Source organism: Acidovorax sp. CF316 (assembly GCF_000276605.1).
Lineage (GTDB): Bacteria > Pseudomonadota > Gammaproteobacteria > Burkholderiales > Burkholderiaceae_C > Acidovorax.
Window position 1 is genome coordinate 1 of the sequence record NZ_AKJX01000122.1, and the last position, 89,544, is coordinate 89,544.

General features: G+C 67.5%; 88 protein-coding genes, 4 tRNA genes and 1 riboswitch. Of the genes, 45 read left to right on the plus strand and 47 right to left on the minus strand.

From position 1 onward, the window contains the following. Nucleotides 1-178 precede the first annotated feature (178 nt). The 6 genes from PMI14_RS14455 to PMI14_RS14480 all read right to left on the minus strand — a co-directional run bounded on the left by PMI14_RS14455 (nt 179) and on the right by PMI14_RS14480 (nt 5,343). On the minus strand, nt 179-811 hold the full coding sequence (locus PMI14_RS14455; RefSeq protein WP_007855539.1) for a 50S ribosomal protein L25/general stress protein Ctc: 633 nt from the start codon (nt 809-811) through the stop codon (nt 179-181). Nucleotides 812-986: 175 nt separating this feature from the next. After that, a complete protein-coding gene (locus PMI14_RS14460; RefSeq protein ID WP_007855540.1) occupies nt 987-1,961 on the minus strand; it encodes a ribose-phosphate pyrophosphokinase in 975 nt (324 codons plus the stop codon). A 60-nt stretch (nt 1,962-2,021) separates the two neighbouring features. Continuing rightward, a tRNA-Gln gene (locus PMI14_RS14465) sits at nt 2,022-2,098 on the minus strand. A 30-nt stretch (nt 2,099-2,128) separates the two neighbouring features. Next, entirely contained in the window at nt 2,129-2,986 is an 858-nt protein-coding gene (gene ispE / locus PMI14_RS14470) for a 4-(cytidine 5'-diphospho)-2-C-methyl-D-erythritol kinase (RefSeq protein ID WP_007855541.1), read from the minus strand. A 24-nt stretch (nt 2,987-3,010) separates the two neighbouring features. Beyond that, a complete protein-coding gene (locus tag PMI14_RS14475; RefSeq protein WP_007855542.1) occupies nt 3,011-3,544 on the minus strand; it encodes a lipoprotein insertase outer membrane protein LolB in 534 nt (177 codons plus the stop codon). Then, nucleotides 3,544-5,343, minus strand: coding sequence for a tetratricopeptide repeat protein (locus PMI14_RS14480; RefSeq protein ID WP_007855543.1), 1,800 nt, complete (start codon nt 5,341-5,343; stop codon nt 3,544-3,546). The genes PMI14_RS14475 and PMI14_RS14480 overlap by 1 nt, the downstream gene beginning before the upstream one ends. A 29-nt stretch (nt 5,344-5,372) precedes the next feature. Between PMI14_RS14480 and mutM the strand changes: the two genes are divergently transcribed. From mutM to mutY, 3 genes are all read left to right on the plus strand, one after another. Further along, nucleotides 5,373-6,188, plus strand: coding sequence for a bifunctional DNA-formamidopyrimidine glycosylase/DNA-(apurinic or apyrimidinic site) lyase (gene mutM, locus PMI14_RS14485; protein WP_007855544.1), 816 nt, complete (start codon nt 5,373-5,375; stop codon nt 6,186-6,188). Between the two features lie 148 nt (nt 6,189-6,336). Next, complete coding sequence (locus tag PMI14_RS14490; protein WP_007855545.1) at nt 6,337-8,310, plus strand: dynamin family protein; 1,974 nt, start codon at nt 6,337-6,339, stop codon at nt 8,308-8,310. After that, nucleotides 8,310-9,380 carry an A/G-specific adenine glycosylase gene (gene mutY, locus PMI14_RS14495; RefSeq protein WP_007855546.1) on the plus strand — a complete coding sequence of 357 codons (1,071 nt, stop codon included), beginning with the start codon at nt 8,310-8,312 and terminating at the stop codon, nt 9,378-9,380. Before PMI14_RS14490 ends, mutY begins: the two co-directional genes overlap by 1 nt. Nucleotides 9,381-9,390: 10 nt before the next feature. Here mutY and rapZ read toward each other — a convergent pair whose 3' ends face one another. The 3 genes from rapZ to PMI14_RS14510 are packed head-to-tail and all read right to left on the minus strand — an operon-like array spanning nt 9,391 to nt 12,876. Then, nucleotides 9,391-10,269: an RNase adapter RapZ gene (gene rapZ / locus PMI14_RS14500; RefSeq protein ID WP_007855550.1), complete on the minus strand. Its 879-nt coding sequence runs from the start codon at nt 10,267-10,269 to the stop codon at nt 9,391-9,393. Then, nucleotides 10,259-11,968, minus strand: a complete 1,710-nt coding sequence (recN, locus tag PMI14_RS14505; RefSeq protein ID WP_007855551.1) for a DNA repair protein RecN — start codon at nt 11,966-11,968, stop codon at nt 10,259-10,261. Before recN ends, rapZ begins: the two co-directional genes overlap by 11 nt. A 2-nt stretch (nt 11,969-11,970) precedes the next feature. Continuing rightward, on the minus strand, nt 11,971-12,876 hold the full coding sequence (locus tag PMI14_RS14510) for an NAD kinase (RefSeq protein WP_007855553.1): 906 nt from the start codon (nt 12,874-12,876) through the stop codon (nt 11,971-11,973). A gap of 199 nt (nt 12,877-13,075) precedes the next feature. Here PMI14_RS14510 and hrcA point away from each other — a divergent pair, with 199 nt between their 5' ends. From hrcA to greB, 6 genes are all read left to right on the plus strand, one after another. Further along, entirely contained in the window at nt 13,076-14,074 is a 999-nt protein-coding gene (gene hrcA / locus PMI14_RS14515; protein ID WP_007855554.1) for a heat-inducible transcriptional repressor HrcA, read from the plus strand. Nucleotides 14,075-14,125: 51 nt separating this feature from the next. Beyond that, a tRNA-Ile gene (locus PMI14_RS14520) sits at nt 14,126-14,202 on the plus strand. 451 nt (nt 14,203-14,653) lie between these two features. After that, on the plus strand, nt 14,654-15,715 hold the full coding sequence (locus PMI14_RS14525) for a hypothetical protein (RefSeq protein ID WP_238541842.1): 1,062 nt from the start codon (nt 14,654-14,656) through the stop codon (nt 15,713-15,715). 268 nt (nt 15,716-15,983) lie between these two features. Beyond that, nucleotides 15,984-16,060 (plus strand) — tRNA-Arg (locus tag PMI14_RS14530). A gap of 198 nt (nt 16,061-16,258) precedes the next feature. Next, a complete protein-coding gene (locus PMI14_RS14535; RefSeq protein WP_007855558.1) occupies nt 16,259-16,618 on the plus strand; it encodes a hypothetical protein in 360 nt (119 codons plus the stop codon). Nucleotides 16,619-17,165: 547 nt separating this feature from the next. Next, on the plus strand, nt 17,166-17,762 hold the full coding sequence (gene greB, locus PMI14_RS14540; protein ID WP_007855561.1) for a transcription elongation factor GreB: 597 nt from the start codon (nt 17,166-17,168) through the stop codon (nt 17,760-17,762). 8 nt (nt 17,763-17,770) lie between these two features. Here the strand turns inward: greB and PMI14_RS14545 are convergent, their stop codons facing one another. From PMI14_RS14545 to PMI14_RS14560, 4 genes are all read right to left on the minus strand, one after another. Then, nucleotides 17,771-20,047: a bifunctional (p)ppGpp synthetase/guanosine-3',5'-bis(diphosphate) 3'-pyrophosphohydrolase gene (locus PMI14_RS14545; protein ID WP_007855563.1), complete on the minus strand. Its 2,277-nt coding sequence runs from the start codon at nt 20,045-20,047 to the stop codon at nt 17,771-17,773. 97 nt (nt 20,048-20,144) lie between these two features. After that, a complete protein-coding gene (gene rpoZ / locus PMI14_RS14550) occupies nt 20,145-20,348 on the minus strand; it encodes a DNA-directed RNA polymerase subunit omega (RefSeq protein WP_005794722.1) in 204 nt (67 codons plus the stop codon). Nucleotides 20,349-20,367: 19 nt separating this feature from the next. After that, nucleotides 20,368-20,988, minus strand: a complete 621-nt coding sequence (gene gmk, locus PMI14_RS14555; RefSeq protein ID WP_007855564.1) for a guanylate kinase — start codon at nt 20,986-20,988, stop codon at nt 20,368-20,370. 37 nt (nt 20,989-21,025) lie between these two features. Then, entirely contained in the window at nt 21,026-21,943 is a 918-nt protein-coding gene (locus tag PMI14_RS14560) for a YicC/YloC family endoribonuclease (RefSeq protein WP_193353627.1), read from the minus strand. A gap of 75 nt (nt 21,944-22,018) precedes the next feature. Between PMI14_RS14560 and PMI14_RS14565 the strand changes: the two genes are divergently transcribed. The 5 genes from PMI14_RS14565 (at nt 22,019) to hemW (ending at nt 26,832) form a co-directional block, all read left to right on the plus strand. Continuing rightward, a complete protein-coding gene (locus tag PMI14_RS14565) occupies nt 22,019-23,035 on the plus strand; it encodes a serine/threonine-protein kinase (RefSeq protein WP_007855567.1) in 1,017 nt (338 codons plus the stop codon). Between the two features lie 73 nt (nt 23,036-23,108). Beyond that, nucleotides 23,109-24,011, plus strand: a complete 903-nt coding sequence (locus PMI14_RS14570) for a PP2C family serine/threonine-protein phosphatase (RefSeq protein ID WP_007855569.1) — start codon at nt 23,109-23,111, stop codon at nt 24,009-24,011. A gap of 137 nt (nt 24,012-24,148) precedes the next feature. Then, complete coding sequence (rph, locus tag PMI14_RS14575) at nt 24,149-24,877, plus strand: ribonuclease PH (RefSeq protein WP_007855570.1); 729 nt, start codon at nt 24,149-24,151, stop codon at nt 24,875-24,877. 56 nt (nt 24,878-24,933) lie between these two features. After that, nucleotides 24,934-25,533, plus strand: a complete 600-nt coding sequence (rdgB, locus tag PMI14_RS14580) for an RdgB/HAM1 family non-canonical purine NTP pyrophosphatase (RefSeq protein ID WP_035203866.1) — start codon at nt 24,934-24,936, stop codon at nt 25,531-25,533. An 18-nt stretch (nt 25,534-25,551) separates the two neighbouring features. Further along, entirely contained in the window at nt 25,552-26,832 is a 1,281-nt protein-coding gene (gene hemW, locus PMI14_RS14585; protein WP_007855574.1) for a radical SAM family heme chaperone HemW, read from the plus strand. Here hemW and PMI14_RS14590 read toward each other — a convergent pair. Both PMI14_RS14590 and PMI14_RS14595 read right to left on the minus strand, forming a co-directional pair. Continuing rightward, nucleotides 26,829-28,004, minus strand: coding sequence for an MFS transporter (locus PMI14_RS14590; protein ID WP_007855576.1), 1,176 nt, complete (start codon nt 28,002-28,004; stop codon nt 26,829-26,831). The two genes, hemW and PMI14_RS14590, sit on opposite strands and share 4 nt — an antisense overlap. Nucleotides 28,005-28,151: 147 nt before the next feature. Next, nucleotides 28,152-28,493, minus strand: a complete 342-nt coding sequence (locus PMI14_RS14595; protein ID WP_007855578.1) for an I78 family peptidase inhibitor — start codon at nt 28,491-28,493, stop codon at nt 28,152-28,154. 263 nt (nt 28,494-28,756) lie between these two features. Between PMI14_RS14595 and PMI14_RS14600 the strand changes: the two genes are divergently transcribed. Both PMI14_RS14600 and PMI14_RS33570 read left to right on the plus strand, forming a co-directional pair. Further along, nucleotides 28,757-28,936: a hypothetical protein gene (locus PMI14_RS14600; protein WP_146187963.1), complete on the plus strand. Its 180-nt coding sequence runs from the start codon at nt 28,757-28,759 to the stop codon at nt 28,934-28,936. A gap of 23 nt (nt 28,937-28,959) precedes the next feature. Then, the gene (locus PMI14_RS33570; protein ID WP_007855582.1) at nt 28,960-29,301 is read left to right on the plus strand and encodes a hypothetical protein; all 342 of its coding nucleotides are present in this window, start codon (nt 28,960-28,962) and stop codon (nt 29,299-29,301) included. A 109-nt stretch (nt 29,302-29,410) separates the two neighbouring features. Here PMI14_RS33570 and PMI14_RS14610 read toward each other — a convergent pair whose 3' ends face one another. After that, the gene (locus tag PMI14_RS14610) at nt 29,411-29,845 is read right to left on the minus strand and encodes a hypothetical protein (RefSeq protein WP_007855584.1); all 435 of its coding nucleotides are present in this window, start codon (nt 29,843-29,845) and stop codon (nt 29,411-29,413) included. Between the two features lie 192 nt (nt 29,846-30,037). Between PMI14_RS14610 and PMI14_RS14615 the strand changes: the two genes are divergently transcribed. Next, nucleotides 30,038-31,192 carry an ABC transporter substrate-binding protein gene (locus PMI14_RS14615; protein WP_007855585.1) on the plus strand — a complete coding sequence of 385 codons (1,155 nt, stop codon included), beginning with the start codon at nt 30,038-30,040 and terminating at the stop codon, nt 31,190-31,192. Nucleotides 31,193-31,261: 69 nt separating this feature from the next. Here the strand turns inward: PMI14_RS14615 and PMI14_RS14620 are convergent, their stop codons facing one another. Together PMI14_RS14620 and PMI14_RS14625 are read right to left on the minus strand one after the other, a co-directional pair. After that, a complete protein-coding gene (locus tag PMI14_RS14620; protein ID WP_007855586.1) occupies nt 31,262-32,296 on the minus strand; it encodes a tripartite tricarboxylate transporter substrate binding protein in 1,035 nt (344 codons plus the stop codon). Beyond that, the gene (locus PMI14_RS14625) at nt 32,277-33,215 is read right to left on the minus strand and encodes a LysR family transcriptional regulator (RefSeq protein ID WP_035203889.1); all 939 of its coding nucleotides are present in this window, start codon (nt 33,213-33,215) and stop codon (nt 32,277-32,279) included. The genes PMI14_RS14620 and PMI14_RS14625 overlap by 20 nt, the downstream gene beginning before the upstream one ends. A 190-nt stretch (nt 33,216-33,405) precedes the next feature. On the opposite strand from PMI14_RS14625, the gene PMI14_RS14630 reads away from it, so the two are divergent. After that, nucleotides 33,406-34,791 (plus strand): hypothetical protein, encoded by a 1,386-nt coding sequence (locus PMI14_RS14630; protein ID WP_007855593.1) that lies wholly within the window; start codon nt 33,406-33,408, stop codon nt 34,789-34,791. Between the two features lie 27 nt (nt 34,792-34,818). Here the strand turns inward: PMI14_RS14630 and PMI14_RS14635 are convergent, their stop codons facing one another. Both PMI14_RS14635 and PMI14_RS14640 read right to left on the minus strand, forming a co-directional pair. Next, the gene (locus PMI14_RS14635) at nt 34,819-35,433 is read right to left on the minus strand and encodes a hypothetical protein (RefSeq protein WP_007855595.1); all 615 of its coding nucleotides are present in this window, start codon (nt 35,431-35,433) and stop codon (nt 34,819-34,821) included. Between the two features lie 40 nt (nt 35,434-35,473). Continuing rightward, nucleotides 35,474-36,016 carry a hypothetical protein gene (locus tag PMI14_RS14640; protein ID WP_007855596.1) on the minus strand — a complete coding sequence of 181 codons (543 nt, stop codon included), beginning with the start codon at nt 36,014-36,016 and terminating at the stop codon, nt 35,474-35,476. Between the two features lie 1,127 nt (nt 36,017-37,143). Here PMI14_RS14640 and PMI14_RS14645 point away from each other — a divergent pair. Continuing rightward, entirely contained in the window at nt 37,144-37,455 is a 312-nt protein-coding gene (locus PMI14_RS14645; RefSeq protein ID WP_007855599.1) for a hypothetical protein, read from the plus strand. A gap of 26 nt (nt 37,456-37,481) precedes the next feature. Here the strand turns inward: PMI14_RS14645 and PMI14_RS14650 are convergent, their stop codons facing one another. Further along, nucleotides 37,482-38,282, minus strand: a complete 801-nt coding sequence (locus PMI14_RS14650; RefSeq protein ID WP_238541843.1) for an aminoglycoside adenylyltransferase family protein — start codon at nt 38,280-38,282, stop codon at nt 37,482-37,484. 225 nt (nt 38,283-38,507) lie between these two features. On the opposite strand from PMI14_RS14650, the gene hmpA reads away from it, so the two are divergent. Next, nucleotides 38,508-39,698 (plus strand): NO-inducible flavohemoprotein, encoded by a 1,191-nt coding sequence (gene hmpA / locus PMI14_RS14655; RefSeq protein WP_007855604.1) that lies wholly within the window; start codon nt 38,508-38,510, stop codon nt 39,696-39,698. An 18-nt stretch (nt 39,699-39,716) separates the two neighbouring features. Here the strand turns inward: hmpA and norR are convergent, their stop codons facing one another. After that, nucleotides 39,717-41,285 (minus strand): nitric oxide reductase transcriptional regulator NorR, encoded by a 1,569-nt coding sequence (norR, locus tag PMI14_RS14660; protein ID WP_007855605.1) that lies wholly within the window; start codon nt 41,283-41,285, stop codon nt 39,717-39,719. Nucleotides 41,286-41,540: 255 nt separating this feature from the next. On the opposite strand from norR, the gene PMI14_RS14665 reads away from it, so the two are divergent. Continuing rightward, on the plus strand, nt 41,541-42,143 hold the full coding sequence (locus PMI14_RS14665; RefSeq protein WP_007855606.1) for a spore coat U domain-containing protein: 603 nt from the start codon (nt 41,541-41,543) through the stop codon (nt 42,141-42,143). A gap of 122 nt (nt 42,144-42,265) precedes the next feature. Next, nucleotides 42,266-42,400 (plus strand): hypothetical protein, encoded by a 135-nt coding sequence (locus PMI14_RS35790; RefSeq protein ID WP_007855607.1) that lies wholly within the window; start codon nt 42,266-42,268, stop codon nt 42,398-42,400. Between the two features lie 21 nt (nt 42,401-42,421). On the opposite strand, the gene PMI14_RS14670 is transcribed toward PMI14_RS35790, so the two are convergent. Together PMI14_RS14670 and PMI14_RS14675 are read right to left on the minus strand one after the other, a co-directional pair. Further along, the gene (locus PMI14_RS14670) at nt 42,422-43,141 is read right to left on the minus strand and encodes a glutamine amidotransferase (RefSeq protein WP_007855608.1); all 720 of its coding nucleotides are present in this window, start codon (nt 43,139-43,141) and stop codon (nt 42,422-42,424) included. Nucleotides 43,142-43,332: 191 nt separating this feature from the next. Continuing rightward, nucleotides 43,333-45,438, minus strand: a complete 2,106-nt coding sequence (locus tag PMI14_RS14675) for an aminotransferase class V-fold PLP-dependent enzyme (RefSeq protein WP_007855609.1) — start codon at nt 45,436-45,438, stop codon at nt 43,333-43,335. An 88-nt stretch (nt 45,439-45,526) separates the two neighbouring features. Between PMI14_RS14675 and PMI14_RS14680 the strand changes: the two genes are divergently transcribed. The 3 genes from PMI14_RS14680 (at nt 45,527) to PMI14_RS35795 (ending at nt 47,342) form a co-directional block, all read left to right on the plus strand. Then, nucleotides 45,527-46,003: an Lrp/AsnC family transcriptional regulator gene (locus tag PMI14_RS14680; protein ID WP_007855612.1), complete on the plus strand. Its 477-nt coding sequence runs from the start codon at nt 45,527-45,529 to the stop codon at nt 46,001-46,003. Between the two features lie 169 nt (nt 46,004-46,172). After that, on the plus strand, nt 46,173-47,210 hold the full coding sequence (locus tag PMI14_RS34895; protein ID WP_007855614.1) for a restriction endonuclease: 1,038 nt from the start codon (nt 46,173-46,175) through the stop codon (nt 47,208-47,210). Between the two features lie 9 nt (nt 47,211-47,219). Further along, nucleotides 47,220-47,342 carry a hypothetical protein gene (locus tag PMI14_RS35795; protein WP_255344579.1) on the plus strand — a complete coding sequence of 41 codons (123 nt, stop codon included), beginning with the start codon at nt 47,220-47,222 and terminating at the stop codon, nt 47,340-47,342. A gap of 232 nt (nt 47,343-47,574) precedes the next feature. Here PMI14_RS35795 and PMI14_RS34230 read toward each other — a convergent pair whose 3' ends face one another. The 10 genes from PMI14_RS34230 to PMI14_RS14730 all read right to left on the minus strand — a co-directional run bounded on the left by PMI14_RS34230 (nt 47,575) and on the right by PMI14_RS14730 (nt 54,287). Further along, complete coding sequence (locus tag PMI14_RS34230; protein WP_157405896.1) at nt 47,575-48,198, minus strand: DUF4145 domain-containing protein; 624 nt, start codon at nt 48,196-48,198, stop codon at nt 47,575-47,577. Between the two features lie 165 nt (nt 48,199-48,363). Continuing rightward, a tRNA-Ser gene (locus PMI14_RS14690) sits at nt 48,364-48,451 on the minus strand. A gap of 19 nt (nt 48,452-48,470) precedes the next feature. Beyond that, complete coding sequence (ureG, locus tag PMI14_RS14695) at nt 48,471-49,169, minus strand: urease accessory protein UreG (protein WP_007855620.1); 699 nt, start codon at nt 49,167-49,169, stop codon at nt 48,471-48,473. Beyond that, nucleotides 49,166-49,882: an urease accessory protein UreF gene (locus PMI14_RS14700; protein WP_035203890.1), complete on the minus strand. Its 717-nt coding sequence runs from the start codon at nt 49,880-49,882 to the stop codon at nt 49,166-49,168. Before PMI14_RS14700 ends, ureG begins: the two co-directional genes overlap by 4 nt. 39 nt (nt 49,883-49,921) lie before the next feature. Then, the gene (gene ureE, locus PMI14_RS14705; protein ID WP_007855622.1) at nt 49,922-50,527 is read right to left on the minus strand and encodes an urease accessory protein UreE; all 606 of its coding nucleotides are present in this window, start codon (nt 50,525-50,527) and stop codon (nt 49,922-49,924) included. Between the two features lie 31 nt (nt 50,528-50,558). After that, nucleotides 50,559-51,203 (minus strand): LysE family translocator, encoded by a 645-nt coding sequence (locus PMI14_RS14710; RefSeq protein ID WP_007855623.1) that lies wholly within the window; start codon nt 51,201-51,203, stop codon nt 50,559-50,561. A gap of 32 nt (nt 51,204-51,235) precedes the next feature. Next, nucleotides 51,236-52,954 carry an urease subunit alpha gene (gene ureC / locus PMI14_RS14715; RefSeq protein WP_007855624.1) on the minus strand — a complete coding sequence of 573 codons (1,719 nt, stop codon included), beginning with the start codon at nt 52,952-52,954 and terminating at the stop codon, nt 51,236-51,238. Between the two features lie 74 nt (nt 52,955-53,028). Beyond that, nucleotides 53,029-53,334, minus strand: coding sequence for an urease subunit beta (locus PMI14_RS14720; RefSeq protein ID WP_007855625.1), 306 nt, complete (start codon nt 53,332-53,334; stop codon nt 53,029-53,031). A gap of 28 nt (nt 53,335-53,362) precedes the next feature. Further along, nucleotides 53,363-53,959 (minus strand): HupE/UreJ family protein, encoded by a 597-nt coding sequence (locus PMI14_RS14725; protein ID WP_007855626.1) that lies wholly within the window; start codon nt 53,957-53,959, stop codon nt 53,363-53,365. Between the two features lie 25 nt (nt 53,960-53,984). Beyond that, on the minus strand, nt 53,985-54,287 hold the full coding sequence (locus PMI14_RS14730) for an urease subunit gamma (protein WP_007855627.1): 303 nt from the start codon (nt 54,285-54,287) through the stop codon (nt 53,985-53,987). A gap of 204 nt (nt 54,288-54,491) precedes the next feature. Here PMI14_RS14730 and PMI14_RS14735 point away from each other — a divergent pair, with 204 nt between their 5' ends. Then, complete coding sequence (locus PMI14_RS14735; protein WP_007855628.1) at nt 54,492-58,109, plus strand: ATP-binding protein; 3,618 nt, start codon at nt 54,492-54,494, stop codon at nt 58,107-58,109. Continuing rightward, nucleotides 58,106-59,140 carry a response regulator gene (locus PMI14_RS14740; RefSeq protein WP_007855630.1) on the plus strand — a complete coding sequence of 345 codons (1,035 nt, stop codon included), beginning with the start codon at nt 58,106-58,108 and terminating at the stop codon, nt 59,138-59,140. The genes PMI14_RS14735 and PMI14_RS14740 overlap by 4 nt, the downstream gene beginning before the upstream one ends. A gap of 13 nt (nt 59,141-59,153) precedes the next feature. On the opposite strand, the gene PMI14_RS14745 is transcribed toward PMI14_RS14740, so the two are convergent. Both PMI14_RS14745 and PMI14_RS14750 read right to left on the minus strand, forming a co-directional pair. Next, complete coding sequence (locus PMI14_RS14745) at nt 59,154-59,480, minus strand: hypothetical protein (RefSeq protein ID WP_007855632.1); 327 nt, start codon at nt 59,478-59,480, stop codon at nt 59,154-59,156. Nucleotides 59,481-59,576: 96 nt separating this feature from the next. Further along, a complete protein-coding gene (locus PMI14_RS14750) occupies nt 59,577-60,185 on the minus strand; it encodes a Crp/Fnr family transcriptional regulator (protein ID WP_007855634.1) in 609 nt (202 codons plus the stop codon). A 48-nt stretch (nt 60,186-60,233) separates the two neighbouring features. Between PMI14_RS14750 and PMI14_RS14755 the strand changes: the two genes are divergently transcribed. From PMI14_RS14755 to PMI14_RS14770, 4 genes are all read left to right on the plus strand, one after another. Further along, nucleotides 60,234-60,998 carry an SDR family oxidoreductase gene (locus tag PMI14_RS14755; protein WP_007855635.1) on the plus strand — a complete coding sequence of 255 codons (765 nt, stop codon included), beginning with the start codon at nt 60,234-60,236 and terminating at the stop codon, nt 60,996-60,998. A gap of 35 nt (nt 60,999-61,033) precedes the next feature. Then, nucleotides 61,034-61,384, plus strand: a complete 351-nt coding sequence (locus tag PMI14_RS14760; protein WP_007855637.1) for a darcynin family protein — start codon at nt 61,034-61,036, stop codon at nt 61,382-61,384. A 179-nt stretch (nt 61,385-61,563) separates the two neighbouring features. Beyond that, nucleotides 61,564-62,466: a hypothetical protein gene (locus PMI14_RS14765; RefSeq protein WP_007855638.1), complete on the plus strand. Its 903-nt coding sequence runs from the start codon at nt 61,564-61,566 to the stop codon at nt 62,464-62,466. Nucleotides 62,467-62,787: 321 nt separating this feature from the next. After that, a complete protein-coding gene (locus PMI14_RS14770; protein WP_238541844.1) occupies nt 62,788-65,706 on the plus strand; it encodes an EAL domain-containing protein in 2,919 nt (972 codons plus the stop codon). Between the two features lie 22 nt (nt 65,707-65,728). Here the strand turns inward: PMI14_RS14770 and PMI14_RS14775 are convergent, their stop codons facing one another. After that, a complete protein-coding gene (locus PMI14_RS14775; RefSeq protein ID WP_007855641.1) occupies nt 65,729-66,361 on the minus strand; it encodes an FMN-binding negative transcriptional regulator in 633 nt (210 codons plus the stop codon). A 57-nt stretch (nt 66,362-66,418) separates the two neighbouring features. After that, entirely contained in the window at nt 66,419-67,321 is a 903-nt protein-coding gene (locus PMI14_RS14780) for a LysR family transcriptional regulator (protein WP_007855642.1), read from the minus strand. A gap of 77 nt (nt 67,322-67,398) precedes the next feature. Here PMI14_RS14780 and PMI14_RS14785 point away from each other — a divergent pair, with 77 nt between their 5' ends. Next, nucleotides 67,399-68,112, plus strand: a complete 714-nt coding sequence (locus tag PMI14_RS14785) for a glutathione S-transferase family protein (protein ID WP_007855643.1) — start codon at nt 67,399-67,401, stop codon at nt 68,110-68,112. Here PMI14_RS14785 and PMI14_RS33575 read toward each other — a convergent pair. Beyond that, nucleotides 68,072-68,866, minus strand: a complete 795-nt coding sequence (locus PMI14_RS33575; protein WP_007855644.1) for an AraC family transcriptional regulator — start codon at nt 68,864-68,866, stop codon at nt 68,072-68,074. The genes PMI14_RS14785 and PMI14_RS33575 overlap by 41 nt on opposite strands. A gap of 14 nt (nt 68,867-68,880) precedes the next feature. Then, complete coding sequence (locus PMI14_RS14795; protein ID WP_007855645.1) at nt 68,881-69,582, minus strand: DUF3334 family protein; 702 nt, start codon at nt 69,580-69,582, stop codon at nt 68,881-68,883. A gap of 165 nt (nt 69,583-69,747) precedes the next feature. Here PMI14_RS14795 and PMI14_RS14800 point away from each other — a divergent pair, with 165 nt between their 5' ends. Together PMI14_RS14800 and PMI14_RS14805 are read left to right on the plus strand one after the other, a co-directional pair. Further along, nucleotides 69,748-70,938 carry a DUF917 family protein gene (locus PMI14_RS14800; RefSeq protein WP_007855646.1) on the plus strand — a complete coding sequence of 397 codons (1,191 nt, stop codon included), beginning with the start codon at nt 69,748-69,750 and terminating at the stop codon, nt 70,936-70,938. A 14-nt stretch (nt 70,939-70,952) separates the two neighbouring features. Further along, nucleotides 70,953-72,011 carry a sensor domain-containing diguanylate cyclase gene (locus tag PMI14_RS14805; protein ID WP_007855647.1) on the plus strand — a complete coding sequence of 353 codons (1,059 nt, stop codon included), beginning with the start codon at nt 70,953-70,955 and terminating at the stop codon, nt 72,009-72,011. Nucleotides 72,012-72,021: 10 nt separating this feature from the next. Here the strand turns inward: PMI14_RS14805 and PMI14_RS14810 are convergent, their stop codons facing one another. From PMI14_RS14810 to PMI14_RS14820, 3 genes are all read right to left on the minus strand, one after another. After that, the gene (locus PMI14_RS14810; protein ID WP_007855648.1) at nt 72,022-72,483 is read right to left on the minus strand and encodes a (2Fe-2S)-binding protein; all 462 of its coding nucleotides are present in this window, start codon (nt 72,481-72,483) and stop codon (nt 72,022-72,024) included. 20 nt (nt 72,484-72,503) lie between these two features. Further along, entirely contained in the window at nt 72,504-74,777 is a 2,274-nt protein-coding gene (locus PMI14_RS14815) for a xanthine dehydrogenase family protein molybdopterin-binding subunit (protein ID WP_007855650.1), read from the minus strand. A gap of 123 nt (nt 74,778-74,900) precedes the next feature. After that, nucleotides 74,901-75,509 carry a glutathione S-transferase gene (locus tag PMI14_RS14820; protein ID WP_007855652.1) on the minus strand — a complete coding sequence of 203 codons (609 nt, stop codon included), beginning with the start codon at nt 75,507-75,509 and terminating at the stop codon, nt 74,901-74,903. Between the two features lie 153 nt (nt 75,510-75,662). On the opposite strand from PMI14_RS14820, the gene PMI14_RS14825 reads away from it, so the two are divergent. From PMI14_RS14825 to PMI14_RS14860, 9 genes are all read left to right on the plus strand, one after another. Beyond that, nucleotides 75,663-76,121 carry an Lrp/AsnC family transcriptional regulator gene (locus tag PMI14_RS14825; protein ID WP_007855654.1) on the plus strand — a complete coding sequence of 153 codons (459 nt, stop codon included), beginning with the start codon at nt 75,663-75,665 and terminating at the stop codon, nt 76,119-76,121. 242 nt (nt 76,122-76,363) lie between these two features. After that, nucleotides 76,364-77,635: an urea ABC transporter substrate-binding protein gene (urtA, locus tag PMI14_RS14830; protein WP_007855656.1), complete on the plus strand. Its 1,272-nt coding sequence runs from the start codon at nt 76,364-76,366 to the stop codon at nt 77,633-77,635. Nucleotides 77,636-77,755: 120 nt separating this feature from the next. Beyond that, nucleotides 77,756-79,336 (plus strand): urea ABC transporter permease subunit UrtB, encoded by a 1,581-nt coding sequence (gene urtB / locus PMI14_RS14835; protein WP_007855658.1) that lies wholly within the window; start codon nt 77,756-77,758, stop codon nt 79,334-79,336. Between the two features lie 17 nt (nt 79,337-79,353). Further along, complete coding sequence (urtC, locus tag PMI14_RS14840; RefSeq protein ID WP_007855660.1) at nt 79,354-80,511, plus strand: urea ABC transporter permease subunit UrtC; 1,158 nt, start codon at nt 79,354-79,356, stop codon at nt 80,509-80,511. Continuing rightward, the gene (urtD, locus tag PMI14_RS14845) at nt 80,508-81,383 is read left to right on the plus strand and encodes an urea ABC transporter ATP-binding protein UrtD (protein ID WP_007855662.1); all 876 of its coding nucleotides are present in this window, start codon (nt 80,508-80,510) and stop codon (nt 81,381-81,383) included. The genes urtC and urtD overlap by 4 nt, the downstream gene beginning before the upstream one ends. 157 nt (nt 81,384-81,540) lie before the next feature. Then, on the plus strand, nt 81,541-82,611 hold the full coding sequence (locus PMI14_RS14850; protein WP_007855673.1) for an IS30 family transposase: 1,071 nt from the start codon (nt 81,541-81,543) through the stop codon (nt 82,609-82,611). A 278-nt stretch (nt 82,612-82,889) separates the two neighbouring features. Next, nucleotides 82,890-83,960: a hypothetical protein gene (locus tag PMI14_RS35420; protein ID WP_007855675.1), complete on the plus strand. Its 1,071-nt coding sequence runs from the start codon at nt 82,890-82,892 to the stop codon at nt 83,958-83,960. A 183-nt stretch (nt 83,961-84,143) separates the two neighbouring features. Beyond that, a complete protein-coding gene (locus tag PMI14_RS34900) occupies nt 84,144-84,320 on the plus strand; it encodes a hypothetical protein (protein ID WP_007855676.1) in 177 nt (58 codons plus the stop codon). A 309-nt stretch (nt 84,321-84,629) separates the two neighbouring features. After that, a complete protein-coding gene (locus PMI14_RS14860) occupies nt 84,630-85,103 on the plus strand; it encodes a hypothetical protein (RefSeq protein WP_035203882.1) in 474 nt (157 codons plus the stop codon). 35 nt (nt 85,104-85,138) lie between these two features. Here the strand turns inward: PMI14_RS14860 and PMI14_RS14865 are convergent, their stop codons facing one another. The 4 genes from PMI14_RS14865 to PMI14_RS14880 form a co-directional block, all read right to left on the minus strand. Continuing rightward, nucleotides 85,139-85,672, minus strand: coding sequence for an Rrf2 family transcriptional regulator (locus PMI14_RS14865; protein WP_007855678.1), 534 nt, complete (start codon nt 85,670-85,672; stop codon nt 85,139-85,141). A gap of 75 nt (nt 85,673-85,747) precedes the next feature. Then, a complete protein-coding gene (locus tag PMI14_RS14870; RefSeq protein ID WP_238541845.1) occupies nt 85,748-86,218 on the minus strand; it encodes a hypothetical protein in 471 nt (156 codons plus the stop codon). 250 nt (nt 86,219-86,468) lie between these two features. Next, nucleotides 86,469-86,816 carry a hypothetical protein gene (locus PMI14_RS14875; RefSeq protein WP_007855680.1) on the minus strand — a complete coding sequence of 116 codons (348 nt, stop codon included), beginning with the start codon at nt 86,814-86,816 and terminating at the stop codon, nt 86,469-86,471. Nucleotides 86,817-86,892: 76 nt separating this feature from the next. Continuing rightward, nucleotides 86,893-88,077, minus strand: coding sequence for an esterase-like activity of phytase family protein (locus PMI14_RS14880; RefSeq protein WP_007855681.1), 1,185 nt, complete (start codon nt 88,075-88,077; stop codon nt 86,893-86,895). 149 nt (nt 88,078-88,226) lie between these two features. Here PMI14_RS14880 and PMI14_RS14885 point away from each other — a divergent pair, with 149 nt between their 5' ends. After that, the gene (locus PMI14_RS14885; RefSeq protein ID WP_007855682.1) at nt 88,227-88,790 is read left to right on the plus strand and encodes a hypothetical protein; all 564 of its coding nucleotides are present in this window, start codon (nt 88,227-88,229) and stop codon (nt 88,788-88,790) included. A gap of 103 nt (nt 88,791-88,893) precedes the next feature. Further along, nucleotides 88,894-88,997, plus strand: a riboswitch (TPP riboswitch). A 110-nt stretch (nt 88,998-89,107) separates the two neighbouring features. Then, nucleotides 89,108-89,544, plus strand: a 437-nt coding sequence (locus PMI14_RS14890) for a cytosine permease (RefSeq protein ID WP_007855683.1), incomplete at its 3' end; no start/stop codon positions are given.

Here is an 89,544-nt window from a genome sequence, read left to right on the forward strand (position 1 = left end):
TTTTCTTGGCCCACCTTCTTTTGGCGACGCAAAAGAAGGTGGGTGCGCCGCCGGGCGCACATCCCGGCCTCTGCACTTCGCAAAGACATGTGGCAACCATCGACACCAAGGCAGGCCCACAAAACAAAAACGGCCCACCGAAGTGAGCCGTTCTTGATGTGCAAAAAAGCAGAAGAAATTACTTCTTGCCCTTGCCCTTGCCCTTGGCGTCGGCAGCAGGAGCGGCTTCGGCAGGGGTCTCGACGACCACAACCGGAGCAGCCACGGACACCAGAACGGGGTTGTTCTTGTTGCCACGGATCACGGCGGTCACGCCCTTGGGCAGCTTGATGTCCTTGAGGTGCAGCGAAGAACCCTTTTGCAGCTTGGACAGGTCCACAGCGATGAACTCAGGCAGGTCCGAAGGCATGCACGACACGTCGAGTTCGTTCACGACGGGGTTCACCAGGCAGTGGTCCACCTTCACGGCGGGGGATTCTTCAGCGCCGCTGAAGTGCAGTGGCACCTTCATGTGCAGCTTGGTCTTGGCATCCACGCGCTGGAAGTCGATGTGCAGCACGAGTTGCTTGTAGGGGTGGTATTGCACGTCACGCAGCAGGACCTTGCTGGTGCTGCCGGCGACTTCCATGTCCAGCACGCTGGAGTGGAAGGCTTCCTTCTTGAGGGCGTGCCACAGTGCGTTGTGGTCGATCTCGATCAGTTGGGGTTCAGCGGTACCGCCGTAGACGATGCCAGGCGTCTTGCCCGAATTGCGCAGACGGCGGCTCGCACCCGTACCTTGCTTGGCGCGCTCAAAAGCGACGAAGTTCATGATAACTAGCTCCTGAAAAGGACAGACCGCGACCAGTCGTGTCCTGTTTTAAAAAGGCCTGCCACAGGGCAGGCCACATTGCGTTCCCGAACCAACCAATGGACAAGCCTCCCGAAGGAGGCTTGGTGTCCAGCGTTCTGCAAAACCAAGGGTCTCCTGCGAGGCCCGGGGCTTTTTAGAACAGGTTTTCCTGGTCCGAGAACAGACTCATCACCGACTCACCCTTGGCAATGCGCTGGATCGTTTCGGCGATCAGCGGGGCCACGGAGAGCTGGCGGATTTTGGCGCATCCCTTGGCGTTGTCGTTCAAGGGAATCGTGTTGGTCACCACCACTTCATCGAGGGCCGAGCCCTTGGCGATGCGTTCGATGGCAGGACCCGAGAAAATGGGGTGCGTGCAATAGGCGTACACGCTCTTGGCACCGCGCTCCTTGAGCACTTCGGCGGCCTTCACCAGCGTACCGGCCGTGTCGATCATGTCGTCCATGATCACGCAGTTGCGGCCTTCGATCTCGCCGATCACGTGCATGACTTCGGACACGTTGGCCTTGGGGCGGCGCTTGTCGATGATGGCCAGGTCGCAGTTCAGCTGCTTGGCCAGCGCACGGGCACGCACCACGCCACCCACGTCAGGGGAGACGACGATCAGGTCTTCGTAGTTCTTCTGGCGCAGGTCGCCGAGCAGCACGGGCGATGCATAGATGTTGTCGACCGGGATGTCGAAGAAGCCCTGGATTTGGTCGGCATGCAGGTCCATGGTCAGCACGCGGGCCACGCCCACGGCCTGCAGCATGTTGGCCACCACCTTGGCGGTGATGGGCACGCGCGACGAGCGGGGGCGGCGGTCCTGGCGGGCGTAGCCGAAGTAGGGGATCACGGCGCTGATGCGCTCTGCCGAGGCGCGCTTGAGCGCATCGACCATGATCAGCAGTTCCATCAGATTCTCGTTCGTGGGCGCGCAGGTGGATTGCACCACGAACACATCGCGCGCACGGACGTTCTGCTTGATCTCGACGGTCACTTCACCATCGGAGAAACGGCCCACGTCGGCGGCGCCGAGGGTGGTCCCGAGGTGTTGGGCGATTTCAGCTGCCATGCCAGGATTGGCATTGCCGGTGAATACCATGAAGTCGGGTTGATTGCCTTGCATGAGCGTCCCAGCGGTCTGAAATAAAAGCCCGTACGCGAGAGAAAGCGCGTGAAAGAAATTTGGCAGGGGAAGAAGGATTCGAACCTTCGCATGCCGGAATCAAAATCCGGTGCCTTAACCAGCTTGGCGACTCCCCTACACAGGTCAACTGCCGAAAGCAGCCAACCTCAATTCTCGTTCGATGCCCACCCAGCCAGAGGATGAACCATCAAATTGTCACATGCGCTGACCTGCCAGTCGCCCGGGGCGTCTTCCAGATCCACCGCATGTGGCATTTGCGCAAACACCGCACTTCCAGAGCCTGTCATCCTGGGCTGCAACCCGCGTTGTTCAAGCCATCTCAGGGCTTGCTTCACATCGGGGCACAGTGCCTCGGCAACCGGCTGCAGATCATTTCGACCGAAGTCAAAGTGTGTTGCAGCAAAGCCTAAGATTGTAGCACACTCAGAATCGCGTTTCAGATTCGGCGAAGAAAAAATTGCTTTTGTCTCCAAACCTGCTGCGGGCTTGACGACCGCGAAGCGCGCTTGCTGAAGTTGCTGTGCACTCTCAAGCGGCGTTATTGTCTCACCAATTCCTTCGACAAAAGCGTTCGTGCCGCATAAAAAAAACGGCACGTCTGCGCCGAGGGTCAGGCCGATCTTCTGCAGCGCCTGGCGCGAGAGGTTCAAACCCCACAGCCGGTTGAGCGCCAGCAGCGTGCTGGCCGCATCCGACGAGCCTCCGCCCATGCCGGCCTGCGCCGGCACACGCTTCATGACACCGATGTGGGCGCCCTGGGTGCAGCCCGTGGCCGACTGCAGTGCATGCGCTGCGCGCAGCACCAGGTCCATCTCGGGCAGGGGTGGGCCCAGGTCCTCGCGGGTGATGGCACAGTCCGGGCGGCGTTCGAAATGCAGGGTGTCGCACCAGTCGATGAGCATGAACACCGACTGCAGCAGGTGGTAGCCATCGGCACGACGGCCGGTGATGTGCAGAAAAAGATTGAGCTTGGCCGGAGCCGGCACGTCGTACAGGGCTTGCATGGGAAGAAGGAAAGGGCAGGGCGCTCAGCGGCTGAAGGCGATGCGCAGTGTGGCCTCGGGAGCGGGGTCGTGGCGCCTAGCCACCAGACGGCCGTCAGCGCTGCCCGAGAGATCGGCCTGCCAGCCGGTGGCCGTGGCCTGCTTGCCGCCCAGCCATTCGAAGATGGCCGCCACCGGGATGGCCGTGCCGGTGGCCTGGCGCAGCAGCTCATCGAGCGAGGTGGATTCGCGTGTCTCCTGCCCGGTGGTGAGCTGGGCGCGCCCGGCCTCCCACTGCAGCCGCGCCAGGGTGTTGCCCAGCGGGCTGGTCAGCACCAGTTCGCCCTTGTCGGGGTTGCCCTGCAGGTCGAACAGCGAGGAGAACGACTGCGATGCCTGGCCCTCCACCTGCAGTGACAGGCGGCCCGACCAGGATGCGGTGCCGGGCTCGGCAATGCGGGGTGGCTGGGCGCAGCCCGTGAGCCACAGCGTGCAGGCCAGGGCCAGCCATGCCATCCACTGGCGCAGCGGCAGGCCGTGGCCACGCCCTCCGGCGATGCCGCCGCCCGTTGCGCGCATCAGGGCTTGGCCCCCAGGCGCTTCAAGGTGTCCTTGAGGCTGTCGTTGTCGGGGTTCAGGCGCAGGCCTTCACGCCAGATCCCGAGGGCCTTGTCGCGCTCGCCCATGCTCCAGACGACTTCACCCAGGTGGGCCGCGATCTCGGCATCGGGCCGGGCCTTGAAGGCGGTCTCGAGCAGGCTGCGCGCCTTGGCCTTGTTGCCCATGCGGAACTCCACCCAACCCAGGCTGTCGGTGATGAAGGGGTCTCCCGGGGCCAGTTCCAGGGCCTTGGCAATCAGTTGCCGGGCCTCGGGCAGGCGCTGACCGCGCTCGGCCAGCGAGTAGCCCAGCGCGTTGTAGGCGTGGTGGTAGTCGGGCTGGCGCGCGATGATCTGGCGCAACAGCTTTTCCATGGTGTCGAACTGGCCGACCTTCTCGGCCAGCATGGCCTGGTCGTAGAGCAGTTCGCCATCGTCCGGGGCCAGTGCCACGAGCTCGGTCTGCACCTCCAGGGCTTCCTTGAACAGGCGCTGGTCGCGCAGTAACTGCACTTCGGCCAGCAGTTTCATGCGCTTGTCGTCTTCGGTCACGCCGGGCAGGGCGCGCAGCAGCGCGCGGGCCTGTGCGATCTTGCCTTGCTTGGCGAGCAGGGAGGCGCGGCGGCTCTGGGCGCTGAACAGCTCGCTCGAATTCTCGATGCGGGCCAGCCAGCCTTCTGCCGCGGCGAAATCGCCACGCTTTTCGGCAATCTGCGCGTACAGCAGGTAGGCCTGGTTCAGGCTGCGCTGGCGTGCGTCGCGATTGATGTCCGGGCCCTCGATGAGCGTCAGGAAGCGCTTGAGCGAGGTTTCGGCCAGGTCCAGGCGGTTGTCCTGCAGCTGCAGGGTGGCCAGGATCAGCCAGGGCTCGGGCAGGTCCGGCTTGGCGCGGGTCACGGCTTCGAGCTGGGTCTTGGCCTCGCCGTATTTCTGCTGGCCCAGTAGCACACGCGAGTAGGCCATCTGCATCTCGGGTGTGGCCTGCGGCTGGCTGGCGAAATAGCGCGTCACCAGGGCTTGCCCTTCGGGCACGCTCTCTTCCTGCAGTTCCATGCCCAGCCGGGCGGGGCCTTCGCTGGTCGGGTCCAGGTCCTGGGCGGCGCGGGCGCTGGCCAGCGCGCCGGTCTTGTCGCCGGCGGCCAGGCGCACGCGCCCGATGGCAATGTGTGCCGCGGCCGCATTGGCGGGCTTGGCCAGTTCGTCCGCCAGGGCCTGTTCAACCACCTTCGCGGCCAGGGGCTTGTCGCTGGCGCGGGCGAACATCTGGGGCACGATGCCCAGGATGGTGGGCTTGGCCTGGACCGGCGCCTGGGCCAGCTCCTGGCGCAGCAGCTCCGGGGTCTCGCCGATGCGGTTCAGGGCGATCAGGATCTGCAGCACGTAGCGGTTGGCTTCGCGCGAGTCCGGCTGGGCTTCGCGCCAGGCCTTGGCCGCTGCCAGCGCATGGTCGCCCGCGCGCGCCTGCAGGGCCATGTCGGCAGCCCGCTGGTAGAGCTGGGGGTTGTTGGTGCGCCGCGCCGCCTCCAGCATGAGGGCGTAGCCCGTGCCCGCCTCGCCGGTGCGGGCGTTGATCTCGCCCATGAGGATTTCATAGAACAGCTCGGCGTCCAGGGCCGGGTTGCTGCTGGAGGCGTCGTCGGGTGCCGGTTCGGCCGCCGGGGGCGCCGTGCTGCCAGGGGGCTGCTGCGCGTAGCCCACGCTGGCCACTGCTGCAAGAGCAACTGTCAATACGGCAGACCGAAAGTAGTTTGAAGGCACCATCGACCCATAATAATCCATGCATGACTACCTGTTCGTGAGGGCTTTGGATGCCTGAGTTGCCCGAAGTGGAAGTAACAAGGCGCAGCTTTGCGCAGGCCATCGCTGGCGCCCGGGTCACGGCCGTGCGGCTGGGCAAGCCGCTGCGCTGGCCGCTGGGAGGCGACGGCGATGCCTTGGTGGGGCGGCAGGTCCTGGGTGTGCGCCGCCGCGGCAAGTACCTGCTGGTCGATCTGGACCAGGGCATCCTGCTGGTGCACCTGGGCATGTCCGGCAGCCTGCGCTTTGCGCACGGCCTGCCGCCGCCGGGCCCGCACGACCATTTCGACCTGGGCACTACCCAGGGCACCCTGCGCCTGCACGACCCGCGGCGCTTCGGTGCGGTGGTACACGCCGCGGGCGAGGCCGATGCCGTGGCACAAAAGCTGCTGGGGGGCCTGGGTATGGAGCCCCTGTCCGATGATTTCACCCTGGACGCCTTCAGCCGGGGCATCAAGGCCAGCCGCGCACCCATCAAGCAGATGCTGCTTGCGGGCAAGGTTGTCGTCGGGGTCGGTAACATCTATGCATCGGAGGTACTGTTTCTGTCGGGTATTCGCCCGCAGACGCCCTCGGCGCGCATCGGCCCCGCCAGAATGGGGCGCCTGCACGCCGCCATACGCCAGGTGCTGGAGCGTGCCGTGGAGCTCGGGGGCAGCACGCTCAAGGACTTCTCCAACGCCGACGGCGCCTATGGCAGCTACCAGGCCCACGCCAACGTGTACGGGCGTGAGGGGGCGCCCTGCAAGGTCTGCGGCACGCCCATCCGGGCCCTGCGCCAGGGCCAGCGCAGCAGCTATTTCTGCCCCCGCTGCCAGCGCGCGTGAGGGCTGCCGGAGGGCGGCTTGGCCGGCCGAGTGTGGCGTATGCGGCCCATCGTGACGGGTAAGCACCATCCACAGCTATGGCTGGCGGGCAGTCGATGCTATATTTTGTTCAGTTCAGAAACAGTCGTTATCGAACGCCGGGAGCAAAGTGGGACCTTCATTCAACGAGCAGTTTGACCAGCATGGCGCGTGGAGACGTGCGTTCGCTCAGCAGCTCAAGCAGCTGGCCGAGTGGATGTCTTCGCACGAGCTGATGGACGCGTCCGTGCAGGAGCGCCTGCAGCGCCTGGAGAGCCAGGTCCGCACCGACAAGGTGATGGTCGCGTTCGTTGCCGAGTTCTCGCGTGGCAAATCCGAGCTGATCAACGCGATCTTCTTTGCAGACTATGGCCGGCGCATCATGCCCGCCAGCGCGGGGCGCACCACGATGTGCCCCACCGAACTGGGCTACGACGCCGACTTCGCACCCAGCCTGCGCCTGTTGCCCATCGAGACGCGCCTGCAGATGCACGGCCTGGCCGAGTGGCGCCTGCGGCCCGAGCGCTGGCAGGAGATCCCCCTGGACGTGAACGATCCCGACCAGATCGCCAAGGCCCTCGAAAAGGTGGCCGAGGTGCGCCGGGTGAGCCTGGACAATGCCCGCGCGCTGGGTTTCTGGCACGACGACCTGGTGGACGAGAACCCGATTCCCGACGCCAATGGCCTGGTCGAGGTGCCCATGTGGCGCCACGCCATCATCAACATCCCCCACCCCCTGCTCAAGCAGGGGCTGGTGATCCTGGACACCCCGGGCCTGAACGCCGTGGGCGCCGAGCCCGAACTCACGGTGAACCTGATTCCCCAGGCCCATGCCGTGGTGTTCATCCTGAGCGCCGATACCGGGGTGACCCGCTCGGACCTGTCCATCTGGCGCGAGCACCTGGCCACCTCGGCCGAGAGCCTGGACGGCCGGTTGGTCGTGCTCAACAAGATCGACACCCTGTGGGATTCACTCAATTCCGCCGAGCAGATCCAGGCGCAGATGGTGCGCCAGGTCAATACCGCGGCCGAGATGCTGGGCGTATCCCCCGACAAGGTGGTGCCCGTGTCTGCCCAGAAGGGCCTGGTCGCCAAGATATCGGCCGACGACCTGCTGCTGGAGACCAGCGGCCTGCCGGTGCTCGAGGAGGCCCTGGCCAAGGGCATCATGGGCCAGCGCCAGGCCATCCTGCGTGCGGCCGTGGCCACGGGCGTCGCCGGCCTGCGGGCCGAGACCGGGCGTGTCATCAACATCCGCCGGCGCGACCTGGACGACCAGATGGCCGAGCTGCGCAGCCTGCGCGGCAAGAACGCCTCGGTCATCGAGTCCATGCGCCAGCGCATCGAGCAGGAGCAGCACGAGTTCGACCTCTCCGCCTCCAAGATCCAGGCGGTGCGTGCCGTGCACCTCAAGCTGCTTCGCGACGTGTTCCAGCAGCTGGGTTCCAAGGCGCTCAAGGTGGAACTGGCCGAACTGGCGCAGCTGTTGCAGCAAAAGGGCCTCAAGCTCGGCGTGAAGAAGATCTACGTGCAGACCTTCGACAAGCTGCGCGGCACGCTGGACAAGGCCCAGGCCTCGGGCACCGAGATCCAGGCCATGCTGGGCGGCACCTTCCGCCAGCTCAATGCCGAGTTCGGTTTCTCGCTGCAGGTGCCTCCGCCGCCACAGCTGGAGCATTTTGCGCACGACCTCTCGCAGATCGAGCAGAGCCACCTGCAGTACCTGGGCCTGGGCAACTCGCTCAAGCTGGCCCAGCCCGAATTCTCCGAGCGCCTGGTGCGCGCCCTGGCCATGCGCCTGCGCACCGTGTACGAATCCGCCGCCAACGACCTGGAGCTGTGGAGCAAGTCCGCCACGGCGCAGCTCGACGCGCAGCTGCGCGAGCGCCGCCGCAGCTTTGCCCGCCGCATGGAGGCGGTGGACCGCATCCAGCAGGCTGCCAGCGGGCTGGTGGAGCGCATCGCTGAAATCGAGCAGGGCGAGGGCGAGCTGATCCAGCTGGAGCACCGCCTGCAGGAGCTGACCGCGCAACTGATCGCGCCACCGGACGCCGAGCAGACCGCACCCGAAGAGTCCTCCGTGGACGTGGCCCTGCCGCTTTGATGGACGCGCGGGCGGGCGGGGTGGCCCAGCGCGTGGTGCGCTGGCAGGCGACGGCCGGGCGCAACCACCTGCCCTGGCAGAACACGCGCGACCCGTACCGGGTCTGGCTGTCCGAGATCATGCTGCAGCAGACGCAGGTGAGCACGGTGCTGGGCTACTACGCCCGCTTCCTCGAAAAATTCCCCGATGTGCAGGCCCTGGCCCGCGCGCCGCAAGACGAGGTCATGGGCCTGTGGAGCGGCCTGGGCTATTACAGCCGGGCGCGCAACCTGCATGCCTGCGCCCAGGCCGTGGTGGCCCTGCATGGCGGCGCCTTTCCGCGCACGGCCGAGGTGCTGGCCACCCTGCCGGGCATCGGCCGGTCCACGGCCGGGGCCATCGCCTCCTTCTGCTTTGCCGAGCGCACGCCCATCCTCGATGCCAATGTGCGCCGCGTGCTCACGCGGGTGCTGGGCTTCGATGCCGACCTGGCCGTGGCGAAGAACGAGCGACTGCTCTGGGACCAGGCCGAGGCGCTGCTGCCGGTGGAGGACCTGGCCAACGCCATGCCGCGCTACACCCAGGGCCTGATGGACCTGGGCGCCTCGCTGTGCAGCCCGCGCGCGCCCGATTGCCCACCCTGTCCGCTGGTGGACATCTGCGTGGCCGGCCAGGCCGGTGATGCCGAGCGCTACCCGGTGCGCACGCGCAAGCTCAAGCGCCGGGCCGAATCCTGGTGGCTGCTGGTGATGCGGGATGCAAAGGGCCGCGTGTGGCTGGAGCGCCGGCCCGACTCGGGCATCTGGGCCGGGCTGTTCTGCCTGCCGGTGTTCGCCGACGAGGCGCACCTGCACGACCACCTGGCCCACCTGCCCAACCCGGTGGCACCAGGGCAGACCGAGGCACTGGGGGCCTTCCTGCATGTGCTGACCCACCGCGACCTGCACCTGCACCCCGTGGTGCTCGGCGTGCCGGTGGAGCGTGATGCGACCGGCCAGGGCGGCTGGTACGGCGCCAGCGAGTGGGAGGCCATGGGCCTGCCCGCGCCCATCCGCAAGCTGTTGGCAAGCCTCTTCGGCGGCCTGTTGTAAGACAGCCGGGTCAGCGCCCGTCCAGCTCGCGGTGGCGCCGCAGCGTGGCCCAGCGCCGGCCGAAGGCTTCTGCCAGCCGCTCCACCAGATAGACCGAGCGGTGCTGGCCCCCCGTGCAGCCGATGGCCACCGTCACGTAGCTGCGGTGGTTGCGGTCCAGCATTTCCAGCCAATGGGCCAGGAAGCCCTCGATATGGCTTTGCATCAGCGCCACATCGGGTTGGGCGCGCAGAAAATCGGCCACCGGGGCATCCAGCCCGGTTTTTTCACGCAGTTCCGGCTCGTAGTGCGGGTTGGGCAGCATGCGCACGTCGAACACGTAGTCCGAGTCCACCGGCAGCCCCCGCTTGAAGGCGAACGACTGGAACACCAGGGTGAGCTGACCCGGCGCCGTCGCCATCAAGGTCTTTACGTAACTTTGCAATTGCGAGGCACGGATCGCACTGGTGTCGATGACGTGCGCCTCCTCGCGCAGGTCGGCCAGCAGTTCGCGCTCGAGCTCGATGATCTGCACCAGCGCACGGCGGCCCTGCTTGAGCGCGTCCGGGGTCAGCTCGTCGTGCGACAGCGGATGGCGCCGGCGCGTTTCGGAAAAGCGCCGCACCAGGGTGTCGATGGTCGCGTCCAGGAACAGCGAGTGCACGACCACGCCCTGCTTGCGCAGCCGGTCGAGCTCCAGCGGCACCAGCGGCAGCGAGGTGGCGCTGCGCACGTCCATGGCGATGGCCACGCGGTTGCCGTGGTGGCGGTGCTCCAGCGATACGAAGGCCGGCAGCAGCTCGGGCGGCAGGTTGTCCACGCAGTAGTAGCCCGCATCCTCCAGGGCATGCAGGGCCACCGACTTGCCCGAGCCGGACATGCCGGTGATCAGCACGATCTCAAGCGCCATCGGTCTGTTTCCTCCTCTTGGGGCGGCGCACGGGGGCAGCGGGCGGTGCGATGGCGAGCATCTCGCGCGCGTGCGCCACGGTCGCCTTGCTGGAGTCGTCGCCGCCCAGCATGCGCGCCATTTCGGATATGCGGCCATCGCCCTGCACGGCCACCACCTGGCTGGCCGTGCCCTTGGCGCCGCTGCGCTTGGACACCACCAGGTGGTAGTCGGCGCGCGCGGCCACCTTGGGCAGGTGGGTGACGGTGAGCACCTGGCGGTCGCGCCCCAGTTGCTGCATGAGCCGGCCCACGGTGTCGGCCACGGCCCCGCCCACGCCCGAGTCCACCTCGTCGAAGATCAGCGTGGGGGCTTCACCCAGGGCGCTGGTGGTGACCGCGATGGCCAGCGAAATGCGCGACAGTTCGCCGCCCGAGGCCACCTTGCCGATGGGCCGCGGGCTTGTGCCCGGGTGGCCCGCCACGAGGAAGGCCACATCGTCCGTACCGTGGGCGGCGGGCTCGGCCAGCTTGCCCAGGGCCACCTCGAACTGGCCGCCGGCCATGCCCAGGCCCTGCATGGCCTGGGTGATGGCGGTGGACAGCCGGGGTGCGCCCTTGGCGCGCGCCAGCGATAGCGCGCGCGCCGCAGCCTGGTAGGCCCGGGCGCTGGCGGCCTCGGCCTTTTCCAGGGCCACCAGGTCGGCCGCCGCATCAAGCTGCTGCAGCTCGGCCTTCCAGCCGTGCAGCAGGGCGGGCAGTTCCACCGGGCTGCGCTTGTAGCGCCGCGCCAGCGTCATCCACAGCGACAGGCGCGCATCCACGGCGGCCAGGCGCTCGGGGTCCAGGTCGTTGTGGCGCAGGTAGGCGTGCAGCGAATGCACGACATCGCCGGCCTGCGCGACCGCGGAGTTGAGGATGTCGGCGGCACTGGCGAATTCGGCCTCCAGGTGCTCATGGCCCTGCAGCAGGTCCTGCGCGCGCGAGAGGCCGTCCAGCGCGCCCCCCCCATCTCCGTCCCCGCCGGACAAGATGGCAATGGCGGCGTTGGCCGCATCCATCAGCGCCGAGGCGTTGGACAGGCGCCTGTGCTGGGCGTCGAGCTCGGGCCATTCGTCATCGCCCGGGGCCAGCTTGTCCACCTCGGCGATCTGCCACTGCAGGCGCTCGCGCTCCCGCTGCAGGGTGGACTGCGCGGCGCGGGCCTGGGCCAATGCCTTCTGGTCCTGGCGCCACTGGTGCCAGCGCTCGACCGTGGGGCGGTCGCTGGTACCCGCGTAGGCATCGAGCAGGCCGCGCACCGATTCGGGCCGGGTCAGGCTCTGCCAGGCATGCTGGCCATGGATGTCGAGCAGCAACTCGCCGAGCGCGCGCAACTGCGTGGCCGTGGCGGGCGTGCCGTTGATCCAGCCGCGGCTCTTGCCCTGGGTGTCCACCGTGCGGCGCAACAGCAGCAGCTCCTCACCCTCCAGCCCGGCCTCTTCGAGCCAGGGCCGGATGTGGGTCGGGGCGTCGAACTCGGCGCACACGTCGGTGCGTGCGCAGCCCTCGCGCACCAGGGCGGCATCGGCGCGGGCGCCGAGCACCAGTTGCACGGCGTCGATGAGGATGGATTTGCCGGCACCGGTCTCGCCGGTGAGCACGGTGAAGCCGCTTTGCAGGTCCAGCTCCAGCGCCTCAACGATGACGAAATCACGCAGCGTGATGCGCCTCAGGGCCATGGTCAGGAGCCCCCTTCGTTCCAGCGCAGCTTCTTGCGCAGGGTGGCGAAGTAGTTCCAGCCCAGCGGGTGCAGAAAGCGCACGCAGTGCTCGGAGCGCTGCACCAGGATGCGGTCGCCGTGCAGCAGCGAGGCCAGCGACTGCATGTCGAAATTGGCGCTCACGTCGCGGCCGCTGACCACTTCCACGGCGATCTCGGTGGCGTCCGACAGCACGATGGGCCGGTTGGACAGGGTGTGCGGCGCGATCGGCACCAGCACCCAGCCGGGAATCGAGGGATGCAGCATCGGGCCGCCGGCCGACAGCGCATAGGCCGTGGAGCCCGTGGGCGAGGCGATGATCAGGCCGTCGGCCCGCTGGTTGGCCACGAAGCGGCCGCCCACCTCCACGCGCAGCTCCACCATGCCCGAGGTGGCGCCCCGGTTCACGACCACGTCGTTCATCGCAAGCGCCTCGAAGACCACCTGCCCGTCGCGCACCACGCGGGCATGCATCAGTGGGCGCAGGTCCTCCTCGTACTCACCCTGCAGCATCGGGGGCAGGGTGGTCTGGTAGGTGCCGAATGGGATGTCGGTGATGAAGCCCAGCCGCCCCTGGTTGATGCCGATCAGCGGTGTCTTGTGGCGCGCCAGCTGCCGGCCTATTCCCAGCATGGTGCCGTCTCCCCCCACCACCAGGCCCAGGTCGCAATGGGTACCGATGGTGTCCACGTCCATCGCAGGATAGCCGGACAGGCCGGTGTTGGCGGCGGTCTCGGCCTCCAGGGCCACGGTGCAACCCTGGCCTTGCAGGAACTGGGCGATGTCCTGCAGGGCCTGGCGCGAGCCCTCGGTCATGGAGGAGGCGCCTGCAGCCGATGCCTGCTGGTACTTGCCGATGAGCGCTACATGGCGGAAATTGGAGGGCATCGTCAAATTACATCATTGTTGTGGGAACTCGGAGCCTGGGCGGGGCCTTGCGTCGGGCGCGGTGGCCACAACGGCGGCGGGCACAGGGTCCGGTGCGAAAAGGTGGTTCAATGCTAGTGCATCCCATGCGGACTTCTCTGTACAACGATAGACGAAACGCGACAGGGAAACACCCACTTCCCTCATTAAAATCGACCGCATGCTTGATGATCGTGCCAAGTTGCTGCTCAAAGCGCTCGTGGAGCGCTACATAGCCGACGGCCAGCCCGTCGGCTCGCGCACGCTATCGCGCGCCTCCGGCATGGACCTGTCGCCAGCGACCATCCGCAACGTGATGGCCGACCTCGAAGAGCTGGGCCTGATCGCCAGCCCGCACACCTCGGCGGGACGCATTCCCACAGCCAAGGGCTACCGGTTGTTCGTGGACACCATGTTGACGGTGCAGCGTGACCCTTTGATTTCACCCCCGCTGGCGCCCGAGCAGCCGCAGAAGGTGATCGCCAACGCCGCCAACCTGCTGTCCAACCTGTCGCAGTTCGTGGGTGTGGTGATGGCACCACGGCGCACCTCGGTGTTCCGGCACATCGAATTTTTACGGCTGTCGGAGCGGCGTTTCCTGGTGATCATCGTCTCGCCCGAGGGCGACGTGCAGAACCGCGTGATCTTCACTGACATCGACCACTCGCAGTCGCAGCTGATCGAGGCCGCCAATTTCCTCAACGCCAACTACGCCGGCCTGGCCATGGAGCAGGTGCGCGAGCGCCTCAAGTCCGAGGTGGATGCGCTGCGCGGCGAGATCGGCACGCTCATGCAGGCCGCCGTCAACGTCGGCTCGGAGGGCGAGGCGCAGGACGAGGTGGTCATCTCGGGTGAGCGCAACCTGCTGTCGGTGAGTGATTTCTCCAGCGACATGGGCAACCTGCGTCGCGCCTTCGACCTTTTCGAGCAGAAGACGCAGATCCTGCGCCTCATGGATTTCTCCAGCCAGGCCGAGGGCGTGCGCATCTACATAGGCGGCGAAAGCCAGGTCGTTCCGTTCGAGGAACTCTCCATCGTGAGCTCTCCCTACGAGGTGGATGGCAAGGTGGTGGGCACGCTAGGCGTGATAGGCCCCACGCGCATGCCCTACGACCGCATGATCCAGATCGTGGACATCACTTCCAAGCTGGTGTCCAACGCGCTCAGCCACCGCCGTTGAACACCGGCTTGCCCCTACAATACCGCGTGCCCCATCTTCGGTCAGGTACACGGGGCGTTAGCTCAGTTGGTTAGAGCAGAGGACTCATAATCCTTTGGTCGCGGGTTCAAGTCCCTCACGCCCTACCATATCCCTCTTGGCATAGTTGCTATCAAAGTTGCAGCTTCTTGCCCGCATGGCGGGTGATGCCGCGTCAATTTTCTCCCACAAGCGGCCCCCGTCGCCCATGCACCCTCCCCCGGCCGGGGAGGGCCCCTCAGGGCATCCGCATGTAACTTGTGCGCCGAATCACTGCATCAATGCAACGTTACCGTTACGATGCAAAGACACGTTATGTCACGTTTGCGGGCCTGCAGTGGGGCGGGCCTGGCGGCGCGTTGGCGTGGTGACATGTCAGAACGATAGGCCAAACGGTCCTGGCATTCGCGGTTTTCTGCTCTGAAATTGGCGGCCCATGGTGAAGGGGGCCGCCGCGCGCGTGCCTGGTCATTTTTATTTTTGGAGTCCTCGATGCGGTATCTCATTGTTTTATTTTTGTCGGCACTGACCACCTTTGCGCAGGCTGCGAACTTCGTTTCGATGCACCAGTCTGCACACAAGATTGCCCTGCCGCCAGCGCCCGGCACCTTCAACTACACCTTTGACACCAAGGTCGGCTTCAAGGCGCAGTACGCGCCCACTGGCGTGACGGGCTGCGCGATCGGCTTCGGCACCGGCGGCTGCGCCTTCCCTGGCGGCGGTTCCCTCTCGCTGCCCGAATTCACCGGCTTCCAGATGCAGAGCCAGGAATTCAAGGTCTTCATTCCTGCCGGTGCGCGCTCGTTCCTGTTCTCCGGCTACGCGGCCCAGGGCACCCAGTCGGCCTTCGTGCTGCGCTATGGCAAGGAGCCGACCCGTGTCGCCGCCCTGAGTGGCAGCGAGTACCAGGCAGCCCAGACCGGCGAGCGCATCGACACCTCGTTTGCGCGCCTGGTCAATGAAGATGTCGACCACTTCGTCGTGCACGATGGTGGCGGCACCCTGCGCTTCGTGGGCGGCCAGCTCGATGCCAACCGCAGCAGCACCAACCAGGGCAAGTGGCTCTATGTGCGCCAGCTGAGCGGCGCCGCGCTCTTCGACTACCAGGGCGCCATCGACGTGGACATGCCCAAGTACGCGGCCGGCTACAACGCCATCACCTGGACCACCAGCCCCTTCCCGGACCCCGTGGACGCGGCAAGCCCTGGCGGCGGTGGCGGCACCACCAATCCGCCGGTTGCGGGCACGACGGTCACCACCACGGTGGCCTCCGCCGCCGGCCAGTCCCTCAAGCTGGACATCACGATGACGCAGTCGGCCACAGAGGTCGCCGCCAATCCCCAGATCAGCACCTGGGTGGCCGCGCGCATTCCCGCCAACGGCCTGTTCTACACGACGGACGTCTGGTTCTTCCGCAAGGTCGATGGCTGGGCCCAACTGTTGCTGCCCTTCCCCGAGAACGTGGCCTACTCCAGCCTGGGCACGAATGCGACCACCTTGAAGTTCTCGCCCTCGATGGACCTGACGGACACGGACCTGCGCGCCTTCAATATCGAGATCTATTTCGGCTACAAGACCAGTACGGGTGCCTTTGTCAGCAAGGGCAAGGTCTGGCCCCAGTAAATAGGTTGGCGCACGGCGCCTTCCCCACCTCGCAAAAAAAGGCCCTTCGGGGCCTTTTCGCATGCGGCCGCCGACAAGAGGGAAAGCCGGCCGATCAGGGGCGCTGGCCAATAAATTTGGACCTTTTGCCTGGAGGCACCTTTTGCGTGCGCTACAATACGTGCAGCAGACGAGTTCTGTGATTGCCACAGGGTTTCACGTTGAGGCAAACGCAGAAAGCAGCGATTTTTTGAAATGTTGAAAAATCCATGCTATAATTCGAAGCTTAGCGGCTGTAGCTCAGCTGGATAGAGTACTTGGCTACGAACCAAGGGGTCGTGGGTTCGATTCCTGCCAGCCGCACCAACAGGTAAGCCCTGATATCGCAAGGTATCAGGGCTTTTTCCTTTGTGCGCTCTGATTTCCCGCCAGCCCGTTGCGCAGTGCTGCTGGTAAGGGCTCTGGGCCCTGTAGTCGCCGTGGTGCGCACCTCGCGCAGTCTTCCTACACCTCCATTGCACATGGCGGCGCACTCTGTGGGTGAATTCTTACCCGTGCCCACCCATGATGCCCACCCACGCAGTCACCTGCCAATTCAAGCGCGACCCCGCGTCGGAACATCTTGCCTCGACCCCGGTCGAGGTGGATGCGGAAGCCGTGCTTTTCAGCTGGACGGACCAGGAGGGCCGGGGCTACCAGGTGTTGCTGCGGGAGGGGGATCGGTTGGTGGCGACCCTGCGATGGGATGACCTGGAGCGCGCTGCCGCCACAGAGGAACTGGACTTGCAGTGCCGGGCGCTCGGGCTCATCTGGGAGGCCGCCTCTCCCGTCGTGGAAACCGCGTGGGCGTCGTCTGCAGCGGGCGCGGACGGCGTGGCGCCCCATCGACTCGCCGTGTCTGGAGGCATACACCATGGCCACTGATCCCAGGGACCACCCGCTGCACCAGGTGCCCAAGGACCTACCCCGGCCGCCTGGCGATCTGCCACCCGCTGGCCCGCCGCCGCCGTCCCCGCAGCAGCCAGGCACAGGGCTTTCGCCAGATGGAGTCGGCCCCTATGCGGGGGAGGAAGAGAACGAAGCCGGGGATCCCGTGGGCAAGCCGCCCAGGATGTGAGGCACCAGCCTGTAGGCATGTCAACCCGCGAGTGGCCGTTCAAGGATGACCACCATGGTGCGCCGTCCTCACCATGCAGGCCCTGCGCCAGGAAGTGCATGGCCTGGCGCTGCCCCGGTGCCTGGAGAAAAGCCGGGAGCACTTCGTGGCGGGCATGGATGCCCAGCTAGAAGACATCGAGGCCTTCATAAGGGGGCCCTGTGTGCCTGCACCACGGCCAAAACGCGCCTCATGAACGAAAACTTCGTGGAGTTCGGCAACAAGGCATCTGCCTGCCCTGCGAACAGCTGAGAGACTGGGCGGGAAGGGCCGGGTGCCCGGAACGCGGGGCTGCCGCAGGGGTAACATGCCGCCATGAGCAAGGCTTTCACCAAGGAATCCGACCCGCAGGCCGATGACGACGAAGGGCCGGCACTGCCCCCCATCCCCGCCGGTTCGCGCAACTACATGACGCCCGCGGGCTATGCCCGGCTGCGCGGTGAGCTGCTGGACCTGATCGACAACGAGCGCCCGAAGATCGTCGAGGTGGTGCACTGGGCGGCCAGCAACGGCGACCGCTCGGAGAACGGCGACTACCTCTACGGCAAGAAGCGCCTGCGCGAGATCGACCGGCGCATCCGCTTCCTCACCAAGCGGCTGGAGGTGGCCGAGGTGGTGGACCCGCTGGTCCACGCCGGCAGCGACCAGGTGTTCTTCGGCGCCACCGTGACCTATGTGGACGAAGAGGACGTGACCAGTACCATCACCATCATGGGCATCGACGAGGCCGACAGCGGCCGCGGCCAGGTGAGCTGGGTGTCGCCTGTGGCGCGCGCCCTGCTCAAGAGCCGGGTGGGCGACGAGGTGCCGCTGCCCACGCCGGGTGGCGTGCGCTCGCTGGAGGTGCTGGAGGTGCGCTACGAGCCGCACGATGCGCCGCCCGCGCAGGAGTCGCAGCCCCCTGATCGCTGAACGGCGGGTCAGGCCGCAGGGGTGATGCGGCTGGCGCGGATCACCGCAGGGGTGCGGCGCAGGTTGCGCAGGGCGGCCTCCACGTGGGCCTGGTCGCGCACGGCGACGATGAAGCGCAGGTCGGTGGTGTCCAGTGCCACCTCGTCGTCCATGTCCACGTGGGTGATGTCGGCCTCGGCGCTGGCCAGGTCGGCGGCCACGCGGGCCAGCACGCCCTTGCTGTTGGTGATGGTGACGACGATGCCGGTCTCGAACATGCGCACCGGCTCGTCCGCCCAGTCCACGGCGATGAAGCGCTCGCTGTCCTTGTGCTGCAGGCGCTTGGCCACGCCGCAGTGCGTGTTGTGCACCACCAGGCCCTCACCCCGGCCCAGGTAGCCCACGATGGCATCGCCCGGCACGGGGCGGCAGCAGTGGGCGTACTGCACCGATGCGTTCTCGCTGCCGTCCAGGGTGACGGCGCCTTGCGAAAGCCGCTCGTGCGATGTGTAGCGCTCGCGGCTGAGCAGCAGCGCGTCGGGCCGGTGGCCGTGCTCGCTCATCAGCACCATGAGCCGCTTGGCCACGATGCTGGCGATGCGCTTGCCCATGCCCAGATCGGTCATCAGCTCGGTGCGCGTGCGGTTGCCGGTAAAGCGCAGCAACTTGTCCCAGATGGGCTGGGTTTCGGCGTTCACCGGGGGCAACTGTTCCAGGCCTTCGGAGCGGATGGCCTGGGTCAGCAGTTTCTCGCCCAGGCCCTCGGACTCGGCATGCGCCAGGGTCTTGAGGTAGTGGCGGATCTTGGAGCGCGCCCGGCCCGTGCGCACAAAGCCCAGCCAGGCCGGGTTGGGCGTGGAGATCGGCGCGGTGATGATCTCCACCACGTCGCCGTTCTTGAGCTCGGTGCGCAGGGGCACCTGCTCGTTGTTGATCTTGGCCGCCGTGGTGCGGTCGCCCACGTTGCTGTGGATGGCGTAGGCAAAGTCCACCACCGTCGCGCCGCGCGGCAGGGCCATGATCTGGCTCTTGGGCGTGAACACGTAGACCGCGTCAGGGAATAGGTCCACCTTCACGTGGTCCCAGAACTCGGCGGCGTCGCGCGTCTCGTTCTGGATGTCCAGCAGCGACTGCAGCCACTTGGTGCCCAGGCGCTCGGCCGAGGTGCCGTCACCGTCCTGCGCCTTGTACAGCCAGTGCGCGGCCACGCCGGCCTCGGCGATGACATGCATCTCGTCGGTGCGCATCTGGAACTCGATGTTCACGCCCGAGGGGCCCACCAGCGTGGTGTGCAGCGACTGGTAACCGTTGAGCTTGGCGATCGCGATGTGGTCCTTGAACTTGCCGGGCACCGGCTTGTACATCTGGTGCAGCACACCCAGGGCCGTGTAGCAGTCCGTCACCGTGGGCACGATGACGCGAAAGCCGTACATGTCCGTCACCTGGGCAAAGCTCAGGTGCTTCTGGTCCATCTTCTGGTAGATGGCATAGAGCGTCTTTTCGCGGCCGGCCAGGCGCACCTGCATGCCGATGCGCGCGAACGCCGCGTCCACCTCGCTCTGCACGCGCTGCACCAGGTCGCGGCGGCGGTTGCGCGACTTGTTCACCGCTTTGGCCAGCGTGGCATAGCGCCAGGGGTGCAGGTGGCGGAACGACAGGTCCTGCAGTTCGCGGTAGGTCTGGTTCAGCCCCAGGCGGTGGGCGATGGGGGCGTAGATCTCCAGCGTCTCCGACGAGATGCGCCCCCACTTGCTGCGCGGCATGTCCGACAGCGTGCGCATGTTGTGCGTGCGGTCGGCCAGCTTGATGAGGATGACGCGCACGTCGCGCGCCATGGCCAACAGCATCTTGCGGAACGACTCGGCCTGGTTTTCCTCGCGCGTGTTGAACTGCAGCTTGTCCAGCTTGGTCAGCCCGTCGACGAGCTCGGCCACCGGCGCACCGAAGCGCTCGATCAAATCGACCTTGGTCACGCCGCAGTCTTCCATCGCGTCGTGCAGCAGTGCGGCCATCAGGGCCTGGGCGTCGAGCTTCCAGGTGGCGCACTGGGCCGCCACCGCGATGGGATGGGTGATGTAGGGCTCGCCACTGTTGCGCAGCTGGCCCAGGTGGGCCTCGTCGGCAAAGCGGTAGGCCTGGCGCACCTGCTCGATGCTGTGGGCGTCCAGGTAGTCCAGGTTGTCGGTGAGCGCGGCAAAGCTGGCAGCCGCGGCATTGGCCGCTGCCGCAGATGCACTGGCCGGAGCGTGGGTGGTGTCGCCAGGCCGGGCAGGTGCTGCCGAAGGAGTGTTGAACACCGCGTTCATGCCTTAAATGTAGCGCGGGTACGCGATACGGGTCGCCAGGGCAAAAAAAAGCACCGCATGGCAGCGGTGCTCTCGGGGCCGGGGCCCTTGCGCAGACTCAACCAGGAACCTTCTTGAGCATTTCCAGGCCGACCTTGCCTTCGGCGATCTCGCGCAGGGCGGTCACGGCGGGCTTGTTGCGGCTTTCGATGCGTGGAGCATGGCCCTGGCTCAGCATGCGGGCGCGGTAGGTCGCGGCCAGAACGAGCTGGAAGCGGTTGGGGATCTTTTCCAGACAGTCTTCTACGGTGATGCGTGCCATCGGTGGGTACTCCGGGGATTCAGGTGATATTGAGCGACTGGAAGGTGTCAGCACGGGCGCGTCGCTGGGCGGCGTACTTCAGGCGCTGGGCGTGCACAACGGCCTTCAGGTCAAAAAGCGCGCGCTCGAACAGTTCATTGATTATAACGAAGTCGAATTTGCTGACCTCCGCCATCTCGGTGGCGGCGTTCTTCAGGCGCACCTCGATCACGTCGGGCGAGTCCTCGCCCCGGCGTTCCAGGCGCGAGCGCAACTCTTCCCAGCTCGGTGGCAGGATGAACACCAGGATGGCATTGGCGAACGCCTCGCGGATCTGCAGCGCACCCTGGAAGTCGATCTCCAGGATCACGTCCGAGCCCTGGGCGATGCGCTCCTCGATGGCTTTCTTGGAGGTGCCGTAGCGGTTGCCGTGCACATGCGCCCATTCCACGAAAGCATTGCCCTCGACCATGGCGTCGAACTCGGACTGCGACGCGAAATAGTAGTCGCGCCCGTGCTTTTCCTGGCCGCGCGGGGGGCGGGTGGTGTGCGAGATGGACAGGTGAACGTGCGAGTCCAGCTCCAGCAGGGCCTTGACCAGGCTGGATTTGCCGGCACCGCTCGGGGCTGCCACTACGAAGAGGTTTCCTGGGTAGTCCATAGATGAAGGTGTGCGCCGTGCGCTCAAACCATGAATGTCATTCGATATTTTGCACCTGCTCGCGCATCTGCTCGATCAGGACCTTCATGTCCACGCTGATGCGGGTCAGGTCCAGCGCGGCCGACTTGGAGCCCAGGGTGTTGGCCTCGCGGTGCAGTTCCTGGATCAGGAAGTCCAGGCGTTTGCCGACTTCGCCGCCCTTCTTGAGCAGGCGCTCGATCTCGTCGAGGTGCGAATCCAGGCGGGTGATCTCCTCGGCCACGTCGATGCGGATGGCAAACGCCGTGGCTTCGGTCAGGGCGCGGTCGCGGGCGGCCTCGGGCAGGGTGGCGCCGTCGGTCAGGGCCATGGCCTCCTTCCAGCGCTCCATGAAACGCTGGCGCTGCTGCTCCACCAGCAGGGGCACCAGGGGCACGGCCTGCTGAGCCAGTTCGCGCAACTGCTTGAGCCGGTCCAGCAGCATGGCGGCCAGGCGCTTGCCTTCGCGCTCGCGGGCGGACATCAGCGCCGTGAGGGCCTCTTCGGCCAGGACGGGCACGGCCTCGCTCCAGTCCTCGGTGCCCGAGTGGGCGTTGGCGCACAGGCGCAGGGCGTCGGCCACGCTCAGCGGCGCGGCGTTGGGCAGCCAGGACTTGACCGAGTCCTGCAGGGAGTTGAGGCGCTGCAGCAGCCGGGCGGGCGGATCCTGCAGGGTGTTGCTGTCCTCGTTCTCCAGCGCGGCGCGCACTTCCACCTTGCCGCGCTTGAGCTTGGCAGTCAGCAGGGCCCGCAGGGCGGGTTCCATGGCGCGCAATTCGTCGGGCAGCCTGAATGACAGGTCCAGGAAGCGGCTGTTGACCGAGCGGATCTCCAGTCCCAGGCGGCGCGCCTGGGTGGCGCGGCCCTCGGTTTCAGCGCCGGCGGCGGATGTGCCGTGCTGCGCGCTGGCATAGCCGGTCATGCTGTAAACTGGCATTGGACTTTTTGATGGTTGCTTGCGATCCGGCGATTATCCGGGTTCCGCCTTACCCCCGAGTCATCTTCGCAAAATATGTCAAAAATCAAACCGGCCCCCTTGCCACCCGATACCGCGATTGGTGGTTACCGTGTGGTGCGCCGGTTGTCGTCCGGTGGTTTCGGGGTGGTTTACCTGGCCCTCGATACCGAAGGCCAGCAGGTCGCCATCAAGGAATACCTGCCCTCGTCCCTGGCCACGCGCGCCCCGGGTGAGCTGCTGCCCAAGGTGCAGTCCGAGAAGCTGTCGCTGTACCGCCTGGGCCTCAAGAGCTTCTTCGAAGAAGGCCGCGCGCTCGCGCAGATCTCGCACGCCTCGGTGGTGAGTGTGCTCAACTTCTTCCGTGAGAACGAAACCGTCTACATGGTGATGAACTACCTGGAGGGTGCCACCCTGCAGGACTTCATCATCACCGCGCGCGACCTCAAGACGCAGAAGGTGTTCCGCGAGTCCACCATCCGCTCGCTGTTCGACGAGGTGCTGCGCGGTCTGCGCATCGTGCACCAGCACAAGATGCTGCACCTGGACATCAAGCCGGCCAACATCTTCATCACCGACGACAACAAGGCGGTGATGATCGACTTCGGCGCGGCGCGCGAGGTGCTGTCCAAGGAAGGCAACTTCATCCGCCCCATGTACACGCCCGGCTTCGCCGCACCCGAGATGTACCGGCGCGACTCGTCCATGGGCCCCTGGACCGACATCTACGCCATTGGCGCCTGCATCTATGCCTGCATGCAGGGCTTTCCGCCCAACGAAGCGCCCCAGCGCATCGAAAAAGACCGCCTCTCGCTGGCACTGACCAAGCTGCGCGGTGTGTACTCCGACAACCTCATCGAGGTGGTGGAGTGGTGCATGGCACTCGACCCGCTGTCGCGCCCGCAGTCGGTGTTCGCGCTGCAAAAGGAGCTCAGCCGCGAAGGCGAGCGCCGCTATACCAAGCTCACGGTGGCCGAGAAGATGCGCCTGCAGCTCGATACCCTGGTGTCCGACACCAAGAAGAATGTGCAGAAGGTGGGTGAAGCCACCGGGATCGGAGCCAAGCCCAAATGAACACGGCGCACGCAAAGCGGGTCCAGGCGGCCTGCCTGTCCATCCTGGTGCCCCCTTGCCTGGGTGAATCACTATGAAGTTCTCCGTGTTCCAGATCAGCCGCCGCGGCGGCCGCGAGAAGAACGAAGACCGGATGGGCTATTGCTACACGCGCGAATCGGGCCTGTTCGTACTGGCCGATGGCATGGGTGGCCATCCCGAGGGCGAGGTGGCGGCGCAGATCGCGCTGCAGACCGTCTCGGCGCTGTTCCAGCGCGAGGCCAAGCCCCAGCTCAAGGACGTGCAGGAGTTCCTCTCGGGCGCCTTGCTGGCAGCGCACCACCAGATCCTGCGCTACGCCACCGACAAGGGCATGCTCGACACGCCGCGCACCACGCTGGTGGCGGCCGTGGTGCAGGCCGGCACGGCCACCTGGATCCACTGCGGCGATTCGCGCCTGTACATGGTGCGCGACGGCGACCTGCTCACGCGCACACGTGACCACTCGTACATGGAGTTGCGCAACAACCCACCGCCGGGGCTGGAGCGCATCAACCGCAACGTGCTGTTCACCTGCCTGGGATCGCCGACCAAGCCCATCTACGACATCACCGGCCCGGTGTACCTGGAGCAGGGCGACCGCATCCTGCTGTGCTCCGATGGCCTGTGGGGCACGCTCAGCGATGAAGAGATCGCCAAGCAGATGGCCCTCCAGGCGGTGTCGCATGCCGTGCCCGAACTGGTGGAGGACGCCCTGCGCAAGGCTGGCGACAGCAGCGACAACGTGACCGTGGTGGCGCTGGAGTGGGAGACCCCCGATGCCTTCGAGTCCACCCAGGGCGTGTCCACCGACAGCATCAGCGACGACGTGTTCGCCTCCACCATCCAGGCCGGGCCGCTCGACGGGCTGGTGGACGACCTGGACGACGCCGCCATCGAGCGCTCGATCGCCGAGATCAACGAAGCCATCCGCCGCTCCGCCGCACGCAAGGCCTGACGGGCTGGCAGCGCTGTGCTGGCCTGCACGCCCCGGGGGCGTGGCCGGCCTGGCACCGACCTGAGACACCTGCCTTTCGCACCTGCGCCGCCGCGGCGGCACGCGAGGGCCTTTCTTCCTTCTGTACCGGAAACACCATGACCGCTTTCACCCGCACCAGTGCCCGTGCCGCCGACCAGTTGCGCCCCGTGAGCATCACCCGCCACTACACCATGCATGCCGAGGGGTCGGTGCTGATCGAGTTCGGCAACACCAAGGTGCTGTGCACCGCTTCGGTGGAAGAGCGCGTGCCACCGCACAAGCGTGGCAGCGGCGAGGGCTGGGTCACGGCCGAGTACGGCATGCTGCCGCGCGCCACCCACAGCCGCAGCGACCGCGAGGCCGCGCGCGGCAAGCAGAACGGCCGCACGCAGGAGATCCAGCGCCTCATCGGCCGCAGCCTGCGTGCCGTGTTCGACCTCAAGCTGCTGGGTGAGCGCACCATCCAGCTCGATTGCGACGTGATCCAGGCCGACGGCGGCACCCGCACCGCCGCCATCACCGGCGCCTGGGTGGCCGCCCAGGATGCGGTCACCAAGCTGTTGGCCGCCGGCAAGATCGCCAAGTCCCCGCTGGTCCAGTCCGTGGCCGCCATCTCGGTGGGCATCGTCGAAGGCACGCCGCTGCTGGACCTGGAATACGTGGAGGACGTGGGCTGCGACACCGACATGAACGTGGTCATGACCGGTGCGGGACACTATGTGGAAGTGCAGGGCACGGCCGAGGGCGTGGCCTTCACGCGCAAGGAGATGGATGCGCTGCTGGCCCTGGCCGAAAAAGGCATTGCCGAACTCATCACGCTCCAGCAGCAGGCACTTCGCGACTGATTTCGATTTTCCCGGGGCCGGGCGCCGGCCCCATGACGACAAAGATGGTTCCCACGATGAAACTGGTCCTCGCCTCCAACAACCGCGGCAAGCTGGCCGAGCTGCAGGCCATGCTGGCGCCGCTCGCGGTCGAACTCGTGCGCCAGGGCGACCTGGGCGTGGGCGAGGCCGAGGAGCCCTTTCGCACCTTTGTCGAGAACGCCCTGGCCAAGGCGCGCTTTGCCGCTGCGCACACCGGCCTGCCGGCCCTGGCCGACGATGCCGGCCTGTGCGTGGACGCCTTCGGCGGCCTGCCGGGCGTGGATACGGCCTACTACGCCACGCAGTTCGGCTACGAAAAAGGCGACGACACCAATGTGCGCGCCATCCTGGAGCAGATGCAGCACATCGACCAGCGCCGTGCCGCCATGGTCAGCACCCTGGTGGCCGTGCGCAGCCCCGAAGACCCCGAGCCCCTGATCGCCGTGGGCCGCGTGGTCGGCGAGATCACGCGCGCGCCGCGCGGCAGCAATGGCTTCGGCTTCGACCCGGTGATGTTCATCCCCGAATTCGGCAAAACCTTCGCCGAGCTGCCCGTGGAAGTGAAGAACGCCCACAGCCACCGCGGCCGCTCGGCCCAGCAGATGCTGGCGCTGATGCGCGAGCGCTGGTTCTGAGCCAATCCGGACGCTCCCATGACCCACATCCCCATCGTCCCCGACACCGAAGCCGCCGAGCCCGCGGTGGTGCGCGACATCCAGCACTACATGCGCGCCGGTCTGCTGCAGTTGCAGAGCCTGCCGCCGCTGTCGCTGTACGTGCACCTGCCCTGGTGCATCCGCAAGTGCCCGTACTGCGACTTCAACTCGCACGAGTACCGGGGTGCTGCCGCAGGGGCCGACGCTGCGCACGCTGCAGCCCCTGGCGAGGTACCCGAGCAGCGCTACATCGACGCCCTGATGGCTGACCTGGAGGCTGCGCTGCCCCTGATCTGGGGCCGCCCGGTGCACAGCATCTTCATCGGCGGCGGCACGCCCAGCCTGTTCTCGCCCGCGGCCATCGACCGCCTGGTGGGCGGCATCCGCGCGCGCCTGCGCCTGGAGGCAGACTGCGAGATCACCATGGAGGCCAACCCCGGCACCTTCGAGAAGGACCGCTTCAAGGCCTTCCGCGCCGCGGGCATCACGCGCCTGTCCATCGGCGTGCAGAGCTTCAACGACCGGCACCTCAAGGCCCTGGGCCGCGTGCACGACCGCGCCCAGGCCCTGGCCGCCGTGCGCGAAGCCGCCGAGGCCTTCGACACCTTCAACCTCGATATCATGTACGCCCTGCCGGGGCAGACCCCGGCCGAGCTGGAGGAAGACATGGCCACGGCCCTGTCGCTGAATCCACCGCACATCTCGATCTACCACCTCACTATCGAGCCCAACACCTACTTCGCCAAGTACCCGCCGGCCATCCCCGAGGACGACGAGGCCTACGCCATGCTCGACCGCATCACCGAGATGACGGGCCAGGCCGGCCTTTCGCGCTACGAGATATCGGCCTACGCGCGGGCCGGCCACCAGTGTTGGCACAACACCAACTACTGGCAGTTCGGCGATTACCTGGGCATTGGCGCGGGCGCTCACAGCAAGCTCAGCTTTGCCCACCGCGTGGTGCGCCAGGTGCGCTTTCGCGACCCGGGCCGCTACATGGACAACGCGCTGGCTGGCCACGCCGTGGCGCAGGACGAAGAGGTGCGCCGCGCCGACCTGCCGTTCGAGTACATGCTCAACGCCCTGCGCCTGCGCGAGGGCTTTGCGCTCAAGGACTTCACCGAGCGCACCGGCCTGCCCATCACCGCCATCGCCAAGGCCCTCGACAAGGCCGAGGCGAAAGGCCTGATCGTGCGCGAGCCGGGCGGCCAGGTACGGCCCACGGAGCGGGGCTTCGACTTCCTGAGCGACCTGCAGGAACTCTTCCTGGCCGACTAGTGCAGGGCGTGGCGCTGCAGCCGCCACAGCCCGACCAGCGCGCCTAGTGCCACGAGCGAGATGCCAAAGGCCAGCCACAGGGCGGCGTGGGGCCCCGCACCGGTCAGCAGTGCGGCGAAGGCCGGCGGCGCCACGGCGAACGACAGGTTCAGCGGCATCGCCAGCCGCGCCGACGCGCGTGCGTAAGCGGCGGCCGGAAACACCTGCAGCGGCAGTGTCGCGCGGCTCACCGCAATCACCCCGCCCGCCATGCCGTAGACCAGCGCGAACAGCAGCGCGCCGGTGAAGCTTTCTGCCCACAGCAGCACGATGAAGCTCAGGGGGAACAGGGCCGACGCTGCCAGCCCCAGCGCAAAGCCCGACCAGCGCCCGCCCCCGAGGAAGTCGAACAGCCGCCCCGCCCACTGCGCGATGCCGATGAACGAGGCCGCCGCCAGCGCGCTGGCATGGCTCAGCCCCGCCGCCTCGAACAGGATGATGATGGTGAGCGCGAAGCCCCAGGTCACGAAGCCGTTGGCCGCGAAGGTCGTGGCCAGCAGCACGAAGCGCGGCCGGTCGATGGCCACGGGCTCCGCGGCGGCGTGCGCCATGGCCTGCCCGCGCGGGCGGCGCGCCAGCATGGCCCAGTGCAGCGGCAGGCACACCAGCAGCACCAGCGCTGCAAAGGCCAGCGTCGCCACGCGCCAGCCCCACTGGGCCTGCAGCAAGCCCGTGAGTGGCCAGAACAGCGTGGAGGTGAGGCCCCCGGCGAGGATCAGCACACCGAGTGCCCGGCGCGCCTTGTCGCCCGCGATCTCGGTTACCGCGATCTGCGCCGGCGTGCTCAGCATGCCGGCGCCCGCCAGGCCCAGCACCGTCCACGCCAGCAGGTAGGACACAGGGCCCTGCGCCAGCCCCACCAGCGCCAGGCCCAGTGCGCCCAGCAGCGAGCCCAGCACCATCACCGGGCGGGCGCCGTGGCGCTCGAACACGGCGCCCAGCGGCCACGAGACCAGGGCCATCACTATCAGCATGGCCGTGGGCCCGGCCATCACCAGCGGCAGGCCCATGCCCAGCTCAGCCGCCATGGCCGGCCCCGTGACGGCCGGCAACCAGAAGGTGGAACCCCAGCCGATGAGCTGGGTGAGCGACAGCGCGGCAATGGCGCGGGTGGTGGGGGAGGGCAGGGGCATCGGGAAAACGCGTGGCGCACAACAACCGCAAGCAGAGCGGCTTGCGCACCGATGGTACTTGCAGGCCTTGCCGCCCGGGCTGCGCCCTGGGGTGGCGGGCGATGGCTCTCAGCCGCAGCCGCCGGGCCCCGGCCGGCCATGGCAACCTCAGCCGCAACGCACCGTGGTGATCTTTCCGCTCGCGTCTATCACCAGGTTCAGGCGCTCGGCGTTGAACTCCATGGTCACGGGCTGGTTGTCGCGCAGCACGCGGGCCATGGCTGCGCCGGAGGCCACGCGTGCCTGCTCCACCGTGCCGGCGGTGGGCTGCTTGCCCTTGGCACCCTGTGCGGGTGCGGCATTGCAGGTACCGCCCTTGGGGCCGGGGCCCACCGAGGGCGTGCTGTCGGTCGCGGGCGTGCGCGCGGGTGTCCCGGCGCAGCCTGCGAGGAGGGCCAGGGCGAGGCCCGCGCAGGTGGCGAGAAGGGGGCGGTGGGGGCTGCGGCGCATGGAGTCTCCTGAAAAGAAAAAGGCGAAGGGGTACAGAGAAGGCTTGTGTCCACCACCATACTGCCTGGCGTGCCACCCATTTGTGACGCGGCGTAACCGCCATGGCGCTGCCTACTGGGAAGGCTGCCCAGTGCAGGACATTTCCTACACGGGCCTCCTCGGCTCTCCGACTCCGCGTTTTCATCGAAAGTGCGCCAATGCAGCCATAGCCCCTGTTTTTGCCGCACGCGAGGATGGAAACCATGCACTTCGAAGACCTTCACATGAGGCGCCTTGAACTGATCGGCGAGCCCGATCCCCTGCAGATGGGCCAGCCCATGCGCGCAGCCTCGCAGTCCCAGCAGAGCGAATACCTCATGGTGGGCCGCACCGACATGGCCCACGTGCAGGTGGAGCCGCAGTTCGGCGACACGGTGTACGGTGAGTTTCAGGCCATGGGCTGAAACCCTTGCAGAAGGACACCACCATGCTTGCCGCCATTGCCAATCCCAGCCCTCGCCAGCGCGCCGCGCGGGAGGAGGACGACGCCGTGCCGGGCAGCCTGATCCTGCACATCGCCCACGATGGCGCGCACAGCTACCGTGCGCGCATGTTCGATGAGCGCGACCAGGTCGGCGCCCCCACCTACCACTCGCGCATCGATGAGGCCATCCGCTGGTATGGCGAGCATTCGCCGGTCGCTGGCGTCAAGGCCTTCCGCATCTGGTACGGAGGCTGGTGCGCTGGCAGCTTCGGCCTGGTGGAGATGGAGCGGGACGCCGACGACATTGCCGAGCGCCTGCTGGTCCTGGCCCTGGTCGCGCGCTGACCTGGCCACCGCGTCCACGCAGGAGCCCGCTCTAACGCGGGCTTCGTCGCTTTCTTCAGGTCGCACCCCGCCGCTGCGCTGCCTCAGGAAGGTGCGGCGTGCAGCCGTTTCAAGGGATCAGGTAGTAGTACCAGATCCAGGGCGTGTAGACCAGGTTGGGCGCCCAGGCCACCACGATGATGCCGTTGTAGAACGGGCAGTTGTACCGGTCTGCGAAGTAGCCATCGAAGGGGATGAAGGTGCCTGCCACCGTGCAGCCCAGATAGCCGGTCAACTGCAAGAAGGCATCGTTGCGCGTCAGGTAGCCGATGGACTGGGTGGCCGTCGGGTACGTGGTGCCCGTGCTGGTGCTCAGCAGGTAGGTGTAGAAGTAGGTGGGCTCGATCACCAGGGCCTGGCTGGTGGCCCCCTTGGCGGCCGGGCTGGCCACCGGCCGCGCCATGGGCGGCAGCTGCACTGCATCCAGGTTCGGCGCCTCGCTGGCCTGCGCCAGCGCGCCGTGCGATACCACCAAGGCCAACAGCAGCAAGAGTAGCTTCTTCATGGCATTCCCCCGGGAATTTGATACCCATGGTTGCACTCTCCGGACAAGAGTGCAAGCCCGTACGACCAGTTTTCTGCGAAATCGAAGCTGACAGAAGGCTGTCGCCCTGGTGCCAGTACTGGTATAAACGCGCTCGGTCACCGGGCATGAGGGCGCCGGTGCTGCCACTACGACAAAGACCAGAGGAGACACATGAACCCGAGCGCTGCCGCGACCCCCGTCCGCCCATGGCTTTTGAGCCCCGTTCTCTGTGCCGGCGCCCTGCTGGCCATGCTGGGGGTGGCGCAGGCGGCCCCCATCGTGGTGGGACAGGTGGCGCCGCTGTCGGGCCTCAAGGCCAGCGATGGCCGGGGCTACTCGGCGGGCATGCAGATGTACTTCAACCACGTCAACAAGTCCGGTGGCATCAACGGCAACACCCTGGTGCTGGCCCGCAAGGACGATACCGGCCGCGCCGACCAGACCCTGGCCGCCACCCAGCAGCTGCTGGCCGAGCAGCGCCCGTTGCTGCTGGCTGGCTACATGGGCGCCGGCAACCTGGCCGCGCTGCAGAAATCCGGCCTGCTGGCCAAGGAGAAGATTGCCTTGGTGGGCTACCGCAGCAGCACCTTCCAGCCCGACTCGCCCCTGCTCTACAACGTGCGCGCCGGCCTGCGCGACGAGATCGGCAAGATCGCCGAGCACCTGGCCACCGTGGGCATCACCAAGCTGGGCCTGCTGTACGAGGAAGGCCCCGACGCCCCCGCGCTGCTCGCCAGCGCCGAAGAGGCCGTGAAGAAGAACGGCGGCAGCCTCATGGCCAAGGGCTCCTACGAGATGGACACCCTGCGCATGGAGAACGCCAACAAGCTGCTGCAGGCGGCCAAGCCCCAGGCCATCATCCTCATCACCAGCGGCGCCGCCGCTTCGGCCTTCATCGAGAAGTACCGGCTGGAAGGCGGCACGGCAAGGCTCTTCGCCTCGTCCGACGTGGACCTGGAGCAGCTGGCCAAGCGCCTGGCCGAGGAGCACATGCAGGGCATATCGATCGCCCAGGTCACGCCCAACCCGTACCGCGCATCGAGCAAGCTGAGCAAGGAATTCCGCGAGGTGCAGGCCAAGAGCGGCGACCCCGATGTGCCCGTGAGCTACGCCATGATGGAGGGCTACATCGCCGCCAAGGTGATCGCCGAGGCCGCGCGCCGTGCCGGCGCCAAGCCGACGCGCGAGAACCTGGCTGCCGCGCTGGACAGCATCGACAGCCTGGACCTGGGCGGCTACACCGTGGGCTACCGCCCTGGCCAGCGCAGTGGCTCGCGCTTCGTGGAGCTGTCCATCGTGAGCGCCACTGGCCGCATCCGGCAGTAGCGCCGGCTTATCACCCCCCGTTGTCCATGGCGCGCCAACTGCAGGGAGCGCCTCAGGGGGCGTTTCGTCTCAGCGCAGCAGCGCCCCGCCCCGTCGCACCAGGGTTTCGTTGCCCTGCCGGTCAACGGCGATCTGCTGTGCGAATGCTGCCACCGTGCCGCCTGCGGGCAGCACATGCTTGTCGCGCAGCGAGGTCGCCAGCCCTCCTGCACCGAGGATGCGGTTGACCGCCTCGTTCAGCCCCTGCACCACGGCAGGCGGCGTGTGCGCCGGTGCGAACAGACCGAACAGCGAACTCAGGTTGGCGCGCGGGTAGCCCAGCTCCGCCAGCGTGGGCACATCGCGCAGGCCCGCCAGCCGGGCGGGCGAGCCCACGGCCAGTGCGCGCAGGCGCCCGGCGGCCACGTACTCGAGCTGCTGCGCCGCGAGGTTGGTGGATAGCACTTCGAACTGGCCACTCAGCGCGTCGTTGAGCTGCGCTCCACCGCCCTGGTAGGGCACGTGGGTGATGTCGGCACCGCTGTGCAGCCGCGTCTGGGCCAGCACCATGTGCCCGGTGGTGGCCACGCCCGAGCTGGCCCAGCGCACGGCGCCGGGCCGCGCGCGGGCCAGGGCGATCATGTCGGTGAACGAGCGCGGCCCCAGGGCCGGCGTGCCGATGACCAGCACCGGTGTGTGCATGACGCCCACGATGGGCATGACCTGGGTGAGCAGGTCGCGTGCACCTGGCACCAGCAGAGGCTGCAGCGTGAGCGGCGTGATGGCCGAGAAGGCCAGCGTGTGCCCGTCGGGGGCGGAGCGGGCCAGCAGGTCGATGCCCACTGCGCCGCCGGCACCTGCGCGGTTGTCCACCAGCACCGGTACGCCCAAGGTCTGCGCCAGTGGCTGCGCCAGCGCACGCGCGGTCGCATCGCTCACGCCCCCGGGCGGGTACACCACGATCAGGCGCACGGGGCGGTTGGGCCACGGTACGGCCTGTGTGGCGGCATGCACGGCCGGCATGCCGGCCACCAGTGCAGCACCGCCCAGGGCCCCGCGCAGCAGGCGGCGGCGCGGCCAGGCGGTGGTGGGAGGCGGCGCGGTCTCAGGCGGCTGCAGTGGCACCACGGGCCCTTTCGGCCGCGATCTTCGTGACCAGTTCCACAAAGGCCCCCGTGGGGCCATGGCAGTCGCTCTTGCGGTAGGCCAGGGTCAGCGGCGCACCCAGCTTCACCGCGCGGGCCAGCGGCCGGTAAACGATGGCGTTGTGGTGCGTGCCCTGCATGGACGAGGGCACCACCGAGATGCCGGCCCCGGCGGCCACCAGGTTCAGGTTGGTCATCATGCGGTCGACCTCCGAGACCACGTTGATGGCCACGCCCTCGCGCGTGCACAGTTCCAGCAGGTTGGCATACAGCCCCGGCGCGCCGGGCTTGCGCACGAAGATGAACTTCTCGCCCTGCAGCTCCTTGAGCTGCACCGCGCCGGGCTTCTTGCCTGCGGGCAACTGCGCCAGCGGATGGTCGCGCGGCATGGCCAGCACGGCGGGCTCCTGCAGCAGGGTCTTGAGCACCACGCCCTTGGGCCAGGCCACGGGCACGCGCAGAAAGCCGCAGTGCAGGCGCGAGGAGGCCACGGCATCGGTGATCTCGGCGGCGTTGTTCTCGCTCACCACCAGCTGGATGCCGGGGTAGGTGGCGCGGCACACGCGCAGCGCTTCGGGCGTGAAGTCGTGCGCCGCCGAGGAGCTGGTGAAACCGATGGAGAGCATGCCCTGGCTGCCATCGGCAAAGGCCAGCATGCGCTCCTGCATGGCCGCGCAGTCGCGCAGCAGGCGCGTGGCCTCGGCGTAGAACAGCTGGCCGGCGTCGGTCAGCGTCACGCCCTTGGGGTGGCGCAGGAACAGCGGCACGCCCAGCTCCACCTCCAGCCCCTTGATCTGCTGGCTCAGCGGGGGCTGCTGCATGCCCAGGCGCTCGGCGGCGCGCGTGATGTGCCGGGCATCCGCGACGGCGACGAAGTAGCGCAGGTGCCGGAACTCGATATTCATAACGTATGGACCACAGATTATTCAGGTGTTTGGCATGTGCAGCCTACGCTCCTAGGATACGCCCTGTTCCCTGCAGCCGGCCTCGTCGGTTTCCCTGGGGCGGGCCTTGTGCCCCGCGCACCAGCACGTATCAGCACGCACCGGGAACACGCGTTTTTCAACAACAACAACCGGAGACCCATCCATGCCTTCCACCACCGGCTCGCGCAGCCCGGTCGCTTCGTCGACCCTGTCCGTCCTGTCCACCCTGTCGGTCCTCACCCTGCTGTCGGCCTGCGGCGGCAGCGACAGCCCCGCCTACCCGCCCGAGGCCAAGCCCGTCGCCGTGGCCTGCCCGGCCGAGCTGCCCACCACCGCCACCTGCCTGGGCGGGCGCGACTCGGCCGGCGCCTACTACCTCATCGCCACGCCCAAGGACTGGGGTGGCAACCTGGTCCTGCACGCGCATGGCGGGCCCGATCTGGCCGCCCCCACGGCCGAGCGCGCGCAGGAAGACCTGGTGCGCTGGGCCATCATGGTCAAGGCCGGCTACGCCTGGGCGGGTTCCACCTTCCGCCAGGGTGGGGTCGAAGTGCGCGCCGCGGCCGAGGACACCGAGCGCCTGCGCCGCATCTTCAACGAGCACGTGGCGGTCCCCAAGCGCACCGTGCTGCACGGGCAGTCATGGGGCGCGGGCGTGGCGGCCAAGGCCGCCGAGATGTTCACGGCGCAGACCGTGGGATCGCAGCCCTACGATGCCGTGCTGCTCACCAGCGGCGTGCTGGCCGGTGGCACGCGTTCGTACGACTTCCGCCTGGACCTGCGCGTGGTCTACCAGTACCTGTGCAACAACCACCCGCGGCCCACCGAGGCGAGCTATGCGCTCAACCTCGGCCTGCCCGCCACGCTGACCCTGGCGCGCGACGATTTCAACGCCCGTGCCAACGAATGCCTGGGCCTGGACAAGACCGCCGCGCAGCGCACGCCCGAGCAGCAGCGCAAGGTCGAGACCATCGAAAAGGTGGTCAAGATCCCCGCCAGCTCGATCTCCGCCCACCTGAGCTGGGGCACTTACCATTTCCAGGACGTGACCGCCAAGCGCACCGGCGGCGCCAGCCCCTTCGGCAACACCGGCGTGGTCTACAGCGGCTCGGCCGACGACGCTGCGCTCAACGCCGGCGTGCTGCGCTACCGCGCCGACCCGGTCGCCGTGCAGCGCTTCGGCGACGACACCGACCCCAAGGGCACCATCCCCGTGCCGGTGCTCACCACCAAGTGGATCAGCGACCCCACGGCCTTCGTCGAACTGGACGCCTACTTCAAGACCGTGATGGACCGCGGCGGCAGCGGCGAGCGCCTGGTGCAGACCTTCGTGAACACCGGCACGCACAGCTACATCAGCGACCCGACCTACCCGGCCCTGGTGACCTCGCTGCTCGACTGGGTGGAGACGCGCACCAAGCCCACGCCCACCAGCGTGGCGCAGCGCTGCACCTCGCTGGAAGCGCGCTTCGGCGCGGGCTGCAGCTTTGCGCCGGCCTATGTGCCCGGTGCGCTGGAAACGCGGGTGCCGGCGCGCACGCGGCCCTGATCAAGGGGGCCGGGCGCAGCGGAGCGGCTACACCCTGGCCGGCAAGCTGTCCGCCAGCCGCGCCTCCACCACGGCATTGCGGGACTGCTTGACGCAGCGCTGCTGCGCATCCGCGCGCAGCCACTGCAGTGCGTGCGGCCCCACCCAGACCTGCGCGTCGGGCTTGCCGGGGTTGGCGGAGCGCCCCGGCACGGCAGGGCCGAAGGGCAGGCTGGGGTTGCACCAGCGGACCACCGCGTTGGCGTAGTGCTTGCGCACGAAGCGGCCCAGGGCCTTGTAGCGCCGCTCCACCCCCTGGGCGGCTTGCGCGCTGGCGTTGCCCGTGGAGACCGCGATGCGCCCCTCGGTGAGCACACCGCCTGTGAAGACCTCGGAGCGCAGGAACTGCACGGTGGCGTACTCCGATTCGCAGTACCAGTCGTTGCAGCCGGCGATGTAGCGCGCGTCGAGCGCGGCCTGGTCATCGGGCGACCAAAGGATGCAATAGCTGCCGCGGATGGCATCGAGGGTGCGGAACGTCTCTGGCGCTGCGTCCTTCCAGCGCGGGCCGTCGATCAGCAGCACGGCAGGGTCGGCAAGGACCTGCGCCGCGAACTCGCGCTCGTCGTCGGGGTGCATCACAAAGCGCAGCTGGCTGTTCATCGGCAAAGAAGGGCGGGGGTGCCGCCGCTGGAATGCGCCGTCAGCGGTCCACGTACTGGGCATCGAAGCGCTTGCGCGCCGCCAGGTGGGCGTCGGCGCAGGGGCGCGTGGTCGGATCGGCCCGGCACACCGGGCTGGGCTGGAAGTAGCGGGCCCAGGCGTCGGCCCGGCGTTGCTGGCGCTCGGCTTCCAGCCGGGCGGCCAGTGCCTGGGCCGTCTTGAGGTCGTCGTCGGCTTTCTTCTGGCTCTGCGCATCCTGCGTGGCCGGCAGGGACTGGCTGGCGGGGGGCTCGGCCTGTGGCGGGGCTGGCGGTGGCGGTGCGGGGAGCGCGGGCGGTGGTGGTGCGGGCTGGACCACCACGGGCGGCGGCGTGGCCTGCGTGCTGTTGCTGCTGTCGTCGCCTACGGGCCGTGACTGCATCACCGCGGGCGTGGCTGGCGGTGGTGCCGGTGGGCGCTGGCCGACAATGGCATCGTGGGCGAACAGGGCCGCCAGGCCGCCGATGAACACGCCCAGCGCGATCCTGGCAACGTCCGGCAGAAAGGGGGCCCTGCCGGCCGCGGGTGACGAATCTGGTTGCATGGCACACCTCCTGCGGGCAGTGTAGCCGTGCATGCGCCGGCGCACTGGTCAAATCGCAGGCACTGCGTTGAAACCCGCGCCAGTGCTGGGCCCGGCGGGTATGCACAGGTGTTATCCACAGGGTCATCCACGGTGGCTGTGGACGGTTGCCACTCGTCGCGGGGCGCGATGCACCGGGGCTGTGCTCAGCACCACGGGTGGGCTTTTTCCAGCCCCGTGCCAGGCCTGAAAAATTGCCCGGACCGCCGTGCCCCACCGTGCGGCAGCGGGCTGATGAAAGAACAGGCACCGCGTCGCAAGCCGCGCCAGTGCTGGCTTTGCGGCGTATCCTCGGGGGTTTTCCACAGAGTCATCCACGGCCGCTGTGGATGGCGGGTCCGTGCCTGCACGCCGCGCCATCGGCGCGCTTGGGGGCGGGCCTTGGAGGCGGCTGCGGCGCGTGGCTGATGAATTCGCAGGCACCGCGTTGCAGGCCGCGCCAGTGCTGGTTCTGGCGTGCCTGTACAGGGGTTGTCCACAAAGTCATCCACGCCGGCTGTGGAGTTTGCGAGCGTCCATGGAGGCCCTGTTTCACCCGCTGCACGGCCATTGGTCAATTCGCAGGCACCGCGTTGCAAGCCGCGCCGGCATTGGCTTTGCGCGGCATGCACGGGCCTTTTCCACAGGGTCATCCACGGTGGCTGTGGACTCATTGTGCTGTGCACGCGCCGCAGGCATGGCAAGGGGCAGGGCAGGTTCGCTGCGGACGGGCAGAGGCGCCGGTGACTGCGCAGGGCTGATGAATTCGCAGGCACCGCGTTGCAGGCCGCGCCAGTGCTGGATCTGGCGTGCATTCACCGTGCTTGTCCACAGGGTCATCCACGCCCGCTGTGGACGGTGTGCGCGCCTGCGGCACCCCCTGCACCGGGCACTGATGAAATGGCAGGCATCGCGTTGCAAGCCGCGCCGGTATTGGCTTTGCGCCGTATCCACCGGCGTTTTCCACAGGGTCATCCACGGTGGCTGTGGACGGTGGGTGCGGTGGTGCAAGCCAGGGCGAACTGGAGCGCGGCGCCATGGCAGGGGTTTTGCCTACACCATCGCGCGGGCTTGGCGCTTAAGGTGCAGGCTGTGCAAGGAGGTGCCGCATGATCTACAGCTACCGGATCGCCCACACCCCATCAGCGGGCACTGCAGCGCTGGCTGGCCTCCCGGCGGAGCCCAGCGGGGACGATGTGTTGCAGGCCTATTGCGCATTCAGGGGGGTCCTCAAGCACATCGTCCGCTCCATGCCGCGGGCCAAGGCGCGCCTGCGGGCCGCCAAGCCGACATGCGACGGCCTGTACATCCGGCTCGACACCCACCTCGACAAGGCAAGCGTGCACCAGCTCGTGTCGTCGTTCCTCATGCACACCAACGAGGCCAGGCAGGGCCTGCATCTTACGGCGACGCCCTTGTAGCCTTGTGGCGCCAGCCTACAGGGCGTTCAGCCTGCGGGCTTCTGCCGTAGCAGCTGCGCGATGCGCGCCTTGCACCAGTGGATGGTGGCGGCCACGGCATCGGGCATGGCGGCCAGCCCGCCATCTTCCAGTCCGTCCAGGTAGGCCCGTGCCGCGCGTTGCACCAGCGCGGCGTGCTCGGGCGGCATGCGCTCTGCCGCCCAGGCGGCCGCAGCATCCTTCGATGCAATGGCGCCGGTGCTGGCGCTGTACCAGATGCGTGCCAGGGCGAGCAGGATGGAGGCCTCTTCCCCCTGCCAGTCGGGCGGTGCATCCCACTGCGCGATGGTGTCGGCCAGCGCCCGGCGCAGGTCGCTGGCGGGCACGGGGGCGAACAGGTCCACCGCGGGTGGGCCCACCAGCGCCACGCTGTGCAGCCGCAGCTTGGTGAGCAGGATGGCCAGGTCGGGGTCCGGCATCGCGGGTTCGAAGCGGCCAGCCAGGATGTCGCCGCGCAGCCATTCGCCAAACTGCATCTCGCGCCGCGCCGGGTAGCGCCAGGGCGCGACCTCGCCGAGGACGACCACCGTCACCTCCAGCGCGCGCAGTGCGCCGGGGCTGCCGGGTGGGGCCGAATGCGCCAGCAGCGCGCACATCAGCGCCTCGCGCGTGGCACCGGCCAGGGGCTGGGCCACGGTCACCATGAGGTCGATGTCGCTGCGGGGCTGCAGGCCGCCGTGCACCGCCGAGCCGTACAGGTGGATGGCGCGCAGGCCATCGCCCAGGTGGTGGGCGAGCACGGCGCAGGCACCTGTGAGCTGGGGAACGATGTCGGGTGCAGGCTGCATGCCCGCGAGCATACGTTCGGTCAGGAAAATCCCATCCCGCCGCCGGGAAATCAGTGCCCCTCGCATGCCAGTCATTTCGACCTTGATAAGTCAAAACGACCGGCCATCGTGCCAGTCGTTGTGACTTGTGCTTGATGCAAGTCATTGATCCACAAGGCCACGCATGTCGGCACGGCGGTTGCACTGTTCAGGGCCTCATCCACTCGATCCCTGTGTCCCTCCGCCATGCTCACTGATTCCCAACGCGCCATCGTCTCGTCCACCGTGCCCCTGCTCGAACAAGGGGGCGAGGCGCTCACCACGTACTTCTACAAGATGCTGCTGGCCGAGCACCCCGAGGTGCGGCCCTTCTTCAACGAGACCCACCAGGCCAAGGGCGACCAGCCGCGCGCACTGGCCAATGGCGTGCTGATGTATGCCAAACACATCGACCGGCTGGAGGCCATGGGCCCGCTGGCCTCGCAGATCGTGAACAAGCACGTGGCGCTGCAGGTGCTGCCCGAGCACTACCCCATCGTCGGCCGCTGCCTGCTGCGCGCGATACGTGATGTGCTGGGCGCCGAGGTGGCGACCGACGCGGTGATGGACGCGTGGACGGCCGCCTACGGGCAACTGTCCGACATCCTGATCGGGGCCGAGCGGGCGCGCTACGACGCGCAGGCCGCGGCACCTGGCGGCTGGCGCGGGCAGCGTGCCTTCACCGTGCTGCGCAAGGTGCGCGAGAGTGCCGAAATCACGTCTTTTCACCTCGTTCCGGCCGATGGCGGCGCGCTCATGGACTTTGCGCCGGGCCAGTACATCGGCCTGTGCCTGACCGTGGAAGGCAAGGACATCCGGCGCAACTACTCGCTGTCGGCCGCGCCCAACGGGCGCAGCTACCGCATCAGCGTCAAGCGCGAGCCGGGCGGCGTGGCATCGAACCACCTGCACGACCAGGTGCACGAGGGTGACACCCTGCAACTGCTGCCCCCGTCGGGCGGCTTCGTGCTGGCCGAGGGCGAGCGCCCCGTGGTGCTGATCAGCGGCGGCGTGGGCATCACCCCCACGCTGGCCTTGCTGGAGCAGGCGCTGGCCACCGAGCGCCCGGTGACCTTCATCCACTGCGCGCGCAATGGCGAGGTGCATGCCTTTCGCGAGCAGATCGAAGAGGCCGCCACGCGCCACCCGGCGCAACTGCAGCGCTACTACTGCTACGACGAGGTGACCCCGGGCGCACCCGGCCTGCCGCATGCCGTGGGCCGGCTCGACCTGGATCTGCTGGAGCGCTGGCTGCCCCGCGATACGCGCGACGTGGATGCCTACTTCCTCGGGCCCAAGCCCTTCATGCAGCAGGTGCGCCGCGGCCTGCGCCACTGGGGCATGCCCGATGCGCAGTCGCGCTTCGAATTCTTCGGGCCCGCATCGGCCCTGGAATAACAGCGGGCACAGGGGCGCTCAGCCCCTCTCGATCCCGAGGCGCCTGGCCATGCGCGCGAGGTTGGCCGCATCGATGCGCAAGGACCGTGCGGCCGGTGCCCACTGCTGGTTGTGCTGTGCCAGCGCGTCGAGCACCATGCGCCGCTCCAGCTGCGCCACGGCGTCGCGCAGGCCCAGGTGACTGGCGGGCGCTTCGGGCGTGGCGGGTGGTGCCGTGGCCGTGGTCGTGTTCTTCGCGCTGCCGAGGTCCAGGTCCTCGGCCGACAGGGTGAGGATGCGCGGGCGCTGCGCATGCCGGCCCAGCGCCTTGACCACGCTGCGGCCCAGCAGGTGTTCGAGCTCGCGCACATTGCCCGGCCAGTCGTAGGCCAGCAGGGCGGCCTGGGCCGCGGCGTCCAGCCGCACGGCGCCCAGGCCCATGCGTGAGCGCGCCTCCTCCAGGAAGAAGCCGCCGATGGGCAGCACATCGCGCCCGCGCTCGCGCAGCGGTGGCACCGGCAGCGGGTACACGCTCAGGCGGTGGTAGAAGTCCGCGCGCATGCGGCCCTCGCGCACTTCCTGCGCCAGGTCGCGGTTGGTGGCGGCAATCACGCGCACATCCACGCGGTGTTCGCGGTCGGAGCCCAGGCGCTGCAGCTGGCCGCTTTGCAGCACGCGCAGCAGCTTGGCCTGCACGGGAGGGGGCAACTCGGCCACTTCGTCGAGGAAGAGGGTGCCGCCATCGGCCAGCTCGAACTTGCCGCGCCGCTCGCCCACGGCACCGGTGAAGGCGCCGCGCACGTGGCCGAAGAGCTCGCTCTCCACCAGGCTGTCGGGCAGGGCCGCGCAGTTGATGCTGACCAGCGGGCGCCTGGCGCGCGGCGATGCGGCATGCAGGGCCTGGGCCACCAGCTCCTTGCCGGTACCGGTCTCGCCCTGGATCAGCACGCACAGCTCGGTCGGGCCAGCTAGCGCGATCTCCTTGAGCAGGCGCTTGTGCGCTGCGCCATGCCCGATGAGCTGGCGCGGCCCGCCGCGCGCGCCGGCCGCCTGCGTGGCATAGGTGTCGGCGCGCAGGCGCTCGCCCTCGGCCTCGGCCGCCAGGCCATGCAGGCGCGTGGCCACGGCCACGCTGGCGGCGGCCAGGCTGGCAAAGGCCTGCAGCGTGGGCAGCGCCACACGCGAGAAGCGGCCCACCTCCAGCGCGTCGAGCGTGACCACGCCCCAGGGCCGGCCGTCCACCTGCAGCGCGCAACCCATGCAGTCGTGCACCGGCAGGTGGCCTTGCAGGCCCTCCACCAGGCCGTCGAAGGGGTCGGGCAGGCCGCAGTCGGCGGCAAAGCGCACGGGACCGCTGGCGGCCAGCAGCTGCATGAAGCGCGGGTGCTCGGCCACGCGAAAGCGCCGCCCCATCGTGTCGCGCGAGAGGCCATTGACGGCCAGGGGCACCAGCCATTCGCCGTCGAGCCGCAGCACGGCGGTGGCGTCGCAGGGCAACAGCACGCGCAAGGCCTCCAGCAGGCGCCGGTGGCGCTCGGTCTCGGGCAGGTCTTGCGCCAGGTCGGCCATCAGGGGCAGCAGCGCGGTGAGCAGGGTCTGGGGGGTCATGGGGGCGCAAACGTGCCGCCATTGTCCCGCGGGTGGATTGGACTCGTGGGGTGTGCGGGAACTCGCCCAGACCGCCATCTGAGGAGAACCCTCTACATATTTTGTTTACAAACTGATACGATTTGCGCAGATCGAGCTCCAGGCACCGTTGTTCAGTGCATGGGGGCTTGGGATGGGGTGCAGGGTGTGGCTGAAGGTGGCCGCAGCCATCCACCCCGCAGGCAAGATTTCTGGGAATATTTTGAGGTGAACGCGATGCGCGCGGGCAAACGACAACCATGGACCGGTCGCCAACGGTGGCTGGCAACAGGCCTGGCACTGGCCGGCTGCCTGGCAGCAGGGCCGGTGGCCGCGGGCACGCTGGGCGGCACCCTGCAGGCGCAGATGCAACTCACGGCCGGCTGCATGGTCGCTGGCAGTTCCGGCGCCTCGGCGGGCCTGAACTTCGGCACCCTGGATTTCGGCACCCGCCCCGGCACGTTCACGGGCACCGTCACCGCCACGCCCTCGGGCGCCGAGGGCGTCTCCGGTCCCACGCAACTGGTCTGCTCGCCCGAGGTGCTGGGCATCAGCATCCAGGTCGGCCCCGGTGCCTACGCGGGCCAGGGCACGGGCATCGGCACTGGCTCGCGCGCCATGCGCCATGGCAGCACCGCCGCCTACATCCCCTACGAGTTGTACCGCGACGCCGGCCATACCCAGCCCTATCCTGCCGGCTCGGCCGTTACCGGAATCAATGTGCCGGCCAGCGGCGCGGCGTTCTCGCTGCCCATCCACGGCCAGATCAACAAATCGACCCCGGCCGCCCTGCCCGCGGGCATGTACACCGACACGCTGCAGGTTACGGTCACCTATTGAGGGGAGGGCCGGCCTGCAGGTCGGCCATTTGTCGCTGCCAGGGACGCAGCATTGTCTTACGCGGCCCGCGTGGCGTGGGGCCTAAGGTCGGGGCATCCATTTGATCGCTCCAGGAGCCCGCCATGCCCCCGTCCCCATCGTCTTCCGGTCAGGTTCCCCACTCTTCGGGCCGCAACCGCTCTGCCACCGGCCGCACGGTCGCCATCATCGCCGTCGTGGTGGGTTTTCTGCTGATCGCCATCATGGTGCCCTGGTAGGCGCACCAAGGACAACAGCGCTCAGCTGCGCGCCGCCACCATCGCCGCGAACCGGCTGAGCACGCTGCCCGCGTCCGGTGTTGCGTTGACATGGTCACCCAGCGCCCCGTCGACATGGTTCACATAGGCCTGCATCGCCTGCGCCGAAAATTCCGGGTGGAACTGCACGCCCCAGCCGCAGCCGCCCACGCGAAAGGCCTGGTGCGGTTCCAGATCACTGCGCGCCAGCAGCACGGCCCCCTGCGGCAGGCCCAGCACCGATTGGTAGTGCACCAGTTGCGCCGGGAACTGGTCGGGCAGCCCTGCCAGCAGCGCGTCCTGCGCAGCATCTGGCATCAACCGTACGGTGTGCGTGCCCACCTCCGGCCCGCCAGGCAGGTCGTCCACCTGCCCGCCAAACGCGTGCGCCAGCAACTGGTGCCCGTAGCAGATGCCGAGCACCGGCACCTGCGCCTCGACACAACGCCGCATCCACAGCGCGAGCCGCTCGCTCCACGGCTCGCGGTGCGACACCATGGCATGCGAGCCGCTGACCACCACGGCCGACAGCGCTGACGGATCGGGAAGATCGGCCGACTCTTGCTGCGCATCGATGCGCCGCTGGGGCAGTGCATCCCCCAGGCCGGCGGCGATCCAGTCGTCGAAATCGCCCTGGGCGGCGCGTATGCCGGGGAAGGTCTTTCCGGCGGCGACGATGAGGATAGGTTTGCGGAAGGGGCTTGGATCGGGGCTTGCGGTCATGTGTGCAGCGGCAGGGGTCATCCAGAAAAAAAGCGCCCCAAAGGGCGCCTGTGGTTCCTGTCATTGGCAGAGACCGTGGTCGCCGGAACCTGGATGCGTAAACGATTTTATCTGTGCGCGGCCTCCAGAAAACCCATGTGCAGCCGGGGCGCGCAGTCCGATGCAATGGACGCCCCGATCCTCACATCCGTTCAACGGGCAAGGGCCGGCGGTATTGCCTGTGCCGTCCAGAGTGCCAGGCCGCCCTCCAGGCTCCAGGCGTTGGCATGGCCCAGGCGGCGCAGTGCGCGCGCCGCCTGCGCGCTGCGGTTGCCGCTGCGGCAGTAGAACAGCACGGGCCTGTCGGCCTCCAGCCCCAGCCAGGTGGGCAAGGCATTGAGCAGGCTGCCCAGGGGAACCGCCTGAACATTCGGGTGGACGCCTTGCCCCAGATCGGGCCTGTCGCCCAGCGCGTGCTCGTAGGGTTCACGCACGTCGACCAGAAGCGGGGCTGGGGACGTCCCGAACTGCAGGTGCAATCGCTCCCGGGACAGCGTCAGGGCCTCTGGCTCGGTATGCAGTGCCTTGGAGCACTCGGCCTGGCCCAGGGTCCAGGCGAAGTGCTGTGCATCGTCGTGACCGGGCAGCAGCAGCGCATGGGGTGCCAAGGCCTGGGTCAACCAGTGCAGGGAGCCCGCGTCTGCCATGGCGGCGGCTCCCACAAAGGCCAGCTGGCCTTGGTCGAGCGTGTGCAGGGCATAGGCGCCTGCATCGGCGCTGTGCCCGGGTGGCGCCAGCTGCGTGATGCGGTGGTGACCCAGCTGAATCTGGTGCTCGCCCTGCGGCCACCCCAGGGGTTCGACGGCCCCCAGCGCCTGCATGGACTCCGGAAAGGCGGCGCACAGTGTGGCCACCGATGCGGCATGTGCGATGCGGCTGGTGGTTGCCAGCACCGCGACCAGGGTGTGGTGGTGGCGGCGCTGCCACTGCGTGATCTGTTCGGTATGTGCGGGCAGGGGGTCGATGAGCACGCAGTGGCGGCGGGTCGCATCGGCCACCAGGTAGCAGCAGGCGCCATCGACCACGAAGCGGGTCACCAGACCGGTGGGCGTGGTGTTGCCAGCGGGCGCATGGACCGTCAAGCCATGGGCGCGCAGCGAGGCGCCGCAGGCGCGGATGCGTGCACAGGCACGCTCGATGAGCTCACAGGAGTCGGCCGCACCGAAGGACAGGCGCACGGCCGCCGAACTCTGCCAGGCGGGCATGCCCATGGCCTCCAGCACATAGCTGGGTTGGGCCTTGGCCGCGCTGCAGGCTGAGCCACCGCTGACGCGCAGGCCGGCGGCATCGAACAGGTCCAGCAGCAGCCTGGAAGCAAGGCCGGGCACGGCGAAGTTCAGCGTCGTCGGCAGGCTCAGCGATGGCGGGGCATTGAATACCAGCCCGGGGAAGGCGTCGGTCAGCGCCAACGCCAGGCGCTCGCGGTGCGCCAACAGCGTCTCCTGGTCCGCAAAGGTGTCCCCCGCTTCCAGCGCCCGCAGCACCTCGCCCAGCGCGGCAATGCCCGCGATGTTCTCGGTCCCTGCGCGCAGCGCGCCTTCCTGCCCACCCCCTGTCATCAGCGGGGTGAAGGGTGCGCCTTCGCGCACGTACAGCATGCCGATCCCCTTGGGCGCATAGAGCTTGTGCCCCGAAAAGGGGGCGTAGTCGATGCGGCGCTCGGCCAGATGCAGTGGCAATTTGCCGAGGGCCTGCACGCTGTCGACCAGCCACAGCGCAGTGCTGCCCGCCAGTGCCGCGCGGATGCCGTCGAGGTCGCTGACCACGCCGGTCTCGTTGTTGGCTGCCATCGTGCACACCAGCCCGGCCTGCGGCGCCTGCAGGCGCAGCCAGGCCAGGTCGTGCCGGCCCTGGTGGTCCACCGGGATGGCGCGCACCGGCAAGTGCACGCCCAGCAGGGCATTCCAGTGCCTGAGTGCCTCCGGCACCGCCTTGTGTTCGGTGGCCCCGTAGAGCAGCTGCAGGGGTTGTTGGGTTTCTCCGGCATCGCGTCGGCGGCGCAGTTCGGTCAGGGCCGACAGCACCGCGGTCTGTATGCCCTCGGTGGCGCCACTGGTGAAGCACAGTTGGCCACCGGCCGCACCCAGCAAGCGGCGGGCGCGGTCCCGCACCTGCTCCATGAGCGCCCGGGCCTTCAGGCCGCTGCCATGGATGCTGCTGGGGTTGCCAAAGGCTTCGCCCATCACCGCCAGAGCCGCCAGGCGGGCCTGGGGGAGTACCGGTGTCGTGGCGTTGGCATCGAGATAAATTTCTTCCATGGCGCCAAATTCTCGGCGAGCCCACGCAGCAAGGGCTTGCAATCTTTCCAAAAATTGGCCAAAAAAATGGAACTAAAATCTAAAAATCATGGCAAAAGTAAAATTGGATTCTATTGATTGCAAATTGATAGAGATTCTTCAGGTCGATGCCGAAACACCGATCGCGGACATGTCAGCCCGCGTGGGCCTCTCGGCCACCCCCTGCTGGCGGCGCGTCCAGCGCCTCAAGGAGATGGGGGTGATCACCCGCCACGTCGCCCTGGTGGACGCAGCCAAGGTGAACGTAGGGGTCACGGTGTTCGTGTCGGTGCGCACGAGCACCCACACCGAGGAGTGGTTCGAGCGCTTTCGCGCCACGGTCCAGGCCATTCCCGAGGTGGTGGAGTTCTACCGCATGAGCGGTGACGTGGACTACCTGCTGCGCGTCGTGGTGCCCGACATCGCCGCCTATGGCAAGGTGTACAAGCGCCTGATCGCCGGCACCCAGCTGTTCGACGTGTCTTCCAGTTTTGCGATGGAAGAGTTGAAGTTCACGACGGCGTTGCCTCTGTCCTATGTTGAGTAGAACGGCTGCCGGGCTGGTGGGCAGGCCGATATCCACCTGCTGTATGGGTGGGGAGGACAAAAAGGCGCCTGGGAAGGTGCATGTTTGCTTGATACCTGGCGAGGACCGTGGTTTCGAACCAAAGTAATCTCATACTCTACTTCAGCCCATTTCACAGAGTTGCACGCCTATGTCATCTCCCCTGTCTCCAATGCTGGTTCAGTACCTCGTTGGACTCTGCTGTTTGCGATGGGGATCGGAAGCCGTCGATGTCACCCTGGGTGACTACGTCCTTGACAGCGCGGCCGGTAAAGAAAGAGACGTGGATGTCACCGTGAGGGTAAACGCAGGAGCCGAGGGCGTTTTTGCCTTCATGGGCTACGAAGTGAAAAAAGAGGCGCTGCCTCTAGACGTGACAGTCGTCGAACAGCTTTCCGCAAAGCTGAAAGACATGGAAGAAATCACTCATCGGGCAATTGTCTCAACCTCTGGGTACACAGAAGCAGCACGTAAGAAGGCATCAGCGCACGGAATCACGCTATATGAGCTGAAGCGTTGGACGCGCCCAGTGAACGAACAATTTCCGTCGTTCTCAGAAACCAGCGTGAGCATTGAGCACTTCTTTATGACAGGTCGTGTAAGCCTGTATTGGGTCAATTGGCATATGAAGGTGGTTTGCGCGAACCGGCACAAGCCCTTCGCTATCAACGATACGGATGCAGTCCTCGCAAAAAGCGGAAAGGCCCACAAGAAATTCACTTCCTTTGGTGACCTAAAAAATGAGCTCTACCTTCGATCAACCGAGACGCTAATTCAGTTCGACCACGTTCGGGCTGTGATGGAGACTTTCCCGATTCCGAACCCGGTGGAGGGAGGCTGGGAAGGAGGCCCAGCATGGCCATATGCCCACACACTAGATGTGTCAGGGGATGCCGCACACCTAAAAGTCGACGACGAGGTACTGGCAATAGCAAACATCACGATTGCAGGGCAGCTGCAATGGCAAAAGCATGGCGAGAGGGCTCTCTACTATGTCATGGAAGACGTGGAAGCAAAGAGCGCTTTTGCTGGCGCGATTGTGTTTCCTGAACTGCGCGCTGGAGAGATGAAAGCCCTCATCGTCTCTCCTAGATCTCGAGAAGTAGACGTGAGATTCGTTCAGTTGCTAGAAAAGCAACTGAACATCCTGAAGGGGGTCAGTCTCACTCGCGAAGGCGAGTCTACTTAAGGCGCTGTGGTGCGGTTTCTGGACTCGATAGGTGGTGCGCTTCACATCCAGCATGAGGGCTTCGAGGTGGACGGCCTGGAGGTCAAGGCCCACCTCGACTTCGGCTGCGGCTGGGCTGCTCTGGTGGGCTGAGTCAAGAGCACCGGCATGAACTGAAGCGATAGAGCATTACTCGGCGAGTGACCTGGAACAATCAAACCCCCAGAGCACGCGGCAGCGACCTTCACGCTGCGTGGCGTGCACCAGCCCCGCATGGTTCGCCATGCGGGCTTTTTGTGGGGGAATAGAGGGCAACCGGGTCGTCCCTCTGATCGGGCGGGGCTATACGGTCACCTTGGGGTGACACTATCTGTGAACAGCCCACTCATGCCTTTGGGATAGCTTTACTGACACCCAACTCTTTCATTTTGGCAATCCGACTGGCTTTGTCAGCACGCGCCACGTACCACTCACGGTCCAGAAGGTGGATGAGCTTAAGCAGTGTCTCGGCTTCGCCTGGCTCAACGTCAACAATGAGGCTCACATTTTGTTCAGGGTGTGCGCCAATGTTCCCTATGCTTTTGACGGCCGTCATTGCGTCATAGAGGTCTGAATCGCATCGGTCCTGAATAGCTTCAAGCTCCGCGTGAAGGGTTTTCTTTCCCGTCACCGAGAAGAAGTCTCGCACCATACCCTGAAGGGCCCGACGAGCTAGCGTTGCGGAGGCCTTGGGGCTCAAAGAAGCAATTAAATATGCTTCGTTGTAGTCCTCTCCAACATGTTTCGGCACTCCCGCCGAAAGTGGCTGAGCACAAGTGGGAAGAAACGTGAATTCACCAACTCCCACCTGTCTTGTACGGTCTACATCCGGGTAGCTTGGGTTCTGCTTGTCGCGAGTGGCTCGATGAACGGTGACTTTGAAAAATTGAGCCCTGCAGCTGCGATTGGGACAGTCAATCAGTACGCCGCCCACGGCGACCCCGGAGTCGTCTGGTGAGGCAGACGTCATGAGCCCCATCCTTTTCTCATGGAAATTTGGCCCGGTGATCGTCGTGTGCACTCCACACGTCGGGCATACCCAATTAAACGCGTCTGCCATCGCTACCCTCTCTGGTGGGCTGATTGGTGGGTGAAACAAAAAAGCGCCTGGAAAGGCGCATGTTTGCTGGGGATCTGGCGGAGACTGTGAGATTCGAACTCACGGACGGTTGCCCGTCGGCAGTTTTCAAGACTGCTGGTTTAAACCGCTCACCCAAGTCTCCGGGAGGGAAGGCGCGTATTCTAGCCGGCTGCAGCGGCCCCTGCCTTGGTCAGCATGCCCTTGGTCTCGATGAAGCGCACCACCTCGGCCAGGCCGGCCAGGGTTTTCAGGTTGGTCATCACGAAGGGGCGCAGGCCCTGGGGCGTGGTGCGCATGCGCACGGTGTCCGACTCCATCACCGACAGGTCGGCGCCCACATGCGGGGCCAGGTCGGTCTTGTTGATGATGAACAGGTCGCTCTTGGTGATGCCGGGGCCGCCCTTGCGCGGGATTTTTTCGCCGGCGGCCACGTCGATCACGTAGATGGTCAGGTCCGACAGCTCGGGGCTGAAGGTGGCGGCCAGGTTGTCGCCGCCGCTCTCCACGAACACCACGTCGGCATTGGGGAACTGCTCCAGCATGCGGTCGATGGCTTCGAGGTTGATCGAGGCGTCTTCGCGGATCGCCGTGTGCGGGCAGCCGCCCGTTTCCACGCCCAGGATGCGCTCGGCGGGCAGGGCGCCGCTCACCGTCAGCAGGCGCTGGTCTTCCTTGGTGTAGATGTCGTTGGTGATGGCGATCAGGTCGTAGTCATCGCGCATGGCCTTGCACAGCATTTCGAGCAAGGTGGTCTTGCCCGAGCCCACGGGGCCGCCGATGCCCACGCGCAGCGGGGGCAGGTGCTTGGTGCGGTTGGGAACGTGGTGCAGCGCGCTGGTGTGGGTCGTGGTGGTCGTCATGATCTGAAAAGGCGGGAGTATTGGGTTTCGTGCCGGGCCGAAAGAATGGCCAGCATCGGGGAAAAGGCCTGGCGCTCGCCATCGGGCAGCGCCAGCGCGTAGGTGGCGGCTTCGGGGATGGCCTGGGCGAGCCTGGCCAGGATGCGCTGGCCCGCGCTCTGGCCCAGGGCCATGGACTTGAGCGCAGCCTGCACCATGTTCTCGGCCCAGCCGAAGGCAAAGGCCAGCAGCACGTCGTAGACCGAGGCCTCGGTGGTCGATGCGGCCAGCGCAAAGGCCACGGGGTAGGTGGGCGGCAGCGCGGCCAGGGCCTGCACGGCCGGCATGCGCGCCGCATCGCCCTGGTGCTGGTTGCGCAGCCAGTCGGCCAGCGAGCGGCCCATCTGTTCGGTCTGCAGGCGCAGCTCGCTGGTCTCGCGCGTGTGCAGCACCCAGTCGTTGAGCTCGCGCACATGCGCCATGTCGGCCTGGCGCCAGGCGCCCACGGCCTGGGCCACCACGGCCAGGTCGCTGCGCGCCTGGGTGATGTGCAGCTGGTCCAGCAGCCAGGCGGCCACCGCCGCCTCGGACGCCACGCCGGCCGTCTCGATGGCGCTCTCCAGCCCCTCGGAATACGAGAACCCGCCCACGGGCAGCGCGGGCGAGGCCAGCCAGATCAGCTGCAGCAGGCTGGCCGCGGGCAGCGCCGTGGGGGCGGGGGGCTCGCGCATCATCATGGTATGGGTGGCTTGCGGTGCCGCCTGGTGCCGCGCTCAGTGCGCATGCTTGTGGCCGTGCCCGTCACCATGGCCGTGATCGTGGTCGTGGTCGTGATCGTGATCGTGCCCATGGTCATGGGCGTGTTCGTGTGCGTGGCCATGGTCGCCATGGCCATGCCCGTGGTGGCCGTGCCCGCCGCCATGCCCCGCCGCATAGGCGCCGCCCTCGGGCTCGAAGGCCATGTCCTTCGCCTGCACGATCAGGTGCATGGCGCGCAGCATGTCGGCCAGCACATGGTCGGGCTCGATCTTCAGGTGGTCGGGCTGCAGCTCGATGGGCACGTGGCGGTTGCCCAGGTGGTAGGCCGCGCGCACCAGGTCGAACGGCGTGCCGTGGTTCTTGCAGTGCGTGATGTAGAGCACTGCTTGCGGTGCCGCCAGCACGCGCACCAGCGAGCCGTCTTCGGCCACCAGCACGTCGCCACCGCGCACCACGGTGCCGCGCGGCAGGAACACGCCCAGCTCCCGCCCGATGGAGTCGGTGGTGGAAAAGCGGCTCTTCTGGCGCACGTCCCAGTCGAGTTCGACCGTGGTGGCGCGCTTGAGCAGCACGGGGGCCAGGCCATGGCCTTGCGCGAGGAGTTTGCCGACGGAAATCATGGATGCGAATACGGTAGAGAAGAGGTCGGGTTCAGCGCGTGGTGGGGCGCGAGCCCATGGCCGTGAGCACGCCCAGGCCGATGAAGGAGGTGCCGGCCAAGCGGTTGCCCCACACCGCATGGCGCGTGGCCTGGCCCAGGCGGGGTGCCACCAGGCTGGCGGCCAGCACATAGAAAAGATCGGTGCATGCTGCTATGGCCACGAAGGTGCAGCCCAGTGCCAGGGTCTGCGCCAGCGCGCTGCCCTGCGCGTCCATGAACTGTGGCAGGAAGGCGGCGAAGAACAGGCTGGTCTTGGGGTTGAGCAGGGCCACCACGAAGCCGTCGCGGAACACGCGGCCCAAAGGCTGGCGGGATACTGCCGTGCCGTCGCTCGTGGTTGCGGCTGGGCGCGCGAACCACATGCGCAGGCCCAGGTAGACCAGGTAGGCGGCGCCAGCCCACTTCACCACCGTGAAGGCGGCCGACGACACGGCGAACAGCGCCGCCAAGCCTAGCGCCGCGCCAATCGCATTGCCCAGGTTGCCCAGCGCCACGCCCAGCACCGAGGCCAGGCCGCAGGCGCGGCCCTGGGCCACCGTGCGCGCCACGATGTAGACCACCGCAGGGCCGGGGGTGAGCGCAAGGACGAGGCTGGCGCCCGCAAAGGCGAGCAGCAAATGGGTTTCGGGCAGCATGGGCGGTACTCCGGGGTTCGTTCAGCGATCGGTCAGAACAGGAAGTATCGCTGTGCCATGGGCAGCTGGGTGGCCGGCTCGCAGGTGAGCAACTGGCCGTCGGCGCGCACGGTGTAGGTCTGGGCGTCCACCTCCATGCGCGGGGTGTAGCTGTTGTGCACCATGTGCTCCTTGCGCACACCGCGGATGTTGCGCACCGCGACCAGGCTCTTGGCCAGCCCGAAGCGCTCGCCAATGCCCGCCGCCAGCCCTGCCTGCGAGACAAAGGTCAGCGAGGTGCGCGCGATGGCCCCGCCGAAGGCGCCGAACATCGGCCGGTAATGCACCGGCTGCGGCGTGGGGATGGAGGCATTCGGGTCGCCCATGGCCGCCATGGCGATGAAGCCGCCCTTCAAGATCAGCGCCGGCTTCACGCCGAAGAAGGCCGGCTTCCAGATCACCAGGTCGGCCCACTTGCCCACCTCGATGGAGCCCACCTCGTGGCTGATGCCGTGGGCGATGGCCGGGTTGATGGTGTACTTGGCCACGTAGCGCTTGATGCGTGTGTTGTCGTTGCGCGCGCTGTCGCCTTCGAGCGTGCCGCGCTGGGCCTTCATCTTGTGCGCCGTCTGCCAGGTGCGCAGGATCACCTCGCCCACCCGGCCCATGGCCTGGCTGTCGCTGCTCATCATGCTGATGGCGCCCAGGTCGTGCAGGATGTCCTCGGCCGCGATGGTCTCCTTGCGAATGCGGCTTTCGGCAAAGGCCAGGTCTTCGGCAATGCCGGCATCGAGGTGGTGGCACACCATGAGCATGTCCACATGCTCGTCCAGCGTGTTCACCGTGTAGGGCATGGTCGGGTTGGTGGAGGAGGGCAAAAAGTTTGCCTCGCCCACCACGCGCAGGATGTCGGGCGCATGGCCGCCGCCCGCGCCCTCGGTGTGGAAGGCGCAGATGCCGCGCCCGCCCACGGCGGCAATGGTGTTCTCGACAAAGCCCGATTCATTGAGCGTGTCGCTGTGGATGGCGACCTGCGTGTCCGTCTCCTCGGCCACGTCCAGGCAGTTGCTGATGGCCGCGGGCGTGGTGCCCCAGTCCTCGTGCAGCTTGAGGCCGATGGCCCCAGCCTCAATCTGCTCGCGCAGCGGCGCCGGCAGGCTGGCATTGCCCTTGCCCAGGAAACCCAGGTTCATCGGGAAGGCATCGGCCGCCTGCAGCATGCGCTCCATGTTCCAGGTGCCCGAGGTGCTGGTGGTGGCCAGCGTGCCCGTGGCCGGGCCCGTGCCGCCGCCCAGCATGGTGGTCACGCCCGAGGCCAGGGCCTCCTCGATCTGCTGCGGGCAGATGAAGTGGATGTGGCTGTCGATGCCGCCCGCGGTGACGATATTGCCCTCGCAGCTGATGACCTCGGTGCCCGCGCCGATGATGATGTCCACGCCCGTCTGCGTGTCGGGGTTGCCGGCCTTGCCGATGGCCACGATGCGCCCGCCCTTGAGGCCGATGTCCGCCTTGACGATGCCGGTGTGGTCGATGATGAGCGCATTGGTCAGTACCGTGTCCACCGCGCCCTCGTCGCGTGTGCGCTGGCTCTGCGCCATGCCGTCGCGGATGGTCTTGCCGCCGCCGAACTTCACCTCTTCGCCGTAGCCGCCGGCGCGCAGGGTGTAGTCCGCCTCCACCTCGGCGATCAGGTCGGTGTCAGCCAGGCGCACGCGGTCGCCCACGGTGGGGCCGAACATCTCCGCATAGGCGCGTCGTCCAATGGTTGCCATGGTTCAAAACCTTTTGCTGGTGCCCGGCGCGGGGCTCGAATGGATAGCGATGGAGAAGAGGGCAGGGCGCAGCATCACAGCGCGCCCTGCACCAGCCCGCGAAAGCCGTAGACCGTGCGGTCGCCCGCATAGTCCACCAGCTCCACGGTGCGCTCCTGCCCGGGCTCGAAGCGCACGGCCGTGCCCGAGGCGATGTTCAGCCGCATGCCGCGCGCGGCCTCGCGGTCGAAGCCCAGGGCGCCGTTGGTCTCGGCAAAGTGGTAGTGCGAACCCACCTGGATGGGCCGGTCCGCCGTGTTGCGCACCAGCACGGTCAGCGTGCGGCGCCCGGGGTTCAGGGCATGCTCGCCCGCGTCGATCAGCAGTTCGCCTGGGGTCATGGTGGCGTGTCCTTGTCGGGGGTGTTTTTCAAGCCAGCTGCAGCAGCATGGCGCCACCCAGGGCGGCCACGCCGGCACCGGCCGCGCGCGCCAGCCACACGCTGCGCTGGCGCAGTGCCCAGCCTGCGGCCAGGCCGGCGCAGTGCAGCAGCACTGTGGCGCACAGCATGCCGGCCAGGGTCTGCCAGGCGCTGTCGCTGCCGGCCAGTTCGTAGCCGTGGGCCAGGCCGTGGAACAGCGCGAACACGCCCACGCCCAGCGTCGCCACGATGCCCGGCACGCGCAGGCGCGATGCCACCAGCAGACCCGTGGCCAGCAGCGATGCGGCAATCATCGGCTCTACGGCGGGAATGGCGATACCCTGCAGGCCCATCACCGCGCCCACCAGCAGCAGGCTGGCAAAGCCCAGCGGGCCCCACAGCAGCTCGGGCCCGGCGCGGCGCGCGGCCAGCGCGCTCCACAGGCCCACGGCCACCATGGCGGCCAGGTGGTCCAGCCCGAACAGGGGGTGGGTGAAGCCGCTGAAGAAATCGTGGTGCGTGTGCGCCACGCCATCGGTGTGGGCACTGGCGGCCGCGGCCAGCGTGGCCAGGGCGATGAAGGCAAGGGTGCGGGATGCGCGCATGGGTCAGGGTCTCCGGGGGAGTGGCTTAAACAATCGGTTGGTGCACGGTGACGAGCTTGGTGCCGTCCGGGAAGGTGGCCTCCACCTGGATGTCGGGGATCATCTCGGCGATGCCGTCCATCACGTCAGCGCGGGTCAGTACGCTGCGCCCCTCGCTCATGAGCTGGGCCACGGTCTTGCCGTCGCGTGCGCCTTCCATCACGGCCGCGCTGATCAGGGCCATGGCCTCGGGGTAGTTGAGCTTGAGGCCCCGCGCCTTGCGGCGCTCGGCCAGCAGGGCCGCGGTGAAGATCAGCAGCTTGTCCTTTTCGCGGGGGGTGAGTTCCATGGTCTTGGCGGTGTGGTGATCGGGTGGGGCAGCGCGGTGCCGCGCGCGGGGGGCGGGGGGTGTCCCTGGTCCGCACCATCATAGTGAGCAAGCGCCGTGCCGGCCATACGTCGATTGGCGCATCCGCCGTGGCCCGCACGACGCCAGTGGCATGGAAACTGCACCAGCACAGGGACTGCCGCTCCCCACCCCCACGCCTTCCCCATGCCACCCACCGCCGCCACCATCGCCCCGCCCGACGCGGGCGTCCCTGCGCGGGGCGGCATGGATGTGAGCGCAGACATGGGTGCGGACGCCCAGGCCCCGCAACAGGTCGTCAAGGTCCGGCGCGACTACAACAGCTGGGTGGCCACCGAGACCATGGAGGACTACGCCCTGCGCTACACCCCGCAGCGCTTTCGCAAGTGGTCCGAATGGCGCGTGGCCAACACCGCCTTCGGCGCGGCATCCTTCCTGATCCTGGAGGCCGTGGGTGCCACGCTGCTGGTGCAGTACGGCTTCATCAATGCCTTCTGGGCCATCGTCGCCACGGGGCTCATCATCTTCCTGGCGGGCCTGCCCATCAGCGTCTACGCCGCGCGCTACGGGGTGGACATGGACCTGCTCACGCGCGGCGCGGGCTTTGGCTACATCGGCTCCACGCTCACCTCGCTGATCTACGCCTCCTTCACCTTCATCTTCTTCGCGCTGGAGGCGGCCGTCATGGCCTATGCGCTGGAGCTGGCGCTCGACATCCCGCCCACCTGGGGCTACCTGATCTGCGCCATCGTGGTGATTCCCCTGGTCACCCACGGTGTTTCGGCCATCAGCCGGCTGCAGGTGTGGAGCCAGCCGCTGTGGCTGGTGATGCTGGTGGTGCCGTTCGTCTACGTCATAACGCACGATCCTGGTGCGTTCTCGGGCATATCGCACTATGGTGGTGAATCCGGCCGGGGCGCCACGTTCCAGTTGCCCTTGTTTGGTGCGGCGCTCACGGTCGGCATCGCGCTCATTACCCAGATGGGGGAGCAGGCCGACTACCTGCGCTTCATGCCCGCGCGCACCCAGGCCACGCGCGGGCGCTGGTGGCTGGGTGTGCTCGCCGGCGGGCCGGGCTGGGTGGTGCTCGGGGTGCTCAAGATGCTGGGCGGCGCGCTGCTGGCCTACCTGGCGCTGACCCACATGGTGCCGGCCGACCGCGCCGTCGACCCCAACCAGATGTACCTGGTGGCCTACGAATACGTGTTTCCGCACTACGGCTGGGCGGTGGCGGCCACGGCGCTGTTCGTGGTGGTCTCGCAGATGAAGATCAACGTCACCAATGCCTATGCGGGCTCGCTGGCCTGGTCCAACTTCTTCTCGCGCCTCACGCACAGCCACCCGGGGCGGGTGGTGTGGGTGGTGTTCAACACCCTCATCGCCTTCATGCTGATGGAGATGAACGTCTTTCGCGCCATGGGCGAGGTGCTGGGCCTGTACTCCAACATCGCCATCGCCTGGATCATGTCGGTGGTGGCCGACCTGGTCATCAACAAACCCCTGGGCCTGTCGCCCAAGGGCATCGAGTTCAAGCGCGCCCACCTGTACGACATCAACCCCGTGGGCGTGGGCTCCATGGCGCTGGCCTCGGTGGTCTCCATCAGCGCCCACCTGGGCCTGTTCGGCCCGCTGCCGCAGGCCTTCTCGGCGGTGATCGCCATGGCCGTGGCCTTTGTCACCGCGCCGCTCATCGCCTGGGCCACGCAGGGGCGCTACTACATCGCGCGCCAGCCCGAGCCGCCCGCTGTGCCCATGCACGGCCCGGTGAGTGGGCAGGTCGCGGCCGATCTGGGCACCTATGCCCGCTTTTCGGTACAGCGCTGCGTCATCTGCGAGCGCGAGTACGAAGCGCCCGACATGGCCCAGTGCCCGGCCTACGGCGGCGGCATCTGCTCGCTGTGCTGCACGCTCGACGCGCGCTGCGGTGACCTGTGCAAGCCCCACGCGAGCATGGCCGTGCAGTGGTCCTCGGCCCTGCGCTGGGTGCTGCCGCGCGCCGTGTGGCGCTACCTCGATACCGGCCTGGGCCACTTCCTGCTGCTGATGCTGGTGATCGCGCCGCTGCTGGCCTCCGTCATGGGCCTGCTGTACCACCAGGAGCTCAACACCATCGGCCAGGCCATGACCAACACCGAGGTGCTGGCCGCCCCCGAGGTGGCGCTGCGCTCGGGCCTGCTCAAGGCCTACCTGGCGCTCCTGGTCATCTCCGGCATCGTCGCCTGGTGGCTGGTGCTGGCGCACAAGAGCCGCCAGGTGGCGCAGGAGGAGTCGAACCGCCAGACCGGCTTGCTGGTGCGCGAGATCGAGCTGCACCGCCAGACCGACGAGGCCCTGCAGAACGCCCGCAGCGTGGCCGAGCAGGCGCGCCAGGTGGCCGAGGCGGCTCAGCGCACCGCCGACCAGGCCAACCAGGCCAAGAGCCGCTACATCAGCGCCATCAGCCACGAGATACGCACGCCGCTCAACTCCATCCTGGGCTATGCCCAGCTGATGGGCGAAGACGCCGGCGTGCCCCCGCACCGCAAGCAGGCCGTGCACGTGATCCGCCGCGGTGGCGAGCACCTGCTGTCGCTGATCGAGGGCACGCTCGACATCGCGCGCATCGAGTCGGGCAAGCTCACGCTCGACGTCACACCCATGCGCTTTGCCGATGGCCTGCACGAGATGGCCAGCCTGTTCGAGCTGCAGGCCGCCGCCAAGGGCCTGGCCTTCCAGTTCGACGTGCAGGGCGTGATCCCCGAGGTCGTGCGTGCCGACGAGAAGCGCCTGCGCCAGATCCTCATCAACCTGTTGGGCAACGCCGTCAAGTTTACCGCGCAGGGCCGGGTCACGCTGCGCGTGCGCTACGCCCGCGAGATCGCGCGCATCGATGTACAGGACACCGGACCGGGCCTCAGCGCCGACGAGATCGAGCGCATCTTCGAGCCCTTCGCGCGCGGCGGCAGCGCGGGGGCCGTGGCGGCCACGCCCGGTGCCGGCCTGGGCCTGACCATCGCCAAGATGCTCACCGCCCTGATGGGCGGCGAGCTCACCGTCACCAGTGAGCCTGGCCTGGGCTCGGTGTTCCACGTCAAGCTGTTCCTGCCGGAGGTGCATGCCGAGGCCCTGGGCAAGGCCGGCGCCCCGGCCGCCGCCCGCGCGCCGCGCGCGCGCAAGGGCTACGCCGGCGAGCGCCGCCGCATCCTGGTGGTGGACAACGAGGAGGCCGACCGCGAGCTGCTGGTGCAGCTGCTCGAGCCCCTGGGATTCGAACTGCGCCAGGCCGCCAGCGGCCACGATGCACTGGACCTGCTGGCCACCGGCTACCGGCCCCACGCCCTGTTCATGGACCTGGCCATGCCGGGTATCGACGGATGGGAGACCCTGCGGCGGGTGCGCCAGATGCAGTTGCAGAATGTGCAATGCGCCATCGTCTCTGCCAACGCCTTCGACAAGGCGCTGGACAACGACGTTGACGTCCGCCCCGAGGACTTCATCGTCAAGCCTGTGCGCCACAGCGAGTTGCTCGACTGGCTGGAGCGGCGCCTGGCGCTGCAGTGGCTGGGCGAGGCGCAGCCCGCGCTGGCCGCTCCATCGCCCGCACCCTCAACGGGTGCCGCCGCGCTGAGCTACCCTGATCCCGGTGCGCTGGCGGCCCTGTCGCAGGTCGTGTCGCTGGGTTACTACCGCGGCATCCTCAATGCCCTGGACGAGATCGAACGGCACCAGCCCGCGCATGGTGCCTTTGTGCACACCATGCGCGGCCTGGCGCGGCAGTTCCAGTTCGACGCCATGGGCCGCATCCTGGAGCAGGCCCCCCCGTGAACACCGCAGCATCTCCTCCCTCCGTACCCGCCGGCGCTGCCCTGGACCGCAGCGACAGCGACGTGGTGCTCATCGTCGACGATGTGCCCGACAACCTGGCCGTGCTGCACGATGCACTCGACGAATCGGGCTACACCGTGCTCGTGGCCATGCATGGCGAGGCCGCACTGCAGCGCGCCGCCCAGGCCCTGCCCGACATCGTGCTGCTCGACGCCATGATGCCCGGCATGGACGGCTTCGAGGTGGCGCGGCGCCTGAAGGCCTCGCCCCAGACCGCGCACATCCCCATCATCTTCATGACCGGCCTGACCGAGACCGAGCACCTGGTGGCCGCGCTGGAGGCGGGCGGGGTGGACTACGTGACCAAGCCCATCAAGCCGCGCGAGGTGATGGCGCGCATGGGCGTGCACCTGGGCGCCGCGCGCAAGGCCCGGGCCGATGCCAGCCAGGCGCGCGAGGCGCGCAACGCGCTCGACGCCTTCGGCTACGCGAGCATCACCGTGCGTGCGCTCGATGGGCGCATCGTCTGGCAGACCCCGCTGGCGCGCGAGCTGCTGCAGGCCTACTTCGGCGAGGCCAGCCCCTGGGCGCCCGAGGCCGTGCAGGCCTGGCTGCGCCGCCACGTGCTGGCCGACAACGCGGCCGAGCTGCTGGCCCAGGCGCAGGCCGAGCCACCGCGCCTGGCCATCGACCAGGGCGCGCGGCGCCTGACCTTTCGCCTGCACCAGCAGGCCGGCGACAGCGAGGGCGGCGGCGACTGGCTGCTGGTGATGCGCGAGGTGTCGGACGCGAAGATCATCGAGTCCATGAGCCTGTCCTTCAAGCTCACGGCGCGCGAGGCCGAGGTGCTCTACTGGGTCGTCAAGGGCAAGATCAACCGCGACATCGGCGACATCCTGGGCGCCAGCCCCGCCACCGTCAAGAAGCACCTGGAGCGCGTGTTCGCCAAGCTGGGCGTGGAGACGCGCACCGCAGCGGCCGGCATGGCGATGAACCGCATCCGGCAACTGCACCCCCAGTTCGAGGGGTAGCGCACTCCGGGCTTCAGCGGCCTACGGCCTTCTCCAGCTCGGCCTTGTTCATCTTCGAGCGGCCCGGGATGCCCTTGCGTTTCGCATCTTCATAGAGCTGCTCGCGCGTGCGGCCCTGTGCGCCCTGGTGCGAGCGCTGGCCGCCGCGCACCGGGGCGGGCGTGTCCTTCAGGGTCTTGGGGTTGGCCTTCTCGGCCTCGCCGTGCTGCGCGCGTTCCTTGTTCACGGTGCGCGCGGCGATCTCCTCGGCCGTGCTTTCACTCTTGCCCTGCTTGCGCAGGCTGTCCTTGATGTGGCCGTACTGGCGTTCGCGCTTGGCGCTCCAACTCGTCTGGGGCATGGCGGTCCTCCATGGGGGTGGTGTCCAAGGTGCCAATCTAGGCCCCGTGGCGCGCAGCCCGGATAGGACGGCCCTGCGCACGGGTGTAGGACGGGCCTACGCGCCCTGTGCCCGGCGCACCCGCATCACGATGCGGTTGAGCCCCACGGGCGTCACGCCCAGGTGGCGCGCCAGGTCCTTTTGCGGGATGCGCGCGGCCAGTTCGGGCTGGGCGCCGCAAAAGGCGCGGTAGCGGCCCTCTGCGTCCAGCGTGAGCAGCTCGCGTTCGCGCTCCTCCTTGCGGGCCGCGAACACCAGGGTCAGCGCATGCAACGCCGTGGCCCAGGCCAGGTGCTCGCGTGCAAGGGCGGCCAGCAGCCGGTAGTCGATGCGCTCGAGCACGCTGGGCTCGATGGCCGTCACCATGAAGCTGGTGCGGCCGCCGGGCGCCAGCGCCGCGATGCTGGCGAAGAAGCGCCCCTCGTGCGCGAAGGACTTGATCCACTCCGTGCCGTCCTCGCCCAGGTAGCTCAGCTTGAGCAGCCCGCTGTCGACCGCATACACATACGGGTGCTCCACGCCTTGCATAAAGGCCGTGCCGCCAGGCTCGATGCGCCGCACTTCCAGCGCCCGTGCCACGCGCGGCCACTCGGGCAGGGCCATGCCACCCGCCGCCGATGCGAGCAGCGTCTGGAAGGTGGAGGGCGGGGAGGGCGTTGCGTGCATTAACCTGGGTTGATTCCAAACCGGCAGCGGCTGCCTACAGTGGCAGCCATGAACCCGCACACTGTAGAACAACACACACTGCAGCCACCGCTGCCACGCACCATCGTCACGGGCGCCAGCTCGGGCATCGGCTGGGCGCTGTCCCTGCACCTGGCGCACCTGGGCGTGCCCGTGGTCGCCATCGGGCGCGACGCAGGCCGGCTGCAGGCGCTGGCGGCGCGGCACGCGCTCATCGATCCCTGGCCGGCCGACCTGGGCCGCATCGGCGAGATCGATGCGCTGGCGGCGCAGATCGTGGCGCGCTTTCCCGAGGTGGGCGTGCTCATCAACAACGCCGGCATCCAGCACGATGTGCGCCTGGACGACGCAGGGTACGGCAGCAGCGACATCCAGCGCGAGGTGGATGTGAACCTCATCGCACCCGTTGCCCTCACGCGGGCGCTGCTGCCCCACTTTCAGGGCCTGGGCCGGGCCTGCGTGGTCAACGTCACCTCGGCCCTGGCCCATGCGCCCAAGCGCACGGCCGCCGTCTACAGCGCCACCAAGGCCGGCCTGCGCCTGTTCACCCAGGCGCTGCGGGTGCAGTTGCGCGGCAGCAGCGTGCGGGTCGTCGAGGCGGTGATGCCCCTGGTGGACACGCCCATGACCCAGGGCCGGGGGCGCGGCAAGTTGCCGGCCGACCAGGCGGCCCAGGCGCTGGTCGCGGGCTTGCTCGCAGGCCGGGCCGAGCTGCACATCGGCAAGGCGCGCTGGGTGCCTGCGCTGCAGCGTTGGGCGCCGGGGCTGCTCGCGCGCATCCTGCAAAAGGCCTGAGCTTGCCAAGCTTCCCTCCCTGAAAGCCACGCACCATGAACTACGCCTTCTTCGTCCACCTGCGGGCCACCACCGCCTGGCTGCAACTGCCGCGCGAGCGCCGCAACGCGCTCACGGCCGAGCACCTGCACCCGCTGCTGGGGCCGGGCGCGGGACTGGCCATGCGCTACTTCGATGCCGAGGCCTTCAGCGCCTCCTGCAGCGACGTGATGCTGGTCGAGACGCCCGACCCGCGCGCCTGGTATTTCTTCATGGAGCGCCTGCGCGATTCGCCGTTGATCGCGCACCCGTACTTCGATGTGGTGCAGATCGTGCCCGCCATCGAGGGCGGGTTCGAGGCCTTCGAACGCCACAAGTCCCCAGGCAAATCCGGGGAGCTTGCCTAGTGCATGGGAGACATGCGACTGCCGGCCAGGCAGACAAGCCTGTCAGGCAACTTCGGACCGCGCGTGTCCGAAAAAAGGAGACAGGATTTCCATCCCGGCCCTGACTCAAGAAATCCGGGGCGGCCCCTACAGTGGACTTGCGCAATCTGCGAAATTTTTCTTGTCCCCGAGGCCCGATCATGCTTGAGTCCATCGCCAATGCTTCCGCGCCCACCGTGCGCGTGCACCCACCGCTGCCCTCGCGGGCGTTTGGCGTGGCATCGTCGCCGGCGCTGGCAGGCCGGGTTGCCGGTGGGGCGCAGCCGACCCGCATGGACGCACTCAACCGGCTGGCCACCAGGGAGGAGCGGCTGCCCTTCTGGGTGCGCCTCGTCAAGAATGAGGCGGACCTGCGCAAGGCGGTGCACATCCGCCATGCGGCCTACGCACGCCATGTGCCCGACCTGGCGCAAAAGCTGCAAGAGCCCGAGTCCACCGATTACGAAGACGGGGTCGTGGTGTTGCTGGCCGAGTCCAAGCTCGATGGCTCTCCGCTGGGAACGGCGCGCATCCAGAGCAACCGCTTTCGCGCCCTGAGCGTGGAGCAGTCGGTCAACCTGCCCCTGTGGATGGAGGGCATGCACCTGGCCGAAGTCACGCGCCTGGGCATCGTGGGGGGCACCATGGGCCGCCTGGTCAAGACCGTGCTCATCAAGGCGGCCTTCCAGTACTGCGAGCGCCAGGGGATCGAGCAGGCCATTGCGGCGGGCCGGGCCCCCATCGACCGGCACTACGAACAACTGCTGTTCGAAGACCTGTTCCCTGCCCAGGGCTTCATCCCGCTGGCCCATGCCGGCAATCTGCCGCACCGGGTGATGGCCTTCGACATCGACAGCGGCCCGGCGCGCTGGCAGCAGGCACAGCACCCGGCACTCAACTTCTTTTGCCACACCCGCCATCCGGACATCGACATGGGTCCGGCACCCGTGCGCAGCCTGCCTGCCAGCGGCAAGGCGATCGGGGCCCAGCCGCTGCCGCGTCGCGCAGCCGCCAGTGGGCGCCGGGAGCTGCCGGCGCGCATCAGCAACCGGGCGTTTGCCTGAGTCGTCCCACCCCTTCAGGGTGGGGCCTGCCCTGCACGCCAAAATCACCTGTTGGTAAAAAGGCCACACCTGCGGTGGCCTTTTTTGTACCCGTTGCTTTGTAAACTCCCACAAAAAAGGGGGAACGCGCAAAGACTTGCGGTGCAGGCCGTGTGTTCCGTGACAAGATGGAAGTTTGCGCGTGATCGCGGCCTTGCTTGCCTGGCCGTGGCCCATGCGCCATCCAGCGCGTGGCCGTGGGCTGCGCATCCACACGAAACCATGGGGTCAGCGCGATTGCAGGAGCACGCACGGCATTGGGTACGGCGCGGCGTAGTCTTGGTGGACTGGCTGCTGCGCGCGATGTCCATCTACATCATTCCCATTGCCATGGCTGGCGTGGCCGTGTGGGCGCTGCTGTTCTGGCAGAGCAATTACCTGTCGGCCGGCGGCCACACCCTGATGATGCGCGTGCTGCCCCAGGCGGCGCCAGAGCTCACCTCCGAACAGGCACTGGCCGCGCTGGCGAACCGGCCGCTCAAATCCTTCCATGACACCAACCTGTCCGAGGAGCCGGTCTGGTTCCTGGTGGACCTGCCGGTCTCGATGGCGCAGCCGCCCTCGGTGCTGTTCCCTTCGCGCCACGCCGTCGAGATGGCCTGCTGGGATGGCAGGAGCCTGGTGTCGCTCGGCCAGGCCACACGCGAGCAGGCCAGCGGCAGCCTGATCCCCATGAAGGCCGGCTTCGGCCTGCCCGAGGCCAGTGCCGGCCAGCGCGTGCTGTGCCGTGCGGCCTTCGTCGGGCCGGCACGCCTGCAGGCCGACTGGTGGGCCCAGACCGACCTGCAGGCCTCGGTGCTCGAATTCCACCGCAATCTGGGTCTGCTCGAAGGCGGCCTGGTGGTGCTGGGCATGTTCGTGCTCATGACGGCGCTGATCAATCGCCAGTCGCTGTATGTGCTGTTCGCGGCCTGGCTGGTGGTCACGCTGCGCGTGGGGGCCATCTCTGCCGGTTGGGACGTGCAGTGGCTGGGCCACCTGGTGCCCACGCCCTGGCTGTTTCCGACCCGTGCGCTCACGGTGGCGATCTACGGCTTTCTCACCATCACGCTGTACAAGAACCTGTTCCAGGAAGACCTGGACCGCTCGCGCCTGGGCCCCTGGATCCGCGGTGCACAGTGGGCCTGCGTGCCGCTGCTGCTGGCCGCCGTGTTCCTGCCCTACGGCCTGTACCTGCCCATGATGTGGGTGTCCACGGGCGTGGGCCTCCTGCTGATGACGGTGAGCCTGGTGCGCATCGTCTTCAAGACCCGTTCGCGCGTGGCCCTGTGGTACGGCGCGTCGCTGGGGGTCACCTTCCTGTCGAGCTTTTCGGAGATCGTGGCGGCGGCTTATGGCATGAAGGTGCTGGTGGGCACCGTGAACCACGTCACGGCGGCCCTGTCGTCGAGCCTGCTGGCCGCGTTGGCGATTGCCGAGCAGATGCGCCAAGAGCACGTCAAGCGCCTGGAGGTGCAGGCCCAGTTGCAGCATGCCTACGAGGCCATGCCCATCGGCCTGTTCACGCTCGACCTGCAGGGCCGGTTCCTGAGTGCCAACCCTGCGCTGGTGGACATGCTGGGCGACGGCCTGCTGGACAACGGCGGGCGCACCTGGCGCGCGCAGTTCGGCGACGCGGCCTGGCTGCAGCTCGACCAGATGGTGCATGGCCAGGGCGAGACCGAAACCGAGTTTGCGGTGAGCGGGCGCGACGATGGGGAACTGACCCGGCGCTTCATGGTGCGTGCCACCCAGGCGCGCGGCCGCATCGAAGGCTCGCTGCAGGACGTGACCGAGAAATCGCGCGCCACTGAGAACCTGCGCGTGCTGGCCCACCACGACGCGCTCACGCGCGTGCTCAACCGCCGCGGCATCGAGCAGGTGCTCGAATCGGCGCTGGCCCAGCGCAACCAGGGCAAGCCGCTGGCGCTGGCCTACCTGGACCTGGACCGCTTCAAGCTCATCAACGACCTGTTCGGCCATGCGGCCGGTGACGACGTGCTGCAGCAGGTGTGCGCGCGCGTCTCGCAGATGCTGTCGGGCAACATGCAGATCGGGCGCGTGGGGGGCGACGAGTTCCTCATCGTCTTTCCGGACACCCACATCACGCTGGCCCGGCTCATCAGCCAGGGCATCGTCTCCAGCATCTGCACCAGCCCCTACCGGGTGGGAGCGCGCTCGTTCCACGTGCGCGGCTCCATCGGCCTCATCGAGGTGGCGCCGGGCAGCACCATCCGTGACGTGGTGTCCACCGCCGACCATGCCTGCCGCGACGCCAAGCGTGGCCTGCACCACGGCCTGGCGGTGTACGAGCGCGATGCGCCGGGCCTGATCGCCCACGAGACGGAGATGAAGCTGGTGGAGCGCCTGTCGTCCGACGAGCGCATCGAGGGCCTGTTCCTGGAGATGCAGCCCATCATGTCGCTCACGGCGCCGACGGAGTCGCTCAACTTCGAGGTGCTGCTGCGCATGCGCGACGCCAGCGGCGCGCTGGTGCCCACACCGCGGCTGATCGCCGCGGGCGAGCACAGCGGGCGCATGGGTGTCATCGACCGCTGGGTGCTGGGCACGGTGTTCGACTGGCTGGGCAAGCACCACGGGCAGCTCGGGCGCACCCAGTTCGTGTGCCTGAACCTGAGCGGGGCCTCGCTCAACGACGAGGCCTTCATCGACGACGTGTTCGCCCTGTTCGACGAGCACCCGCACCTGGCGAGCTGGCTGTGCCTGGAGATCACCGAAAGCGTGGCCCTGCACGACCTGGAGAACACGCGCCGCTTCATCAGCCAGGTGCGCTCCTATGGCGCCAAGGTGGCGCTCGACGACTTCGGCGCCGGCTACACCTCGTTCTCCTACCTGAAGGACCTGCCGTCCGACCTGCTCAAGATCGACGGCAACTTCATCGTCAACATGAACCGCCACCCGGCCAACGTGGCCATCGTCGAGGCCATCGTGAGCCTGGCGCGCAACCTGGGCATGAAGACCATTGCCGAGTGGGCCGAAGACCATGCCACGGTGCAGACCCTGGCCGAGATCGGCGTGGACTATGTGCAGGGCTTCGTCGTGGCGCGGCCCCAGTCGCCCGAGAAGCTGCTCGCCGCATCCTCCGCCGCCAGCTTCATCGAAGACCCGCAGCTCACGCAGTTCGTGCAGTTGCTGGGTGCCAGCGGACCGCCGTCAGGGCAGGCCGGGCTGTTCGGCGAGCGCCGCTCCGACGCGCACTGAAACCGGCCCAAACCCCTACTGTTCAGGGCACGATCAGCCGCGCCACATCGTGCGCCATGCCCGAGGGTTCGCGCACCAGGTGCTCCACCAGGCTGCGCCGGTCGGCCTCGGTGCGCTGCTGCGACAAAAAGCGCTTGCCCTGCAGTGCCGTGACCTCGATCTCGAACCCCACCAGGTGCCGGGCCGCGCCCTGCACGTAGTCGGGCGCCGCCAGTTCCAGCGACCAGGGCTCGCTGCGCCCGGCCTCCTGCGCGGCCGTCAGGGCTGCGAGGTGGGCCAGCACCCAGGCGGGGTTGCCGTCCACCCAGCGCAGGTGCCCGCGCGCCTGCACGGCCACGTAGTTCCAGCTCGGTGCCAGGCGCGCGCTGCGCTGGCCATTCACATACCAGCGCGGCGAGATGTAGGCGTTGGGGCCCTGGAACAGCACGAGCATGCTGCTGCCATCGGCCACATCCCGGCGCATTGGATGGTCGCGCACCACATGGCCCCGCAGGCAGGCCGGCGCAGCGTCCGGCTGGTGCAGCTCCAGGGGCAGCAGATGGACATCGGTTGCACCGGTGGCGCTGGTGGTGACCAGCGTGGCCAGGGGGTAGCTGGCCACCAAGTGGAGCAGCGTGGCCGGGTCGTTCTCGGCAAAAAGGGGCTGGGCGTGCATGGCCCCAGTGTCGGCCGGTGCGGTGTGTGCGTATTGAACGTTCCGGCCAATGGTTTCCTACTCCAGCACCAGCGTGCGCGCCAGGTGGCCGTACACCGTGGCCACGCGGCGCAGGTGGCGCGACTCGGGGTGGGTGAGCAGCCACAGCCCGGTCTCGCACTCGTCCAGTGACCCGGTCAGCGCCACCAGGCCGGGATGCGGCTGGGCCAGGAAGACCGGCAGCACGCCCACGCCCAGCCCCAGGGCCACCAGCTCCATCACGGTGAGGATGCTGCCCACGCGGTAGCGCGCCCCCGCCTTCGGAAAATGCCGCTTGCGCCACAGCACCGAGGGGTGCTCGGGCAGCGCATCGTCGGGCGCCACCCAGTCCTGGCCGGCCTGCACATCGGCCAGCTGTTGCACCGGGCCCTGGCGCGCGGCATACAGCGCCATGCGGATACGGCCCACCTGCCGGCCCACCAGGTGGGCCGGTGGGCGGCGCGTGGCGCGCACGGCGATGTCGGTGTCGCGCCGCGTCAGGCTGGCCAGGTCGTTGCCGGCATGCAGCTCGAACTGCAGCAGCGGGTGCTCCCCTTGCAGGCTCCGCAGCGCGGGTGCCACCAGGCCGTGCAGGATGGTGTCGGTGGTGGTGATGTGCACCGTGCCAGACACGCGCTCAGGCTGCTGCTGCGCCTGCGCGGCAGAGCGCGCCGATTCCAGCGCCGACTCCAGCTGCTCGGCATGCCCGGCCAGGGTCTGTGCCAGCTCCAGCGCCTGGTAGCCCGTGCGCGAGCGCGTGAACAGGGCTTGCCCCAGCCCGCGCTCGATGCGCTGTAGTGTGCGGAACACGGTGGACGGGTCCACCCCCAGGCGCTCGCCGGCGCCGGCCAGCGTGCCGGCACGTACCAGAGCCAGCACGTTCTCCAGGTCGCCGGCACCCAACTGGAAAGGGGCGGCTTGATATTGCGTTGTTGCAATCATGGTTTGCGGTGCTGCGTATTTTGATTTCGCTGACGCAATCATAGATTCAGAGCTCCCACCCCTCAAGGACCTCTGCCATGCCCCACGCGCTCACCCTCATCAGCCACCCCCTGTGCCCTTACGTCCAGCGGGCGGCCATCGCCCTGGCAGAAAAGGGCATCGCTTTCGAACGCATCGACATCGACCTGGCCGACAAGCCGGCCTGGTTTCTCCAGATCTCGCCGCTGGGCAAGACACCGGTGCTGCTGGTCGATGGCCAGCCGGTCTTCGAATCTGCCGTGGTCTGCGAGTACCTGGACGAGACATTCCTGCCCCGCCTGCACCCCGAGGACGCGCTGGCCCGTGCCCGGCACCGGGGCTGGATGGAGTTCGGCTCGGCCGTGCTCAACGCCATCGGTGCGCTCTACGGTGCCCCTGACGAAGCCGCTCTGGCGGTCCGTGCCGGGGACCTGCGGCGCCTGTTCGTGCAGGTCGAGGCACAGCTGTCGGATCGCGCCGAAGCGGGTCCTTACTTTGCCGGATCGGATTTCACGCTGGTCGATGCGGTCTTCGGCCCGGTGTTCCGCTATTTCGATGTATTCGACCGGATCGGCGACTTCGGCGTGTTCACCGGCCTGCCGCGCGTGGCGGCCTGGCGCACGGCGCTGGCGGCCCGGCCCTCGGTGGCTGGCGCCGTGGGTGCGGACTATGGGGACCGGCTGCGCGCCTTTCTGCACGCCCGGCAGGGTGCGCTGGCGGAGCGGGCGAGGGCTATGCCGCCACCGGCACCAGCTGCGGCAATGCCGGCGTAAAGCCGCCGAGCTTGCGAAACTGCCGCGTCATGTGCGCCTGGTCGGCATAGCCCGCCTCCTGTGCCAGGTGGGCCAGCGAAGGCAGGCGCCCCCCTTGCACCAGCGCCATGGCGCGTTGGAAGCGCAGGATGCCGGCCAGGCTGCGCAGCGGCAGGCCCACGGCGGCCAGCATGTCGCGGCGCAGCGTGCGCTCGGGCAGTGCCAGGGCGGTGCACAGCGCCTGAAGCGGGGCACCGGGGTGCTGGCGCAGCCAGCGCAGGGCCTGCAGGGCGCGGGCCTGGGAGGGGCCAGTGGCCGGGCCGGCTCGCCGCGCCAGGGCCGCCGCCGCGCCCGCCAGCGCATGCTGCAGGCCGTCCGCGCAGGTCGCGGCCAGCACCGGGGTGGCCAGGGGGCCGAGCGCCTGCTCTGCGGCGGGCCCGGTCAGCACCCGATTCACCAGCGCGGCCGGGTCGAGCCCCAGGCAGGCGCCACCCCAGCCCAGCTGGAAGCGCACGCCCACGCTGCAAACGGCGGCGCGGTGGGCCACGGTGCTGGGGCGGTCTGCGGGGCCGGCAATCGCCAGGCTGACGGCCACGATGCCGCCGCTGGCGTCCAGCACCGCGTGGGCCACCAGGTCCATGCGGCCATCGGGCAGCACGGCCTGCCGGCGCCCGGCCACCGGACCGTAGCGCCACAGCGCCTCGATCCGCTGGGGGTCCAGCGGGCCCAGCGGCAGTTCTTCGTAGGGCAGGGTTTGCGGCGCGGTCTGGCGCATGCCGGCGCGGACGACTACATTCCCAGCGACTTGAGCAGTTCGTCGGTGTCGGACCCGCCGCCGCTGTCCGCAGCGGGAGCCGGCGCCGGGGTGCTCTGTGCGCCCCGTTCGTTCTGGGACATCAGCGCGTCGGGATCCGGCGTGTCCTGGGCTTCGAAATCCACCATCTTGATGAATTCGGTGCGGTCGATGGCCAGCTCCAGGTAGAAGATGTTGTTGCTGGCGGTGTAGAAGGTCACGCGCCGCGCCTCGGGCTTGTCCAGGTTGGCGTCCACGCTGAGCATCACCTGCTTGTTGAGCACCAGCATCTTGGGCTGGTTCTGCGTGATGTGGGTCTGCAGCTCGCGCCGCACCTTGCCGGTGAAGTCGCCCACCACCTGGTTCATGAGCTCGCCCATCACGTTGGACACCTCGTCGGAGGTATAGGACGAGACCAGGTCATCCTTGGACATGCCCATGTTCAACAGGTAGCTCGAATACAGCTCCATGGCGGCCTGGGCCGAGAAGTTGATGATCACCAGGCCCGAGAAGCCGCCGTCGAACAGCACGAAGCAGCCGATGTCGGGTTTCAGGCAGGTCTTGCTGATGCGCTGCACCATCCCTGAATAGTGGATCTGGCTGTGGGTGGCCACATTGAGCACGCGGGTGACCGAGTTGCACAGGCTGATCAGCAGGTCTTCGGTGCCGTAGATGACGGAGGTTTCGGTGTGGCTCATGGTATTCGCGGGGTTGCTACTCGACAAAAAGGGTGCTGTACAGAGCATAGGCGAAGCCGCCGCCGTCGGCCAGCGTGCTTTCCTGCCACTGTGGCCTGCTTCGGGTTGACAATCAAGCGGCAAGGCGTATCGTGCCAGCCAACCAATACAACAGGGAGGAATCCAATGGCGGCTGCAGTGTTTACCTATGGGCTGGGCGATCTGGAGGCTGTCGCGGCGGGCGCCGCGATACTGGCCAGTGGCGGCGGTGGCAGTTACAACGATGCCTGCACCATCCTGCAGCAACTGGCGCAGCAGGGCAGCTTCACGCCGGTCACCGTCAAGGACTACGACGGCGCCACCGCTTCCTGCGTGCTGGCCATCATGGGATCGCCCGACGCCGCCGACGGGCTGACCCTCGCGGCCATCCAGAACTCCATCACCAACACCTCACAGGTGTTCGAGCAGGCCACCGGGGCGCCGCTGGGCTGCGTGATCCCGGTCGAGATTGGCCCCATCAACTCCCTGGTGCCACTGATCGGGGCCGGCATGTCCCGCGGCACGATCTACGTGGTCAACGGCGACGGCGCCGGCCGCGCCGTGCCCGAACTGCCGCAGACCACCTTCACCGGCAGCGCGCAGCTGGCGCCATGCCCTTGCGCGCTGGCCAGCGACGCCCCCCCTTCGCCGCTGGTCGAATCGGCCGTGCTGGGCGCGCCCACCGCGGACAAGGTGGAAACCCTGGCGGGCGGCGTGGTCGGCGGCTTCGGGGGGTACTCGGGCATCGCCATGTGGCCATCGAACCAGGGCAACGGCTACGCGCTGTCGGGCAACTACATTCCCGGCACGCTGGAGCAGGCGCGCCAACTGGGGTTTTCGCTGCTGCAGGCAGCCAGCCCGCCGTCCACGGCGTCTGTGGCGGCCAACATCACCCAGCTGACCGGCCGGCCGGCCCAGGCGGTGCTGACCAACTTCTACATCACGGCGGTCACCCAGTCCACCTCCAGCGCGTCCTCGCTCGATTCCGGCATCATCCGCCTGGACAATGCACAGGACCCGTCGCAGAGTACCGAGACCCATTACCTGTACAACCTGAACGAGAACCTCATCATGTATGGTACGGCGAGCACCTCGCCCGACATCATCGCGCCCGACTCGATCTGCTACTACTCCGAGAGCACGGGCCGGGGCTTCTCCAATGCCAGCGATGACCTGGCCCTCTACTTCGACACCGCCACGGGCAAGAGCACCGGCCGGCAGGTCAGCATCATCCAGGTGCAGACCGCCCCCCAGCTGTACAACACGCCGGGCGTGGTGGCTTCGTTTGCGGGGCTGCTGCGCAACATCGGCTACGCCGGTGCCATGCCCTCGGCCTGAGTGGATGGGCCACCATGGGTGAAGCGGACCTGAACCGAGAGCGGCTCGAGCTGGCACTGGAAGCGGCCGGCCTGGACCTGTGGGAGAACGATCTGCTCACCGGCAACGTCACCCGCAAGGCCACCAAGACTTTCCTGGAGCTGGGTTTTACCGAGGAAGAGATCGTCTCGGGCCTGCAGGACGTCTACGGTCTGTTCCATCCCGACGACCTGGCGACGGTGCAGACGGCCGTTGCCGACCACATGTCGGGTGTCACGCCGCAGTACCGCTGCGAGTTCCGGCTGCGCGCCAAGAGCGGCGAATGGGTCTGGTACGCCAACTACGGTCGCATCATGGACGGTCACACCGACACACCGGGCAAGCGCCTGATCGGGGTGACCTTCAACATCGATGACCGCAAGCGCAAGGAAGACGAGATCGCCCAGATCAACCGCCAGCTGCGCGAGCAGAACGCCTTGCTGCAGCAGCTGAACACGGCGCTGGAGCAACTGGCCGCATGCGATTCGCTGACCGGCCTGTCCAACCGGCGCACGCTGATGGACCTGGGCGCCCGTGAATGCCTGCGCACCGGGCAACTGGGCCAGCCGCTGTCGCTGATGGTGGTGGACATCGACCATTTCAAGGCCGTCAACGACGCCTGGGGCCACCTGGCCGGTGACCGGGTGATCTGCGCCGTGGCCCAGGCCTGCCTGGCGCGCTCGCGCACGGCGGTGGACATCGTGGCCCGCTTCGGCGGCGAGGAGTTCGTCATCGTGCTGCCGGGCATCGACGCACCCAGCGCGCTGCGCCTGGCCGAGTCGTTGCGCACGGGCGTGTCGGACCACAACGTGCTGGTCGATGGTGACGGCGCCTGCGTCACCGTCACCGTGAGCATCGGCGTGGCCACCCTGTACGACGTGCGGGGCGCCAGCTTCGAAGAGCTGGTCAACACCGCCGACAAGGCCCTGTACCGGGCCAAGCAGGCTGGGCGCAACAATGTCCAGTCGGCCGTGGCTGCAGAGTCCGAGGCCCGTGCCGGGGCCCACATGCTGCTCGACCCGGCGCAGATCCAGGGCAGCGCACTGGCCAGTTGAGCGCGGGGGGTCAGCCGCTACTCTTGCCCGCGGCCTGGTGGATGGCCGCGCGGATGCGCGGGTAGGTGCCGCAGCGGCAGGCATTGCCCGCCATGGCGGCGTCGATGTCGGCATCGGTGGGCCGCGCGGTCTTGGTGAGCAGGGCGCAGGCCGACATCAGCTGGCCGCTCTGGCAGTAGCCGCACTGGGCCACGTCCAGCATGGTCCAGGCATTGCGCAAGGCCTCGGCCTGTGGCCCCGCCAGGCCTTCGATGGTGGTGATGTCTGCGTCGCCCACGGCCGACAGGGGCGTGATGCAGGCGCGCGTGGGCTCGCCGTTCAGGTGCACGGTGCAGGCGCCGCACAGCGCCATGCCGCAGCCGAACTTGGTGCCGTTCATGTGCAGTTCGCCGCGCAGCACCCACAGCAGGGGGGTGTCCGCCTCGGCGTTCACGGAAATGGCCTTGCCGTTGATGCGAAGGGTGGTGGGCATGGAAGAGGCTCCAGGATGGTTCAGGCCACGCGCAGGGGCAGGCTGCGCAGGCGCTGGCCGTTCAGCGCGAAGAGGGCGTTGGCCACGGCCGGGGCAATCGGGGGCACGCCCGGTTCGCCCACACCTTCGGGTGGCTCGGTGCTGGGGATGATGTGGACCTCGATGCGCGGGCAATCGGCCATGCGCAGCAGCGGGTAGTCGTGGAAGTTGGCCTGCTGCACCTGGCCCTTGTCCACGGTGACCTCGCCATGCAGCGCCGCCGTGAGGCCGAAGACCACGGCGCTCTCCATCTGCTGGGTGATGAGGTTGGGGTTGATGGCCGCGCCGCAGTCGATCACGCAGACCACGCGGTGCACGCGGATGGCCTTGCTGTCCGCCGCCACCGAGACCTCGGCCACCTGCGCGACGATGGAGCCGAAGGACTGGTGCAGCGCGATGCCCCGGGCACGCTTCGCACCCGATGCATCGGCTGCCAGCGGCTGGCCCCAGCCCGCCAGCTCGGCCGCCTTCTTCAGCACCTGCAGATGGCGCGGGTGCTTTTGCAGCAGGCCGGCGCGAAAGGCCACCGGGTCCTGCCCGGCCGCGGCCGCCGCCTCGTCCATGAAGCTTTCCTTGAAGAAGGCCTGGTGCGAATGCCCGACCGAGCGCCAGAAGCCCACAGGCAGCGGCAGCGTGACGATCTCGTGGGCAATGCGCGCGTGGGGCCACTCGTAGGGCTGGTCGAAAGCACCTTCCGACGTGGTCTTGTCCGGCCCGGCACCGGGCAGTCCGAAGATGCGCCCGAGCACCTGCGGCACGATGGCCTGGCCCACCGAGAGGTTGTCCCAGGCCACCAGCTTGCCCTCGCCATCGAAGCCCGCCTTGAAGCGCGCCATGCAGGCAGGGCGGTAGAAGTCGTGCTGCGTGTCCTGCTCGCGCGTCCACAGCGTCTGCACCGGCGCACCACCGGCCGCGCGGGCGATGGCGGCGGCCTGGGCCACGTAGTCCACCTCCAGCCGGCGGCCGAAGCCGCCGCCCAGCAGCAGTTGCTGCACATCCACCTTGTCCTCGGCGATGCCCAGCACCTTGGCTGCCGCCGCGCGCGCCAGGTCGGGCACCTGGGTGGAGGTCCACACCGTGGCCGCCCCGTCCTTGAACTGCACCGTGCAGTTGATGGGCTCCAGCGCCGCATGCGCGAGGTAGGGCGCGCGGTAGTCGGCCGTGATGGTGCGCGCCGCAGCCTGCATGGCCGCTTCGGCATCGCCGCTCTGGTGGTAGCCAAAGCCCTTGGCCTGGTCCAGCGCCTGGGCCAGTTGCGTATACACCGCCGCACTCGACAGGGCGGCCGCCGGGCCATGGTCCCATTCCACCGTGACGGCGGCTGCGGCCTTGCGCGCATGCCAGGGCGTGTCGGCGATCACGGCCACCGCGCCGGTGCCGCCGTTCAGGGCATCCACGGTCAGCACCTTCTTCACGCCGGGCAGCTTTTCGGCGGCGGCGCCGTCCATGCGCGCCACTTTGCCGCCGCGCGTGGGGCACATCACCACGGCGGCGTGCAGCAGGCCGGGCGGATTCGCGTCGATGCCGAACACGGCCGTGCCGTCGAGCTTGCTGCGCGCCTCGATGCGTGTGAGCGGCTTGCCGATCAATCGGAACTGTGCCGCCTCCTTGAGCGCCACTTTGCCGGGCAGCGGCTGCTGCGCCGCCAGGGCCGCCAGCTCGCCGAAGCTGGCGCGCTGGCCTGCGGCATGTTCCACCACACCGGCCTGCACGCTGCATTCGGTGGCCCGCACGTTCCACTGCGCGGCTGCCGCGCGCACCAGCATGGCCCGGGCGCTCGCGCCGGCCTCGCGCATGGGTTGCCACAGGTCCTTGATGCTGGACGAGCCGCCCGTCATCATCACGCCCACCTCGCGCATGGTCTTGGCCGTGAGCCAGCCGGCCACAGCCTTGATGGAGCCGTCGTTGTCGGGGTGGAAAGGCAGGCCGTCGACCACCGTGGCCAGGTTGTTGTAGATGTCGTCGATGGGCGCCATCTCCAGCCGCACCTGGGGCCAGTCGGCGTCGAGCTCCTCGGCGAGGATGGCGGCCAGGCCGGTGTGCGTGCCCTGGCCCATCTCGGCCTTGGCCATCATCACCGTGACGGTGTTGTCCGCGCCGATCTTGAGCCAGCCATTGAGCGCGGCCTGCCCGCCCGCCGTGGGCAGCGGCGCGCCCGTGCGCAGGCGCTGGCGCGGGGGCAGGGCCCCCCAGCCAATCACCAGCGCGCCCGCTGTGGCCGCCCCGGCCCAGAGCACTGTGCGTCGTTTCACCATGGTTGTTGCCTGCCTCTCGTGGGAACCGTCTTTCAACCATCGTAAACCCAGGGCCGGGGCGGTGGGCAACGCCTAGGCGACACAAACCGCAAATCGCCCCCTGTCGGGGCTTTTTTGCTGCGCTCAGCGCGCTGGCCAGGCGGCAAAGGCGGGCATTTGCTCTGCTTGCCCGGCATGGGCGGCCAGCGCCGGGTGGTGCGCCGTTTTCACCACCTGGGCCACCATCATCTGCATGAAGTCCCACGCCACCGCGATGGTGATGCCTGCATCGCCGATCTCCCTGGCAGGGGCGGGCAGGGGCTCGCGTGCCAGTTCGTCCTCCAGCAGGGTGCATGCGGCCAGCAACTGGCCTGTCACGCGGTCCAGCCAGGGCGCGTGCAGCTTGTCGGCGGGCCGCAGCTGGTGTTCGTAGACGATCTGCACGGCCTTCTCGCAGGCCGCCAGCGCCAGGCCGGTCAGGCGCAGTTCGCGCTGCAGTGCCGGGCCCCCTGCGGGCTGCAGCCGGCGCCGGGACTGGGTGGCCGCCCATTGCAGGATCAGCGTCGAGTCCATGAGCATGCCACCATCGTCGCAGACCAGGGTGGGCGCCTTGACCACCGGGTTGATGCGGCCGAAGGCCTCGAAGGTGCTGAACACCGAGAGCGGCCGGTGCGTGAACGGCACATCAAGCACCGTGAGCGCGATGGCGACGCGGCGGACAAAGGGGGAGTCGAGCATTCCAACCAGCTGCATGGGCGTGTTTTCCTCTGAGCGCGGCCACCATTGGCCGCAGGACTTGCACGGTATGCGCCCTTGCGCGGCGCGGGAAGGGCCGGCCATCGGAATAATTGCTGCCAAACCGATGGATGATCGGCCACCCCGCAACCCCGTTCGACACGCAGCACCATGGAACTCGACAAGAAGGACTGGCTCATCCTCGAAGCCCTGCAGGCCGATGCCCGCCAAAGCCTGGCGGCCCTGGGCAAGCGCATCGGCCTGTCGCAGCCCGCCATGAGCGAGCGCGTGCGCAAGCTCGAGGACGCGGGCGTCATCGAAGGCTATGGCGCCCGCGTCAGCCTGCGCGCCATCGGCGTGCGGCTGCAGGCCCTCATCCGCATCCAGACCACGCATGCCGGCATCGCGCCCTACCTGAAGCTGTTCGCGGCCATGCCCGAGGTGCTGGAGGCCGACCGTGTCACGGGCGAGGACTGCTTCATCGTGCGCTGCGCCATCGCCGAGCCCGAAGACCTGCAGCGCGTGGTGGATGCGCTGGCGCAGCACGGCGGTGTCACCACCTCGTTGGTGCTGTCCAGCCCGGTGCGCAAGACCACTACCGTGCACGCGCTGCAGCGGCCCGTGCGCTGAGCGGCGGCGTATGCCAATGCTGCCTTTTCAGCTATCGTTTCAGTAGCTTCAAGTGCCCGCCCAGCAAGGGGCGGGTAGTGCTCGGAATCCCTCTTGTAACCGGCCGTGTACGCCACCCGGCGTATTCCCGATCCAGAGGGCAGTCTCCAGAATCCACTCCATCGACCGAACCGGTGCCCGATCAGGCGCCATCGGGCGAAGCGGTTTGATGAACCACCACCCCTTCCTCTGGAGAAGCACACATGCAACGTCGTTATTCCCTCAAGGCCCTTGCGGCCGTCGCTACGCTCGCTGGCCTGTCTGCGCTGCCAGCCCATGCGCAGGACACCATCAAGGTCGGCATCCTGCACAGCCTCTCGGGCACCATGGCGATTTCGGAAACCGTGTTGAAAGACACCGTGCTGATGGCCATCGACGAGATCAACGCCAAGGGCGGTGTCCTGGGCAAGAAGCTCGAACCCGTGGTGGTGGACCCTGCCTCCAACTGGCCCCTGTTCGCCGAAAAGACCAAGCAGCTGCTGGGCCAGGACAAGGTTTCGGTGATCTTCGGCTGCTGGACCTCGGTGAGCCGCAAGTCCGTGCTGCCCGTGGTCGAGGAAATGAACGGCCTGCTGTTCTACCCCGTGCAGTACGAGGGTGAGGAACTCTCCAAGAACGTGTTCTACACCGGCGCCGCGCCCAACCAGCAGGCCATCCCCGCGGTGGACTACCTGATGAGCAAGGACGGCGGCAGCGCCAAGCGCTGGGTGCTGCTGGGCACCGACTATGTGTACCCCCGCACCACCAACAAGATCCTGCGCGCCTACCTCAAGTCCAAGGGCGTGAAGGACAGCGACATCGACGAGAAGTACACCCCCTTCGGCCATTCCGACTACCAGACCATCGTCGCCGACATCAAGAAGTTCAGCCAGGGCGGCAAGACGGCCGTGGTCTCCACCATCAACGGCGACTCCAACGTGCCCTTCTACAAGGAACTGGGCAACGCCGGCCTGAAGGCCAAGGACGTGCCGGTTGTCGCCTTCTCCGTGGGCGAGGAAGAACTGCGCGGCGTGGACACCAAGCCGCTGGTGGGCCACCTGGCTGCCTGGAACTACTTCCAGTCCATCAAGAGCCCGGCCAACACCGAGTTCATCAAGAAGTGGGGCGACTACGCCAAGGCCAAGGGCATTGCCGGCCACAAGGACAAGCCGCTCACCAACGACCCGATGGAAGCCACCTACATCGGCATCAACATGTGGAAGCAGGCCGTCGAGAAGGCCAAGAGCACCGATGTGGACAAGGTGATCGCCGCCATGGCCGGCCAGACCTTCAAGGCACCGTCGGGCATCGTCTCCAAGATGGACGAGAAGAACCACCACTTGCACAAGAGCGTGTTCATCGGCGAGATCAAGGCCGACGGCCAGTTCAACGTGGTGTGGAAGACGCCTGGCCCGGTCAAGGCCAAGCCATGGAGCCCGTACATCGAAGGCAACGACAAGAAGAAGGACGAGCCGGACGGCAAGAGCAAGCTCTGATCCCTGTCGGTTCCGGGAGGCGCAGCGCGCCTCCCTTCTTTCCCCCTCGCTTCCGTGGCCTGCCCGGGAGGAGGGGCGACGCCAGCGCACCGCCGCATTCCCCTGACGCCACTGGCCGCTATGCTTTCATCCCTCATTCCCCGCCTGTTTGCCTGCCTGCTGCTGTGTGCGGCCGCGCAGGCGCACGCGCTCACGGCCGAGTCCGCGCGCGCCATGGCGGCCGGCGACACCGATGAGCGCATCGCCGCGCTGCAGGCCGCCATCGCCACGCCCGACGAGGCCACCATCGCCTTCATCCGCGCCATGGGCGACGACGCGGTGAAGATCGCCGGCGACAAGGCCATCGTCATCAAGGACGACAAGGGCATCGACCCCGTGACCGGCGCCGAGGTGCCCGTGCCCGACGACGCCGAGGACATCGTCAACAACAACCGCATGCGCGGCGAGTTCGACACCACGCTCGCCTCGCTGCAGCTCATGTCCGCCGACATCGCGCAGCGCCGCAAGGCCGTCGACGCCCTGCGCGAAGAAACCGACGAAGCCCGCCTGCCCCTGATCGAAAAGGCACTGGCCGCCGAGCAGGACGCCGGCCTCAAGGTGCGCCTGGAAGGTATCCGCGCACGCATCCTCATCAGCAGCAGCGACGCTGCCAAACGCCTGGAGGCCACCCAACTGCTGGCTGCCAGCGCCAACCCCGCCACGCGCACCGTGCTGCTGGAGCAGCTGCGCAGCGAGGAGGATCCAAAGGTGAAGGCCGCCCTGCAGACCGCCCTCAAGGCGGTGGAAGAGCGCCTGCAATGGGGCGATCGCCTGGCCGCCATGTTCTCGGGCATCAGCCTGGGTTCCATCCTGCTGCTGGTGGCGCTGGGCCTGGCCATCACCTACGGCCTCATGGGCGTGATCAACATGGCCCATGGCGAGCTGATGATGATCGGCGCCTACGCCACCTATGTGATGCAGGGCGTGTTCCAGCGCTACTTTCCCGGCGCGTTCGACTGGTACCTGGTGGCGGCTGTGCCCGCCGCCTTCCTGGCTTCGGCGCTCATGGGCGCGGTGCTCGAGCGTGGCGTGATCCGCTTCCTCTACGGCCGCCCGCTGGAGACGCTGCTGGCCACGTGGGGCATCAGCCTCATGCTGCAGCAGCTGGTGCGCAGCGTGTTCGGCGCGCAGAACGTGGGCGTGGAGAACCCCTCGTGGATGAGCGGCGGCGTGCAGCTCATGGAGAACCTGCAACTGCCCTGGAACCGGGTGATCATCGTCGCCTTCGCGCTGGCGGTGCTCGGGGGCGTGGCCTTCCTCATCAGCCGCACACGCCTGGGCCTGTTCGTGCGCGGCGTCACGCAGAACCGCCCCATCGCCTCGTGCATGGGCGTGAACACCGCCCGCGTGGACACGTACGCCTTCGCGCTGGGCTCGGGCATCGCCGGGCTGGCGGGCTGTGCCCTCAGCCAGGTGGGCAATGTGGGCCCCGACCTGGGCCAGGGCTACATCGTCGATTCGTTCATGGTGGTGGTGCTCGGCGGCGTGGGCCAGCTGGCCGGCACCGTGTATGCCGCGCTCGGCCTGGGCGTGCTCAACAAGTTCCTCGAAGGCTGGACGGGCGCCGTGCTGGCCAAGATCGCCGTGCTGGTGCTCATCATCATCTTCATCCAGAAGCGGCCGCAGGGCATCTTCGCGGTCAAAGGGCGTACCGCTGACTGAGCGGATCGAGACAGAACATGACGACGACTACGCCTTCCTCCCACTCCCCCATCCAACTGCCCGCACCGGCGCCGCTGCTCACACGCAGCGGCTGGTCGGCCTTCATCGTGGCGCTCATCGTGGTGTGCGCCGTGGCACCTGTGCTCAACCTGTGGGTGCCAGCCGGCAGCCCGCTGCACCTGTCCGACTACGCCGTGGCCCTGCTCGGCAAGATCATGTGCTACGCCATCTGCGCGCTGGCCATGGACCTGATCTGGGGCTACACCGGCATCCTGAGCCTGGGCCATGGTCTGTTCTTCGCGCTCGGCGGCTACGTGATGGGCATGTACCTCATGCGCCAGATCGGCCGCGACGGCAACTACAAGAGCGACCTGCCCGACTTCATGGTCTTCCTCGACTGGAAGGAGCTGCCCTGGCACTGGATGCTGTCCGACAGCTTCGTCGCCACTCTCATCCTGGTGGTGGCCGTGCCCGGCATCGTGGCCTTCGTGTTCGGCTACTTCGCCTTCCGCTCGCGCATCAAGGGGGTGTACTTTTCCATCATCACCCAGGCCATGACGTACGCGGCCATGCTGCTGTTCTTCCGCAACGAGACGGGCTTTGGCGGCAACAACGGCTTCACCGACTTCAAACGCATCCTGGGCCAGCCCATCGCCACGCAGAACATGCGCATGCTGCTGTTCGTGCTCACGGGCGTGGCGCTGCTCGGCTTCTTCCTGCTGGCGCGCTGGCTGGTGCGCAGCAAGTTCGGCCGCGTGCTGCAGGCCGTGCGCGACGCCGAGACGCGTGTCATGTTCTCGGGTTACTCGCCGCTGCCCTACAAGCTCACCATCTGGACCATCAGCGCCATGATGTGCGGCGTGGCCGGCGCGCTCTACGTGCCCCAGGTCGGCATCATCAACCCCGGCGAGATGAGTGCCGCCAACTCCATCGAGATCGCTGTCTGGGCGGCCGTGGGCGGCCGCGCCACGCTGATCGGACCCATCGTGGGCGCCTTCATCGTCAACGGCGCCAAGAGCTGGCTCACCGTGACGGCGCCCGAGTTCTGGCTGTACTTCCTGGGAGCGCTGTTCATCGCAGTCACGCTGTTCCTGCCCAATGGCGTGGTGGGCCTGGTCAAGAAATTCAGCCGCAGTGGCGATGACAAGAACGACAAGAAGGGAGGCACGCAATGACCCCGGACCTGATGGAAGAGGGCGCCCGGCGCGTCGAGCGCCACGCCGCCCCTGTGGTTCAGGGCCAGACCGAGTCGGGCGGCCGCGCGGCTGGCTTCTCGCGCGTGGCCACGCCCGGCGAGGTGGACGTGGCGCACGGCCGCATCCTGTACCTCGAAGACGTGAACGTGAGCTTCGACGGCTTCAAGGCCATCAACAACCTGAGCCTCGATATTGCCCCCGGCGAGCTGCGCTGCATCATCGGCCCCAACGGAGCGGGCAAAACGACGATGATGGACATCATCACCGGCAAGACACGCCCCGACAGCGGCACGGTGTTCTTCGGCAGCACCATTGACCTCTTGCGCCACAACGAGCCCGAGATCGCCAGCCTGGGCATCGGCCGCAAGTTCCAGAAGCCCACGGTGTTCGAGCAGCTCACGGTGTTCGAGAACCTGGAGCTCGCCCTCAAGACCCACAAGGGCGTGAAGTCCAGCATGTTCTTCCGCCTGGACTCGGCCCAATCCGACCGTTTGGCCGAGGTGCTGCACACGATTCACCTGGCGGGCAGCGTGTCGCGCATGGCGGGCAACCTGAGCCATGGGCAAAAGCAGTGGCTGGAGATCGGCATGCTGCTGATGCAGGACCCGAAGTTGTTGCTGCTCGACGAGCCCGTTGCGGGGATGACGGATGATGAGACGGCGCGGACTGCGGAGCTGTTTTTGACTTTGAAGGGCAAGCACTCCCTCATGGTGGTGGAGCACGACATGGGGTTCATTCGCACGATCTCGGAGATCGTGACTGTCTTGTGCGATGGGGCTGTTCTGGCGCAGGGGACCTTGGACCAGGTGCAGGCGGATGAGCGGGTGATTGAGGTTTATTTGGGGCGGTAATGGTTTGCTGCTCTTCGTTCTTCGGTGCTTTGTTTGAGGGCGGAGGCCGGGATGTGCGCCCGGCGGCGCACCTACTTTCTTTTGCGTCGCCAAAAGAAAGTAGGGGCGGTCTCAAGTCCCAAGTGCAACACTCCCTTGCCCTGAGGAGAAGCACTGAATGACAACCGAATACGCGCACCTGAGTGCAGAAGAGCGCGGAGCCATCATGGGCATGAAGCAGCAAGGCTGCAGCACCAGGCTGATTGGGCGCACGCTCAAGCGTGCACCCAGCACCGTCAGTCGAGAACTGGCTCGCAACGGCTGGCGCCGCTCCAGCCAGGAAGTGCACATAGGTCGTCCATTGGTTGCTGGCGGCTACAACGCCGCTGAGGCGGGTAAGCGCGCTCGCAGAGTGCGCCGCGCTGCCAGACAGCCACGCAAGCTGCGCAATGGCAGCGCCTTGTGGTGCCGAGTGCGAGGCATGCTCGATCAGCTGTGGTCGCCCCAGCAGATCGCCGCTATCCTCAAGCGAGACTACCCAGGACAACCTACCTTGCAAGCCTCGCACGAGACCATCTACACAGCCATCTATGCCAGGCCCAAGGGAGAGCTTCGCAAGGAGCTGACCTCGCTGCTGCGCCAAAGCCGGGGCGCACGCAAACCCAATGGCAGGGGTGAGGGTCGACGCGGAATATTGTCTGACATGCTCAGCATCCACGTCCGCCCGCCTGAGGTCAATGACCGGCTGGTACCCGGGCATTGGGAAGGCGATCTCATCAAGGGAGCTGCCAACCGATCTTCCGTGGGCACGCTGGTGTGCCGCAAGACGCTCTTCGTGATGGTCGTCAAAGTCGATGGTGCCACCGCCCTGGACGTGTTCAGAGGCTTTGAGGCGGCCTTCGGTCCGCTGGATGCGGCGCTGCGCCAGACTCTGACCTACGACCAAGGCAAAGAGATGGCGCTGCACAAGAAGCTGGCCGAGAGCACGGGACTGAAGATCTACTTTGCGGACCCGCACAGCCCCTGGCAACGGGGACGCAACGAAAACATCAATGGCTTGATCAGGCAGTACCTGCCCAAGGGAGTGGACCTGAGCGCTTACTCGCAGCGCCAGCTTGATCAGATCGCCTGGAGCTTGAACACACGACCACGCGCCACGTTGAACTTCAGAACGCCTGCAGAGGTGTTCTTTGAAGATTGCGTGAAACACAATGCCCAGATCCCACCCGGTGTTGCACTTGATGCTTGAGACCGCCCCTTCTTTCTTTTGGCGACGCAAAAGAAAGAAGGTGCGCCGCCGGGCGCACATCCCGGCCTCCGCCCTCAACCACACATCAGAAGCCACCACCCCAACCATTTCAAATGGCAGCCCAACAGCACCCATCATTTCAGCCCAGACACAAACTGCATAAACAGGTGTTACAGGATGGCGAGACACTGTGCACACGGTCACCCAGACAGCCCGCCACTCCAATGCAACGCGGTTCGGGTGAGTGGTTTTCTTTTTCAACCAGAACCTCCAAGCCCATGAACAACGCCCTGTACCACGACGACGACACTGCCCACCACCATGGGCTCCAGCACGACCTCAAGACCCTGACGCGCCAGGCCGCCACGCGCCGCAATGCACTGCGCTGGCTGGCCGTGGGCAGCATGGCGCCGCTGTCCCTGCTCTCGGGCAACAGCATGGCCGACACGGCCAGCGACACCAGCACCGTGCTCAACTGGGCACAGGCCACCTACCCGCAGTGGTTCCCCGCCAGCTCGGCCGTGGCGCAGAGCAACGCCAACTTCATCTTCCGCTTCTACCCCACCACCGACAACTACCTGGGCGTGAGCCTGCAGGACGCGAACCTGTACGCCTATGGCCGCGAGACCGGCTATGCCTTCCTGAACCTCGGCCCGCTCTCGCACTGGGTGAGCCTGGCCGCGGGCGGGGCCACCAGCCAGACCTGCAGCATCATCCCGCAGGAGACGGCCGGCCCCTACCCCGGTGATGGAACCAACAGCAACCAGTCGGGCGTGGCCAATGCGCTCACGCTCTCGGGCATCGTGCGCAGCGACATCCGCGCCAGCATCGGCGGCGCCACCGGCATTGCGGCCGGGATCCCCTTGCGCGTGGAGCTGGAGCTGGTCAACATCGCGTCGAGCTGCACCAGCCTGTCGGGCTACGCCATCTACCTGTGGCACTGCACACGCGACGGCCTGTACTCCATGTACTCGAACGGCGTCACCGCCGAAAACTACCTGCGCGGCGTGCAGGAGACCAGCGCCTCGGGCATTGCGACCTTCCAGTCCATCTTCCCGGGCTGCTATTCGGGCCGCATGCCGCACATCCATTTCGAGGTGTACCGCAACCTGGCCAGTGCCACGCGCGGCTCCAACGCCATCCGCACCTCGCAGATGGCCTTCCCCACGGCGGTGTGCCAGCAGGTCTACACCACCGACGGCTACAGCGCGAGCGTGCGCAACCTCTCGCAGATCAGCTTTGCCACGGACAACGTGTTCAGCGACGGCGTCTCGCTGCAGACCGCCACGGTGACGGGTGACAACACCAGCGGCTACGTGGCCAAGCTGCGCGTCGGCGTGAGCGGCTGATCCCCGCCCCCCCTTTCCTGCATTCCCTCCCTTGGGTGCTTCCGGCTGGCCGGGGCACCCTTTTTTTCGAGCCCCGCGGGAGCGCACCGCCACCGCGTCCGCACTACAGCCAGGCCACCCCTCGACCTACAGCCGGTCGGCCGGCATGCGCCCAGAATATGCCCACGACACCGGGAGACTTCCATGAGCGCGATTCCACCCAAGGACACCTACCAGCTGGTCTTCGACCGCCTCACCGAGCAGGACTCGACCACCGCAGAGCGCACGGCGCGGTTGCTGGCCCAGGTCATCGACCACCTGGAGCAGCGCCGGGAGCTGGACCGCCAGGAAATCGAGGAAATGGTCCACAAGCTCGGCTGAAGTGAAACACCCCCTGAGTCGCTTCGCGCCTTCACCCCTCTCTCGCCTCGCTGTGCGAGTCGGGAGGGGGACGCCCCCAGCGCAAGCGCTGGATACGCTGCCTTCGCAGCGGGGCGGCCCTTGCGCGGGGGCACTGGCCTCGAACACGCCAGTTTCAAGCGTCGCGGGCGGCGCACAGCGCAATGGACAACTGATACGCCTGTCCCCGTGCATGCGGGTATCCATGCGCGGCCAATGCCTTTGGTGCAGAAGGGCCAAAGACCGGTTCAGTAGCATGTCCACTCACCTGTACAAGGACTCGACCTACCCATGAATGCTTCGCTTCGCACCACCTCGGCCGTCATCGCCCTGGCCATGGCCGCCCTGACCGTTCCTACGCTCGTGCAGGCCAAGCGCATGGGTGGCAGCAGCAAGCCTGCTGCTGCCCGCCCAGCACCTGCACCAGCGGCCGCAACCGCCGCGCCGAAGGCGCCGGCAACGCCAGCCACCCCGGCAGCCACACCAGCCGCTGCGGCCCCAGCGGCGGCGGCAGCCCCCGCTGCAGCAGCGGCACCCGCAGCGCGTCCCGGCATCGGTTCCACCCTGGGTGCTGCTGCCATCGGGGGGGTGGCCGGTGCCATGGTCGGCAGTGCCATCGCCAGCCCCAGCGCGGACAAGGACGCCAAGAACAAGGAAGCCAAGCTCAAGGAAGCCGAAGCCGCCGACAAGGAAGCCAACGAACTGCAGCGCAAAGCCGATGAAGCCAAGGCCAAGGCCGAGGCAGCACGTACCGCAGCCAAGTAACCCCATAGGCCCGCTACAGCGGGCCCGCCATGCGGCTACTCCAGCGCCCTTGAGGCGCCCAGCGCAAACACGGAGTTGGGAACCCCTTCCCTGGGCAACTGCGGGCGAGGCTTCACGCGCTTGGCGGAGCTGTTTTTCTCTGCGGCAATGTGCACGCGCTCGATGGGCGCCTGCTGGCTCACCAGCTCGGCCACGGACACCGATGCCAGGTACTCCATCACCGAGTGGTTGAAGGCGGCCCAGAGGTCCGCCGTCATTGCGCCCTGCGAGCTGCTCATGGCATCGCCCAGCCTGCCGGCACCACCCGGCTTGCCGACCTCCGAGGCCAGCACGATGTCGGCCACCGAGATATCGCGCGCGCCCCGGGCCAGGGTGTAGCCGCCGCCCGGGCCCCGCGTGCTGATCACCAGCCCCGCCTGGCGCAACCCACTGAAAAGCACCTCCAGGTAGGACACGGAAATCTCGTACCGCTCGCTCAGGGCAGACAGCGCCACCGGGCTGCCCACGGAGCGGGACGCCAGATCCACAATGGCGACGACGGCAAATTTGCTACGGGTGGTCAGGCGCATGGGCGGCTCCGGAAATGGGGTTGGGGGTGCTCCGCGAGCACCCGGTGGTTGTTCTTGTTCATGGTGGTTCTTCTTTCAGGCATCGGCGCAGCCCTTTTGCACCACCCTCAGCAGCAGTTGCATCCAGCCGGCATGGCCCCAGTCCAGCGCCTCCAGCACGGAGGCTGCAGGCGCCTGTCCGCGGGCCAGGTCCACGTCGAACGTGCCGTCGGCCTTGTCGGCCGCCACCCGGACGGCGGCGCCCAGCAGCGGGATCGCGAGCGGCGGCCGGGGTCCGTCCGGACCATCGGCATCGATGCGCAGCACACACCCGGGCAGCAGCCCGTAGCTCCAGCGGCGCTCGGGATGGGCCTCGGCCCCCAGCGTGTTCATGTGCGCCAGGCGCTGGGCCTGGGTCATGCCGAAGGGGTCCGACAGCGGCGCATCCTGCTGGGGGTAGCCGTCGATGCAGGCGGCGCCCAAGGCGATGGCCGCCGCCGCAAACGCGAAGCGCCAGCGCTGCCAGACGGCGAGCGGCCTGTATGTCAGCCAGGAGGCTTCGGTCACGAGTGCATCCCAGGTGGATGGACAGACCCCGGGGAGGGAGGATGGTCGATTTCCATGGTGAATCTCAGGGGCCAGGCCAGCGCTCCGATACTGGCAGCGCATGGGGACCGGCGGCGGTTCAATCAATGCAATGGGAGGCTCGCGCAGCGGCCATGTGCGCGCGGCTGAAGGCTGCCAGGAAGGTCAGCAGCCAACGAGGGAGAACCGCTTCGCAAGCGAAGCGAGGGGGAGCCGGCCGCTGGCCGGCTGCTCAGGCGAGGATGCCTGGGGCCTTTGGTGGTTTGTGCGGCGGCGCAAGTGCCACGGAGGGCGTGCGCACCTGGGCGAGCGGGATCAGGCCCCTGGCCGCTGCGGCGCCGGTACCGGCCAGCGCCATGGGCTGCAGCAGGTCCGGAAAGTCCTGCCGGTCATCGAGCAGGGCATGGTCGTCCGCATCGGAATTGGCGCCAGGGACTTCGTGCCCCGGTGCGGTCTGGCTCAGCACCGCCAGGTCCTGTTGCGGCTCGAACGATGGGAGGGGTTTGCTGGAGCCGACGACGGAAATCCCCACGCACAGCAGAAAGTGCAGAAGGAAGACGGCGACAAGGCTCCGGAACATGGTGGCCAATTATAGGCAGCACGGCGGGCCTCCCGGGCCCGCCATGGATTCACATTGCCATCGGCAATGACCGAGATCAAGGAAGCACTTCGAACACCAGGTACTGATTGCGGTCGGTGGTCGAGTCGGCTGTCGGGAAGTTGTCGTCGGCCACCACCACCAGCGAGTCGCGGCCGTTGGCCAGTTTGGGGCCGAAGGTGATGCCCTCCAGGTTGGCAATGCCGCCGAGCTGGGCCTTCAAGGTCTCGAAGTCGAGCACAAGGCGCTTGGTGACGGGCGTGTAGCTGGCGCCGGCCAGGGCAGACGTGGCCAGCACATTGGTGGCATTGGCGGTGGTGATCTCGTACAGGCGCGCCTGGTTGCCCACCACGCCCACCGAGAAGCTGCGCTCCAGCACCAGGAAGCGCGTGGCACTCAGGGCCAGGATTTCGGTGGCGCCGCTGACCGTGAACTGGTCCGCAGGCACCGGCACGGCCTGCACCTTGTCCACGGGGTAGGCGTACTGCGCCACGGCGGCACCGGTGCTGCGGTCGAACATCGTGATGCGCGAGACGCTGCCGGCGGTGGTGGTCGATGCCGGGCCATCCTGCAGCAGTGCGCCTTCCATCAGCACGGCGGCGCGGCTGTTGTCGGGCGTGAAGGCGATGCCTTCGAAGGCCAGGTTGCCGCGCGGGCCGGTGTTGTCGGCCGACATGCGGAACATCGCGGGGATCTGGTACTCGCGCACATGGGTGCCGTCCGGGCGGATCTCGCGGATGAAGGGGTCGATGATGCGCGCGGCGGTCGTGCCCGAGGCCAGCGTACGGTCGCCCTCGCTGACCCAGACATAGTTGCCCGTGGCGCGGTCGATGCGCACCGATTCGGGGTCGGCCACCAGCGGATCGGGCACCTTGGGGTACACCGCACCATTGGGCTGCTTCATGCTGAAGGTCGACAGGAACTGCACACCGCTGAAGCTGCTGGTGTCGTAGTTCAGGCGCACGGTGTACATGCGCGGCGCATTGGCCGAGTCGGTCGTGGTGCGGTCGTCCGACAGCAGGATGAACTGGTTGCTCTTCTCGTCGTAGTTGATGCCCGAGATGCCGCCCACCACCGTACCCTGGTACTCCATGCGGCGTGGCAATACCTGCTGGCCGATGAGGCGCAGCGAGCCGACCGAGCGCTCGCCATTGTTGTCATCGCTGCCGCCACATGCGGCGAGCAGTGCGGTGGCGGCGCACACGGCGCCCATGGTCCAGATGCTGCGAAGAATGGCTGTCATTGTGGTTTTCCCCTCGTGAGTAAAGCGGGGGAGTCTAGGGAGCGCATGTGACAGAACGGAGACCGGCCCGTGGCGCGAGATGCAGGCACCCGGATGCCGCAAGGCACGCAACTGATGGTAAATTTTCTGGCTATTTCCAAGGACACCTTGTGCCGCTGTTGAAACTTTCGTGCGCCAACTGCTCTGCCCCCCTGCAAATCGGAGAGGACCTGGAACGCTTTGCCTGCAGCTACTGTGGGACCGAGCAGATCGTGGAGCGCTCCGGAGGCATCGTCTGGTTGCGAAAGGTGGAGACCGCAATCAAGGCCGTGCAACGGGGCACCGACCGAACAGCGGCAGAGCTCGCCCTGGTGCGGCTGGACCGTGAACTCGGCGAAGCCCAGGCGGGCAGGGCTGCGTTGATCCACACGGCGAACGCGCAGTTTGCAAAAGCCAACGCCCACCGCAGCAGCATTGCTTCGATCGCGTTCCTGGCTGCAGCATTGCTGTTTCCCATGGTCGTTGGCCTTTTCGGCAGGCACATCAGGGAGGGTGAATCCTTGTTCGTCTGGGCCATGGTCAGTCTGGGCACGCCCCTGGCCGTCTATTATTCGATCAAGGCGCCCACCCGCGTCGACATCCAACAGCCCTTGGCGGAAATCGATGCCCGAATCGCCCAGATTGAGGAAGACATCGGTTTGAGCCGTGCCGTTCTGGATGCTCCGCAGACCTGACGGTGGCGCAGCACGGCCGACATGGTTGACCGCCTTCTACCTCGCATCCAGGCCCGCCTCGCGCGGGCCTTTTTACGCCCGGTTGCAACCCGGAGATAGAATCCGCCTTCGCTAGGGGTGTCGGCCTGCGCAAGCAGCTCCGACTGAGAGAGTCCCTTTGAACCTGATTGAGATCATCCTCGCGCAGGGAAGCAGTCCGCATACGCCATAACCTGGCGCTCCGCTCCCTGTGCACCGGGGCTGGTGCGTTGGGGTCCAGCCAGTACGCTGCCGACCCTGCTCTGTCGTCCATTGATTGAACGGAGAGCCCAACCGCCATGTCAGCCCATCTTCCCGCAAGCACCGCCGCGCCCGCCAACGAGGCGCTGGCGCCGGTCAGCCCCGACCGCCGCGTCTTCCAGTGGCATGACCATGCCTCGCTCTGGTTCAGCCTGGGCGTGGGCCTCTTGGTCATGCAGGTGGGCAGCTACCTCATGCCGGCGCTGGGCACCAAGGAGGCGCTGATCGCCATCGTCGCCGGCTCCATCGTGGGTGCGGGCCTGCTCGGCTGGGTGGCCAAGCTGGGCTGCGACAGCGGGCTGGCGAGCGCGGGTCTGATGCATGCGGTCTATGGCCGCACCTTTGCCAGCCTGCCCATCATTCTCAACATCGTGCAGCTCGTGGGCTGGGGCACGTTCGAGCTGGTGGTGATGGGCGAGGCCACGGTCGCCATCGGCCGCCAGTCGGGCAGCATGGCAGGCAGCCAGTGGCCGGG

What these genes read in the sequence shown, in the direction of transcription:
- PMI14_RS14455 (WP_007855539.1), bottom strand. Translation starts at nt 811, where the DNA reads ATGAACTTCGTCGCTTTTGAGCGCGCCAAGCAAGGTACGGGTGCGAGC.
- PMI14_RS14460 (WP_007855540.1), bottom strand. Translation starts at nt 1,961, where the DNA reads ATGCAAGGCAATCAACCCGACTTCATGGTATTCACCGGCAATGCCAAT.
- ispE (WP_007855541.1), bottom strand. Translation starts at nt 2,986, where the DNA reads ATGCAAGCCCTGTACGACGTGCCGGCTCCGGCCAAGCTCAATCTTTTT.
- PMI14_RS14475 (WP_007855542.1), bottom strand. Translation starts at nt 3,544, where the DNA reads ATGCGCGCAACGGGCGGCGGCATCGCCGGAGGGCGTGGCCACGGCCTG.
- PMI14_RS14480 (WP_007855543.1), bottom strand. Translation starts at nt 5,343, where the DNA reads ATGGATTATTATGGGTCGATGGTGCCTTCAAACTACTTTCGGTCTGCC.
- mutM (WP_007855544.1), top strand. Translation starts at nt 5,373, where the DNA reads ATGCCTGAGTTGCCCGAAGTGGAAGTAACAAGGCGCAGCTTTGCGCAG.
- mutY (WP_007855546.1), top strand. Translation starts at nt 8,310, where the DNA reads ATGGACGCGCGGGCGGGCGGGGTGGCCCAGCGCGTGGTGCGCTGGCAG.
- rapZ (WP_007855550.1), bottom strand. Translation starts at nt 10,269, where the DNA reads ATGGCGCTTGAGATCGTGCTGATCACCGGCATGTCCGGCTCGGGCAAG.
- recN (WP_007855551.1), bottom strand. Translation starts at nt 11,968, where the DNA reads ATGGCCCTGAGGCGCATCACGCTGCGTGATTTCGTCATCGTTGAGGCG.
- PMI14_RS14510 (WP_007855553.1), bottom strand. Translation starts at nt 12,876, where the DNA reads ATGCCCTCCAATTTCCGCCATGTAGCGCTCATCGGCAAGTACCAGCAG.
- hrcA (WP_007855554.1), top strand. Translation starts at nt 13,076, where the DNA reads ATGCTTGATGATCGTGCCAAGTTGCTGCTCAAAGCGCTCGTGGAGCGC.
- PMI14_RS14525 (WP_238541842.1), top strand. Translation starts at nt 14,654, where the DNA reads ATGCACCAGTCTGCACACAAGATTGCCCTGCCGCCAGCGCCCGGCACC.
- PMI14_RS14535 (WP_007855558.1), top strand. Translation starts at nt 16,259, where the DNA reads ATGATGCCCACCCACGCAGTCACCTGCCAATTCAAGCGCGACCCCGCG.
- greB (WP_007855561.1), top strand. Translation starts at nt 17,166, where the DNA reads ATGAGCAAGGCTTTCACCAAGGAATCCGACCCGCAGGCCGATGACGAC.
- PMI14_RS14545 (WP_007855563.1), bottom strand. Translation starts at nt 20,047, where the DNA reads ATGAACGCGGTGTTCAACACTCCTTCGGCAGCACCTGCCCGGCCTGGC.
- rpoZ (WP_005794722.1), bottom strand. Translation starts at nt 20,348, where the DNA reads ATGGCACGCATCACCGTAGAAGACTGTCTGGAAAAGATCCCCAACCGC.
- gmk (WP_007855564.1), bottom strand. Translation starts at nt 20,988, where the DNA reads ATGGACTACCCAGGAAACCTCTTCGTAGTGGCAGCCCCGAGCGGTGCC.
- PMI14_RS14560 (WP_193353627.1), bottom strand. Translation starts at nt 21,943, where the DNA reads ATGCCAGTTTACAGCATGACCGGCTATGCCAGCGCGCAGCACGGCACA.
- PMI14_RS14565 (WP_007855567.1), top strand. Translation starts at nt 22,019, where the DNA reads ATGTCAAAAATCAAACCGGCCCCCTTGCCACCCGATACCGCGATTGGT.
- PMI14_RS14570 (WP_007855569.1), top strand. Translation starts at nt 23,109, where the DNA reads ATGAAGTTCTCCGTGTTCCAGATCAGCCGCCGCGGCGGCCGCGAGAAG.
- rph (WP_007855570.1), top strand. Translation starts at nt 24,149, where the DNA reads ATGACCGCTTTCACCCGCACCAGTGCCCGTGCCGCCGACCAGTTGCGC.
- rdgB (WP_035203866.1), top strand. Translation starts at nt 24,934, where the DNA reads ATGAAACTGGTCCTCGCCTCCAACAACCGCGGCAAGCTGGCCGAGCTG.
- hemW (WP_007855574.1), top strand. Translation starts at nt 25,552, where the DNA reads ATGACCCACATCCCCATCGTCCCCGACACCGAAGCCGCCGAGCCCGCG.
- PMI14_RS14590 (WP_007855576.1), bottom strand. Translation starts at nt 28,004, where the DNA reads ATGCCCCTGCCCTCCCCCACCACCCGCGCCATTGCCGCGCTGTCGCTC.
- PMI14_RS14595 (WP_007855578.1), bottom strand. Translation starts at nt 28,493, where the DNA reads ATGCGCCGCAGCCCCCACCGCCCCCTTCTCGCCACCTGCGCGGGCCTC.
- PMI14_RS14600 (WP_146187963.1), top strand. Translation starts at nt 28,757, where the DNA reads ATGAGGCGCCTTGAACTGATCGGCGAGCCCGATCCCCTGCAGATGGGC.
- PMI14_RS33570 (WP_007855582.1), top strand. Translation starts at nt 28,960, where the DNA reads ATGCTTGCCGCCATTGCCAATCCCAGCCCTCGCCAGCGCGCCGCGCGG.
- PMI14_RS14610 (WP_007855584.1), bottom strand. Translation starts at nt 29,845, where the DNA reads ATGAAGAAGCTACTCTTGCTGCTGTTGGCCTTGGTGGTATCGCACGGC.
- PMI14_RS14615 (WP_007855585.1), top strand. Translation starts at nt 30,038, where the DNA reads ATGAACCCGAGCGCTGCCGCGACCCCCGTCCGCCCATGGCTTTTGAGC.
- PMI14_RS14630 (WP_007855593.1), top strand. Translation starts at nt 33,406, where the DNA reads ATGCCTTCCACCACCGGCTCGCGCAGCCCGGTCGCTTCGTCGACCCTG.
- PMI14_RS14635 (WP_007855595.1), bottom strand. Translation starts at nt 35,433, where the DNA reads ATGAACAGCCAGCTGCGCTTTGTGATGCACCCCGACGACGAGCGCGAG.
- PMI14_RS14640 (WP_007855596.1), bottom strand. Translation starts at nt 36,016, where the DNA reads ATGCAACCAGATTCGTCACCCGCGGCCGGCAGGGCCCCCTTTCTGCCG.
- PMI14_RS14645 (WP_007855599.1), top strand. Translation starts at nt 37,144, where the DNA reads ATGATCTACAGCTACCGGATCGCCCACACCCCATCAGCGGGCACTGCA.
- PMI14_RS14650 (WP_238541843.1), bottom strand. Translation starts at nt 38,282, where the DNA reads ATGCAGCCTGCACCCGACATCGTTCCCCAGCTCACAGGTGCCTGCGCC.
- hmpA (WP_007855604.1), top strand. Translation starts at nt 38,508, where the DNA reads ATGCTCACTGATTCCCAACGCGCCATCGTCTCGTCCACCGTGCCCCTG.
- norR (WP_007855605.1), bottom strand. Translation starts at nt 41,285, where the DNA reads ATGACCCCCCAGACCCTGCTCACCGCGCTGCTGCCCCTGATGGCCGAC.
- PMI14_RS14665 (WP_007855606.1), top strand. Translation starts at nt 41,541, where the DNA reads ATGCGCGCGGGCAAACGACAACCATGGACCGGTCGCCAACGGTGGCTG.
- PMI14_RS35790 (WP_007855607.1), top strand. Translation starts at nt 42,266, where the DNA reads ATGCCCCCGTCCCCATCGTCTTCCGGTCAGGTTCCCCACTCTTCGGGC.
- PMI14_RS14670 (WP_007855608.1), bottom strand. Translation starts at nt 43,141, where the DNA reads ATGACCGCAAGCCCCGATCCAAGCCCCTTCCGCAAACCTATCCTCATC.
- PMI14_RS14675 (WP_007855609.1), bottom strand. Translation starts at nt 45,438, where the DNA reads ATGGAAGAAATTTATCTCGATGCCAACGCCACGACACCGGTACTCCCC.
- PMI14_RS14680 (WP_007855612.1), top strand. Translation starts at nt 45,527, where the DNA reads ATGGCAAAAGTAAAATTGGATTCTATTGATTGCAAATTGATAGAGATT.
- PMI14_RS34895 (WP_007855614.1), top strand. Translation starts at nt 46,173, where the DNA reads ATGTCATCTCCCCTGTCTCCAATGCTGGTTCAGTACCTCGTTGGACTC.
- PMI14_RS34230 (WP_157405896.1), bottom strand. Translation starts at nt 48,198, where the DNA reads ATGACGTCTGCCTCACCAGACGACTCCGGGGTCGCCGTGGGCGGCGTA.
- ureG (WP_007855620.1), bottom strand. Translation starts at nt 49,169, where the DNA reads ATGACGACCACCACGACCCACACCAGCGCGCTGCACCACGTTCCCAAC.
- PMI14_RS14700 (WP_035203890.1), bottom strand. Translation starts at nt 49,882, where the DNA reads ATGATGCGCGAGCCCCCCGCCCCCACGGCGCTGCCCGCGGCCAGCCTG.
- ureE (WP_007855622.1), bottom strand. Translation starts at nt 50,527, where the DNA reads ATGATTTCCGTCGGCAAACTCCTCGCGCAAGGCCATGGCCTGGCCCCC.
- PMI14_RS14710 (WP_007855623.1), bottom strand. Translation starts at nt 51,203, where the DNA reads ATGCTGCCCGAAACCCATTTGCTGCTCGCCTTTGCGGGCGCCAGCCTC.
- ureC (WP_007855624.1), bottom strand. Translation starts at nt 52,954, where the DNA reads ATGGCAACCATTGGACGACGCGCCTATGCGGAGATGTTCGGCCCCACC.
- PMI14_RS14720 (WP_007855625.1), bottom strand. Translation starts at nt 53,334, where the DNA reads ATGACCCCAGGCGAACTGCTGATCGACGCGGGCGAGCATGCCCTGAAC.
- PMI14_RS14725 (WP_007855626.1), bottom strand. Translation starts at nt 53,959, where the DNA reads ATGCGCGCATCCCGCACCCTTGCCTTCATCGCCCTGGCCACGCTGGCC.
- PMI14_RS14730 (WP_007855627.1), bottom strand. Translation starts at nt 54,287, where the DNA reads ATGGAACTCACCCCCCGCGAAAAGGACAAGCTGCTGATCTTCACCGCG.
- PMI14_RS14735 (WP_007855628.1), top strand. Translation starts at nt 54,492, where the DNA reads ATGCCACCCACCGCCGCCACCATCGCCCCGCCCGACGCGGGCGTCCCT.
- PMI14_RS14745 (WP_007855632.1), bottom strand. Translation starts at nt 59,480, where the DNA reads ATGCCCCAGACGAGTTGGAGCGCCAAGCGCGAACGCCAGTACGGCCAC.
- PMI14_RS14750 (WP_007855634.1), bottom strand. Translation starts at nt 60,185, where the DNA reads ATGCACGCAACGCCCTCCCCGCCCTCCACCTTCCAGACGCTGCTCGCA.
- PMI14_RS14755 (WP_007855635.1), top strand. Translation starts at nt 60,234, where the DNA reads ATGAACCCGCACACTGTAGAACAACACACACTGCAGCCACCGCTGCCA.
- PMI14_RS14760 (WP_007855637.1), top strand. Translation starts at nt 61,034, where the DNA reads ATGAACTACGCCTTCTTCGTCCACCTGCGGGCCACCACCGCCTGGCTG.
- PMI14_RS14765 (WP_007855638.1), top strand. Translation starts at nt 61,564, where the DNA reads ATGCTTGAGTCCATCGCCAATGCTTCCGCGCCCACCGTGCGCGTGCAC.
- PMI14_RS14775 (WP_007855641.1), bottom strand. Translation starts at nt 66,361, where the DNA reads ATGCACGCCCAGCCCCTTTTTGCCGAGAACGACCCGGCCACGCTGCTC.
- PMI14_RS14780 (WP_007855642.1), bottom strand. Translation starts at nt 67,321, where the DNA reads ATGATTGCAACAACGCAATATCAAGCCGCCCCTTTCCAGTTGGGTGCC.
- PMI14_RS14785 (WP_007855643.1), top strand. Translation starts at nt 67,399, where the DNA reads ATGCCCCACGCGCTCACCCTCATCAGCCACCCCCTGTGCCCTTACGTC.
- PMI14_RS33575 (WP_007855644.1), bottom strand. Translation starts at nt 68,866, where the DNA reads ATGCGCCAGACCGCGCCGCAAACCCTGCCCTACGAAGAACTGCCGCTG.
- PMI14_RS14795 (WP_007855645.1), bottom strand. Translation starts at nt 69,582, where the DNA reads ATGAGCCACACCGAAACCTCCGTCATCTACGGCACCGAAGACCTGCTG.
- PMI14_RS14800 (WP_007855646.1), top strand. Translation starts at nt 69,748, where the DNA reads ATGGCGGCTGCAGTGTTTACCTATGGGCTGGGCGATCTGGAGGCTGTC.
- PMI14_RS14805 (WP_007855647.1), top strand. Translation starts at nt 70,953, where the DNA reads ATGGGTGAAGCGGACCTGAACCGAGAGCGGCTCGAGCTGGCACTGGAA.
- PMI14_RS14810 (WP_007855648.1), bottom strand. Translation starts at nt 72,483, where the DNA reads ATGCCCACCACCCTTCGCATCAACGGCAAGGCCATTTCCGTGAACGCC.
- PMI14_RS14815 (WP_007855650.1), bottom strand. Translation starts at nt 74,777, where the DNA reads ATGGTGAAACGACGCACAGTGCTCTGGGCCGGGGCGGCCACAGCGGGC.
- PMI14_RS14820 (WP_007855652.1), bottom strand. Translation starts at nt 75,509, where the DNA reads ATGCAGCTGGTTGGAATGCTCGACTCCCCCTTTGTCCGCCGCGTCGCC.
- PMI14_RS14825 (WP_007855654.1), top strand. Translation starts at nt 75,663, where the DNA reads ATGGAACTCGACAAGAAGGACTGGCTCATCCTCGAAGCCCTGCAGGCC.
- urtA (WP_007855656.1), top strand. Translation starts at nt 76,364, where the DNA reads ATGCAACGTCGTTATTCCCTCAAGGCCCTTGCGGCCGTCGCTACGCTC.
- urtB (WP_007855658.1), top strand. Translation starts at nt 77,756, where the DNA reads ATGCTTTCATCCCTCATTCCCCGCCTGTTTGCCTGCCTGCTGCTGTGT.
- urtC (WP_007855660.1), top strand. Translation starts at nt 79,354, where the DNA reads ATGACGACGACTACGCCTTCCTCCCACTCCCCCATCCAACTGCCCGCA.
- urtD (WP_007855662.1), top strand. Translation starts at nt 80,508, where the DNA reads ATGACCCCGGACCTGATGGAAGAGGGCGCCCGGCGCGTCGAGCGCCAC.
- PMI14_RS14850 (WP_007855673.1), top strand. Translation starts at nt 81,541, where the DNA reads ATGACAACCGAATACGCGCACCTGAGTGCAGAAGAGCGCGGAGCCATC.
- PMI14_RS35420 (WP_007855675.1), top strand. Translation starts at nt 82,890, where the DNA reads ATGAACAACGCCCTGTACCACGACGACGACACTGCCCACCACCATGGG.
- PMI14_RS34900 (WP_007855676.1), top strand. Translation starts at nt 84,144, where the DNA reads ATGAGCGCGATTCCACCCAAGGACACCTACCAGCTGGTCTTCGACCGC.
- PMI14_RS14860 (WP_035203882.1), top strand. Translation starts at nt 84,630, where the DNA reads ATGAATGCTTCGCTTCGCACCACCTCGGCCGTCATCGCCCTGGCCATG.
- PMI14_RS14865 (WP_007855678.1), bottom strand. Translation starts at nt 85,672, where the DNA reads ATGCGCCTGACCACCCGTAGCAAATTTGCCGTCGTCGCCATTGTGGAT.
- PMI14_RS14875 (WP_007855680.1), bottom strand. Translation starts at nt 86,816, where the DNA reads ATGTTCCGGAGCCTTGTCGCCGTCTTCCTTCTGCACTTTCTGCTGTGC.
- PMI14_RS14880 (WP_007855681.1), bottom strand. Translation starts at nt 88,077, where the DNA reads ATGACAGCCATTCTTCGCAGCATCTGGACCATGGGCGCCGTGTGCGCC.